Annotated in this window: 65 protein-coding genes and 2 pseudogenes (1 of these 67 running past the window's edge); 28 read left to right on the forward strand and 39 right to left on the reverse strand. The window is 68.6% G+C overall.

The features are described 5' to 3' along the window. A partial coding sequence (locus UAA55_RS06855; RefSeq protein ID WP_322951940.1) for a non-ribosomal peptide synthetase occupies nt 1-10,851 on the reverse strand: 10,851 nt, incomplete at its 3' end. A 532-nt stretch (nt 10,852-11,383) separates the two neighbouring features. Next, nucleotides 11,384-14,263: pseudogene (locus tag UAA55_RS06860) on the reverse strand (amino acid adenylation domain-containing protein); the annotation flags it as partial. Here UAA55_RS06860 and UAA55_RS06865 point away from each other — a divergent pair. Then, complete coding sequence (locus UAA55_RS06865; RefSeq protein WP_322952430.1) at nt 14,169-14,447, forward strand: hypothetical protein; 279 nt, start codon at nt 14,169-14,171, stop codon at nt 14,445-14,447. The pseudogene UAA55_RS06860 and the gene UAA55_RS06865 sit on opposite strands and share 95 nt — an antisense overlap. 330 nt (nt 14,448-14,777) lie before the next feature. On the opposite strand, the gene UAA55_RS06870 is transcribed toward UAA55_RS06865, so the two are convergent. Together UAA55_RS06870 and UAA55_RS06875 are read right to left on the reverse strand one after the other, a co-directional pair. Continuing rightward, nucleotides 14,778-16,013, reverse strand: coding sequence for an MFS transporter (locus tag UAA55_RS06870; RefSeq protein ID WP_322951941.1), 1,236 nt, complete (start codon nt 16,011-16,013; stop codon nt 14,778-14,780). A gap of 278 nt (nt 16,014-16,291) precedes the next feature. Continuing rightward, nucleotides 16,292-17,347, reverse strand: coding sequence for a LacI family DNA-binding transcriptional regulator (locus UAA55_RS06875; RefSeq protein WP_322951942.1), 1,056 nt, complete (start codon nt 17,345-17,347; stop codon nt 16,292-16,294). 176 nt (nt 17,348-17,523) lie between these two features. Here UAA55_RS06875 and UAA55_RS06880 point away from each other — a divergent pair, with 176 nt between their 5' ends. The 3 genes from UAA55_RS06880 to UAA55_RS06890 all read left to right on the forward strand — a co-directional run bounded on the left by UAA55_RS06880 (nt 17,524) and on the right by UAA55_RS06890 (nt 21,551). Next, a complete protein-coding gene (locus UAA55_RS06880; RefSeq protein ID WP_211106977.1) occupies nt 17,524-18,486 on the forward strand; it encodes a dihydrodipicolinate synthase family protein in 963 nt (320 codons plus the stop codon). Between the two features lie 122 nt (nt 18,487-18,608). Further along, on the forward strand, nt 18,609-20,006 hold the full coding sequence (locus UAA55_RS06885; RefSeq protein WP_322951943.1) for an MFS transporter: 1,398 nt from the start codon (nt 18,609-18,611) through the stop codon (nt 20,004-20,006). Between the two features lie 321 nt (nt 20,007-20,327). Continuing rightward, the gene (locus UAA55_RS06890; protein WP_322951944.1) at nt 20,328-21,551 is read left to right on the forward strand and encodes a carbohydrate porin; all 1,224 of its coding nucleotides are present in this window, start codon (nt 20,328-20,330) and stop codon (nt 21,549-21,551) included. Between the two features lie 54 nt (nt 21,552-21,605). Here UAA55_RS06890 and UAA55_RS06895 read toward each other — a convergent pair whose 3' ends face one another. The 4 genes from UAA55_RS06895 to UAA55_RS06910 all read right to left on the reverse strand — a co-directional run bounded on the left by UAA55_RS06895 (nt 21,606) and on the right by UAA55_RS06910 (nt 28,380). Beyond that, complete coding sequence (locus tag UAA55_RS06895) at nt 21,606-22,724, reverse strand: NAD(P)-dependent alcohol dehydrogenase (RefSeq protein ID WP_322951945.1); 1,119 nt, start codon at nt 22,722-22,724, stop codon at nt 21,606-21,608. A 22-nt stretch (nt 22,725-22,746) separates the two neighbouring features. Further along, nucleotides 22,747-24,252 carry a benzaldehyde dehydrogenase gene (locus tag UAA55_RS06900; protein ID WP_322951946.1) on the reverse strand — a complete coding sequence of 502 codons (1,506 nt, stop codon included), beginning with the start codon at nt 24,250-24,252 and terminating at the stop codon, nt 22,747-22,749. Nucleotides 24,253-24,268: 16 nt separating this feature from the next. Continuing rightward, nucleotides 24,269-26,716 (reverse strand): TonB-dependent receptor, encoded by a 2,448-nt coding sequence (locus tag UAA55_RS06905; RefSeq protein ID WP_322951947.1) that lies wholly within the window; start codon nt 26,714-26,716, stop codon nt 24,269-24,271. Between the two features lie 137 nt (nt 26,717-26,853). Continuing rightward, complete coding sequence (locus UAA55_RS06910) at nt 26,854-28,380, reverse strand: carboxylesterase/lipase family protein (RefSeq protein ID WP_322951948.1); 1,527 nt, start codon at nt 28,378-28,380, stop codon at nt 26,854-26,856. Between the two features lie 266 nt (nt 28,381-28,646). Between UAA55_RS06910 and UAA55_RS06915 the strand changes: the two genes are divergently transcribed. The 3 genes from UAA55_RS06915 to UAA55_RS06925 are packed head-to-tail and all read left to right on the forward strand — an operon-like array spanning nt 28,647 to nt 32,038. Next, entirely contained in the window at nt 28,647-29,633 is a 987-nt protein-coding gene (locus UAA55_RS06915) for an AraC-like ligand-binding domain-containing protein (RefSeq protein ID WP_322951949.1), read from the forward strand. A 58-nt stretch (nt 29,634-29,691) separates the two neighbouring features. Next, entirely contained in the window at nt 29,692-30,504 is an 813-nt protein-coding gene (locus tag UAA55_RS06920) for a p-hydroxycinnamoyl CoA hydratase/lyase (RefSeq protein ID WP_322951950.1), read from the forward strand. Between the two features lie 4 nt (nt 30,505-30,508). Continuing rightward, nucleotides 30,509-32,038 carry an AMP-binding protein gene (locus UAA55_RS06925; protein WP_322951951.1) on the forward strand — a complete coding sequence of 510 codons (1,530 nt, stop codon included), beginning with the start codon at nt 30,509-30,511 and terminating at the stop codon, nt 32,036-32,038. Between the two features lie 54 nt (nt 32,039-32,092). On the opposite strand, the gene UAA55_RS06930 is transcribed toward UAA55_RS06925, so the two are convergent. Beyond that, complete coding sequence (locus UAA55_RS06930; protein WP_322951952.1) at nt 32,093-34,786, reverse strand: TonB-dependent receptor plug domain-containing protein; 2,694 nt, start codon at nt 34,784-34,786, stop codon at nt 32,093-32,095. 312 nt (nt 34,787-35,098) lie between these two features. Here UAA55_RS06930 and UAA55_RS06935 point away from each other — a divergent pair, with 312 nt between their 5' ends. Next, nucleotides 35,099-36,073 (forward strand): LysR family transcriptional regulator, encoded by a 975-nt coding sequence (locus UAA55_RS06935; protein WP_322951953.1) that lies wholly within the window; start codon nt 35,099-35,101, stop codon nt 36,071-36,073. Here the strand turns inward: UAA55_RS06935 and UAA55_RS06940 are convergent. From UAA55_RS06940 to UAA55_RS06950, 3 genes are read right to left on the reverse strand one after another with little or no spacing between them, the layout of a single operon-like run. Beyond that, nucleotides 36,011-36,310, reverse strand: a complete 300-nt coding sequence (locus tag UAA55_RS06940; protein ID WP_322951954.1) for an AtuA-related protein — start codon at nt 36,308-36,310, stop codon at nt 36,011-36,013. The two genes, UAA55_RS06935 and UAA55_RS06940, sit on opposite strands and share 63 nt — an antisense overlap. Then, a complete protein-coding gene (locus UAA55_RS06945) occupies nt 36,307-37,656 on the reverse strand; it encodes an acyclic terpene utilization AtuA family protein (protein ID WP_322951955.1) in 1,350 nt (449 codons plus the stop codon). The genes UAA55_RS06940 and UAA55_RS06945 overlap by 4 nt, the downstream gene beginning before the upstream one ends. A 26-nt stretch (nt 37,657-37,682) precedes the next feature. Then, complete coding sequence (locus UAA55_RS06950) at nt 37,683-38,990, reverse strand: CitMHS family transporter (RefSeq protein ID WP_322951956.1); 1,308 nt, start codon at nt 38,988-38,990, stop codon at nt 37,683-37,685. A gap of 280 nt (nt 38,991-39,270) precedes the next feature. On the opposite strand from UAA55_RS06950, the gene UAA55_RS06955 reads away from it, so the two are divergent. After that, nucleotides 39,271-40,812, forward strand: coding sequence for a tannase/feruloyl esterase family alpha/beta hydrolase (locus tag UAA55_RS06955; RefSeq protein ID WP_322951957.1), 1,542 nt, complete (start codon nt 39,271-39,273; stop codon nt 40,810-40,812). Nucleotides 40,813-40,816: 4 nt separating this feature from the next. Here UAA55_RS06955 and UAA55_RS06960 read toward each other — a convergent pair whose 3' ends face one another. After that, nucleotides 40,817-41,701 (reverse strand): LysR family transcriptional regulator, encoded by an 885-nt coding sequence (locus UAA55_RS06960; protein ID WP_322951958.1) that lies wholly within the window; start codon nt 41,699-41,701, stop codon nt 40,817-40,819. Between the two features lie 114 nt (nt 41,702-41,815). On the opposite strand from UAA55_RS06960, the gene UAA55_RS06965 reads away from it, so the two are divergent. Next, nucleotides 41,816-43,315 carry a CoA-acylating methylmalonate-semialdehyde dehydrogenase gene (locus UAA55_RS06965; RefSeq protein WP_322951959.1) on the forward strand — a complete coding sequence of 500 codons (1,500 nt, stop codon included), beginning with the start codon at nt 41,816-41,818 and terminating at the stop codon, nt 43,313-43,315. A gap of 3 nt (nt 43,316-43,318) precedes the next feature. Here the strand turns inward: UAA55_RS06965 and UAA55_RS06970 are convergent, their stop codons facing one another. From UAA55_RS06970 to UAA55_RS07015, 10 genes are all read right to left on the reverse strand, one after another. Next, nucleotides 43,319-43,666: an L-rhamnose mutarotase gene (locus UAA55_RS06970; RefSeq protein ID WP_322951960.1), complete on the reverse strand. Its 348-nt coding sequence runs from the start codon at nt 43,664-43,666 to the stop codon at nt 43,319-43,321. Between the two features lie 17 nt (nt 43,667-43,683). Beyond that, on the reverse strand, nt 43,684-46,005 hold the full coding sequence (locus tag UAA55_RS06975; protein ID WP_322951961.1) for a GH92 family glycosyl hydrolase: 2,322 nt from the start codon (nt 46,003-46,005) through the stop codon (nt 43,684-43,686). A 27-nt stretch (nt 46,006-46,032) separates the two neighbouring features. Continuing rightward, nucleotides 46,033-47,469, reverse strand: a complete 1,437-nt coding sequence (locus UAA55_RS06980) for a glycoside hydrolase family 125 protein (protein ID WP_322951962.1) — start codon at nt 47,467-47,469, stop codon at nt 46,033-46,035. A gap of 24 nt (nt 47,470-47,493) precedes the next feature. Next, the gene (locus UAA55_RS06985; protein WP_322951963.1) at nt 47,494-50,100 is read right to left on the reverse strand and encodes a glycoside hydrolase family 3 protein; all 2,607 of its coding nucleotides are present in this window, start codon (nt 50,098-50,100) and stop codon (nt 47,494-47,496) included. Further along, a complete protein-coding gene (locus tag UAA55_RS06990) occupies nt 50,097-52,745 on the reverse strand; it encodes a beta-mannosidase (protein WP_322951964.1) in 2,649 nt (882 codons plus the stop codon). The genes UAA55_RS06985 and UAA55_RS06990 overlap by 4 nt, the downstream gene beginning before the upstream one ends. A 32-nt stretch (nt 52,746-52,777) precedes the next feature. Continuing rightward, the gene (locus UAA55_RS06995) at nt 52,778-55,090 is read right to left on the reverse strand and encodes a family 20 glycosylhydrolase (protein WP_322951965.1); all 2,313 of its coding nucleotides are present in this window, start codon (nt 55,088-55,090) and stop codon (nt 52,778-52,780) included. Between the two features lie 29 nt (nt 55,091-55,119). Continuing rightward, nucleotides 55,120-56,199, reverse strand: a complete 1,080-nt coding sequence (locus tag UAA55_RS07000; protein WP_322951966.1) for a glycosyl hydrolase family 18 protein — start codon at nt 56,197-56,199, stop codon at nt 55,120-55,122. A 31-nt stretch (nt 56,200-56,230) separates the two neighbouring features. Further along, a complete protein-coding gene (locus UAA55_RS07005) occupies nt 56,231-57,895 on the reverse strand; it encodes an alpha-L-fucosidase (protein ID WP_322951967.1) in 1,665 nt (554 codons plus the stop codon). Further along, nucleotides 57,892-60,024, reverse strand: coding sequence for a glycoside hydrolase family 2 protein (locus UAA55_RS07010; protein WP_322951968.1), 2,133 nt, complete (start codon nt 60,022-60,024; stop codon nt 57,892-57,894). Before UAA55_RS07010 ends, UAA55_RS07005 begins: the two co-directional genes overlap by 4 nt. A 206-nt stretch (nt 60,025-60,230) precedes the next feature. Continuing rightward, nucleotides 60,231-62,825, reverse strand: coding sequence for a TonB-dependent receptor (locus UAA55_RS07015; protein WP_322951969.1), 2,595 nt, complete (start codon nt 62,823-62,825; stop codon nt 60,231-60,233). Nucleotides 62,826-63,146: 321 nt separating this feature from the next. Here UAA55_RS07015 and UAA55_RS07020 point away from each other — a divergent pair, with 321 nt between their 5' ends. From UAA55_RS07020 to UAA55_RS07050, 7 genes are all read left to right on the forward strand, one after another. Then, on the forward strand, nt 63,147-64,448 hold the full coding sequence (locus UAA55_RS07020) for a sugar MFS transporter (protein ID WP_322951970.1): 1,302 nt from the start codon (nt 63,147-63,149) through the stop codon (nt 64,446-64,448). A 28-nt stretch (nt 64,449-64,476) separates the two neighbouring features. Further along, nucleotides 64,477-65,376 (forward strand): glucosamine kinase nucleotide-binding domain-containing protein, encoded by a 900-nt coding sequence (locus UAA55_RS07025; protein WP_322951971.1) that lies wholly within the window; start codon nt 64,477-64,479, stop codon nt 65,374-65,376. Then, on the forward strand, nt 65,373-66,398 hold the full coding sequence (locus UAA55_RS07030) for an SIS domain-containing protein (RefSeq protein ID WP_322951972.1): 1,026 nt from the start codon (nt 65,373-65,375) through the stop codon (nt 66,396-66,398). Before UAA55_RS07025 ends, UAA55_RS07030 begins: the two co-directional genes overlap by 4 nt. A gap of 1 nt (nt 66,399) precedes the next feature. Further along, on the forward strand, nt 66,400-67,572 hold the full coding sequence (nagA, locus tag UAA55_RS07035; protein ID WP_322951973.1) for an N-acetylglucosamine-6-phosphate deacetylase: 1,173 nt from the start codon (nt 66,400-66,402) through the stop codon (nt 67,570-67,572). 166 nt (nt 67,573-67,738) lie between these two features. Beyond that, a complete protein-coding gene (locus tag UAA55_RS07040; protein WP_322951974.1) occupies nt 67,739-68,965 on the forward strand; it encodes an ROK family transcriptional regulator in 1,227 nt (408 codons plus the stop codon). A 141-nt stretch (nt 68,966-69,106) separates the two neighbouring features. Beyond that, the gene (locus tag UAA55_RS07045; RefSeq protein WP_322951975.1) at nt 69,107-70,009 is read left to right on the forward strand and encodes an ROK family protein; all 903 of its coding nucleotides are present in this window, start codon (nt 69,107-69,109) and stop codon (nt 70,007-70,009) included. Next, nucleotides 70,009-72,357 (forward strand): hypothetical protein, encoded by a 2,349-nt coding sequence (locus UAA55_RS07050; RefSeq protein ID WP_322951976.1) that lies wholly within the window; start codon nt 70,009-70,011, stop codon nt 72,355-72,357. The genes UAA55_RS07045 and UAA55_RS07050 overlap by 1 nt, the downstream gene beginning before the upstream one ends. Nucleotides 72,358-72,362: 5 nt before the next feature. Here UAA55_RS07050 and UAA55_RS07055 read toward each other — a convergent pair whose 3' ends face one another. The 4 genes from UAA55_RS07055 to UAA55_RS07070 all read right to left on the reverse strand — a co-directional run bounded on the left by UAA55_RS07055 (nt 72,363) and on the right by UAA55_RS07070 (nt 81,445). Next, on the reverse strand, nt 72,363-74,492 hold the full coding sequence (locus UAA55_RS07055) for an alpha-L-fucosidase (protein WP_322951977.1): 2,130 nt from the start codon (nt 74,490-74,492) through the stop codon (nt 72,363-72,365). An 82-nt stretch (nt 74,493-74,574) separates the two neighbouring features. Next, a complete protein-coding gene (locus tag UAA55_RS07060; RefSeq protein ID WP_322951978.1) occupies nt 74,575-76,914 on the reverse strand; it encodes a GH92 family glycosyl hydrolase in 2,340 nt (779 codons plus the stop codon). 27 nt (nt 76,915-76,941) lie between these two features. After that, entirely contained in the window at nt 76,942-78,375 is a 1,434-nt protein-coding gene (locus tag UAA55_RS07065; protein WP_322951979.1) for a glycoside hydrolase family 125 protein, read from the reverse strand. A 115-nt stretch (nt 78,376-78,490) separates the two neighbouring features. Continuing rightward, a complete protein-coding gene (locus tag UAA55_RS07070; protein ID WP_322951980.1) occupies nt 78,491-81,445 on the reverse strand; it encodes a TonB-dependent receptor in 2,955 nt (984 codons plus the stop codon). Nucleotides 81,446-82,003: 558 nt separating this feature from the next. Between UAA55_RS07070 and UAA55_RS07075 the strand changes: the two genes are divergently transcribed. Then, complete coding sequence (locus UAA55_RS07075) at nt 82,004-83,383, forward strand: alpha-L-fucosidase (RefSeq protein WP_322951981.1); 1,380 nt, start codon at nt 82,004-82,006, stop codon at nt 83,381-83,383. A gap of 155 nt (nt 83,384-83,538) precedes the next feature. Here the strand turns inward: UAA55_RS07075 and UAA55_RS07080 are convergent, their stop codons facing one another. The 6 genes from UAA55_RS07080 to UAA55_RS07105 form a co-directional block, all read right to left on the reverse strand. Next, nucleotides 83,539-83,790: a type II toxin-antitoxin system Phd/YefM family antitoxin gene (locus UAA55_RS07080; RefSeq protein WP_145611851.1), complete on the reverse strand. Its 252-nt coding sequence runs from the start codon at nt 83,788-83,790 to the stop codon at nt 83,539-83,541. 60 nt (nt 83,791-83,850) lie between these two features. Then, the gene (gene iolB, locus UAA55_RS07085) at nt 83,851-84,660 is read right to left on the reverse strand and encodes a 5-deoxy-glucuronate isomerase (protein WP_322951982.1); all 810 of its coding nucleotides are present in this window, start codon (nt 84,658-84,660) and stop codon (nt 83,851-83,853) included. Further along, a complete protein-coding gene (gene iolE / locus UAA55_RS07090; RefSeq protein ID WP_322951983.1) occupies nt 84,657-85,571 on the reverse strand; it encodes a myo-inosose-2 dehydratase in 915 nt (304 codons plus the stop codon). The genes iolB and iolE overlap by 4 nt, the downstream gene beginning before the upstream one ends. A 14-nt stretch (nt 85,572-85,585) precedes the next feature. Further along, nucleotides 85,586-87,436 (reverse strand): 3D-(3,5/4)-trihydroxycyclohexane-1,2-dione acylhydrolase (decyclizing), encoded by a 1,851-nt coding sequence (iolD, locus tag UAA55_RS07095; protein WP_322951984.1) that lies wholly within the window; start codon nt 87,434-87,436, stop codon nt 85,586-85,588. After that, nucleotides 87,433-89,388, reverse strand: coding sequence for a bifunctional 5-dehydro-2-deoxygluconokinase/5-dehydro-2-deoxyphosphogluconate aldolase (locus tag UAA55_RS07100; protein WP_322951985.1), 1,956 nt, complete (start codon nt 89,386-89,388; stop codon nt 87,433-87,435). Before UAA55_RS07100 ends, iolD begins: the two co-directional genes overlap by 4 nt. A gap of 97 nt (nt 89,389-89,485) precedes the next feature. Beyond that, entirely contained in the window at nt 89,486-90,373 is an 888-nt protein-coding gene (locus tag UAA55_RS07105) for a MurR/RpiR family transcriptional regulator (protein WP_322951986.1), read from the reverse strand. A 189-nt stretch (nt 90,374-90,562) separates the two neighbouring features. On the opposite strand from UAA55_RS07105, the gene iolG reads away from it, so the two are divergent. The 5 genes from iolG to UAA55_RS07130 are packed head-to-tail and all read left to right on the forward strand — an operon-like array spanning nt 90,563 to nt 96,503. After that, the gene (gene iolG / locus UAA55_RS07110; RefSeq protein ID WP_322951987.1) at nt 90,563-91,558 is read left to right on the forward strand and encodes an inositol 2-dehydrogenase; all 996 of its coding nucleotides are present in this window, start codon (nt 90,563-90,565) and stop codon (nt 91,556-91,558) included. After that, complete coding sequence (locus UAA55_RS07115) at nt 91,555-92,937, forward strand: APC family permease (RefSeq protein WP_322951988.1); 1,383 nt, start codon at nt 91,555-91,557, stop codon at nt 92,935-92,937. Before iolG ends, UAA55_RS07115 begins: the two co-directional genes overlap by 4 nt. Beyond that, nucleotides 92,934-93,872, forward strand: coding sequence for a carbohydrate kinase family protein (locus UAA55_RS07120; RefSeq protein ID WP_322951989.1), 939 nt, complete (start codon nt 92,934-92,936; stop codon nt 93,870-93,872). The genes UAA55_RS07115 and UAA55_RS07120 overlap by 4 nt, the downstream gene beginning before the upstream one ends. Beyond that, entirely contained in the window at nt 93,850-95,226 is a 1,377-nt protein-coding gene (locus tag UAA55_RS07125) for a family 4 glycosyl hydrolase (protein ID WP_322951990.1), read from the forward strand. The genes UAA55_RS07120 and UAA55_RS07125 overlap by 23 nt, the downstream gene beginning before the upstream one ends. A gap of 41 nt (nt 95,227-95,267) precedes the next feature. Further along, nucleotides 95,268-96,503 (forward strand): ROK family transcriptional regulator, encoded by a 1,236-nt coding sequence (locus UAA55_RS07130; RefSeq protein WP_322951991.1) that lies wholly within the window; start codon nt 95,268-95,270, stop codon nt 96,501-96,503. Here UAA55_RS07130 and UAA55_RS07135 read toward each other — a convergent pair. The 6 genes from UAA55_RS07135 to UAA55_RS07160 form a co-directional block, all read right to left on the reverse strand. After that, nucleotides 96,494-97,444, reverse strand: a complete 951-nt coding sequence (locus tag UAA55_RS07135) for a DUF4982 domain-containing protein (RefSeq protein ID WP_322952420.1) — start codon at nt 97,442-97,444, stop codon at nt 96,494-96,496. The two genes, UAA55_RS07130 and UAA55_RS07135, sit on opposite strands and share 10 nt — an antisense overlap. Further along, nucleotides 97,365-99,374: a glycoside hydrolase family 2 TIM barrel-domain containing protein gene (locus UAA55_RS07140; protein ID WP_322951992.1), complete on the reverse strand. Its 2,010-nt coding sequence runs from the start codon at nt 99,372-99,374 to the stop codon at nt 97,365-97,367. Before UAA55_RS07140 ends, UAA55_RS07135 begins: the two co-directional genes overlap by 80 nt. Before the next feature lie 370 nt (nt 99,375-99,744). Next, on the reverse strand, nt 99,745-100,017 hold the full coding sequence (gene infA / locus UAA55_RS07145) for a translation initiation factor IF-1 (RefSeq protein ID WP_463667842.1): 273 nt from the start codon (nt 100,015-100,017) through the stop codon (nt 99,745-99,747). A 74-nt stretch (nt 100,018-100,091) separates the two neighbouring features. Then, nucleotides 100,092-100,301 carry a cold-shock protein gene (locus tag UAA55_RS07150; protein WP_322951993.1) on the reverse strand — a complete coding sequence of 70 codons (210 nt, stop codon included), beginning with the start codon at nt 100,299-100,301 and terminating at the stop codon, nt 100,092-100,094. 214 nt (nt 100,302-100,515) lie between these two features. Then, nucleotides 100,516-101,313: a fructosamine kinase family protein gene (locus UAA55_RS07155; RefSeq protein WP_322951994.1), complete on the reverse strand. Its 798-nt coding sequence runs from the start codon at nt 101,311-101,313 to the stop codon at nt 100,516-100,518. A gap of 16 nt (nt 101,314-101,329) precedes the next feature. Further along, nucleotides 101,330-102,082 carry a prepilin peptidase gene (locus tag UAA55_RS07160; protein WP_322951995.1) on the reverse strand — a complete coding sequence of 251 codons (753 nt, stop codon included), beginning with the start codon at nt 102,080-102,082 and terminating at the stop codon, nt 101,330-101,332. 772 nt (nt 102,083-102,854) lie between these two features. Between UAA55_RS07160 and UAA55_RS07165 the strand changes: the two are divergent. The 5 genes and pseudogenes from UAA55_RS07165 to UAA55_RS07190 all read left to right on the forward strand — a co-directional run. Further along, a pseudogene (locus UAA55_RS07165) lies at nt 102,855-111,212 on the forward strand (beta-1,3-glucanase family protein). Nucleotides 111,213-111,309: 97 nt separating this feature from the next. After that, nucleotides 111,310-111,738 carry a type II secretion system major pseudopilin GspG gene (gene gspG / locus UAA55_RS07175; RefSeq protein WP_145611881.1) on the forward strand — a complete coding sequence of 143 codons (429 nt, stop codon included), beginning with the start codon at nt 111,310-111,312 and terminating at the stop codon, nt 111,736-111,738. A 24-nt stretch (nt 111,739-111,762) separates the two neighbouring features. Continuing rightward, nucleotides 111,763-112,962: a type II secretion system F family protein gene (locus tag UAA55_RS07180; protein ID WP_322951996.1), complete on the forward strand. Its 1,200-nt coding sequence runs from the start codon at nt 111,763-111,765 to the stop codon at nt 112,960-112,962. Next, nucleotides 112,959-114,647 carry a GspE/PulE family protein gene (locus UAA55_RS07185; RefSeq protein ID WP_322951997.1) on the forward strand — a complete coding sequence of 563 codons (1,689 nt, stop codon included), beginning with the start codon at nt 112,959-112,961 and terminating at the stop codon, nt 114,645-114,647. Before UAA55_RS07180 ends, UAA55_RS07185 begins: the two co-directional genes overlap by 4 nt. After that, nucleotides 114,640-115,343, forward strand: the 5' portion of a protein-coding gene (locus UAA55_RS07190; RefSeq protein ID WP_322951998.1) for a hypothetical protein. It continues 136 nt past the right edge of the window; 704 of the gene's 840 nt are visible here — the first part of the coding sequence; it begins with the start codon at nt 114,640-114,642; the stop codon falls past the right edge of the window. The genes UAA55_RS07185 and UAA55_RS07190 overlap by 8 nt, the downstream gene beginning before the upstream one ends.

A 115,343-nucleotide genomic window follows, 5' to 3' on the forward strand; every position in this document is an offset into this window, starting at 1 on the left:
ATCGTCGATGCGGGCGCGCAGGCTGGCCTGGTCGACCTTGCCGGCCAGGGTGGTGGGAATGGCCTCCACCGGAATGACGGCCGCCGGCAGCATGTAGCTGGGCAGGCGCTGGGCCAGGGCCTCGCGCCAGGCGGCGCCGTCCGCCAGGTTGGCGCCGATGGCGAAGGCGTAGAGCGCCTGGTTGCCGGCGGCATCCTTGTGCACCAGCACGACGGCTTGGCGCACGCCGGACTGGGCCTCGATGGCGGCGGCGATCTCGCCCAGCTCCACCCGCTGGCCACGCAGCTTCACCTGACCATCGGTGCGGCCCAGCACCAGCAATTCGCCCCCGGCCGTCCAGCGGCCCAGGTCTCCAGTGCGATAGCGGCGGCCGTCGGCGGCGATGGGGAAGGCGCGCTTGGTCAGGTCCGCCCGGTTGAGGTAGCCCTGGGCCAGGCTGGCGCCGGCCACCCAGATTTCGCCGATGGCGCCGGGGGGCACTTGGCGGCCTTGGGCGTCCAGGATCATGACGCGGATGTTGGGCAGGGGCCGGCCGGCCGTCAGGCGCGGCGCGTCCGGGTCCATGCGGCCGATGGTGGTGGCGGCCGTGTTCTCCGTGGGGCCGTAGCCGTTATAGCAGGCCAGGCGGCCGGCGTAGTGGCGGGCGTCGGCGGCGATGGGCGCCTCACCCACCGTCATCAGGATGCGCAGGGGCGGCAGCGTCGCCCGCTCGAACAGGCGCAGGTAGGATGGCGCCATGGTGGCGACGGTGATGCCGCGGCCGGCGATCAAGGCCGGCATCGCCGCGATGTCGTCCATCTCGGCCCGGGTCAGGGGGGACAGGGCGGCACCGGTGCCCCAGGCCATGACCACGTCGGAAATCCACAGGTCGAAGGTGGGGGAGGCCAGGGTCAGCACCCGGTCGTGAGGCGTCAGGGCGAACCGCTCGCCCAGGCCCGCCGTCAGGTTCATCAGGCCGGCGTGGGAGATGACCACGCCCTTGGGCGTGCCGGTGGAACCGGAGGTGTAGAGGATGTAGGCGGGATCGGCGCCGACATCCCGGGGCAGGTCCTCGTCCGCCGGGGAGACGTCCCGCACTTCTTCCGGCCGCAGCAGGGGCAGGCCCAGGGCGGCCAAGGCGTCGGGCGGGGTGTGGCCATCCAGCGTCAGGATCATCTGCGCGCCGGCATCCTGGGCGATGAAGGCCAGCCTGTCGCCCGGCAGGTCGCTGGTCAGCGGCACATAGCAGCCGCCGGCCCGCCATACCGCCAACGCGGCGGCGGGCAGGGCGGGGGAGCGGTCGGTCAGGATGCCCACGACCTGGCCCCGGCGCAGACCCCGCGCTGCCAAGGCGGCGGCCAGGGCGCTGACCTCGGCCTCCACTTCGGCGTAGGTGCGCATGCCGGCGGCGGTGATCAGGGCGGGCGCGTCGGGCTGGGAGCGGGCCAAGTCCTGAAACAGGCGGTCGAAGCGCGGGGCGGGTGGGACCAGTTCAGGCCCCTGTTCCCAGCCCGCCAGGCGCGCTTCCTCTTCCGGGAGCAGGAGGGGCAGGGGCTGGCCGGCGGCACCCCGCGCCACATGGCGGGCCAGGGCCGCCAGCGACAGCGCCCAGGTCTCCGCCGTTTCCTGATCATACAGCTCCGCGTCCACCACCCACTGCAGCACCAGGCGGCCGTCGGCCAGGGCCTCGTGTGTCAGGGCCATGTCGTGCGCGGCACCGATGGCGTTCAGCCGATAGGTGGGCCGCTCCGGAATGGTGATCGTGGCCGTCGCCAGCGCCCAGTTCGTGTCGCCCCCGCTTTCTCCCGCCATGGGCGTCTCGCTGACCAGCAGGTTGTACAGCGGATAGCGGCCCGGCTGGACCAGGGTGGGATGGTCGCGGCGGAAGTCGGCCAGGATGCGGGCCGTGGGGTAGCGGGAGTGGCCGAGGCCATCGGCCAGGGACTGCTGCACCCCCGCCAGGACGTCGGCCAAGCTGTCGGCGTCGGCCAGATGGCAGGCCAGGGGCAACATGTTCAGGTAATAGCCCACCACCCGGGCCTCATCCGCCGTCTCGCGGGTGGAGGCGGCGGTGCCCAGGGTGAAGTTCGGCCGGCCGGTGCGGCGCCGCACCTCGATGGCCATCAGGGCCAGCATCAGGGCGTGCAGGCTGGCGCCCTGGCTCCGGGCGATGCGGCGCAGGCCGGCGGTGGTTTCGGCGTCCAGGCACAGGCGCAGGCTGTGGCTGCCCTTGGTGGCCTGGCTGGTGCGGCCCAGCGGACGCGGCGCGTCCAGCGGCCATTCATCGAAGGGCCCGTTGCCCTCCGGCGCCGGGCTGGCCACCAGATGGTCCAGGGTATCGCGCCAATAGGCGGCGTCGGCGTCGGCGGCGGGGCTGGCCAGGTAGGCCTCCTCCCGCGCCGTGGAGCGGGCAAGGCTGCCCGCCGGTGGTTCCAGCACGTCCCCGCGCAGCAGGGCCGTCAGGTCCTCGATGAGCACGGCCAGGGACAGGCCGTCGCCCACCGCGTGGTGCAGCCCCAGCCAGAACACGGCGTTCTCCGCCGTCCGCACCAGGCCGGCCCGCCATAGCGGCGGCTGGCCGAGGGGGATGGCCTGGCCGGCCTGGGCGCGGGCCTGGGCCAGCGCCGCATCGGCATCGCCGGCCGTCTCGAACAGGAAATGCTGGTCCACCAAGGCCGGGACGGCGTCGCCGTCCAGCACCGGGCGGCGCACACTGTCGGCCCCTTCCTCGAAGTGGCAGCGCAGGGCGTCGTGGCGCCGGACCAGGGCGGTCCAGGCGCGGCGCCAGGCCCTGTCATCCGGCACGGCGCCCGTGACGGTCAGGGCCAGGGCCATGGTGAAGGCGCGGGTATCCAGGCCGGCGGCTTCCGCCACCCAGAACTCGCGCTGGCCTTGCGTGGCATGGTCGCTGCCGGCGCTGACGGCGCCCGCGTCACCCTGGCCCAGCTGGGCCACGCGGCGGGCGAAGCCGCGCAGGGTGGGATCGCTGAACAGCTCGCGCGCCGGGACAGGATGGCCGAAGGCCTTCTCCAGCTGATGCGACACGGTGATGGCCAGCAGGCTGTGTCCACCCAGGCGGAAAAAGTCATCCTCCCGGCCCACGGCGCCGCAGCCCAGCACGTCCCGCCATGCCGCCGCGATGCGCTCCTCAACCGGCCCTTGGGGTGGGGTGGTGGCACGCTGCTCTCCTGCCTGGCGCAAACGATGGTCGTCGATGCGGGCGCGCAGGCTGGCCTGGTCGACCTTGCCGGCCAGGGTGGTGGGAATGGCCTCCACCGGAATGACGGCCGCCGGCAGCATGTAGCTGGGCAGGCGCTGGGCCAGGGCCTCGCGCCAGGCGGCGCCGTCCGCCAGGTTGGCGCCGGTGGCGAAGGCGTAGAGCGCCTGGTTGCCGGCGGCATCCTTGTGCACCAGCACGACGGCTTGGCGCACGCCGGACTGGGCCTCGATGGCGGCGGCGATCTCGCCCAGCTCCACCCGCTGGCCACGCAGCTTCACCTGACCATCGGTGCGGCCCAGCACCAGCAATTCGCCCCCGGCCGTCCAGCGGCCCAGGTCTCCAGTGCGATAGCGGCGGCCGTCGGCGGCGATGGGGAAGGCGCGCTTGGTCAGGTCTGCCCGGTTGAGGTAGCCCTGGGCCAGGCTGGCGCCGGCCACCCAGATTTCGCCGATGGCGCCGGGGGGCACCTGGCGGCCTTGGGCGTCCAGGATCATGACCCGGATGTTGGGCAGGGGCCGGCCGGCCGTCAGGCGGGGCGCATCCGGATCAACTAGCCCCACCGTGGTGGCCGCGGTGTTCTCCGTGGGGCCGTAGCCGTTATAGCAGGCCAGGCGGCCGGCGTAGTGGCGGGCGTCGGCGGCGATGGGCGCCTCACCCACCGTCATCAGGATGCGCAGGGGCGGCAGAGGCGCCCGCTCGAACAGGCGCAGGTAGGATGGCGCCATGGCGGCGACGGTGATGCCGCGGCCGGCGATCAAGGCCGGCATCGCCGCGATGTCGTCCATCTCGGCCCGGGTCAGGGGGGACAGGGCGGCACCGGTGCCCCAGGCCATGACCACGTCGGAAATCCACAGGTCGAAGGTGGGGGAGGCCAGGGTCAGCACCCGGTCGTGAGGCGTCAGGGCGAACCGCTCGCCCAGGCCCGCCGTCAGGTTCATCAGGCCGGCGTGGGAGATGACCACGCCCTTGGGCGTGCCGGTGGAACCGGAGGTGTAGAGGATGTAGGCGGGATCGGCGCCGACTTCCCGGGGCAGGTTCTCGTCCGCCGGGGAGACGTCCCGCACTTCTTCCGGCCGCAGCAGGGGCAGGCCCAGGGCGGCCAAGGCGTCGGGCGGGGTGTGGCCATCCAGCGCCAGGATCATCTGCGCGCCGGCATCCTGGGCGATGAAGGCCAGCCTGTCGCCCGGCAGGTCGCTGGTCAGCGGCACATAGCAGCCGCCGGCCCGCCATACCGCCAACGCGGCGGCGGGCAGGGCGGGGGAGCGGTCGGTCAGGATACCCACGACCTGGCCCCGGCGCAGACCCCGCGCTGTCAAGGCGGCGGCCAGGGCGCTGACCTCGGCCTCCATCTCGGCATAGGTGCGCATGCCGGCGGCGGTGATCAGGGCGGGCGCGTCGGGCTGGGAGCGGGCCAAGTCCTGAAACAGGCGGTCGAAGCGCGGGGCGGGTGGGACCAGTTCAGGCCCCTGTTCCCAGCCCGCCAGGCGCGCTTCCTCTTCCGGGAGCAGGAGGGGCAGGGGCTGGCCGGCGGCACCCCGCGCCACATGGCGGGCCAGGGCCGCCAGCGACAGCACCCAGGTCTCCGCCGTTTCCCGGTCGTAGAGGCTGGCGTTGACGAACAGTTGCAGGGCGTGGCCACCGTCGGGCCGTGCCTCATGGGCGAGCACCATGTCCTGGGCCGGGGCATTGGCGGTCAGGCGATAGTCGAGCGCCCCGGCGGTGGGTGTCCGCTGCGGCACGAAGCGCCAGGCGGCGGCTTGGGCGGCATCACCGTCCATATCCCCGGGATTTTCCGTCACCGCGATGTCGAACAGGGGGAAGCGCCCCGGCTGGACCAGATCGGGGTATTGGCCACGGAAGTCGGCCAGGATGCGGGCCGTGGGGTAGCGGGAATGGCCGAGGCCATCGGCCAGCGACTGCTGCACCCCGGCCAGGACCTCGGCCAGCGTGTCGCCTTCCGCCAGATGGCAGGCCAGGGGCAGCATGTTCAGGTAATAGCCCACCACCCGGGCCTCATCCGCCGTCTCGCGGGTGGAGGCGGCGGTGCCCAGGGTGAAGTTCGGCCGGCCGGTGCGGCGCCGCACCTCGATGGCCATCAGGGCCAGCATCAGGGCGTGCAGGCTGGCGCCCTGGCTCCGGGCGATGCGGCGCAGGCCGGCCGTGGTTTCGGCGTCCAGGCACAGGCGCAGGCTGTGGCTGCCCTTGGTGGCCTGGCTGGTGCGGCCCAGCGGACGCGGCGCGTCCAGCGGCCATTCATCGAAGGGCCCGTTGCCCTCTGGCGCCGGGCTGGCCACCAGATGGTCCAGGGTATCGCGCCAATAGGCGGCGTCGGCGTCGGCGGCGGGGCTGGCCAGGTAGGCCTCCTCCCGCGCCGTGGAGCGGGCAAGGCCGCCCGCCGGTGGTTCCAGCACGTCCCCGCGCAACAACGCGGTCAGGTCCTCGATGAGCACGGCCAGGGACAGGCCGTCGCCCACCGCGTGGTGCAGCCCCAGCCAGAACACGGCGCCCTCCGCCGTCCGCACCAGGCCGGCCCGCCACAGCGGCGGCTGGCCGAGGGGGATGGCCTGGGCGCGGGCCTGGGCCAGCGCCGCATCGGCATCGCCGGCCGTCTCGAACAGGAAATGCTGGTCCACCAAGGCCGGGACGGCGTCGCCGTCCAGCACCGGGCGGCGCACACTGTCGGCCCCTTCCTCGAAGTGGCAGCGCAGGGCGTCGTGGCGCCGGACCAGGGCGGTCCAGGCGCGGCGCCAGGCCCTGTCATCCGGCACGGCGCCCGTGACGGTCAGGGCCAGGGCCATGGTGAAGGCGCGGGTATCCAGGCCGGCGGCTTCCGCCACCCAGAACTCGCGCTGGCCTTGCGTGGCATGGTCGCTGCCGGCGCTGACGGCGCCCGCGTCACCCTGGCCCAGCTGGGCCACGCGTCGGGCGAAGCCGCGCAGGGTGGGGTCGCTGAACAGCTCGCGCGCCGGGACAGGATGGCCGAAGGCCTTCTCCAGCTGGTGCGACACGGTGATGGCCAACAGGCTGTGTCCACCCAGGCGGAAAAAGTCATCCTCCCGGCCCACGGCGCCGCAGCCCAGCACATCCCGCCACGCCGCCGCGACGCGTTCCTCAACGGCCCCCTGGGGTGGGCCGCCCACCGGACCGGCGTTCGCCTGCGCGCCGGACAGGGCCAACAGGGCGCGCAAGGCCACGCGGTCGACCTTGCCGGACGTGGTGACCGGAATGGTGTCGACCACCAGCAGGGCGGCGGGGATCATATAGGCGGGCAGATGACCGGCCAGGCTCTCGCGCCAGCCTGTGGCTAGCCAATCCTGGGACGCACCTTCGTTCGGGCGGACAAAGGCCCAGAGGCTCTTGCGGCCGGGCTCTCCACCGGAGGCGGCCTCCAGCGCCACCACGGCCTGGGCCACGGCGGGGTGGGCCTCCAGCGCCGCCTCGATCTCCCCCAACTCGATACGGATGCCGTTCAGTTTGACCTGGTGGTCACGCCGGCCCAGCACTTCCAGCACCGGCAGGCCGCCATCGTGGCCGCCGCGCCAGCGGCCCAGGTCACCCGTGCGATAGCGGCGCCCGACGCCCTCGCCGATGAAGGCGGCGGCGGTCAGGTCGGGACGGTTGAGATAGCCTTCCGCCAAATTCAGGCCGCCCAGCCAGATCTCGCCCACCGCCCCGGGGGCCGCCAGGGCGCCGGCGGCGTCGCGGATCTCCACCAGGGTGTTGGGCAGGGGGCGGCCGGTGGCCAGCACGCCGTCCAGCCCAGCCACGGGCAGGGCGCCCATGGTGCTGGTGATGGCGTTTTCCGTGGGGCCGTAGGCGTTGACGTACCGCAGGCGACCGTCATAACGCGCCACGTCACCGGCCAGCGGCGCCTCGCCGCCCGTCACCAGGATGCGCACGCTGTCAGGCAGGGCGCCATCCAGCAGACGCAGGTAGGTGGGCGTCAGGTCGGCCACCGTGACACCGCGGTCGCGGATCAGATCCAGCAGGGCCGCCGGCCGCTCGATGGTCTCGGTCGAGGCCAGGCACAGGGTGGCGCCGAACACCAGGGGCAGGCCGATGTCGGACAGCGACACGTCGAACGCCGGGGAGGCGAACATCAGCGTGCGGTCGTTGGACGTCAGGCCGTAACCCTCGCCCACGCCCAACAACGTGTTCAGCAGGGCGGCATGCCCCACCCGCACGCCCTTGGGCAGGCCGGTGGAGCCGGAGGTGTAGAGGATGTAGGCGGTGTCGCCCGTTCGCCCCCGCGGCAGCGGAATGCCGTCCTGGCCCGCCCGCTCCAAGGTGGCCAGCCCGTCCCCTGTCAGATCCAGAACGAGGGCGGCGCCGGCGTCGCGCGCCATGAAATCGCGGCGGTCGGCCGGCAGGTCGGCCGCCAGGGGCAGATAGACCGCCCCGGCCTGCCACAGGGCCAGCAGCGTGGCCGGCAGGTCGGCGGCACCACGCGGCGCGACGACGGCCACCACCTGGCCCGGCCGGATCCCCTGGGCCACCAAGCCCCGGGCCAGCCGGCCCGCGCGGCCCAGCAGGGCGGCATAGGGGACGGTGGTGCCGTCCGTCAGGATCAGGGCGGGATGCTCCGGCCGGGCGGCCGCCTGCGCCGCGATCAGGTCGACCGGGCGGGCGTCGGGCCGGAAGGTGACCGGCCCCGCCTGCCAGCGGGCCAATAGCGCCTGTTCCGACGGCAGCGCCGAGGACACGCGGCCGGCCAGGGCGGGCTGGTCCGCCAGCCAAGCAGCCAGGCTCAGGAGACCCTCCAGCCATTGGTGAGCTGTGTCAGCGTCATAGATGGCGGCGTTCATCTGCCACTTCAGCACCAAGCCGCCATCGGGCAAGGCCTCATGCGACAGGGCCATGTCCTGGCCGGCGCCGTGGGGCGCCAGTTCATAATGCAACCCAGCGCCCTCGGCGCTGCTGAGCCGCGCCAGCCGGGTGCCGTCCGTATCGGCGCCGCGCCCGCCGGGCAGTTCCGGCGTCTCGGTGACGACAATGTCGAACAGGGGGAAGCGGGCGGGGTCGCGCAGGGCGGGCCGCTCGCGCCATAAATCGTGGCATAGGCGGGCGAAGGGATAGCGGGCGTGGTGCAGGGCGCTCCCCAGCTCGCTCCTTACGGCAGCGAAACGGTCGGCGATGTCCTGGCTGGGCGTCAGATGGAAGGCCACGGGCACCAGGGTCACGGCATAGCCCACCGCCTCCGCCACCGTCGCGTCCTCGCGCAGGGACACGGTGCTGCCGATCAGGAAGTCGCCACGGCCGGTGCGGCGGAACACCTCGCCGCCCAACAGGGTCAGCATCAGGGCATGCAGGCTGCCATGGCCCTGGCGGGCCAGGCGGCGCAGGGCATTGGCTTGGGCGGCGGGCAACACCCCCTCCAGCCTATGGCTGCGGGCGGCGGCGTCCAGGCGGCGCGGGTGGTCCAGGGCCCAATCGTCGAACAGGGCGTCGGGCAAGGCGCGCAAGGTGGCGCCCCAGGCCGCCGCGTCGCGGGCGGCGTCGGGACCGGCCAGGTAAGCGGCCTCCTGCCGGGCCAGGCCCACGGCATCCACGGCGGCGCCCGCCGGCTCCCTGCCGCCCAGCAAGGTGCCCAAATCGCGCAGCAGCACCTCCAGCGAGGCGCCATCACCCACGGCGTGGTGCAGGGCCAGCCAGAACAGGGCCTCGCCATCCTCAACCGTCACCACGCCGACGCGGTACAATGGCGCCTGGCGCAGCGACAGGGGCGCGCACTGCCGGTCGCGGATATGGGCCAAGGCGGCGGCGCGGTCGGCGACGGCGGTGAACTCCAGCCCGGCGGCCGGTTCCGCCGAGGCCGCCACATGGCGCCGCACGGTACCGTCCTCATCGGCGGCGAAGGTGGTGCGCAAGGCCGCGTGCCGCGACACCAGCCCCTGCCAGGCGGCGTCCCAGCACGCCGGATCCGGCACGGGACCCAGCACGCGGCGGATCAGGGGCATGGTGAAATGTCCGGTGTCCAGGCCGGCGGCTTCGGCCAACCAGAACTCCCGCTCGCCCAACGTGGCCAGGGTGGGATCCACCTCGGCGGGGGCGGGGACATCTGCGACCATCTCCGTTCCCGCCAGATGGGCGGCGAACCGCGCCAGGGTGGGGGCGATGAACAGGTCGCGGGCCGGTACCGGGCGGCCCAGGGCCTGGGCCAGCTGGTGCGCCATGGTCACGGCCAGCAGGCTGTTGCCGCCCAGCGCGAAGAAATTGTCCTCCCGCGCCACGCGGGGCTCATGGTCCGGCAGGCCGCCGCCCAGCAAGGTCGCCCAGACCTCGGCCACCGATCGCTCCAGCGTGGTCGAGGGGGGCGTGCGGACGCCCTCATCCAGGGGCGGCGCCAGGGCCAGCAGGGCGCGGGCGTCGACCTTGCCGCTGGCGGTGGTGGGGATGGCGCCCACGGGGGTGTAGCTGGCCGGGATCATGTGCGCCGGCAGGCGGGGCGAAAGCCAAGCCTGCCAGGCGTCGCGGGCGGGCGGCGCCTCGTTTTCCCGCGGCACCAGGAAGGCGCGCAGCGCCACATGCCCCGCGTCCGTCGAAACCAGCACAGCCGCTTGGCGCACAGCGGGGTGGGCCAGCAGGGCGGCCTCGATCTCGCCCAGCTCCACCCGCTGGCCATGCAACTTCACCTGCTGGTCCATGCGGCCCAGCAGTTCCAGGCGGCCGTCGGGGGTCCAGCGGCCCAGGTCGCCGCTGCGGTAGGCGCGGCCCCGATCCGTCATGACGAAGCGGTCGGCCGTCAGCTCAGGATTGTTGAGATAGCCCTGGGCCACACCGGCGCCGGCCAACCACAGTTCACCCACCTCACCCGGCGGCACGGGCGTGCCGTCGTCCCGGCGCAGGCTGACGCGGGTATTGGCCAGGGGGCGGCCGATGGACAGCGGGCGCCGCGGATCGGCATCGCCCTCGACCAGGCCGATCGTGACGATGATGGTGGTTTCGGTCGGCCCGTAAGCGTTCCAGAAGGCGATGGGGGGGCCATGCCGGGCGGCATCGCCGTGGCGCGGCGCTTCGCCGCCGGTGTTCAGGATACGCAGGCCCTGGAACGGCGTCTCGGCGCTGACCCGCAGGTATGAGGGGGCATGAAAGGCGCAGGTGACGCCCAGCTGGGCGTAGTGGCGCTTCAGCGCCCAGGGATCGTCACGCAGCGCCCGGCCGATGGGCACCAGGCCGCCGCCGTTCAGCAGCGCCATGCCCAATTCCCATGGGCTGGCGTCGAAGCCCGGCGTCGCCACCAGGCTGGTACGGTTCGCCGGCGTCAGGCCCACCGTCCCGGCGTGTGACAGGATGGTATTGACGTAGCCGCGATGGGTGATGGCGACCCCCTTGGGCCGGCCGGTGGTGCCGGAGGTGTAGATCACATAGGCCAGGTCGTCCGGCCCGGCGCCGCCATGATCCACACCCGATGCCGGGGGCACGGCACCCGCGTCCAGCACCGGGCCGAGGATGGCCAGCAGGGTCGGTGGCGGCACCGGGTCGCCGCCACAGGGGACGGTGACAAGCACCCTGGCGCCCGCGTCGGACGCCATGTAGGCCAGGCGCTCCGCCGGCAGGTCGGTGGCCAAGGGCAAATAGACGGCTCCCGCCTTCCAGATGCCCAGGATGACGGCCGGCAGGGACGGCGCGCAGTCGGTGAAGACGGCGACCACGCCGGTCCGGTCCCAGGTCCAGGCCCAGCAGCCTGTTGGCGATGCCGTTGGCGGCGGCGTCCAGGTCGGCGTAGCCCTGGACGCCGTCCAGGGTGATCACGGCGGCGGCCTCCGGTTGGCGCCGGGCCCAGTCCTCGAACAGAATCTGGGCGCCCACGGCGGGGCGCTCCACAGTGGGACCGGCCTCCCACGCCGCCAGTGTCGCCGCCTCATGCGCCAGCAGGGCGGGGGGCGCCTGGCGCAGCCGGGCGGGTTCGGCCGCCAGCCATTCCGCCCACGCCACCAGGCTGTCCAGCCAGGCCTGCGCCGTCGTGGCGGCGTAGACGTCGGGGTTCCAGTGCAGGACCAAGCGCAAATCATCGCCCGCCTGGTCCTCGCCGCCCTGACTCTCCGCCGGCTCCACCCACTCGTAGCTGAAGGCCAAGTCGACGCCGGCCAAGGGCGGCAGCCCCAGGCTGGGCAGGAGGTATCGGCGCACACCATCCGAAGCACCCTCCGTGGCCGGGGGCGGGTTGGCCGTCAGGGTGATGTCGAACAGGCCCGGCCGTTCCGCCACGCGACGGCCGGGCCAGCGCTGCTGGAACTCCCGGGCGATCCAGCTACCAGGATAGCGGGCGTGGGCCAGGGCCGCGCGCAGGGTGTCCCGGCTATCCGCCAGCCGGCTGGCCAGCGTGCCGTCCGCCCCGGCGCCCAACACCAGGGGCAGGACGTTGACATAATGGCCGATGGCGGCCTCGGCGCCCGGGGGACGGACGGAAAAGCCGCTGCCGATGATGACGCGGGGCCTGCCGCTGCGGCGCTGCGCCTCCCACCCCAACAGGGCCAGCAGCAGGCCATGCAGGCCGGTTTCCGCCTGGCGCGCCAGGCGGGCCAGGGTGCGGGCCGTGGCGGCGCCGATGGCGGCATGGCGGGGTGCGGCCGGCGGCGATTGCGGCGCCAGGGGGCGGGCGTAGTCGGTGGCGAAATCGGCCAGGATGTCATCCTCGCCCGCCGCCGCCGCGTCCAACTGGTCCCGCCAGTAGCGCTGGTCGGCCTCCCGGGAGGAAGAGGCCAGGTAGCGCGCCTCGGCCGCCGCCGCGACACGGACGCCATGCGTGGCGGGCGCGGACGCCTCCCCCCGCAGCCGGCGGGCCAAATCATCCTGCACCTGGCCCATGGCCAGGCCGTCGACCACGGCGTGGTGCGCCGCCAGCCAGAACAGCAGGCGGCCGCCACCGGCGGGCAGCCGGATCAAGCCGGCGCGAATTAGCGGCGGCCGGGTCAGGTCGAAGGGCTCGGCGACGGCGGCGGCCAGCCGGTCGTGGACGTCGACGTCGTCGGCGCAGTCCCACAGGGCCAGGTCCGGGGCGGCCAAACCCGCGACCGTGCGCCAGTGGACGGTGCCGTCGGCCTGTTCCACGAAGGCGGTGCGCAGGGCGGGGTGGTCGGTGACCAGGCCGCGCCAGGCGGCCCGCCAGTCCTCGACCGTGGCCCGGCCCCGCGCCTGTTCCAGCACGCGCACGACATGGTGCCCGGCCCCGGCCAGACCCAGGCGGTGGGCCAGCCAGAAATCGGTCTGGCCCACGGTGGCCGGCCCCTCGTCACCCGCGCCCGCATCATCGGCGTCGGCCCCGCCGACCGCCAGATGGGCCGCCAGGGCACGCACCGTCAGGGTGGAGAGCACGTCCTGCACCGTGGCCGCATGGCCCCGGGCCTGCAGGCGGACGGCCACCTCGATGGCGCGCAGGCTGGTGCCGCCCAGGCTGAAGAAATTGTCGTCGCGCAGGATCAGGCCGGGGCCCAACACCGCCTGCCAGGCTGCGGCCACAGCCTGTTCCAGCTCACCCTGGGGCAAGGTCTGCGGCGTGGCGACGCGGTGGTCGCGATGATCACGGGCCAGCGTCAGCAGGGCCTGACGGTCGATCTTGCCGGCGCTGCTGGTGGGCAGGCGGGGCAGGGCGATGACCCGCGCGGGCACCATGTAAGCTGGCAGCAGGGTCGCCAGGTAGGCCGCCCAGTCGGCGTCGGGCGTAATGGTGCCGGCGACGAAGCCCACCAGCCCCCCATCCGCCAGGACCACGCTGGCGTGGGTGACGCCCGGGTGACGGGCCAGCGCGCGCTCGATCTCCGCCAGGGCCACCGCCTGGCCGGAGACTTTGACCATGTCGTCACGGCGGCCCAGCGCCTCCAGCAGGCCATCGTCGCGCCAGCGGCCCATGTCGCCGGTGCGGTAGGCGCGGCCGAAGGTGGTGCCGACGAAGGTGCGCGTCGTCAACTCCGGCTGGTTCAGGTAGCCGGGCGACAGCCCGTCGCCCAGGACGTGGATTTCGCCCACCTCGCCCGGCGGCACGGGCGCGCCCTCCCCATCCAGGATCAGCACCCGCATGCCGGGGAAGGGGCGGCCGCTGGGCAGACGGTCGGCGTGCGCCCACCCTTCCGGCGTCACGCGCAGCAGGCAGATGGTGCCGCAGACCTCGGTGGCGCCGTGCATGTTCCAATAGGCGACGCGGGCGCCATAGTGCAGGGCGTCGGCGATGTTGGGCCGCTCCCCCGCCGTCATCAGGCAGCGCAGGCCGGCGGGAACGTGCCCGTCCAGCAGGCGCAGGTAGGATGGGGTGAAGGACGCGACGCTGACCGCGTGGCGCTCCATCAGCGCCAGCAAGGCGGCCGGATCGTCCAGCAGGGCGCGGGTGGCCGGCACCTGGGCGGCACCCAGATACAGCGGCAGGCACAGCTCGCGAAAGCCCAGGATGAAGCCCGGGGCGCTGGACAGCAGAAAACGGTCGCCGCCGTGGAAGCCCTGCGCCTGCGCGTGGCCCCGCGCCATGTGGGCGATGCCCCCGTGGCGGATCAGCACACCCTTGGGCCGCCCGGTGGAGCCGGAGGTGAATAGGATGGCGGCGATGTCGTTGGCGATCCGCCGCGACACGGGTGGGGGGGCCGCGCCCGGGGACACGGTGTCCGGATCGATCAACCCGCCCGACATCCCGGCCAGCCGGTCCATGACTTCCACCGGCGGCATCAGCCCGTCCAGGGCCACGACGAAGCGGATGGCCGCATCCTCCACCATGGCCAGCAGACGGGCGGGCGGATGGTCGGCCGCCAGCGGGACATAAACGGCGCCCGCCCGCTGGATGGCGAGGAAGACGAGCGGAAGTTGTGCGGAGCGATGCACGAGCACGCCCACCGCCTCACCAGGAGCCACGCCGCGGGCGGCCAGCGCGGCGGCCAGGGCGCTCGCCTTATGGTTGATGTCCGCGGCGCACAGGATGCCGTCGTCCGTGATGATCGCCGGATGATGGGGGCGGGCCTGGGCGTGGTCGGCGAAAGCCTGATCGATGGCGATGAAATCCTGCAAGCCGGATGAGGGCTCCACCATCGGCGACTGGCCGATATTTCTGATGGCTTTGGCGCCTAGAACGGACCCGGGCATGGGAACACCATCGATGGATTTCAGACGAATGGACGGATTCGGTAAAAAATACCATTCGCGACAGTTGCCAAAGGCACCTGTCACGCTGACAAACCCAGTACAATCTACACCCGATGCAATCGATGTTCTGATTGCTGATTCAATCTATGTTATTGATTTGCTGGAATATGTTGAACGTTCATGAACGTATTAAGGCAATTCTATAAATAAAGCTTGATGAACTCGCTTTGAGGACACCAATTCACCATCCTGCGAGACACATTCGTTCACTTGGCGGCAATGTTCATAAAAGTTGCATTAACGTGCACTCCATGCCCGCCCTAATGGGTGGCATGGGTATAGTGCGGTACGCGGCGCATCACAAGGATTATTTCCCTGGCACGTTGTGCCCAATAGCATCGGTGCGCCTTATGCCCTTCGCGCAGCGGCGCGCCAGACGGCACAGGCGCCGGCAACCGGGACGTGTGCCGGGCGTGAGCGGATTGGCTGGGGAAGGGGTGACGGGCCCCACCGTTCAGACGCTGCCGCCGGGCGCGGTTTCCCGCATCCGGAGGAGGATGGGCAGCACCAACAGGGCGACCAGGGCGATCATAACGCCGGGAACCAGGGGCCATGCCGTGCGGGTCACCAGGGTATGGGCGACGAAGGGCGTCAGTCCCCCGAACAGGGCGGTCGCCCCCGTAGCACCCAAAGCCAGCCCCGTCAGCCGCCCTTCACCCGGAAACTGTTCGGCCGTCGCCACCGCGCCCACCGCGCTGACCCCGCCCGCCACAGCCGCCAGCAGGATGGCCCCGGCCAGGGCCCGGACGGGGGACCCGCTGGCCATCAGCCAGAACAGGGGGGCCGGCAGCAGGGCGCTGCACAGGGTCAGGCCGATCAGCACCGGCCTGCGCCCCGCCCGATCCGACAGCGCGCCGACAATCGGCGTGATGGCGATGACCGCGACGGCGGCGATGGTGGACAGCCACAGGGACATACCCTCGCTCAACGATCCCACCGATGTCAGGAAGGCCGGAATGTAAGTGATGCCGACATAATAGGTGATCGACCCCAGCGCGGAGATGGCGAAGGACCGGAAGATGCCAGCGCGGTGGTGCGTCAGGGCATACCGTAGGGGCCGGGCCGGCGCCGCCCCGGCCGCCGCCTGCCGCTCGAAGTCCGGTGACTCCTCCATGGCTGATCGGGCGAACCAGACACCGCCCGCCAGCGCGGCCCCCACAAAGAACGGGATGCGCCAGCCCCAGGAAGCCAGATCCGCCACGCCCAACAGATGCACGGTCAGCGCGGACACGCCGACAGCCAGCAAACCGCCGACCTCGCTGGCCGCCGACGCGCAGGAGGTGATCAGCCCCCGCCGACGCGGGCCGGCCCCCTCCATCAGGTAGGCGACGACGCCGGTATATTCGCCACCCACTGAAAAACTCATGACACAGCGCAGCAGCAACAGCAGCCATCCCGCGGCGGCGCCTATGGCCGGGTAGGTCGGCAGCAGGGCGGTGACCAGCATGGCCAGGCTCATCATGGCCATGGACAGCAGCATCATGCGGCGGCGCCCGAAGCGATCGCCAATGTGCCCGAACACGATGGCGCCCAGGGGCCGCAGCAGATAGGCGATGGCGAACCCCGCCAGCGCGGTGATCAGCGATGCCCCGTTTCCCCCGAAAAAGAGGCGGGCGATCACCGGCGCGAAATAGAGATAGAGTGTGAAATCGTACCACTCCACCACCGTGGAGACCGCCGCGATCGCCATTGAGCCTGGGGAAACGGCCGAGGAAACGGTTGGATGTGCCGGGGGCGCGGGCTTCAGGTCATCCACCGGGGTTCTCCATGTCGCCGATCCGGGAGGTACCGGTTCCGGGCCAAGGTAACGGCCCTGGTGTCGGCGCTCCAGGATGGAAACCATAGTGCGGGGAAAGTCGCACTTCGTTTTTGAGTCCACCCCGCCTACACAACGGAAACCGATAATTGTAATTATGGAAAATAATCTATGCGCATGCCTCCGAAGGAGGCGGTTCATAGGCATCCCGCTCAGCCCCGTTTCGGCGGAAGCGGGGCCGTGGACCGGCGGGGGATGAGCGTGGGTGCGGAAACCCTGATCCTGTCGCTCACGGCGACCGGATCCTCCGTCAGCAAATCAAGCGCGACCGATGCGATCTGGTCAAAGGGGACCCGCAATGTGCTCAACGGCGTCGGCAAGTGGCTGACAATGGGAATGTCATTGTAACCCACAAGGGAGACATCGCCCGGCACCGTATATCCCAGCCTGGTGAGCGCCGACAGCGCGCCGATGGCCGTGTTGTCATTGACCGCGAAAATGGCCGTCGGCTTTGGATCCAGGCGCATCAAGGCCAAGGCCGCCCCCGCGCCGGATTCGATCCCGAAAGTTGACTCGACGATGTAGGCGGGATCCTGCGACACCCCCGCCTCGGCAAGCGCCTGCTTATATCCCTCGACGCGACCGCGCGCGCTGGATGCATAAGAAGGTCCGGCGATAAGGCCGATGTGGCGGTGCCCCAGATCCAGGAGATGCCGGGTCGCGAGGTACCCGCCCAACGTGTCATCGCCCACCGAGGACAGGCTGCGGCCATCCGTGCGCAAGGCCAGGACATGGGGCACGCCGCGCTGTGTCAGGTCATTGGGAAAGTCATCATCCTGCCGGGCGGTGGACAAGACCAGGCCGTCAACCCCCCGCCGCAACAAGGTTTCCGCCGCCATCCTATCGGCTTTGGGCCTATCGTCCGTCGTCGCGACGATGGCGAACCGTCCGGAACGGACGCAAGCCTTGGTGAGCGCCTCATAGAGCATCGCCATCGCCGTGTCGGTCAGGCGCGGCACGATCACGCCAATGGTCATCGTCTTTCCGCGCCGCAAGCTGGCGGCCGAGACATCCCGGATATAGCCGAGACCGGCGGCCACTTGCCGGACCCGCCGGGCCGTCTCGCTATCCGATTGCGGCAACCGTTCATCCAGGATGCGCGACACGGTGGATTTGGACACCCCCGCCGCCGCCGCCACGTCGTGCAAGGTCACACGCCCCGGGATCATCCGCGCCGGGCGGCCAGCCATGTCTTCCTTTTCCGCCAAGAGACTCTCCCCACCATCGACCTGACGCCGCCGCGCCGGCCCCGCCCTCCCTTCTGTATGCCCCAAGATCGGGCTTGACTCCAGTGTGCTTTGGATCGATCGTGGGAACGTTCCCGCGAACGATCCCTCACCAGGTGATGGGACGTCGCCTGAAACCGATAACTGTGAGGAAACCCATGAACGCGCCCATCTCCCGGCAGGAGAAGTCCGCCTTTCGCACCCCCGTCATGGATTTGCGTGGGCTGAGCCCGGCCCCGGTGACGGCCTTCACCAAGGACGGCAAGGTGGATTACGAAGCCAACGCCGCGCTGGCGAAATGGCTGGTTTCCATCAATGGGGTGAAGAGCCTGGTTTGCCTGGGCCACGCCGGCGAAGGGACCTTCCTGACCCAGGATGAGCAGGTGAAACTCATTGAAACGCTGGTGGAGGCGGTGGGCGGTCAAGTCCCCATCATCGCCGGCATCACCGGCGAAGGCACCGAAGTGGCGGCCAAGGAAGCGCGCCGCGCCGCCGACGCCGGCGCCATCGGGGCGCTGGTCTACCCGTCCCATGGCTGGCTGCGTTTCGGCTTCCAGGACGGGGCGCCGCAGGATCGCTACAAGGCCATCCATGAAGAGTCCGGCCTGCAGTGCATCCTGTTCCAGTACCCCGACGTCACCAAGGCCAGCTACAACCTGAAGACCCAGTTGGAGATCGCCGCCCAGCCGGGCGTCGTGGCCACCAAGAACGGCGTGCGCAACATGCGCCGCTGGGACACGGAAATCCCCGTCCTGCGCAACGAATTCCCCGACCTGCAGATCCTCACCTGCCACGATGAGTACCTGCTGCACACCATGTTCGACGTGGATGGCGCGCTGGTCGGATACGGCAACGTGGCGCCTGAGCTGTTGGTGGAGTTCATCGCCGCGGGGAAGGCCAAGGACTATCCCAAGGCCCGGAAGATTCATGACCAGCTGCTGCCGGTCACCAAGGCCATCTATCATCGCGGGTCGCATATGGAGGGCACGGTGGCCCTGAAGATCGCACTGGTCGCCCGCGGCATCCTGAAGAACGCGACGATCCGCTCCCCCCTTCGGGACCTGTCCCCTGAAGCGGAGGCTGAGATCAAGGCCGCGCTGAAGGCGGCGTCCATCATCTGAGTCCGGCTGCGAGGCACCCCAGGCCCGCTGGGGTGCCTTGACCACCCATATAAAGACAATAAGACATGCCATACGCCCGGTACGCTGGGGCGGGAAGGCGTGCGTCCAGAGGGAGGGGTCAAATGGATATGATCTTGATGGACGACGCGAAGCGACGGAGCGCCACGTCCATGACCGAAGGTGCCCGCCTCATCGCCCGGCTGGAACGCCTGCCGGTAACCAAGCCCGTCATGTGGGCGCGGGGATGCGTCGGCATGGCGACGTTTTTCGATGGGTACACGACCATCGCCATCGCCTATGCCATGCCCATCCTGTCGAAGGAATGGGCGCTGACGCCGGCGGCCACGGCCGCCATCATTTCCTCCGGATATTTCGGCCAGCTGATCGGCGCGGTTATCTTCGGCTGGTTGGCTGAGCGCCTGGGACGCCTGCCCGTCCTGGCCATCGCCATCGCCATCTTTGCGGCCATGAGCTGCGCCTGCATCTTCGCCTGGGACGCGCACTCCCTCATGCTGTTCCGTTTCCTCCAAGGGATAGGAACAGGCGGCGAAGTTCCCGTGGCCAGCGCCTATGTCAACGAGTTGTCGGGCGCCAAGAAACGGGGGCGTTTCTTCCTGTTGTACGAGCTTCTGTTCCTGGTGGGCCTCACATCCGCCGGCGCCATCGGCCTGGTGCTGGTTCCCGAGGCTGGGTGGAAGGCCATGTTCATCGTGGGCATGGTGCCGGTCGCCCTGGTCATACCCTTGCGCTTCTTCCTGTCGGAAAGCCCGCGCTGGCTGATCGGCAAGGGGCGGCTGGCGCAAGCGGAGACTATCGTGGCCCGCCTTGAGGCGAGCGCGATCCGCAGCGGCAAGACACTCCCTGAACCTTCCATTCCCACGACGGTGATCGCTCCAAAGGCCCAGGGTTCGGTGAAGGAGCTGTTCGGTCCCCTCTATGGTCCCCGGACACTGCTGCTGTGGGTCATGTGGTTCGGCGCCTATATGATCAACAACGGCTTGGTCACCTGGTTGCCGACCCTTTACAAGACGGTCTTCAACATGCCGGTCGGACAGGCCATCGGTTATGGCTTCATCACCACCGGTGCGGCCTTGGTGGCCTCCTTCATCTGCGCCCTGGCCATCGATCGGGTCGGCCGCCGCCGCTGGTATATCGGTGCCCTGGCCTTCGCCGTCGTTCCACTGGCGGCGCTCTATCTGGAGGGGGCGAGCAGCGCGCTGACCGTCCTGTTGCTCGCCACCCCCGCCTTCGCCGCTGTCCAGACCGTCACCTATTCCCTCTACCTTTACTCCGGCGAACTGTACCCGACGCGCCTGCGCTCCTTGGGGGCCGGCCTGGGCAGCGCCTGGCTGCGTGCCGGATCCATGGCGGGACCCTGGGTGATCGGCATGGTGGTCGCGCAAGGCCCTGTGGCGCCCGTCTTCCTGGTTTTCGCTGTCGTATCGGCCTTCACAGGCTTGGCCGTCTGGCTGCGCGCACCGGAGACGACCGGCAAGTCCTTGGAGACCCTATCGCCCTAGATCCGGGGCAAAGGCGTCCGAACACACTCCGAAATTCCAACGGAACTTCGCGCGAGACGAAGTCCGAAAGGGGAGGCTTTATCCATGAGAACGCTGGCGGCGCTGGTGGGATGCATCGTCTTGGGCACGACCCCCGGTCTGGCTGAAACCATACCTGAAACAGCACAAGGAAAGCCGGCCACCACCGCTGAGGGGCAGGCGGCGCCAACCACTGAAACCGATCGCGCCCGGGTTATCCCCCAACTCCACATCCTTCCACCCCCCGGAAGCGGGTTCACGCCCCCTCCCCCCGATGGCCCCTTCAGGGACATTGGCCAGGCTTTGGCCGACCGGGGCATTTACCTGCGTGCCCTGGTCGTGGACGAGTTCGCGGCCAACACCACGGGCGGCCAGGGACAGGGCAAGGCCAATTCACTGGCCACCCCCTTCGGCACCGACCTCGACCTCGATAAGATGCTCGGCTGGTCGGGCGCGACATTCCATATGTCGATTAACGACTCCATCGGCACATCCCTGGCCGCCGAGCACACCTTGAACGCCGTCAGCTTTCAGACGCGCTTCAAGAGCTACCACAACATGCGCCTTTCCGCCCTGTCGCTGGACCAGGACTTGTTTGACGGCAAGATCAACATCACCGGCGGGCGCGTCTCGGCGCTGACCTTCTTCAACGCTTCAACCATCTACTGCAACTTCCAGAATAACTCGGTCTGCTTCAACCCCGCCGTCCTGCCGATCCAGAACAAGACCTTGTCCTTCTTCCCCTATGGCACCTGGGGCGGGCGGGTGAAGGCCAACCTGTCCAAGACCTTCTACGTCCAGGCGGGGGCGTTCGAAGCCAATACCTCCCTCGTCCCCACCAACGGGTTTGACTGGTCGACCAAGGGCGGGACCGGGGTGCAAACCGCGGGGGAGATGGGCTTCCAGTCCGCATCGCCCTTGGAAGACCATGCCTATCACGTGCGCCTGGGCGGATTCCGCAACACCTCCCCCGTCTCCGACCCGTTCCTCAACAGCCGTGGCGTGTCACGCATCGCCTACAAGGGCGCGGCGCTGGTCCATGACGAAGGCCAAACCGGCTGGTACGCCATGGGGGACATGGTCGTGGCCCGCTTCAGCGGGGACCGGCAGCGCAACCTGACGCTGTTCGGCGGCATGATCGGGTCGACCGCGGACTATACCCAATTCAAGAGGCAGACGTTGCTGGGGTTCGTGCTGACGGGGCCATTCGAAAGCCGGCCGGACGACACCTTCGGCATCGTCGGCAGCTATATCCAACTGGGCCCGCGTGAGGTGGATTTCCTGCGCGCCTCGCGTGCCGCGGCCGGCGGCACGGATCCCATGCGCAACGCCGAAGGCATCTTTGAAATCAACTACGGCTACAAGGTCGCCCGCGGCATCAAGGTCAGCCCCAACATCCAGTACGTCCTGGATCCGGATAACATCCTGCGGCCCGGCGCCGTTCATCAGTCCAAGGACATCCTGGCGTTCGGCGTGCGCCTTTCGGTCGAGCTGGGCGCTGTATTGGGTTTCCCCGTCTGGCGATAGGGCACAGGCATCCAGCCCGGCGCGTATCCCTTCACCGAGGCTGACGCGGCTTGCTCACCACCCCGGCATGCGCAGCACGGGCTTCACCGTCCGCCCGGCTTCGGCGTCGTGGATGGCCTGGTTGATCTCCGCCAGGGGATAGAAGGTGATCAGCCGGTCGAAGGGGAACTGCCCGGCGAGGTACAGATCGATCAGGGCCGGGATGAAATGATGGGGATCGGCGTCCCCCTCGACGATGCCGCGCACGCTGCGGCCGCCGCTCATCAGATGGCCGCCATCCACCGGCAGGGTCTGGCCGAACGGCATGGCGCCCACCAGGCCGCAGACGCCGCGCGGCGCCAGGCAGCGCATGGCGTCGCCGACAACGGCCGGGCGGGCGGTGGTGTCCAGGGCGTAGTCGACACCCACACCGCCTGTCAGTTCCATGATCCCGTCCACCGTGGAGGCGCGGGTGGGATTGAAGGCGTGGGTGGCGCCCAGTTCCCGCGCCAAGTCCAGCCGGGTGTCCACCACGTCGACGGCGATGATGGGCGCCGCCCCCATCACCCGCGCCGCCATGACCGCGCTGAGCCCCACGGCCCCGGTGCCGAAGACGGCCAGGGACCGGCGGGGACCTACCCGCAGGGCGTTCATGACCGCCCCCGCCCCGGTCAGCACACCGCAGCCCAGCGGCCCCAGGATTTCCAGCGGCACCGTCGCCGGCACCGCGACCACGTTGCGTTCAGGACACAAGGCATGGGTGGCGAAAGAGGACTGGCCGAAGACGTTGCCGCCCAGCACCCCCCCTTCCCGCCCCGGCCAGCGCAGGCCGCTGCTGCCGTCGGCGCGCCGGCCGCTGAAGTTGCGGCCGAAGAAGTCGTGGCAGTAGGCCGGAAGATGGTCGTCGCAGGAGGGGCAGGCGCCGCAGGAATTGAAGCTCATGACCACGCGGTCGCCCGGGGCGACGCGGGTGACGCCCGCCCCCACCCGCACGACGATGCCCGCCCCCTCATGCCCCAGCACCGCCGGCGGCGGTACCGGCAGCTCTTGGTCGCGCATGGCCATGTCGGTGTGGCAGACGCCGGTGGCCACCACCCGCACCAGCACCTCATCCGGACGGGGGTCCTCGATCTCCACGGTTTCCAGGGTCAGGGGGGCTTTAATGCCGTGGGCCACGGCGGCGGTGATCTGCATGGGTCGCTGCGTCCTTGGCGGGTCAGAACGGATAGGCGGGGGCCTGGGGTTGGGTGGTAGTCCAGCGCCAGGTGGTGAACTCATCCCAATTGGCGGGGCCGCTGATGCGGCTGCCGTTGCCGGAGGCCCCCATGCCGCCGAACGGCGCCTGGGGCTCGGCCACGACCGTTTGATCATTGATGTGAAGATGGCCGGTGCGCAGGCGGGCGCCCAGGCGGCTGGCCCGGTCGACATTGGCGCCGATGACTCCGGCCGCCAAGCCGTAAGCGCCCCGGTTGGCCAGGTCCACCGCCTGGTCGTCGTCGGTGAAGGCGGTGACCACCGCCACGGGCCCGAAGATTTCTTCCTCGAACGCCGGCATGCCGGGGGTGACGCCAGCCAGCACGGTTGGTGCGTAGCACCGGCCGTCGTGCGTGCCGCCGGCCAGCAACTTGGCGCCGGCCGCCACGCTGGCCTCGACGATGGCATGCACCCGCGCCACCTGGCCGGCATCGATCAGCGGGCCGATGGCGACACCGTCCAGCGGGTCGCCCACCGGCAGGGCCCGCGCCTTGGCCACCAGGCGCTCCACCAGGGCGTCGTGCAGGCTGTGGTGCACCAGGATGCGGCCGGTGCTCATGCAGATCTGGCCCTGGTGCAGCCAGGCGCCCCAGGCGGCATTGCGGGCGGCCAGGTCGATGTCGGCATCCTCCAGGATGACCAGGGCGTTCTTGCCGCCCAGTTCCAGCTGCACCTTCTTCAGGTGGCGCCCTGCCAGCTCCCCCACCGCGCGGCCGGCGCCGGTGGAGCCGGTGAAGGTGATCATGGCGATGTCGGGGTCGGCGCACATGGCCTGTCCCACCTCCGCCCCGCCGGGCAGGATGTGCAGCAGTCCCGGCGGCAGGCCGGCGGCGGCAAAGGCCTGGGCGATGAGGAAGCCGCCGGAGACGGGTGTGCGGGGATCGGGCTTCAGCACCACGGCGTTGCCGGCGGCCAGGGCGGGCGCCACCGCCCGGATGGACAGGACCAGCGGGAAGTTGAAGGGGGAGATCACCCCCACCACGCCCAGGGGTACGCGCTCCGCCACGCTGGTGCGCGGTGGGGCCGACGCCAGGATGTGGCCGCGGGGCTCCAGCGCCATGGCGGCGGCGTGGCGCAGGAAGCCCTGCGCGTGCTCATGCTCCACCTGCGCCTTGCCGCCGGCGGACCCGCCCTCGCGCATCAACCAGCGCACCACGGCGTCGCCCATGGCGCCCATCACCCGCGCCGCGTCCTCCACCACCTGGGCGCGGGCCGCGGCGGGCAAGGCGGCCCAGGCCGGCTGGGCCGCCCGCGCGGCCTGGGCGGCGGCGCGCACGTCGGATGTGTCCGCCCGCCCCACTAGGGTGAGGAGCCGGCCGGTCGCCGGCTCCGTCACCTCGATCACCCCGCCCCGGGCCGGGACCCAGGCGCCGGTGAAAATCCGCCCCTCGCCTGGGGCATCCCCCGACGTATTCCATGGGCCGTCGAGGCGGGCGTCAGACGCATCGGACACCAACTGCTTGGTCATTTCTTCTTTCCCGCGATCAGTATTTGTATTTCAGGGTGGCGAACCACTGGGCCGGCGGGCTGTAGGTGCCGAAGATGACGCCGGCGGCGTCGTTCTCGTTGCCGGTGGTCAGGTAGCGGTCGTTGGTGATGTTGCTGCCGCCCACGGTGGCCTGCCAGCGTTCGTCCGCCGTGGTGTAGGTGACAGAGGCGTTGACCACGTTGGTCGATTGCCGCTCCAGCAGCGCCGTGTTGGCGGTGTCGTTGTACATGGGATTGGTGTGGGTATAGTCGACGGTGACCCGCAGGCTGGCGCCGTTGGCCAGGCTGGCGGTGTAGGCCGGGCTGACGCTGAACTTCAGGTCCGGCGTCTTGGGCAGGCGGCTGTCCAAGGTCACGCCCACCACACGGGGATCGACGCTGGTGTAGCGGGCGTGCAGGTAGCCCAGCGTGCCGTCCAGGGTGAAGCCGCCGCCCAGCAGGGCCTGCGCCTCCACCTCGCCGCCCCAGATCTCGGCGTCGCCGGCGTTGTGCAGGGTGGGCGACACCCCTTCCTGGAAGTTCAGCTGGATGCCGGTGTAGTCGGTGTGGAAACCCGCCACGTTCAGGCGCAGGCGCCGGTCCAGCAGTTCCGACTTCACGCCCAATTCCACCGTTTCCGCCTTTTCCGGGCCGAAGCCGGGGGCGGTGCCGAGCGGGTTGGACAGGCGCGTGGTCCAACTGCCCGACTTGAAGCCCTTGGACCAGGAGGTATAGGCCATGACATCGTCGGTCAGGTGGTATTCCGCTCCCAGCCGAGGCGTGAAGATGTAGAAGTCCTTGGTGTTGACGCCGGCGGGGTAGTAGCGCAACGGCTCCCGCGACACGGGGAAGCCCAGGGCCGCGCGGCAGGCCTCCGACACCGGATAGCAGCCGGAAATCTTGTAGTTCAGGCCGTTCAGGTCGGATTGGAAGCCCTCGAACGTCTTGTGTTCCCAGGTGTAGCGGCCGCCCAGCGTCAGGCCGATGCGGTCGGTCAGCTGATAGTTCAGGTGGGTGTAGGCGGCGACCGAGGTGGTATCCAGCTTGTTGGGCCCATCCAGTTGCAGCAGCCCTTCGTCGAACGTGACGTAGTCGTGCAGGTTGCCGCCCTCGTTGAAGAAATAGAGGCCGTTGACGAAGTGCAGGCGCCCATCCAGGGCCTTGCCCGTCAGCTGGAATTCCTGCGACGTCTGGTGCTGGTCCATGCTGAACGACAGCTCGGCGATGGTGAGGGGCGAACCATCGGCGTCCAGGCCCGTGCGCCACAGCAGGCGGCGGTAGGCGGTGATGGACTTCAGGTCCAGATCCTCACCCAGTTCCCAGTCCAGGGTGTTGGCGACGCCATAGGATTGCAGGTGGGAGAAGCTGAGGCCGTTGCCGTAGGTCTTGTCGATGTCGCCCGTCAGGAACTGGTTGCCGAAGGTCAGGCGTGGACCCGTGGTCAGGGCGGTACCCACCACCGCCCGGGGAATGGTGCACAGGTTGGTGAAATTGGGGTTGCCGCCCACGCCGCTGATCGCGTTCAGGGTCGCCACCGGCAGGGTGACGCAGGCGTTGTAGAGGGCCGACAGGCCGCCGCCCGTCACCGTGCCCAGCAGGCTGTTGGCCGTGGCCGACTGGTCCTCCTGCGTGTAGTCGGCGACCAGCGTGTCGGTGACGGAGCCGGAGCCCTTCCAATAAAGCTTGGCCCGCACCGTCTGGCTGTTCTGCCCGCCTTGGGTGTCCGAGCTGCCGGTGCCGGAACGGGAGAAGGCGGCCGCGTCGGTCACCGTGCCCGCCGCCCCGGGATAGGGCACCACCTGCTGATAGCCGTCCCGTTTCTTGGAGGAAACGGTGATGGTGCTGAACAGGGTGTCGGTCAGGGGGATGTCGGCGGAGGCGCCGACATCGATGCGGTTGAAGCTGCCGCCGGTGATGGCCGCCGTGGCGTGATACTGCTCCGACGGTTGGCGGGTGACGATGCTGATGGCGCCGCCGATGGTGTTGCGGCCGAACAGCGTGCCCTGCGGGCCCTTCAGCACCTCGATATGGTCAACGTCCATCAGGTCGCTGTTGGCGCCCACGGTGCGCGCCAGATAGACGCCGTCGACATAGACGCCCACACCAGGGTCCAGGTTGAAGGCGAAGTCATCCTGGCCGATGCCACGGATGGAGGCGGAAAGGACGGAAGTGGAGCCGGAGAAGGGCGAGCCCGCGTCCAAGGTGACGTTGGGAGCCAGGCCGCCGATGCGCTGGACGTCGTCGATGCCCTTGCCCTCCAGGGCGGCGGCGGAAAAGCTGGAGACGGCGATGGGCACGTCCTGCACGTTTTCCGCCCGCTTCTGGGCCGTGATGATCACGTCTTGCAGTTGGTCGACCGCCGGCGGCGTCTCCGCCGCCAAGGCCGCCGGCGCCACCACCATGGCCGACACCCCAGCCAACAGGCCCCAGCGCCACAAGGCGGGCAAACGTTTCCCTATCGTCATCCTCGTACCTCCCGTTCCAGTCCGGGCCTTGCGTGCCGCCCGGTTATCGATGGCGACAGGAAAACACGGGGTGCGGGCCAGGATCTTGGAAGGGAGCGAAGGGGATTTGACGCGGGGCGAAGGGAAAGGACGGCGGCTTATTCCGGACCGCGATACTTCCCCCAGGCCAGTCGCCGCGCCGCCTGCGGATCCCCTTCTTGCCGATCCACCGTGTCGATGACGCGCGTCAGGCGGGCCCGCGCGTCGTATCGCGGCCAGCCGGGGGACACCCCGTCCGCGAAGTCCAGGAAGGCGGCCTGGAAGCGCCGGCTGACCCGCTTGGACGTGCGGCGGCGGAACAGGTCCAGGCGGCCCAAATCCCCCTCCCCCGTCGTGCCGAACAGCAATGGCAGGTCCAGCGCGTGGGTGGCGCCGCCAAACATCAGGCGGGCCAGCGGCGTCGCATAGTCGATGCGGTACATCCATGTGTCCGCGACGGCCGCATGCCCTTCGGCGATCAGGACGGACGGCGCCCAGAAGATGAAGTCGCCCCCCATGTCGACCGCCGACCGGCGGGAAGGGTAACCGCGATAGGCCGGCGCCACGCGGTTCCGCACCACCGGATCCGTGGCCTTGAACATGGCCTCCAGCCGGTTGACGCGGCTGGGCAGCACGGGCAGCCCCCGGTCCAGGATCGCCCCCTCATGCGCCATGGTGCCGATGACCATCGGTATGGGATGGGTTTTCCCCTGGCGGAAGGCGTCCACCGGATGCCAGGGCAGGAAGTCGCCATCGATGACCGGTGACGTCGCCAGGATACCAGGGTTCGCGTCCGGCCCCTCGTCAAAGAACAGGCGGAAGGACTCTTCCACCAGCCGATCCGCGGGCAGATCACTCAGGGCCTGCCCCACGGCCGCCTTGTCCGTGGCATCGACCCCGAGGGAGACCAGCAGATCCCGCGCGAGACCGGCGTGGCGCTGCCGACCGTAGGCGCATTGTGCGGCGGCGCTCATCACGAAGGCGCGGTGGAACAGGCCGGCGGCGGCCGGCGCGCACATGAGGCAAAGGACGGACATGGCGCCCGCGGAATGCCCGGCCAGGGTCACGTTGCCAGGGTCACCACCGAAGGCGGCGATGTTGCGCTTCACCCAGGCCAGGGCGGCCACTTGGTCGCGCAGGCCCACATTGCTGTCCAAGGGACGGCCGGGCGTGGCCCAGGCGCTGAAGTCGCTGAAGCCGAAGACGCCGACCCGGTAGTTCAGGCTGACGAAGATGACGTCGCCGTCCATGACGATGCGGTCGCCACGATAGAGCGGGCCGCGCGAGCCACCCAGGGCGAAGGCCCCGCCATAGAGCCAAACCACCACGGGACGGGGCGCCCTGGCCGGCGCCGGGGGTACGGTGATGTTGAGGGTCAGGCAATCCTCGGACATAGGCGTCGTGGCGCCGGCGCCGCCCATATGCTCGAACCCCCGCCGTTGCATGGGAATGGCGCCGAACTCATGCCCCGCCCGGACTCCCCGCCAAGGAACGACGGGGCGCGGCGCCCGGAACCGCAGTTCCCCCAGCGGTGGCGCCGCGTACGGAATGCCGCGCCAGGTCCGCACGCCATTCTCGACGATGCCGAGGACGTCACCCCCTTCCGTCCGCACACGAAGGGTGTCCGCCTGATCCACCGCCAACATCCGATTCCCCCTGGCCGTCGCGCCGCATGCGGGGCCCGGACGGGCCGCCGGGGCACAGCTAACCATGCGTGCGGGCGGAGTTCTTGGCGGGGAGCGAAAGGAACTTGGCGTATGGCGAAATGAAACCGCCGCCGACCGAGAGGCGGCACTTTCGCCATCACAATTGTTGTTTCCTATAACAATCATGTTTATGCTGATGGCAAGCGGCGTCCCGACGGGCAATGAGCCCATCCGATGGACGTCCGGAACAGGGAGGAAAAAGAGCCATGGGCCTCATGGAGCGCTTTTCCGTGGACACCATCGCACCGGAACAGCGGCGGGACTGCTGGAACGACATCGTCGCGCAGGCCTTCCCGAATGTGGCCGTCGACCCCCGGGACGAAGGCTTCACCGCCCATCTCGTCCGTCAGCCCTTGGGCCGGCTGGACTTCGCCTATGTCAATTCCAGCCCGGCCAAGGTGTGCCGCCTGCCACAGGGCCGGCCGCAGCGGGCGGAGGAGCCCTATTTCAAGATCCACGCCCAGCACCGGGGCAGCAGCGTGAACCGCCAGGGCGGACGCGAGGCTGTGCTGAACGACGGCGACTGGACCCTGTGCGACAGCCGCAGCCCTTATTCCATCGCCTTCGCCGACCCCAACCAGATGCTGGTGGTGAAGCTGCCCCAATCGCTGCTGGCCCAGCGGGTGCCGGATCCGGAACGCTTCGTCGGCGTGCGCATGGGGGGCGACCGGCCGGAATCCCGCATGCTACTGTCGCTGCTGCGTTCCCTGGCACCACAAGCCGACCTGCCGTCGGAACCGGGCTGGACCGGCGCCGTGGCCGACATCCTGCTGGATGTGCTGGCCCTGGCCTGCCAATCCGACGTCCCCCGCAAGCCGACGCCGGATGACACAGGCGCCCTGGCGCATGGTGCGCTGGCCCACTGGACCCGGCAGGTGCGGGGGCATGTCGACGCCAATTTGCGCGATCCCTGCCTGAACAGCACCCGCATCGCCACGGCGCTGGGCATCTCTTCCCGCTATGTGCAGATGGCCTTCGCCACCCTGGGCACCACCGCGACCGCCTACATCCTGGCGCGGCGCCTGGAACTGGCGGCCGCCACGCTGCAAAGGGCGCGGGACATCGCCGGCGGCACCATCAGCGACATCGCCTACGATGTCGGCTTCAACGACCTTTCCCATTTCAGCCGCAGCTTCCGCGCCCATTTCGGCGTCAGCCCCCGCGCCTACCGCGCGGGTCGGTCCGCCGCCTGAGCCCGGCAACAAATCAACCCAAGAGGGGTCGTGCGACCCCGTGACAGGAAACAGGACCATGACTGCCGATACCGTTGCTTACCATGTCGCCGATGGCATCGCCTGGGTGCGCTTCAACCGGCCTGAGAAGCGCAACTGCATGAACCCCACCCTGAACCGCCGCATGATGGAGGTGCTGGATGAGTTGGAGTTCCGCGACGACGTCGGCGTGCTGGTCCTGTCGGGTGAGGGCAGCGCCTGGTCGGCCGGCATGGACCTGAAGGAATATTTCCGCGAGACGGAGGCCAAGGGCCTGGGCGCGGTGCGCCAGTCGCAGCGGGAAAGCTATGGCTGGTGGCGCGCGCTGCGCTGGTACCAGAAGCCGACCATCGCCATGGTCAACGGCTGGTGCTTCGGCGGCGGCTACGGCCCGCTGTACGCCTGCGACCTGGCCATCGCCGCGGAGGAGGCCAAGTTCGCCCTGTCGGAGATCAACTGGGGCATCCTGCCCGGCGGCGGGGCGACCAAGGTGGTGGTCGACCTGATCCCCCTGCGCGACGCCATGTATCACGCCCTGACCGGCGAATTGATCGACGGCAGGAAGGCCGCCGAGTGGCGCCTGGTGAACGAGGCGGTGCCGCTGGACCGGTTGCAGGACCGGGTGACGCAGATCGCCAGGATGCTGCTGGAAAAGAACCCGGCGGCGCTGAAGGCCACCAAGGACGCGGTGCGCCGGGTCAAGGAAATGACCTACGATAATGCCGAGGACTATCTGGTCCGCGCGCAGGAGGCGGCCAATTTCCACGACAACACCGGCCGTAAGGAAGGCATCCGCCAGTTCATCGACGAGAAGAGCTACAAGCCCGGCCTGGGCGCCTACCGGCGGGGATGAGGCCATGACCGCGCCCCCTTCCTTCCTGCCCGCACCGGACCCGGTCGCCTTCCAGGCGGCGGCGCAGCCGGACACGCTGGCCCTGGTCGACCTGACCAGCGGCCGGCGGTACACCTATGCCGCGCTGGACCAGGCGGTGAACCGCTGCGCCGCCTGGCTGGCGGCGACGCTGGGCGCCCCCGCCGGCCAGCGTGTCGCCGTCCTGGGCCGCAACGACGGGGCGATGATCATCCTGCACCTGGCCGCGGCGCGGCTGGGCGCCATTTTCGCGCCGCTGAACTGGCGCCTCACCGTGCCGGAACTGGCCTTCCAGGTGCAGGACGCCGAGCCCGCCCTGCTTTTGACCGATGCCGAGTTCCTGGAGACCGCCCGCCAGTCGGCGGGTGGGACGGCGACCCATGTCATGACCCTGGCGGCGGCGGCGGCGGATTGGGACCAGGTGGCGCCTGTCCGCCCCGCGGGCCCTTCCCACGCCGACACGCCCAGCACCCTGCTCTACACCTCCGGCACGTCCGGCCGGCCCAAGGGCGCCCTGCTGACGGAAAGCAACCTGTTCTTCACCACCATCAATTTCGGCTTGATGAACAAGGTGGACGCGCGCTCCGTCGTGCTGTGCGACATGCCGCTGTTCCATGTGGTGGGGCTGGTGTCGCTGGCACGGACGCCGCTGACCCACGGCGGCACGCTGCTGGTGTCGCGGGGGTTCGAGCCTGCGGCCACCCTGGCCCGCCTGGCCGACCCGGCGCTGGGTGTGACCCATTACATGTGCGTGCCGCAGATGGCCCAGACGCTGCGCCAGCACCCCGATTACGACGCGGAGCGATTGCGGCGGCTGGTGGCGCTGTGCACGGGCGGTGCCCCAATGCCGGCCGCGCTGATCCAGCGTTTCTGCGACGACGGCATCACCATCGCGGACGGCTACGGCATGAGCGAGACCGGCACCGTGCTGGGGATGCCCATCGGCGACCGGACCCGCATCGCCGCCAAGGCCGGATCGGCCGGCATACCCGGCCCCACGGTGCGCCTGCGCCTGGTCGATGACGAGGGGCGGGACGTGGCCGACGGCGAGGTGGGGGAGCTCTGGATCAGCGGCCCCAACCTGTCGGCTGGATACTGGCGGCGGCCGGAATTGCCGACGCTGGCCCAGCTGGGCGGTTGGCTGCGCACCGGCGACGCGGCCCGGCGGGACACCGACGGCTACTACTACCTGGTGGACCGCAAGAAGGACATGTTCATCTCCGGTGGGGAGAACGTCTATCCGGCGGAGGTGGAGGCCGCGGTCATGGAACTGGACTGCGTGGCCGAGGTGGCGGTCATCGGTGTGCCGGATGAACGCTGGGGCGAGACCGGCTGGGCCTATGTTGTGGTCCGCGCCGGCCAGACCGTGACGCCGGAGCAGGTGCTGGCGCACCTGGACGGCCGCATCGCCCGCTACAAGCGGCCCCAGCGGGTGGTGATCGTCGGCAGCCTGCCGCGGACGGGATCCGGCAAGGTGCAGAAGAATGTATTGCGCCAGCAGGCGGCGGAGGACTGATCCGAATGGGACAGGCTGGCGGCCCTGTCACGAACCGCCAGCCCGCGCGTCACATCAGAACTTCATATCCAGCCGGATGTACACCTGCCGGCCCAGGGCATCCTCCAGACTGGGCAGGTAGCCCGTGAACTTGGCCCAGGGCGGGTCGCGGTCCAGCAGGTTGACGGCACCGACGCTGACCCGGACGGCATCCGTCGCCTGGAAGGCATACTGCGCGTCCCAAACCACCCACGCCCCCACGGTGGCCGAACTGGCCGCCCCCAGGTTCACGCCGTAATCGTCCACCACGCCGGAGGTGTAGCGCATGGTCAGGGTGGCGGTGTGGGGCCCGTGCTCCCAGGTCAGGTAGGTGTTGTCGCGCCAGCGCGGCGTGACGGGGGCGAAGCTATTGGCGTTGCGGTGGCCCACCACTTCATAGATGGGGTCGCCGGGATTGTTCTGGATCTCATAGCTGTGGATGTAGGCCAGCGTGCTGCGCAGGGTCAGTTCATGGTCGTCCAGGTCCCAGGTGTAGGCGGCGGAGACGTCGATGCCATCGGTCGTGACCGCGCCGGCGTTGAAATAGCCGACATTGACACCGACCAGCGTGCCGCTGGCGTCGCGGATGACGGCCGGCCCCGTCGGGTCGGCGTTGATCACGGCCTGGGCGTTCTGCAGCGCGATCTTCTTCTTGAAGTCATAATTCCAGTAATCGACCGACACCTCGGCATGGCGGATGGGGTTCCAGGTGATGCCCAGGTCGTAGTTGGTTGAGGTTTCCGGCTGCAGCTTGTTGTTGGGCACCGTGTTGACGTTGCGGAAGGTGCCCTTGTCCCCGGCCGCTAGTGGGTCATACAGGTTGGACGTGCCGCTGGTGGCCGCACTGCCCACCGATTGGGCCAGGGCCGGCGCGCGGAAGGCGGTGCTGGCCGCGGCCCGCAGGGTCAGTTCCGGCGTCGCGTGCCAGTTGACGCCGATCTTGGGGTCGACGCTGTCGAAGGGGCCGTAATCCTCATACCGGATGGCGCCGTCGACATAGAGGTCCTTCAGGACGGGCAGGCCCAGCTCGGCGAAGCCGCTGCCGATCTGCCGGGTGCCCGACCCCGACACGCCCGGCGGCAGGTAGGCGGTGCGGCCGCTGGTGCGGAAGGCGTCATAGAGGATGGAGCGATATTCGTTGCGGAACTGGCCGCCCACGGCCAGGGCGCTGGTGCCGCCCGGCAGGTCGAACAGCTTCCCCGTAACCACCCCCTCCGCGATCATATATTCCGACACGGTGCGCGAGGTGGTGTAGGTGAAGAACTGGTCGATGACCGCCTGGTTGTTGACCTTCTGGTCTTTGCCGAAGGGGCTGAAGTAGGAGCAGCCGTTGGTGCCGGGGGCGAAGCTGGCAGTGCCGTTGAAGGACACCGGGCAGCCGGCGCCGCCATAGCCGTTGACGGCGTATTGCAGCGACACCAGGTCGGTTTCCTTGACGTCGTAGACCTGCTGCTCCCGCGAATAGACACCGTCCAGCGAGTATTCCCAATCGCCCCACAGCTTGCCCTTGGCGCCCAGCACCAGGTGGGTGCCGGTCAGGTCCGTCTTGTCGTCGTCATGGGGACCGTTCACGCCCATGACACGGCCCAGGAAGGTGACGGGCACGCCGAAGGGATTGCCGGGGTTGCTGGCGGGCACGATGATGTTGCCGCGGGTGATGGGCGTGCTGGCCACACCGTAGCGGTCGGAATCCTGGAAGTAATAGCGGCCTTCGAAGAAGATCTGCTGGGTGTCCGTCAGGTCATAGGTGCCGCGCATATGCGACAGCACCTGCTTGTAGGCTGGCTGGATGGGGTTCATGGCCTGGTAGCTGAATTGGCAGGCGCCCAGGGGGAAACTATTGCCCACGAACACGCCGCCGGTGCCGGGGACATCACAGCTGGGGTCCGCCACCTGCACGTTTTTTGTGGCCGCCGCCGTCGGGTTGGCCCCGGCGGCGACGCGGGCCGCCACGGTGTTGTTGTACAGCTGGGTGTAATCGATGGCGCCGTTGACGCCGTTGTTGATGACGACGTCGCCGCCGCTGGCGGTGTGCGGGGCCGAGGACAGGATGAAGTTGCCCGGCTGCGACGTGCCCGAGGGGCTGTAGAAGTTCGTCACCCGGCGCTGGGAATTCTGCAGGTTCTTCTGGTGTTCGTAGCTGAACGATCCCACGACATGGAAGCGGTCGCCGCCGCCCCCATACATGCCCTCCGCCAAATACTTGGGCGCGCCGTCGATGAAGGTGTACTGCCCGCCCGCGGCCACGCCGTTGAACTTGTCGTCGGTGATGAAGTTCATGACACCGGCGATGGCGTCGGAGCCGTACAGGGCCGACGCGCCGTCCAGCACCGTCTCCACCCGCTGGATCTCGATCAGCGGCACCAGGGTGTTCAGATTGACGTAGGGGTTGAGGTTGCTGTCCGTGTCCGTGGCCGCCGTGCGGTGGCCGTTCAGCAGCACCAGGGTGGACGACGGCCCCAGGCCGCGCAGGTTGGCGGAGCGGGAGCCGTGGTTTTCCGGCCCGCCCTTGGACAGATCCTGTGCCCCGCCCATGCTGCCGATGTTGGCGGGGGTCAGATTGGTCAGCTGGCTGAGGTTGCTGACGCCTGAACGGCTGATGGCGTCGCGGTCCAGGGTCTGGGTTGGGTCGGGAATATCGGCCTGGCTTTTCACCTTGAGGTAGGTGCCGGTGACGACGATCTCCGCGATGCCATCGTCGGTCGAATCCACGTCCTTCTGCTGAGCCATGGCAGGATAGGCCCCGGCGCACAAAGAAATGAGCGCCACGACCGAAGCGGTCGCCCGCAGATTGGCTGCAAATCCAGACGCGGATACACTTCCAATTTTCATTATTTTCCCTCCCCGATTGGCGTTTTATGCCGACCCACGACGGCATCGCCTTCTCTATTCATGAGGAGTATTGTAGGGGGCATTAGATTTGTAAAATTTGTTTTTTACATGCATTAATAAACTGCGCTTATCAATGCAACCATCGCAAAACTGCCGCCTTCAGCACGGCAACGATTGTGATGAATGAGGTTGCCGTGATAAGGAATTTATATGGATGTCAATCTTCGGCAGATCCGCGCCTTCCTGGCGGTGGTCGGGCTCGGCGGCTTTACCCGGGCCGCCGGCGCGCTGAACATTTCCCAGCCCGCCCTGACCATCCGCATCCGCCAGCTGGAAGACCAGATCGGCCTGCGCCTGTTCGACCGCAACACCCGGTCGGTGCAGCTGACCCGCGTGGGTCAGGAACTGCTGCCCGTGTTCCAGCGCCTGATGAAGGATTTCGACGGCGCCATGGCCGACATCCGGGAGTTCTCGGAAGAGCCGCGCGGCACCATCCGGGTGGCCGTCCTGCCCAGCTTCGCCGCCGGGCCCCTGCCCGCCCTGATCGCGGACTTCCGCGCCCGCAACCCCCGCGTCTCCTTCGTGCTGAAGGATGCCGTGGGCAAGCGAGTGCTGGCCATGGTGCGCAATGAGGAGGTGGACTTCGGCATCGGCGTCGGCGGCGTGGATGAGCCGGATCTGGACACCATCGACGTCTGCGAGGACCGGCTGGTGCTGGTCTATCCCCGGGGCCATGCGGCGGGTGAGCTGCCCTTGGCCTCCGTGCCCGTCATTTCCCAATTCCCGCTGGTGCTGATGGACAAGGACACCAGCGTGCGCCGCCTGGTGGATGAGGCCTTCGCCGGCGCCGGCTCCATCGCCACCCCGGCGTGCGAGGCGACCTACATGTCCACGGCGGTCAGCATGGTGCGCGCCGGCTTGGGCCTGGCCATCCTGCCGGCCTCCGCCATCGAGATCCGGGGCTTCGCCGACATCGCCACGCGGCCCATCGACGATGCCGGCTTCGTCCGCCGCATCGTCATCATCAAGCGCCGGGGAAGCTCGCTGCTGCCGGCGGTGGAGGAATTCACCAAGGTGCTGCTGGCGGCGGCCACTTCCTGCGCCGCGACGCCGGGGCCTTGCCTAGATGTCGAGGTCCAGGATGGCGGAGCTGAGGCACTTGCCGTGGGCGTCCAAGGCCAGTGACCGGGTGACACCGCCGCCCAGCGTGCGCGTCAGGACGAAGTTCAGCGCCCCCAGCCCCGGCAGGGCATAGCGCACCACCTCCCCCTGGATCAGGGCGCCCAGGTGGCGGCGTACCCGTTCCACCGTCACCGCCGCTTCCAGACGGGCGTAATCCTCCGTCCGGTAGGCGATGACGGAGATGTTGGAGGTATTGCCCTTGTCCCCCGTGCGGGAATGGGCCAGCTCGCGCAGTTTCATGGCTGAACCTCCGTCATGTGGACTTGCGGGCTGACCAGCTCGCGCGGGATCAGGGTCGACTGCACGGCGATGACCTCCTTGGCCATCTTGGTGGCGCCGCCGCCGCCGGCCGGGCCGTTGGTGTACAGCCCCTCCACCTCGTTGCCGATGCGCTCGGCATCCTTCAGGGTGTGGGTCCGGCCGGCGACGCGCAGGCGGACCTCATAGGGTTCGGGGGCCGCCGCCGACAACTCCGGCCCATGAATGGCGTCCACGCCGATGAGGTCCAGCCGCAATTCTCGCAGGGGCAGGCCGATGATGCGCAGGCGTTCCGCCACGATGTCGCGGCCCAGGCGCGCCCGCGCCAGGGCGCCGGGACCGGCGTAGGAGATCTGGCCCTCACCGATATAACCATCGCTGTAGCCCAGCGAGACCTTGAGGCTGCCGGGTCGCGCGGCCCCGCCGCCGCCATCCACCCGTACCTGGTCGGGACCCGCCTCGGTAATGGACACGCCGCTGAAATCGGCCGCCACGTCCGGCGTCAGATAGCGCGCGGGATCGTGCACCTCATACAGCAGCTGCTCCCGGCAAGTGGCGCCGGTGATCAGGCCGCCGCTGCCCGCCACCTTGGTGATGGTGGCGGCGCCATCGGCGGCGACCTCGGCGAGGGGGAAGCCCAGGCGCGCCAGGTTGGGCACGTCCTTGTAGCCGGGATCGGCGAAATAGCCGCCGCTGACCTGGCCGGCGCATTCCATGAGGTGGCCGACCAGCGTGCCCTTGCCCATGAGCGTCCAATCATCCGCCGCCCAGCCGAATTCATGCACCAGCGGCGCCAGGAACAGCGAGGGGTCGGCCACCCGGCCGGTGACGACCACGTCGGCCCCGCCCTTCAGCGCCCGCACGATGGGCTCCGCCCCCAGGTAGGCGTTGGCGGCCACCAGGCTGTCCGCCAGGCTGGACACCGGGGCGCCCGTTTCCTCGATCGTCAGGTCCTGGCGGGCGCGGATGATCTCCGTCACGTCATCGCCGGTGACGATGGCGATGCGCAACGGCCCCAGCCCCAGGGACCGGGCGACAGCCGCCACGGCGGCGCCGGCGGCATGGGGGTTGGCGGCCCCCATATTGGTGATGATGGTGATGCCATTGCGCCGGCAGGCGGGCAGGACGGCCGCCATGCGGTCGGCCAGCAGGGGGTCGAAGCCGGCGGAGGGATCCCGCCGCTTGGCCAATTGGGCCAGGGCGATGGTCCGTTCGGCCAGGCATTCGAAGACCAGATAGCGGATGTCCCCCGCCTCGGCCAGTTCCACCGCCGGCTCGATACGGTCGCCGGAATAGCCGGCGCCGGTGCCTAGTCTGACGCGTTTCAACGCGGATGCCTCCTGGTCGCGGGTCCCTACAGGGGCAGCACGCCGATGACGACGGCGACCACCGTCATCAGCAACGTGGCGCCAAACAGGTAGGGGATGCTGAATTTCTGATGCTCCCCCAGCCCGATGCCGGTCAGCCCGATCACCAGGAAAGTGGCGGGCGTCAGGGGGCTGACGGGGAAGCCGGTGGTCATCTGGCCCAGCACGGCGGCCTGCGCCACATGCACGGGCTGGCCGCCCAGGCTGCCGTGAACCGAGGCGATGACCGGCAGGATGCCGAAGTAGAAGGAGTCGGGGTCGAACAGCAGGCTGAGCGGCATGGACAGCACGCCCAGGATGACGGGGATGTGCCCCGCCATGCCGGACGGCATCACGGATACCGCCGCGCCGGCCATGGCCTTCAGCATGCCGCTGCCCTGCATGATGCCGGTGAAGGCGCCGGCGGCCAGCAGGATGCCGGCCATCATCAGCGCCGCCTTGGCGTGGGCGTCCACCCGCCGGCGCTGTTCCGCCACGTCGGGATAGTTCAGCATCAGGGCCGCCACCGTGCCCAGCATGAACATGACCACCGGGTCCACCCAACCGCCCACCATGACGGTCATGACGGCGGTGGTCAGGGCCAGGTTCAGCCAGAACAGCCCGGGGCGGCGCAACGCCCGCTCCTCCGCCGTCAGCGGCCGTTCGGCGGTCGGGACGGGGTCTGCGCCCGCCAGCGTTCCAGCCTGGGCCAGGCGCCGTTCCTCCCGCCGGCCCAGCCACCAGGCCGTGGCGAAGACGAAGGCCAGGCCCGCCGCCTGCACCGGCAGCAGCGGCCGGAAGATGTCGGACACGGGCAGGTGCAGGGCGGCGGCGGCGCGGATCATGGGGCCCGTCCAGGGCAGGAAATTGACCCCCGCCGCCAGCGAGGTGACGCAGGCCAGGACGCGCCGGTCCATGCCCAGCCGGTCGAACAGCGGCAGCATGGCGGGAATGGTCACCAGGAAGGTCACGGCCCCCGACCCGTCCAGGTGGATCAGCAGGGCCAAGAAGGCCGCCCCCACGGTGACGCGCCAGGGCCGATGTCCCACCAGGCGCAGGATGCGGCTGATGATGGGGTCCAGCATGCCGGCGTCGGTGACCACGCCGAAATAGAGGATGGCGAAGACGAACATGCCGGCTACTGGGGCGATGGCCTTGATGCCGTCCAGGATGAAACGGCTGGTCTCCAGCCCGAAGCCGCCCAACAGCGCCCCGGCGACGGGCACGGCGATCAGGGCCACCAGGGGCGACAGCCGGTTGCTGAGGATGGCCAGGAACAGGACGGTGACCGTGCCGAAACCCAGTACCGCGATCATACCTCTCCCCCTTCTCCCGCGTCCGGTTCAGCCCGGACGTCGTGGCTTCGGCGCCTGATGGTTCGATCCCTAGGGTTAAGGAGGAGGACCCGATAAGGGAAATAGATTTGTTCTATATTTGCGATAGTAAAGTTTAATGAATTCCGCGCCGGCCCGCCGGGGTCGGGCGGCAGCGATAATCAAAATCTATCAATCGCATAAAGTTAATCTAATTCCTTCCGTCCTTCCGCCGTGGCATTCCCGGGGACAGAACACGGGGAACAGGCTGGGGAGGATGAGCATGCGCGTGATGACCTGGATGGGGGCGGCAGCCGGCGCCTTGCTCACATGGGCGATCACAGCGCCGGCCGCCCATGCGGCCGACTGCGCCAGCCTGGCCGGGCGCAGCTTGCCCGAGGCGCGCATCCTGTCGGCCGAGCCCGTGGCGGCCGGTCCCTACAAGGCGCCGGACGGCACCGTCACCTTCCCCGACCTGCCCGCCTTCTGCCGCGTGGTGGCCATGGCCGAGACGGATGTGAAGGTGGAGGTCTGGCTGCCTGAGACCGGGTGGAACGGCCGTTTCCAGGGCGTGGGCAACGGCGGCTTCGCCGGCAACTTCAGCTATTACGCCATGGGCCCGGCCCTGCGCGCCGGCTATGCCGTGGCCGGTACCGACACGGGCCACGGCCCGGCGGAAGGCAAGCCCGGTACCCGCCTGGACTGGATGCACGACCCCACCCAGTTGGCCAACTGGGGCCACAACGCCATCCACCGCATGACCGTGGCGGCCAAGGCCATCGTCGCCACCCGCTATGGCACGCCGGCGGCCAAGGCCTATTTCGAAGGCTGCTCCACCGGCGGCGCCCAGGCCATGACGGAGGCGGAGTATTTTCCCGGCGACTATGACGGCATCCATGCCGGCGCGCCGGGCATGAACTACACCCGCCTGATGATGAGCTTCCTGTGGAGTTCGCGGGCCACCCTGCTGGACCCGGCCAGCACTCTGCCGGCGGAGAAGCTGACCCTGCTGCACCAGGCGGCGCTGAACGCCTGTGACGCCGCCGATGGCGTCAAGGACGGCCTCATCGAGAATCCCCCGGCCTGCCGTTTCGACCCGGCCGTGCTGCAATGCGCGTCTGGCGCCACGGACACCACGGCCTGCCTGACGGCGCCGCAGGTGGCCGCCGCGCGCGCGCTCTATGCCGGCCCGCGCAACCCGCGCACGGGTGAGGCGATATATCCCGGACTGGTGCCGGGCAGCGAATGGGGCTGGGACCTGCAGCAGGGCAAGTTGCTGGAGGCCTACGTCATCCCCCTGTTCCAGAACATGGTCTACGACAACCTGTCCTGGCGCTGGCAGGACTTCGACTTCGACCGGGACGTGACGCTGACGGACGAAAAGGTCGGTGCCACCATCACCGCCGTGTCGCCGGACCTGTCAGCCTTCAAGGCGCGGGGCGGCAAGCTGATCATGAGCCAGGGCTGGGCCGACCAGCTGAACGCCCAGACCTATCCCATCCAGTATTACCAAGCCGTGGCGGGCACGTCGGATCCGGCCCAGGCGCGGGCGCGGCTGGGCGGCTACTTCCGTCTGTTCATGGTGCCAGGCATGGGCCACTGCTACGGGGGGCCCGGCCCCAACCGTTTCGATGCCGTAACCGCCCTGCGCGCTTGGGTGGAACAGGGCAAGGCGCCGGACCGGCTGGTCGCGGCCAAGCACGAGAAGGATCTGGACCCCACCTCCGCCGTGCTGCGCACCCGGCCCCTGTGCCCCTACCCCGCCGTCGCCCACTGGACCGGCAAGGGCTCCAGCGACGAGGCGGCGAACTTCACCTGCCGGTGACGGCTCAGGCCAGCATCATGCCGCGTGCAGCGGCGATGCGGTCGGCGATGTGCTCGCGCACGGCGGCAATGCGCCGGGTGTGGTGGCTGTCCGGGTGGCTCAGCAGCCAGTAGGTGCGGGTGAAGCGTATGTCCGGCAGCACCCGCACCAGTTCCGGAAAGCCCGCGGCCGCGTAATCGTGCAGCACGCCGATGCCGTGGCCGAACCGCACCGCCTCGATCTGGGCGACGACGCTGCCGCATTCGTAATGGCGCTCGGTGTGGCGGCCGACTTCTCCGGCGTAGTCGAGCGCCCGGCTGTAGGCGAAGTCCTCGACATGGGTGACGAACAGCCGGCCGGCCAGATCCGCCGTCGTACCCAGAGGGCCATGGCGGTCCAGATGCCTCTGGCTGGCATAAAGGCTTAAGGAATAGTCCGTCAGCTTGCGCACCATCAGCCGGCCGTGGTCCGGCTGTTCCAGGGTGATGACCAGGTCCGCCTCGCGCCGGGAGAGGGAAAAGGTGCGCGGCAGGGGCACAAGCTGGATGGTCAGGCCGGGATGCCGTTCCGCCAAGGCGCCCAGTTCCCGCGCCAGGAAATAGGTGCCGATGCCGTCCGGCGCGCCCACCCGCACCGTGCCGGTCAGCCGGTCGGCGCTGCCGGACAGGATGGAGCCCGCCTGCAGCAGCTCGGACTCCATGCGCTCGGCCGCGGCCATCAGCGTCTCACCCGCCGGTGTCAGGGTGCAGCCCTGCGGCCGCCGCTCCACCAGCAGCACGCCCAGGGATGTTTCCAGCGCCGTCAGGTGCCGGGCCACCGTGGCGTGGTTCAGGCCCAGGCGCTGGCCAGCCCCCAGGATTTGCCCAGCACGGGCCACGGCCAGGAAGACGCGGACCTGATCCCATTCCATCGGCACATCCAGACTATAAAATCCGCACAACGAAGCCGCGACATTGCAGGTTGATGCGCAGTTCTGCAAGCCGGATAAGCGAGGGGATAAAACCCGGCGGAGGAACGAGCGCCAATGACCAAGTCCATCCCCCATCACATCGCAGGCCGCCCCCAGGCTGGCCGGTTCGGCCGCACCGCGCCCGTCTACAACCCGGCGACGGGTGAGGAGACGGCCCGCGTCGACCTCGCCTCCGTCGATGAGGTGGCGGCGGCCGTGGCGGCGGCATCGGCCGCCTTTCCCGCCTGGGCCGCCACCCCGCCCCTGCGCCGCGCCCGCATCCTGAACCGTTTCCTGCGCATCCTGGAGGACCGGGCGGACGAACTGGCCGCCATCATCGTGTCCGAACACGGCAAAGTGCATTCCGACGCGCTGGGCGAGATCCAGCGCGGCATGGAGGTGGTGGAGTTCGCCACGGCCGCCCCCACCCTGCTGAAGGGCGAGGTGACGGAGAATGTGGGCACGCGGGTGGACAGCCTTTCCCTGCGCCAGCCCCTGGGCGTGGTGGCCGGCATCACCCCGTTCAACTTCCCTGCCATGGTGCCGATGTGGATGTTCCCCGTGGCTCTGGCCGCCGGCAATACCTTCATCCTGAAACCATCGGAACGGGATCCCTCGGCCGCCCTGGTCATCGCCCGCTGGCTGGAGGAAGCGGGCCTGCCCGCCGGCGTCTTCAACGTGGTGAACGGGGACAAGATCGCGGTCGACGCGCTGCTTACCGTCCCGCAGGTGCAGGCCGTCAGCTTCGTGGGATCCACCCCCATCGCCCAGTACATCTATGAGACGGCGGCGCGCCACGGCAAGCGCTGCCAGGCCCTGGGCGGAGCCAAGAACCACATGGTCATCCTGCCCGACGCCGACCTGGACCAGGCGGTGGACGCCCTGATGGGCGCCGCCTACGGTTCGGCGGGGGAGCGCTGCATGGCCATCTCCGTGGCCGTGCCCGTGGGCCAGGCCACGGCCGACGCCCTGGTGGGCCGCCTGGCCGACCGGCTGCGCACCTTGAAGGTGGGGCCGGGCACCGACCCGCAGTCGGAAATGGGCCCCCTGGTCACCCGCCAGCACCTGGACAAGGTGCGTGGCTACATCGAGGCCGGTGTGCGCGAAGGCGCCAAACTGGTGGTGGATGGCCGCGACATCCGCCTGCAGGGCTATGAGGACGGCTATTTCCTGGGCGGCACGTTGTTCGACCACGTGACCCCGGACATGAGCATCTACCGGGAGGAGATCTTCGGTCCCGTCCTGTCGGTGCTACGGGCGGACAGCTACGACCAGGCGGCCCAGCTGATCAACGACCATCCCTATGGCAATGGCACCGCCATCTTCACCCGCGACGGCGACGCCGCCCGTGAGTTCGCTCACCAGATCCAGGTGGGCATGGTGGGCGTCAACGTGCCCATCCCGGTACCCATGGCCTTCCATTCCTTCGGCGGCTGGAAGCAGTCGCTGTTCGGCGACCACCACATGCATGGGCCCGAGGGCATCCGCTTCTACACGCGGCTGAAGACCATCACCACCCGCTGGCCCACGGGCATCCGCGCCGGCGCCGAGTTCGTCATGCCGACGATGAAGTAAGCCTTACTGCTCGGCCAGGTTGAAGATCCGCTCCGCCGGCACCCACTTTTCTCCGAGCTTGGCCCAGGGCAAGGGGCGCTGAAAGGTATCCATCAGCGCCTCCCACGCCTGGACATCCGCGTCGGCGGCGTCCGTTTCAGCCTTGGCCGCCGGATCGTAATCATCCGTCACCTCCACGATCATCGCCAGCCGGTCGCCGCAAAGATGGATTTCCATCTCCAGGATGCCGGCTTGGCGGATGGCGCGCACCACGGCCGGCGGCACCTTACCCGGTGCATGCCACTGGCGATAACGCTCGATCAAGGCGGGATCGGACTTCAGGTCCAACATCAGGACATGACGGTTCATCATTGTCTTTCTTGTGATATTCACACCTTGACGGGCGCGAAGGACGGCGGCCGGTCGGCCGCGTCAGCACCGAAGCGGGGGTTGGGCTTGGGCCCCATCTGGAAAGTCAGCCGCCCGCCCGCCGCCAGGCTGGCATGGCTGATCCAGCTCTTGGTGTGGGCCGCGCCATTCCAGAAGACGGACTGGATGTAGGGACTGTCGGGCCCGTTGCCCGGCGCCTCCACCACCAGGCGGCGGCCTTGGCCCACCGCCACCTCCGCCCGCCGGAACAGGGGGGAGCCGAAGACGTAGATGGGGGTGACGGGATCGACGGCATACAGGCCCAGCGCGCTCATCAGGTACCAGGCGCTCATCTGGCCGCAATCCTCATTGCCGGCCAGCCCGTCCGGCTGGTCCTGGTGCATGGTGCGCAACAGCATGCGCACCCGCGCCTGGGTCTTATGAGGGGTGCCGGCGTAGGCGTAAAGATAGGCCACGTGGTGGCTGGGCTCATTGCCGTGGGCGTACTGGCCGACCAGCCCCGCGATGTCCGGCGGCGCGTCCGCCGGCATCTCCGAACTGGTGGTGAACAGCTCATCCAGCTTGCGCTCGAACGCGCCGGCCCCACCGAACATCTCCATATAGCCGTAGAGGTCATGCTGGTTCAGGAAGGTGGCCTGCCAGGCGTTGCTCTCGGTGAAATCCCGCCACTTCTTCATGTGGCCCATGGCGCGGGGATCGAAGGGCTCGATCCACTTGCCGGCGCTGTCGCGGGCGCGCACGAAGGTCAGCGTCGGATCGAACACATGGCGGTAGTTGCGGGAGCGTTCGGCCAGGGCGCGGGCGTCGTCGCGGGCGCCGGCCCCCGCCGCCAGATGGGCCATGGCCCAATCGTCGTAGGCGTATTCCAGCGTGCGGCTGACCGCCTCATCCACCGTGTCGCTGGGAATGTAGCCCAGGCGCCGGTACTCGCCCATGCCCAGGGTGGTGTCCTCGAAGGCCCGCTTGCGGAACACCGGCCAGGCGGCCTTGTAGTCGATGCCCTTGAAGCCCTTGGCCTGCGCCTCCGCCAGCACCACGGCGGAATGCCAGCCGATCATGCAGCCCGTCTCCCGCCCCTGCAGCGGCCAGACGGGCGGGCCGGCCGGGCTTTCCACCGCCATGCGCACCAGCCCGTCCACGAGGTCGGGCACGCGCTCCGGCTGCACCAGGGTGAACAGGGGGTGCAGGGCGCGATAGGTGTCCCACAGCGAATAGGTGGAATAGGTGTGGCGGCCTGTGGGCATCTGGTGGACGGCGTCGTCCATGCCGCGATAGCGCCCGTCAACGTCGCTGAACAGCGTGGGCGCCAGCAGGGCATGGTAAAGGGCGGTGTAGAAGATGCGACGATCAGTGTCGCTGTCCGCGTCGATGCGGATGCGCGACAGTTCCGATTGCCAGGCGTCGCGGGCGGCACCGCGCACGCGGTCGAAGTCCCAGCCGGGGATATCGGCTTGCAGATTGCGCAACGCGCCCGCCTCGTCCACGGCGGACAGGCCGACCTTGACCAATAGGGGCGCCTGGGCGGCATCGGGATAATGCAGCGCGCACTTCAGGTTGGTGCCGGCGGCCTGGTCGCCCGCCACCGGCTGGTCGTCCGAATAAAGCTCTGCCTTGGCGAATGGCCGCGACAGCTTCAGGGCGAAATAGATGCGGCGCCCGTCGGCCCACTGGTGCACCCGCCGGCCGCCCACCAGGGTGTCGTTGCCCACCAGCCGCAGGGTCGCGTCGGTCACCCGGGTGGGCACGCCGTGCTTGTCCTGCATGCCGTGGTGGAAGTCGATCAGCAGATGGGCGCCCTCCCTGTCGGAAGGAAAGGTATAGCGGTGCAGGCCGGCGCGCGCCGTCGCCGTCAGTTCCGCCGTGATGCCGCTGTCCTTTAGCCGCACGCGGTAATAGCCGGGCGACGCCTGCTCATCGGCATGGTCGAAGCGGGCGCGATAGCCGCCCTCCGGATTCTCCAGGCTGCCGGGCCGCAGCACCACGGGGCCCACCCGGGGCACCACCAGCACGTCCAGCATGTCGCCCACGCCGGTGCCGCTGAGATGGGTATGGGAAAAGCCCATCAGGGTACGGTCGTCCTGGTGATAGCCGGAGCAGGAATCCCAGCGGCCGTTGTCCGTGTCCGGACTCAGCTGCACCATGCCGAAGGGCACGGTGGCGCCGGGATAGGTATGGCCATGCCCGCCGGTGCCGATGAAAGGATCGACCCAGCGGGTCAGATCCCCGTCCCCCTCGGCCCAGGCCGCCGTCAGTGGCAGGCCGCTGCCGCCCATCAGGGCCAGGCCGGCGGTGCCCCCCAGCAATCCACGGCGTGTCAGCATGTTCGTCTCCTTCCCCATCGGCGCCCCTTAAGGCAGGGGCGCCCGCAGCAGCGCCGGCTTGCGGGCCAGCAGGTCGATCATCAGTTCGCCGAACAGGGTGTTGGCCCAGGCGAACCAGGATCGGGTGAAATGGGTGGGATCATCCTGGTCGAACGCTTCATGCATGAAGCCGGTGCCGGCGTGCGTGGTCTTCAGCCAGCCCAGGCACTGGCGGATCTCCGCGTCGTCGTCGCTGGTCAGGGCGCGGACGATGATGGCCATGGGCCAGATCATGCGCAGGCCCTCATGCGGGCCGCCGACGCCTTCGGCGGCGGTGCCCTGGAAGAAATAGGGGTTGTCGCCGCTCCATACCCGCGCCCGGGTGCGGCGGTACAGGGGATCATCGGCAGCGCAGCAGCCCAGGTAGGGCAGGCCCAACAGACTGGGCACATTGGCGTCGTCCATGAACAGGCGGTTGCCGAAGCCGTCGACCTCATAGGCCCAGATGTCCTGGCCGGCTGCGTCGGACAGACGGCCATGGGCATGCACCGCGGCCTCCACCTCCACCGCCAGGGCCAGCGCGTCCTGGGCCAGCGCTTCCTCCCCACCCACGGCGCGCCAGAGGGGCACCAGCAGGCGGAGGGCTGTGACCGCGAACAGGTTGCCGGGGATGTTAAAGGCATACAGGCAGGCGTCGTCCGAGGGGCGGAACATGGCGTGGATCATGCCCACCTTGCGCGTGGGGAAGCCGTAGCCGTCCAACGCCAAGGTTTCCGTCGGCGTCTCCGCCTTGCGCTGAAAGCGATAGGGGCCGGGGCCGTCCTTGCGTTGCTGCTGGCGGAAGGTGGCCACCACCAGGCGCATCGCCGCCCGCCATTCCTCATCGAAGGGCGCCACATCCCCCGTGGCCCGCCAATAGCCATGGGCCAGGCGGATGGGATAGCACAGGCTGTCGATCTCCCACTTCCGCTCCGCGACGCCGGGCTTCATCTCCGTCAGGTCGCCCACGGCCCATTTGTTGGGGGTGGTGCCCTTGGGGTCCGGCAGGAAGGCGTTGGCGTAGGGGTCGATCAGGATGCAGCGCGCCTGGCGATGGATCAGGCCCTGGAACACCTGGCGCAACACCGCGTCACCCTTGGCCAGGGGCAGGTAGGGCCACACCTGGGCGGAGCTGTCGCGCAGCCACAGGCATTCGATGTCGCCGGTGATGACGAAGCTGTCGGCCTTGCCATCCAGCCGCCCCAGTTCCACCGTCGTGTCCAGGGTGTTGGGGAAGCAGTTCTCGAACAGCCAGGCCAGCTCCGGGTCGGCGATGGCCGCCTTCACCCGCGCCAGTTCCCGCTCCACCGCCGGGCTGGACACCTTGCGCTGAGCCGGCGGCGGGCGTCGGCTGACAGGGGGCGCCGCGTGGGCCCGCGCGGCCGGCAGGGCACCGGCCAGAACACCACTGGCCAGACCCAGGAGCGTGTCACGACGGCTGATCATCGCGCCTTCCTCATTTCGGCCCCGTCACTTCGGCAGGGCCTGGCGACCCTGGATGTCGACCGTCTTCTCGATGCCCGGGGTGAAGTCCGGCTGGCCGCCACCCACGAAAACCTGATAGCGCCCCGCCTCCACCGTGCGGTTACCGGCGGCGTCCACGCCACCGATGTCCCGGGGCTGCACCTGGAAGGTCACGCGCTTGCTCTCCCCCGGTTCCAGGTGCACGCGCTGGAACCCAGCCAGCAGGCGGCGCGGCGCCAGGGGGCCGGACGGCGGCGTGACATACAGCTGCGCCACCTCCTCACCCGGATGGTCGCCTACGTTCCTGACCGTGACGCTGGCCGTCAGCGGCTGGCCGGCCGGCAGATCGGTCGCGGACAGCGTCAGATCGTCATAGGCGTAGCGGGTGTAGCTGAGGCCGAAGCCGAAGGGGTACAGCGGCGTGCCCTCGAAATAGCGGTAGGTGCGCCCGGCCATGGCATAGTCAACGAACGGCGGCAGGTCGCGGACGGAGCGGTAGAAGGTCACCGGCAGGCGGCCCGAGGGGTTGTTGCTGCCCGTCAGCGTCTCGGCGAGCGCCCGGCCGCCGCGCTCCCCCGGGTACCAGGCGGCCAGCACGGCGTCGGCATGATCCTGCGCCCAGGTCAGGGCCACGGCGCTGCCGGACATCAGCACCACGACCAAAGGCTTGCCGGTCGTGGCCAGGGCCTCCAGCAATTGGCGTTGCGGCAGGGGCAGACCGATATCGGTGCGGTCGCCGCCATCGAAGCCCGGTACGGCGATGCCCAGTTCCTCCCCCTCCACGTCCGGCGACAGGCCGACGAAGGCGATGATGGCGTCTGCGCCTTTGGTGGCGGCCAAAGCCTCCGCCCGCTGGACCTCCGCCGGGGCCAGCCACATCAGGCGCACACCCTGGTCCTGGCCGCTGTGCACCAGCTCCAGGCGCAGGCGGTGGGGGCTGGTGCCCTCGACATGCAAGGACACCATGAGGTCACTGTCCTTGCCGGTGCCGGGGTCGTTCAGCACCAGCCGGCCGTCCAGGTACAGGCGCACGGGGTCATGCCCTTGACAGTCGAAGCAGCGGTCCATCCGCACCGCCAGGGTGTAGTCGCCTGGCCCCGGCGGCACCAGCAGGCCGGTCCAGCGCACGGCGTAGCGGCGCGCGTCCATGCCGGGAACCGGCGGCACCTTGTCCCAGTCGAAATCGACGGTGCGGTCGGTGCGGGTCAGGCGCGGTTCGCCGCTGAAATCCAGGCTGTCGAAATAGTCGCCGGTCAGGCCGGCCTCCGCCCCGCTGCCCGCCCCCGTCTTCAGCGCCGTCTCCGGCACCAGCACGGGCACGCCCTCCGCCAGGGTCGACCCTTGGGCGTAGCGGACGGTGCCCACGCCCGGGGCCATGCGCAGCGCCGCCAGGGGCGTGTAGGCTTGGACGGCGGTGCCGTGATAATTGGCCTCCAGCACGCCCAGCGCGTCGGCGTTAGGGCCAACCACTGCCAAGTTGGAGCCGGGGGCCAGCGGCAGCGCGTTGTTGCGGTTCTTCAGCAGCACGATGGATTTGCGCGCCGCCTCCAGTGCCAGGGCGCGGGCGTTCACGTCGTCGATGCGCTCCGCCCCGATGTCGGCGTAAGGGTCGGCGGCGGTGAAGGCGCCCAGCCGGGCGCGGGCGGCCATGACGCGCCGCGCCGCCTGGTCCACCGCACCCTCCGTCACCAGATGCTGGCTGACGGCGGCATTCAGGTCTGCATAGGCGTAGCGGCCGCCGCCGCCGCAGTTCAGATCAGTGCCAGCCAGCAGCGCTGCGGCGGCCGAGCCGGCATTGTCGGCGCGGTAGTGGTGGAAGCGTGTCATGTCGTCCACCGCGTCGCAGTCGGACACGACATAGCCCTTGAACCCCCAATCCCGCCGCAGCCGGCCGTTCAGCAGTTCCGGATCGGCGCAGACGGGGGTGCCGTGCAGGGCGTTGTAGGCGCACATGACGGACCCCACCTGCCCTTCCGTGACGGCCGCGCGGAAGGCCGGCAGGTAGGTCGCCTCCAGATCATGGGGCGAGACGTCGACATCGAAGGCGTGGCGCCCGGCCTCCGGCCCGCTGTGCACGACGAAATGCTTGGCGGTGGCGATGGCCTTGGGATGGGCTGGATCCGGCCCCTGGATGCCCTGGATGAAGGCCACGGCCAGCCGGCCGGTCAGGTAGGGATCCTCGCCATAGGTTTCCTGCCCCCGGCCCCAGCGCGGGTCGCGGAAGATGTTGATATTGGGCGACCAGATGGTCAGGCCCTGGTAGCGGTCATGATCGGCTTTGGGGCCGGCGGCGTTGAACTTCGCCCGCGCCTCGGTAGACACGGTATCGCCCACCCGGCGCAGCAGGTCGGTGTCCCAGGTCGCGGCCAGGCCGATGGCCTGGGGGAAAACGGTGGCGTAGCCGGCACGGGCGACGCCGTGCAACCCTTCGTTCCACCATTCGTAGGCCGGCAGATCCAGGCGCGGGATGGCGGGGGCTGCGCTTTGAATCTGGCCGATCTTTTCGGCCAGGGTCATGCGGTTGACCAGCACCTCGCTATCCGTCTGCGACCAAGCCCCGGTGGGCAGGACCAGGGACAGCAGCGCCGCCCCCAGCGCGAGAACCCGCCTCACGACCGCGCCCCCTTGGTGGCGCCGGCCAGGGAGCGCACGGACAGGGCCTGGCGCAGGGCGGCGATGTCGGCGGCACTGCGCACGGCCAGCGTCACCGTCTGGCCCGGCAGCAGGTCGAAGGCGTTGTCCGACAGGCTGGCGTCCCTGTCACCGAATTCCACCCAGACGCCACGCGCCAAGCGCTGCGCCTTGATCGTCAGGGTATAGCCGTCGGCGGCGGGCTGCAGGTCGGCGGTCAGCCCCGGATCCGTCAGGGCCAGGTCGATGGCGTCGGCGAAATAGACGATCTCGCGCGACACCGGCTGGCCGCCCTGCAGCAGTTCCACCACCGCGACGGTGCGGGCCGGATCGGCCCCCTTCAACAGGGCGGCATCCTCGAAGGTACCGACATCCGTGCTGGACAGCGGCGCCAGGGTGACCGGCGTGGTCCGCTCCTGCCGCACGGTGCCGTCCAGATCCATGACCCGCAGGCGCCATTGCACCGCCAGCGGCGCGGTCAGGTCCGACACCAAGTGGATGTCGGTCTTGCCGTTATGGCGTTGGGCCGCGGCCAGCAGCGGGGCGTAGAAGCGTCGGGCGTGGAACTGCAGCGCCTTCCACCGGCCGAAATAGTCGATGCTGGACCAGGAGGCACCCGGCCACACGTCATTCAGCTGCCAGTACAGCGAGCCCATGCTATGCGGCCGCGAGGCGCGCAGATGCTCCGCCGCCATCTGTATGCCTTCCGCCTGCATCACCTGGCTAAGGTAGACAAAGGCGGCGAAGTCTTTGGGCTCGCCATAATATTTGCGGATGTAAAACAGCAGGCGGTCATTGCCGTTGCCATTGGCGAACTTCTGGTGCGCCCGCATGACCGGCGAATTCGGGCTGGCCAGATCCTCTGCATTGGCGAAGGCGCGCACCGTGCGCATCACGGGGAAGGATTGCAGGCCGTACTCGGACTGGAAGCGCGGCGTGGTGTCCAGGTAATCCTCCAGCGGGGCGGAGCCGGACCACACCTTCCAGTAGTGCTTGTCGCCGTCGTCCATCTGGTCGGCGGGGCCGTCGAAATCGGTGCTGGGGGTGCTGGCCCAATAGGGCACGCCGCCGGCATACTTGGCGACCACGCCGCGCAGCACGTCACCAAACAGCACGGTCATGCCGGTGACGATGCGCTCCCGCTCCGCCGGGGCGATGCTGTCCTTGAACGTCTGGCGGTCGGGCCAGGATTCCCAGCCGGTCTGCACCTCGTTGTTGCCGCACCAGAGGACGATGCTGGGGTGGTCGCGCAGGCGCTTCACCTGGTCCACCGCCTCGGCCCGGCTGCTCTCGCGGAAGGCCACGTCATAGGGGGTGATGGCGCCGCCGAACATGAAATCCTGCCACACCATGATGCCCATCTCGTCCGCCAAGTCGTAGAAGGCGTTGTCCTGGTAGTGGCCGCCGCCCCACATGCGCAGCATGTTCATGTTGGCGTCGCGGGCCGATTGCAGCAGGGCGCGAGCGGTTTCCGCCGGCACCCGGCTGGGGAAGCTGTCCATGGGGATCAGATTGGCGCCCTTGGCGAAGACGGGGATGCCGTTCACCACGAACTCGAAGCTCTTGCCCCACTGGTCCGGCGCGCGGCGCAGTTCCACCTGGCGCAGGCCGGTGCGCCGCGCGGAGGTCGCCACCACCTCCGCGCCATCGCTGATGGTCGCCTTGAAGGTGTAGAGGTCGGGCGCGCCATAGCCCACCGGATACCACAGGCGGGGATGGTCGATACGCACCGGCAGGCTGACTTGGTTGGTGCCGGCGTCCAGCGCCACGTCCTGGGTAACGGCGGGCAGCGCCGTGCCATCCGGCGCGGTGGGGATGACGGTCACGCGCACCGTGCCCGGCCGGTCGGCGGCGATCTCGAACTCCGCCCGCACCGCCGCCGTCTCGGTTCCCACCTTCTGCTGATCGACGTGGAAATCGGCCAGGCGGGGGCCATCCCAAGCCTCAAGCCGCACCGGCCGCCAGATGCCCAGGGTGACGTAGCGGGGACCCCAATCCCAGCCATACTGGTAGTTGGCCTTGCGCACGTAGTTGGAGGTCTGCTTGCCCGCCGGCTCATCGCCGAAGGCGCTGTCGAACTCGCCCGGCAAGGCGTAGGGCTGCTTCAGCAACCAGGGTTGCAGCTTGGCAATGGGGGAGTGCAGCGCCACCGACAGGGTGTTGGCGCCGGAGCGCAGCGCCTGCTTCACCGGCACGCGCCAGCGGCGGAACATGTTGTCGGCCGATAGCAACGGTTTGCCGTTCACGCTGACATCGGCGAAGGTGTCCAGCCCCTCGAACACCAGGTCGACATGGTCATGGCGCAGCGTCGCCTCATCCACGGCCAGGGTGGTGCGGTAGTCCCAGTCGGCCAGGCCAATCCATTGCAGGCCCGCCTCGGCGTCACGGTAGAACGGATCGCCGATGCGGCCCAGGGCCAGAAGGTCGGTCTGCACCGCGCCCGGCACGGTGGCCACCCGCCATTGCGTCTCTCCTCCATGCGTCTTGGCGGCCGGATCCTGCGGCGCCAGACGGAAGGTCCAGCCTTGGTCCAGGTCCCGCGTCACCGGCGCCGCTTCGGCCAGGCCGGGCGCCATCAGCGCCAAGACGAACGCCAGGGACAGGGAATGGTTCAGGGCGCGCGGCATGGGAAATTTCCTCTGGTGCGGCATCAGCTTAGTCATGGTTCGGCCTGCAGGCTGACACTTCCGATGGCATATAGCGGACCATGGATAGACGCGGTGTACGTCAGGCATAGGTCATGCTCCCCCGTCGCCACCGGCAGCGGGGTGGTCAGGGGGAACTGTGCCGGCGCCTTGGCCGGCGACGGCAGGGGCACGGTGGCGGCCACCGGCCCGTCGCACCCGTCCATCCTCACCACCAGCTCGCCGTTCGGCGTGGCCGCGGGATGGCTGCGCACCTTGACGGCGTCATGGGCCAAACCGTAGTTGCGCGGCAGGCGGGCCGCCTGCACCGTCAGCGCGGTGACGCCGTTCAGCCGGGCCTTGGGATAGACCCAGCAGGCATCGAACAGGTTGACGTTGAACACAGGGGCGCGGGTGGTCGCGTCCGGCGTCAGGGGAATGCGCAGGCCCATTTCGCCTTCGGGACAGGCCGCCAGCTCCCCACTCTGCCGCGTGCGCAACGCATCGGCGGTCAGATCATATCGGCGGGGGGCCGCCAGCATCTGGCCGGCGTCGCTGAACACGGCCGCGTTCAGGATGGCAGGCAGGGTGAGGTGCAGCGGCGCCTCGTAGCGGGCGGACGCGGGCGTCGGCGCGCTGCCGTCGGTGGTGTAGCGGATGGTGCCGAAGCTGGCCTGGTTGGACAGGGCCACGGTGGCGGCACCGGCGGCCAGCGCGGCGTTGGGCCCGCCCTCCACCGTGAAATCGACGGCGAAGGCGCTGTCGGCTGCGTCCACGCCCAGGTGACGGTAGCGGGCCAGCTGCGCCGGCAAACGCCCCAGGAAATCCCGCCAATCGCGCCGATCCTTAGGCGACCACAGCCCTTCCGCCAGGGCGTCGATGCGGGGGTAGATGGCATGGGTCACATGCCACGGCGTCATCATGTATTCCGTCCAGAGGTTGCCCTGACCGCCCAGCACATGGCGCGCCTGCTCCGCATCCAGTTCCGCCGGCAGGGCGTCGTAGGCATAGATGTCCGCCAGGGTGACGATGGCCAGGCGGCCGGACGGCTCATCATTCCGCCGGCTTTGCAGGCTGTCCAGGTACAGGGTGGGCGCCGGCGACAGGATCACGTCGTGGTTCATGCGAGCGGCATCCACGGCCCCCTTGGTGCCGCGCCAGGACATGATGGTGGCCGTGGGCGGGATGCCGCCTTCCAGAATCTCGTCCCAGCCGATCATGCGACGGCCATGGGCCGCCAAATACTGGCCCACGCGCTCGATGAACCAAGTCTGCAGCGCGTTCTCATCCTTGAGGCCCAGGGCGCGCATGCGTGCCTGCACCCGGGGGGACGACTTCCACTCATCCTTCAGCGCCTCATCGCCGCCGACGTGGATGTAGGTGGAGGGGAACAGCGCCATCACCTCATCCAGCACGGTCTGGATGAAGGTGAAGCTGGCCTCATCCACGTTGAACAGATAGGGGTTCACGCCCCAATCCACCGCCACCGGGGGCCGTGCGCCGGTGACGCCGATCTTGGGATAGGCCGCCATGACCGCCTGGCCATGGCCGGGCATGTCGATCTCCGGCACGATGGTCACATGCCGCGCGGCGGCATAGGCCACCAGGTCACGGACCTGGTCCTGGGTGTAGAAACCGCCGTAGCGCGGGCTCGGCGCGTCTGGCCCGCCGACAGTGGGTGGGGTGCGCCAGGCGCCCACCTTGGTCAGGTCGGGATAGTGCTTGATCTCCAGCCGCCAGCCCTGGTCATCCGTCAGGTGCAGGTGCAGACGGTTCAGCTTGTGCGCCGCCATCTGGTCGACCAGGGCCTTGACGCTGTCCAGGGGCTGGAAGTGGCGGGCCACGTCCAGCATCAGGCCGCGCCAGGAAAAGCGCGGCCAGTCCCGTATCTCCTGCGCTGGCACCGTAACCGGGCCCCGGCCGTCCCCCTCGGGCGTCAACAACTGGGCCAGGCTCATGACGCCATAGAACAGCCCGGCCTCATCCCGCGCCGTGACGCGAATGCCTTGCGGCGTCACGGCCAGGGCGTAGCCTTCGACCTGGGCCACCGGGGCGGCGGCATCCAGGGCCAGGGTGATGGCGCCGCCGCCGCCGCCGTCCCGTACGTCCAGGGTCAGGCCCCGCACCCGGCTCACCATACCGGCCAGCAGGGTGGCCGCCTGGCGCGCCTGGGCGTCACCGGCGGGCACCGCGATGACGGCGCCGGCGCTTAGGGTGAAGGCCCCCTGTCCCGTCTGATACTCCACCGGCAAGGGAATGAGGGCGGGCGGGGCCGCCGAAATCGAGCCGGTGGCGGCGCTTCCCGCCGCCACCATCGCCACGGTCAAAGCCCCCAATACGGTCCTCATCCCCACTCCCCTCACCGTCGTCCCCGTGCTCAGCGCTGCGCCTTGGGCAGCTCGTCCCAGACCTTGGGGTCTTCCGAGCCCAGGACCCAGGAGCAGAAGCCCTCTAGCCCATACTCCTTCACCAGGGCGTACCGGTCATGGAAGCTGCGGGCCTCGGGCATGAACACCCACTCCCGCATCTGGTCGCGGTAGAAGAAGTAAAAGGCCTCATGCTCCACCGGATCCCACTGGATCTGCGCGCCATACTGCTTGGCCTGCGGGATGGACTCGTCGGCGTCGAAATAGGCGCCGGCGATGTTGGACGCCTCAGTCCCGTCCGGCTTCACCGGGTTGTCGGTGTACCAGCGGTAGCCATAGAGCGGGATGCCCAGCGACAGCTTTTCCTTGGGAATGAACTGCAGGGCGTACTTCAGGTGCTCCATCACCCAGGGCATGCCGGCGACCGGGCCGGGAACGGTCCAGCGCGTGTGCTCGTCATAAGTCATGAGGCAGAACAGGTCGACGGCATCGCCGATGGCCTTGTAGTCGAAGGCGCCACGCCAGAACTCCCACATCCACTTGGAAAAGGGCCCGTGACCGGCATGGCCCGGCGCGTTGGGCACCACGGCGATGGACAGCTTCAGGCCGGCGCCATGCAGGGCGGTCGCCGTCTGCTTGATCAGCAGGGTGAAGGCGTCGCGGTCGGTCCAGGCGATATTCTCGAAGTCGAACTGATAGCCGATCAGGCCATGTTCCTTGGCCTGCTGCAACAGTGCGGCGATCATGGCCTTCTTGGCCGGTTCGCTGGTGATCAGCTCATGGAACTTCTGCTTGTCCACCGGCGAGATGATGGGCATCACCGGCACCTTGTTCTCGTGCGCCAGCTTCAGCACATAGGGGTTGGGCTGCCCATACACCAGGCCGTTCTGGTCGACGCCGTACCAGGTGGGAACCAGCAGGTCGATCTTGTCGATGTGCTGCTCGAACGAGTTAATCGATTTCTGGGTTTCCATCATATAGAACAAGGCGGTAGGCGCCTTTGCCCCAGCGGCGGCCCAGGCGGTGGGCGCGGATCCGGCCGCCACCAGCATCGACAGGCCGGCGGCCAGCGTTCCCAACAGTCGTTTCATGACATCTCCTTCAAGGCGGCTTTGACGCCGCTCACTGCATCTCGATGCGGTAGACGTAGGCGGCGACGGCGCCCACTGGCCGCTGCGGCAGGGTCAGGTGCAGGCCATCGGCGTCCTGGCGGAAGGTCACGACCGTGCCGCCCCCTGGACCCAACAGGGTCACGGCCTTCACCTTGTCCTCCGCCTTCAGGCTGTGGATCACGGCCTCCCCCTCCGCCGGCCAGCCCAGCTCGATGGCGTAGAGAGCCGCGCCCTTGGTGGTGAAGCGGAAGTCCTGGGCCGTGTAGGGCTTGGTCTTGGTTTCCTGGAAGGACCCACTGGCCACCTCCGTCGGGCCTTCGCCGAACTGACGCCAGGGGCGGGTGCCGTAGATGGCCTCGCCGTTGACCTTCAGCCAGTCGCCCATGGCCAGCAGCGTGTCCTGCGCGCCTTGGGGGATGCTGCCGTCCGCGCGGGGGCCGATGTTCAGCAGCAGGTTGCCGTTCTTGGACACGACATCGGCCAGCAGATGGATCAGCGCCTGGGGCGACTTGTAGGTGTCGTTCTCGACATAGCCCCAGCTGCCGTCGCTGATGGAGGTGCAGGTCTGCCAGACGCGCGGCTGGATGCCGGGCAGCTGGCCGCGCTCGATGTCCAGCACGCCGGCCCCCTCGGGGAAGGCGCCGAGCTTGTAATTGACGACGGCGGACCCGCCCAGCTTGGCCTGGGCATTGTAGTAATAGGCCAGGAACTTGGGCAGCGTGCCGCGGAAGGCGGGGTGGCTGATCCACCAATCGAAATAGATCAGGTCGGGGTGGTAGAGGTCCACCAGCTCCGCCGAGCGGGCCAGCCAGTCGCTGAGCCAGGCCTGCGACACCGGCGTGAAGTCGCCGAACACGTCGGCGTCATCCGTCCCCTTCTCCTTCACCCGCACCTGGGCGGGACCGTAAAAGTCGGCATAGCGCGGGTCGTTGACATCGGAGGCGATCTTGCGTCCCTCATCAAAGAACCAGTCATGCTCCGCGCGGTGGGACGACAGCCCCAGGTGCAGGCCCTGGGCCCGCACCGCGCGCGCCAGGTCGCCGATCAGGTCGCGCTTGGGGCCCATGCGCACGGCCGACCAGTCCGACAGCTTGGTGTCATACAGGGCGAAACCGTCGTGGTGCTCCGCCACCGGCACCACGTATTGGGCACCGGCCGCGCGGAACAGGGCGGCCCAGGCGCGGGGATCGTACTTCTCCGCCTTGAACAGGGGGATGAAGTCCTTGTAGCCGAACTTGTCCTGGGGGCCGAAGGTCTTGATATGGTGGTCGTATTCCTTCGTGCCCTTGGTGTACATGAGGCGCGAGTACCACTCGCTGCCGAAGGCGGGGACGGAATACAGGCCCCAGTGGATGAAGACACCGAACTTGGCGTCCGCGTACCATTGCGGCACCTGATAGGTCTTCAGCGACGCCCAGTCCGGCCGGAAGGGCCCCTGCCCGTCCCCTTCGGCCACCTGCTTCAATTCGGCGGCGACATCGGACACATGCTTGGCGGCGTGCTTTTCCCACTGCAGGTCGATCTGCGCCGGCGACAGGACATCGGCGGTGGGCGCGGTCGCGGGCGCCGACGGCTGCTTGGCCGCGACGGCGGCGGCCGGGACGGACAGCGCCGTCGCCAGCAGGCCGGCGCGGATCAGGCGCCCCGCGATCAAGCGTGAAGAGCGGCGGGTCATGGCTTGGCCTCCGGTTTGGGCAGTTGCGTCGGATCGGGCGGATAGTGGGCGCTGCCCAGCCGCAAGGGGGCGTAGTCGAGGGTGGTGCCGCCCGCCTTCACCCCGCCGGGGGTGTAGACGTCCAGGGTCAGCACGGCGCCGCCGGCCTTGGGCTGCCAGCGGGCGTTTATGGCGGCCCCCTGGTCCAGCCCGTCCAGGGGCTGTTCCCCCCGGGCCAGCACAGCCCCGGTGTCGTCCGCCACGATCCAGCGCGCGCGGTAACCCACCAGTGGGTAAGAGGGCAAGGCGTCGGGTGCCGCGCGTCGGACCAAGGCATGGAAACCGTCCAGGCCGTCCTTGCCCACCTGCCAGCCGGCGCTGGCGGTCAGGGGGCGGTTGCGCTGTTCCCAGGCCAGGTACGAAGGCTTGCGCTGCCGGTATTCATCGACCAGGCCGTGGTCGACATAGCCTTCCACTTGGCCGTTCCACAGGTTGCGGCTGGATTTGTAGTCCTGGTAGCTCCAGAAGATGACGCCGGCCACGAAGTCGCGTTTCTGGAACGCCGCCATCTGGTCCTGGAAATTGGCGATGCGGGCCTGGTCCGCCGCCTGGGCGTCGCGGGAGAACGGGCCCGGCCAGCCGAATTCGGAGATGATGACCATCTTGTCCGGGTAGGTGCGGTCCAGGTGGTCCAACCAGGGTTCGACCTCGCCGGCGGCACCGCTCCATGTGCCGAAATAGGCGTTGGCCATGATGAAGTCGACGTCGTGCATCACCGCCGCGTCCCGCCACGGCTTGATGGCGATGTCGGCGTCGGCGAAGGTGACGAGGCGGCCGGGATCGATGGCGTTGATCAGCGCCTTCATCCGCGCCACATAGGCCTGGCCGCCGGGGGTGGAGGCGTCGCTCTCGTTGCAGACGCTCCAGGCGAAGATGCTGGGGTGGTTCTCCAACTCCTCGACCACCTCGCGCATCATCCGCTGGGCCAGGGCCAGGACGCGCGGGTCGCGCAGCTGCGCCTGGCTGAACTGCCACAGCGGGATCTCGGGCACCAGCAGGATGCCGTCCTTGTCCGCCTCGTCCAGCACCGCCTGGCTTTGCGGATAGTGTACCGGCCGGGTCAGGGTGGTGTGCAGGGCCGCCAGGTCGTTCCAGTCTTGGCGGACGGTGCCGGCGCTTTCCGCCAGGCCTTCGGCCGGGGAATCCGCGTGCCGGGTGACGCCGCTGAGGCGGACGCGCTGCCCGTTCACCAGCAGGTGGCGATCACGGATCTCCACCGTCCGCAGGCCGATGCTGTCCTCACGCCGGTCCAGCAGGCGGCCCTGCCCGTCGCGCAGCTCGGTCGCCACGCGATAAAGCTGGGCCGCGCCCACATTCCACAGCCGGGGATGGGGAATGGCAAGCTCCAGCGCCGGGGTGCCCTTGGCGCCCGGCTCCAGGCGCTGGGTGGCCGCGGCCTTGGCCGCCACCGTGCCGTCGGGGCCAAAGGCCACCGTCGTCAGGTGGAAATCCTGGGGCTGGCCGCCGACATTCTCCACGAAAACCTGGGCGCGGACCTGGGCCAGATCCGGCGCGAGGATGCTGGTGATACGCTGGCGGCGGATGAGACCCGTGTCGCCGACGCTGAGCCACACGTCGCGGACGATGCCGCCATAGCGCCACCAATCGTACCAGACGTTGCCGGAGGCGGCCTGGCGCATGGCGTAGCCGGGGATGGTGGCGAAGCCCGGCCGGTTGTCGAGTTCCACGACGACGCGGTTCTCACCCGCGCGCACCAGGCTGCTGACGTCGAACCAATAGGCGGTGTGCCCACCCTCATGCCCGCCCACGGGCGTGCCGTTCACCCAGACGCGGCTTTTGTAAAAGGTGGCGCCGAAATGCAGCTCCACATGCGCGCCGGCCGCCAGGGGCGGCAGCACCAGCGTCTTGAAGTACCAGCCCTGGCCATCGAAATCGTGATCGGCGCCAATGTTCCAGGTGTGCGGGACGGTGACGGGGCGCGTGCCGGCGGGCGTCTGCGCCGCCCAGCCCTGGGCCTCGCCCACCGCCTGCGGGTCCGTGCGGAATTGCCAGTCGGTGTCCAGGTCCATCCGGGTGGCGGCCATGGCCGGCAACACCCACAGGGCCATGACCCCCGCGACAAGCGGCAACCACGCCCCGATCCTTGATCCCACCACCCTCATCACAGCACCTTGGGCTCCCTGCCGTTGGCCCCCACCTTCCCGCGCGGGGGTGGAGACGGACCCATGCCTATGGCGGCCCTGTCCGCCCGCCCTATTCTGCCAAATATATTCTTTAATTTAAAAAAGAATGGGCCGCCGCCAAAGCGCGAGGCGACGGCCCAGGGGAGGGAGACTTACATCTTGTAGGACATGTTGATGGAGTAAACGCTGCCGTTCCGGTAGTAGCCGATCGGTGCCGCCTTCGTGCCGCTATAGGAATAGTACAGCTCATCCAGCAGGTTCGTGGCGTTCACCGTCGCCTGCAAGTTCTCCGTGATGCTGTAAGTGGCGGAGAAGTCCAACTGCATGTACGAGTTGGTCATATTGTTCGAATTCAAACGACCGATGCTGGTGAAGTAAGACGAACGCCAGCCAAGGCTCACGCGCGCTTGCAGCGGCCCCTGCTCATAATAGGGGATGAAGTTCACCGTATGCCGTGACAGGTACGGCATGTTCAGGCCAGTGGCCGTGTCGGCGATCGCATAGGTGTAGTTGGTCTGGACACCAAACCCGTAGGCGATGTTCGTCTGGTAAAGGGCGGAGAAGCCCTTAACATTCGCATCAGAGAAGTTCTGAGGCGTTGTGATCGAGTAATCATGAACCAGTCCATCGCGCTGGCTGACAAGCGGCACGTTATCCTTCGTGACGCTCACAATGTACGATGAAATTTGGCGGAAGAAGAATTCGCCAGAAACCAGCGAGTCTTTATTGAAGTACCACTCAGCGGAAACGTCGTAGTTGTTCGATTCGTACGGCTTCAGGTTGGGGTTACCACCACTGCCGTTAAAGCTGGTGTCATCCTTCGAGAAGGCGCCGGCGTAATCGGCATAACGCGGACGGGCAATGACCTTGGCGGCGCCGAAACGAACCACCACGTCGTCCGTGGCGTCATAAGCGACGTTGAAGGACGGCAGGAAGCGGCCATAACGGTTATTCGTGGTCACCGACTGATAGCTGTTGCCGTTATCACTGGTGTTCCAGAACTTTATATCGTCGTCACCGTGTACGTAGCGCACACCCAAATTGCCGCGGTAATTGGTGCCGGCAAAGTTGGCCTGGACGTATGCGTTCCCGTTCTTCTCGGTCACCTTATATTCGGAACCGTAGTCCCGATAGTAGGTGGTGTTCAGCCCATCCAGATAGTTAACCACCGCTTCTTTGCTGATGGTGGAGAAGTGGATGAGGTCACCGCTCGCATTCAGGTCGTCGAACACGCTGCTCGGCACCGGCGAGGCGCCCAGGCTGGTCAGGGAAACCGCGCCATTGGACATGGTCCGGCTGCCGTAGGCGCGAACCGTGTTCATGTGGTCGGTGTATTTCACGCCAGCCTGGACGCTGGTGATCGGACCCAAGTTGATATCGTGGGTCACGTCCATCTGGCCGTAGGCCTCGGAGTTGGCATTCAGCTGAGCCGCGATACCGCCCGCTTGCCCACCCGCGGCCCGGGTGGACAGCGCATTGCCGGACGCGGAGCCATTGGTGTAGGTGACGTTCGTGTTGGTGCCGTCATAAGCGAAGCTATACGGCGCCGACGAATAGAACGAGAGCAGGTATTCGGGGTCCTTGCCACCGAAGGCGCGGGTGTAGCCGACGTCGGTGTAAACCTTCCAATCCTTGGTCGGCGTCCAAGTGCCCGCCAAATTCAGACGAGCGGTCTGCACCGTGGTCTGGCGGTAATTCGTGTCCAATTCGGTGTAGGCGCCATTACCCAACGTCGCGTTGGTGATCAGCCCATCCTTCACCGTGGCAGTCTGGAACGCGCTCTTGCTGCCAGCCGGGTAAATAAAGCGAGACTGGCTGAAGTTGTTATAGTCGCCATGAATGTAGATGCCCGACAGATTAAAATCGAGGGTGTCGGTTGGCTGATACTGAATGGCAGCCTGCACGCCCTCGCGTTCCCGGGTCTGCTGGAAGTAGGCGGCGTTGATGCCAGCCGGATACTTGGCGGAATTAATATCGCCGCCAGTGACGGCCACATTCGGATTGGCGGCGGTGATATCCTTGCCGCTGCCATAACCGAAGAATTCGATACCCGCACGCGACAAGTCTTCCTTGTCGTAAGTGCCGGCGACCATCACGCCGAAGTTGCTGGCGGCGTTCTTCCAGCTGTAGAGCAGCGACCCACGCGGATTTCCCTGCTCCGACCGCGTGTTGTACGAATAGCCGACCGAGCCGCGCAGGGTGTTGGCGTCCAGGTCCAGCGGCTTGCGCGTGTGGATGATGACGGTGCCACCCAGGCTGCCTTCGTCGATGCGGGCTTCCGTCGACTTGTACACCTCGGCCTGGTCGATGATTTCCGGCGACAGCAGGCTGTAGTTGAACGTGCGGCTGTTCGGGTCGTTGGGGTTGCCGCCCCAGTCGGCCGAGGCGATGCTCTGGCCGTCGACCAGGATGCGGTTCAGCGCCGGGTCCGTGCCCAGGATGCTGATCTTCTCGCCTTCGCCGAACTGGTGGTCGACGCTGATGCCCGGCAGATGCGACAGGGATTCCGCGACGTTGGTGTCGGGAAACTTGCCCACGCCTTCGGCCGAAATGACGTCCACGATAGCATTCGCCTGGCGCTTCACCTCGATGGAGCGCTCCAGACTCTTGCGGATACTTGTGACCACGATCTCTTGCAGCTCGTCGTCAGCATTGGCATCTGCCGCGTACGCCTGGACGGATATGAGCGATGTCGCCCCCATGCTCATCAGCATGGTGGTAACCAAGGCATACTTCTTAATTCCCATGATATGGTTTCCCCTGCTGCGCTTTTTTTTCTGAGTTCTGCCGATGTCTTTGATTTCGATCCGAACCGTATCGGCATTACTGGAGTCGGTGTTAGCGGTAACCAAATTGCCGCAGAGCCCCCCGCTCGTCAATTTTTTTTTAATTTGCTTTCATAATTCCCTTTTTGCCCTGATGATGGGAAAAACGGGCGATGGCGGAAGTGAGGAATTCCAGCAGGATGCGGGCCAGCCGGGCCCATCCCGTCCGGGGGGCTGGCGTGACGCCCCCGAAGCTGACCTGCCTACCCGTTCCACCCACGATCACGGACAAGGATGGCGCCCATGGCCCCTGTGAAACCGTCCCCCTCCCCGCATCAGAACCGCGCATCCATGGTCGTCATCGGGGTTCTGTTCTTCATTTTCGGCTTTGTCACCTGGCTGAACGGGCCGCTGATCACGTTCGTGAAACTGGCGTTCACGCTGGATGACGTGAACGCCTTCCTGATCCCCATGGTCTTCTATCTGTCGTACCTGTTCCTCTCCCTGCCCTCCTCCTGGGTCCTCAGACGGACGGGGATGAAGAAGGGGATGGCGGCTGGGCTGTTCGTCATGGCCGTTGGCGCCGTCCTTTTCGGCGAATGCGCCACGATTCGGGTCTATCCCGGCGCGCTGGCCGGCCTGTTCGTCATCGGTGCCGGGCTGTCGCTGCTGCAGACGGCGGCGAATCCCTACATCAGCATCCTGGGCCCCATCGACAGCGCCGCCCAGCGCATCGCCGTCATGGGCATCTGCAACAAGGTGGCGGGTATGCTGGCACCGGTTGCCATCGGCGCGCTGGTGCTGAGCGGCATCGACACCCTGGACCAGCAGGTGAAAGCCGCCCCCACGCCAGAGGCGCGGGAGGCGCTGCTGTCCGCCTTCGCCGCCAAGATCCACCTGCCCTACCTGGCCATGGCGGCGCTGCTGGCCCTGCTGGCGGTCTGGATCGTCCGCTCCCCCCTGCCGGAAATCTCCGCCGACTCCAACACGGGTGACGAGTTGGCGGACGGCGACACCCTGCCCCTGAGCCGTATTCCCCACCTCTGGCTGGGCGTGCTGTGCCTGTTCCTTTACGTGGGGGTGGAGGTCATGGCCGGCGACGCCATCGGCACCTACGGCCATGGCTTCGACCTGCCGCTGGATGAGACCAAGTTCTTCACCTCATTCACCCTGGCGGCCATGCTGGCGGGATATCTGGGTGGCCTGGTCCTGATTCCCCGCGTGCTGTCACAGGAACGCTATCTGGCCCTGTCCGCCGCTTTGGGTGTGGTGCTGACCGTCGCCGCCTACGCCACCCACGGCTACGCCTCCGTCGCCTGCGTGGCGGCGCTGGGCTTCGCCAACGCCATGATGTGGCCGGCGATCTTCCCCCTGGGCATCCGCGGTCTGGGCCGGCACACCGAGATCGGGTCGGCCCTGATGATCATGGGCATCGCCGGCGGCGCCGTCCTGCCCCAGCTGTTCGTGCAGTTGAAGCAGCACTTCCCTTTCCAGGCCGTGTTCCTCGCCCTGATGGCGCCGGCCTACCTCTACATCCTGTTCTTCGCGCTCCACGGCCATCGCGTCGGCCGCAAGGCCCCCAGCCCGGCCCCCTCCCTCGCCTGATCCTTATCGCTTCTTCCGAAAAAAGCTCATGACATCCGATCGCTACTATCTGGGCGTCGACGGCGGCGGCACCAAATGCCGTGCCCGCCTGCGCGCCCCTGACGGCACGCTGCTGGGTGAGGGCCTGGGCGGTCCCGCCAACATCCGCCTCGGTCTCGACCGGGCCTGGGCCAGCATCCTGGACGCCGTCCAGGCGGCCTTGGCCCAAGCCGGCCTGGACGCCGGCGCGTTTCCCCGGTTGCATGTCGGCCTGGGCCTGGCTGGCATCGTGACACCGGCGGACAGCGCCCGCACCCGGGCCGCCGCCCCCCGCTTCGCCAGCCTTTCCGCCGAGACGGACGCCCACGCCGCCTGCCTGGGGGCTTTTTCCGGCCGGGACGGCGCCATCCTTATCGCCGGAACCGGCAGTGCCGGCTATGCCCTGATCAACGGCCAGGGCCACGCCGTGGGCGGCTGGGGCTTCGAGGTCTCCGATGAGGGCAGCGGCGCCAGCATCGGCCGCGAGGCCATCCGGGTCGCCTTGCGCGCCCATGACAGCCTGGCCCCCGAGACGGGACTGACCCGGCAAATCCGGCAGCGGCTGGGCGGCTCGCCCGCCGCCATCGTCGCCTGGGTGAACGATGCCGGCCCCGCCGATTACGGCCGCCTGGCCCCGGATGTCCTGGCGCATGCCGCGAAGGGTGATGCTGTCGCCTGCACCATCATCGCCAAGGCCGCCAAGGAGCTGGAGACCTATATCCGCCACCTGCACGCCCTGGGCGCCCCGCACCTGTGCCTCATGGGCGGCTTGGCCGCCCCGCTGACTCCCTGGCTCAGCCCCTGGGCCCGGTCCTTGCTGGCCGCCCCCGAGGGCGATGCCCTGGAAGGGGCCCTGCTGATGGCCCGCCAAAACATCCCTTCCCCCATCGCCAAGAGCGCCCTGCCATGACCTTGACTTCCTTGATGGCCCGCGAGGCCGCCGAAACCCCGGATGCCCTGCGCCGGCAGATCGACCGATGCGCCCCCCGGTTCCAGGAGCTGGGCGAACGCCTGCGCCGCTTGGCCCCGCGCTTCGTCGTGACGGGCGCCCGCGGCAGCAGCGACCATGCCGCGACCTACGGCAAATACCTGATCGAAACCCGGCTGGGCCTGCCCGTGGCCTCCATCGGGCCGTCCGTGGTGTCGCTGTACCAGACGCCCCTGCATCTGAAGGATGGGCTCTACGTCGCGGTGTCGCAATCGGGACGCAGCCCGGACCTGCTGCGCCTGACGGAGACGGCCAAGGCCGGCGGCGCCCTGACCGTGGCCTTCGTGAATGATGAGACGTCACCCCTGTTCCAAATGGTGGACGTGGCCATTCCCCTGTGCGCCGGTCCGGAAAAGAGCGTTGCCGCCACGAAATCCTACCTCACCTCCCTGTTCGCCTTCCTGCAGATGGTGGCGTACTGGAAGGCGGACCCGGCCCTGCTGGCCACCGTGGCGGACGCGCCCGGCTGGCTGGAGAGGGCGGCGGCGCTGGATTGGTATCCCGGCTTGTCACGCCTCGCGGCTGTGCGCGGCCTCTATATCATAGGCCGGGGATTGGGCGCGGCGGCCGCCCAGGAGATGGCGCTGAAGTGCAAGGAAACCAGCCGCCTGCACGCCGATGCTTTCAGCGCGGCCGAAGTCATCCACGGCCCCCTGGCCCTGGTGGGCCCCGACTTCCCCGTCCTGGCGCTGACGCAGGATGACGCCACCCTGGCCCCGACCAACGACGCCATCCGCCGCATGGTCGGCCTGGGCGCCACCGTGCTGTCGACGGCGGACGTCCCGGGCGTGGTGCCATTGCCCACCGTGGCCGGCGTGCCGGCGGAACTGGCGCCCCTGGCGGCGGTGCAGAGCTTCTATGGCGGCATCCACCGCATCGCCACCGATCGGGGCCTGAACCCCGACGTTCCCCCCAACCTGGCCAAGGTGACGGAGACGGTCTGACATGCGCCATCTTCTGACAGGGGCCCGCCTGTTCACCGGCGACGTCCTGCTGGATGACCACGCCCTGCTCCTGCAAGGGCCCGACATCCTGGACATCGTGCCGGCGGTCGCCAGCGTGGCCGGCGCGGCGCGCGTGCTCCTGCCGGAAGGCAGCCTGCTGGCCCCCGGGTTCATCGACACCCAGGTCAACGGCGGCGGCGGCGTGCTGTTCAACGATACCCCCACCGTCGCCGGCGCTTTGGCCATCGCCGCCGCCCATCGGCGGTTCGGCACCACCGCGCTGTTGCCCACGGTCATCACCGACGACCTGAACACCATGATGGCCGCGGCGGAGGCGGCCGCCGACGCCGCGGCCGTGCCGGGCGGCGGCATCATCGGCGTCCATCTGGAGGGCCCTTTCCTGAACCCCGCCCGCCGTGGCGTGCACAAGGAGGCCCACATCCGTCGCCCCAACGGCGTGGATCTGGACCGGCTGTGCGCCCTGCCCCGGCATTTCGGGGATCTGGGCCGTGTGATGCTGACCGTGGCGCCGGAGCAGATGGACGACGCCGACATCGCCCGCCTGGTGCGCGCCGGTGTGATCCTGGCCGGAGGCCATTCCGCCGCCAGCCACGAACGCACGCAAGCGGCCTTGCGTGCCGGCCTGCGTGGCTTCACCCATCTGTTCAACGCCATGCCGCCCATCAGCAACCGGGCGCCGGGCATCGCCCTGGCGGCCATGACCGCCAAGGACGCCTGGTGCGGGCTGATCGTCGACGGCGTGCATGTGCATCCGGACTTGCTGGCCCTGGCCCTGGCCGCCAAGCCCAGGGGCAAGATGATGCTGGTCACCGACGCCATGCCGCCCACCGGCACCGACGCCGCCACCTTCACCCTGTATGGCGAGCGTATCCATCGCCGCGACGGGCGGCTGGTGACCGACGACGGGGTCCTGGCGGGCGCCGACATCGACATGGCGCAGGCCGTGCGCAACACCATGCGCCTGCTAGGCCTGGAACTGGAGGAGGCTTTGCGCATGGCCTCGCTCTACCCCGCGCGATTCCTGGGAATGGACGGGCGGCTCGGGCAGCTGGCCGCCGGCTTCCAGGCCGACTTGGTGCTGTTGGACGCGCGGCAACAGGTCCTGGGCACCTGGGTCGCCGGCCAGCGGGATGGCGTGGGCGCCCCAACCTGAGAGTCAGGCCCGCCGCGATCCGCGTTATATTTCATACGATATCCCACTGTACAATTGTGCAGGCGATTTTCCTTGCGCGCCCATAAATACGCCATTGTGTCTCTGACAGCGGTGTCTCATCATACGGTGGAATAAAGAAATTAATTTTCACAAGGGACCCGGCCCCATGCAGCCGCCCTTCGGCCACACGCAGTCCGAGTTTCATCGCACCTTGGGGGCCAGCCTTTCCGGTACGAATTTGGAACGCGCCGGCGATCACAACCAGCGGGTCATGCTGCAGGCCATCCGTGTGAGCGGGCCCCTGACCCGGGCTGATCTGGGGCGGATCACCGGGCTCACCCCACCAGCCATCGCCAACATCACCCGGCGGCTGCTGAACGAAAGTCTCATCCTTGAGGTGGGCCGCCTGCAGGGCACGCGGGGCCAGCCGGCCATGCGCCTGGCCATCAACCCGGATGGTTGTTTCGCCATCGGCGTCAATGTCGACCGTGACCATGTGACCCTGGTGGTCCTGGATCTGCTGGGCCAGGTACGGCACCGCGCCGTGCTGGAGGTTGAGTTCCCCCTGCCCGAGGCCGTCGCCGCCTTCTTCAAGGCGCAGGTGGAGGACCTGGTGCGAAGCCAGGCCTTTCCCCGCAACCGCATCATCGGCGTCGGCGTATCCCTGCCCGACGATTTGGGCCGGGTGAACCTGCCCAACCGGCCGAAAAGCTTCGAGGCCTGGAGCACGGCCGACATTCCCGGCCTGTTCACCACCATTCTGCCCCTGCCCGTTTTCATGGAAAACGACGCGGCGGCGGCGGCATTGGGGGAACTGCAGTTCGGCCACGGCCTGCACGACCCCAGCTTCTTCTACGTGCTGATCAACCAAGGCCTGGGTGGCGGAATTGTCATCGACGGCCAGTATTTCAGGGGCGCCCAAGGCCGAAGCGGCGAGCTGGGGTTCCTGCCCATCGTCTCCCCCCGCACGTCGGCCAGAACCCTGGAGGAAGCGGTGTCGCTATCGGCCCTGTGCGCCTATCTCGCCGCGCGCGGGCGCACCGTCACGCGACCGGAGCAACTGCTGGAGATGGACGCCGTCGGGCAGCAGTTGCTGAACGACTGGCTGGACCTGGCGGCCGAACTGCTGACCATGCCCATCGTGGCGGTCAGTTGCCTGGTGAATCCCGAGGCGGTGTTCTTCGGCGGGCGCCTGCCGGCCCCGCTGATCGACCGGCTGGCGCAGTTGATCAACGACCGGCTGTGGACCCATTCGGGCGCCATCCCCGTCATCGTGCCCGTCCGCCGCGCCGCCACGGCCGTTGACGCGCCGGCGGTCGGGGCGGCGTTGCTGCCCTTCAACGACCGCCTGTTACCCACGCGGACCACGCTGATGAAAACGGCGACCGACTGACCGCATTAATTATTTCATTTTGCCTTTTTAATGAGTATGGTCCTTTCAGGGACATACTCGAAAGGCCTGGAATAAGGGCAAGGGCCTGCTTACGCGCTCCCCATCCATCCGTTACCAGCCGGCCTGCGAGAGGGCTTACGCATGATTCAAATCGGGGTCGATTTTGGCGGCACGAAGATCGAGGCCGCTGCCCTGGATCTCAACGGCCGTTTCCTGTCACGGCTGCGCGAACCCAATCCCGGCAGCTATGACGCCGCCATCGCCACCATCTGCCGCCTGATCCATAGAGTGGAGGCGGAAGCGGGGACGCAGGGCACCGTGGGGATCGGCGTTCCAGGCTCGATTTCCCCGCAGACCGGCCTCATGCGCAATGCCAATTCGGTTTGGCTGAACGGCCGCATCTTTCACAGCGATGTCGCCGCCGCTCTGGGCCGTGAAGTCAGGGTCGCCAATGACGCCAACTGCCTGGCCCTGTCCGAGGCTGTGGACGGCGCCGCCGCCGGCGCGCGCATCGCCTTCGCCGTGATCCTCGGCACCGGGTGCGGCAGCGGCCTGGTGATCGACGGTCGCCTGATCGAGGGCGCCAACGGTCTGGCCGGGGAATTGGGCCACGTCTCCCTGCCCTGGCCCAAAGCCGACGAGGTGCCGGCGCCCGATTGCTGGTGCGGCAACAAGGGGTGCCTGGAAACCTGGGTGTCGGGCACGGGCTTGAGCCGGGAGTTCAAGGCGGTCACCGGCCGCAAGATGGATGCCGAGACCATCATCCAAAGCATGCGCCGCCACGAGCCGGATGCCGTCGCGGCCTTTGATCGCTTCATCGACCGGCTTGGCCGCGGCTTGGCCTTGGTCAGCAATATCGTCGATCCGGACGTCTTCGTCTTCGGCGGCGGCCTGTCCAACGTCACCGAAATCTATGACCGGCTGGCCGGCGCCATCCGGCCCTATCTCTTCACCGATGTCTGGGAAGCGAAACTGGTCCCGGCCCGATGGGGTGATTCCTCCGGCGTGCGCGGCGCCGCCCGACTGTGGGAACGCACGCTGTAATGCTGCCCCCTCGGCACTGGGCCGCGGTGGTCATGACCGCCATGGCCGCCGCCGTGTCACCCATCGCAGAGGCCGCATCTCCCCTGGACTTGTCGGCGGCCGTGGTCGTGGCCCCCGGGGTCGAGGGGCCGGAGGCCGCCGCCGTCGACATGCTGGTGGATGAGGTACGCAAGCGCACCGGCATTGCCTGGCGCCAGGTGTCGGTGGCGCCTGACGTGCCGGCCCGCATCGTCATCACGCATGCGGTCGGCAAACCGGAAGGCTATCGCCTCACGACCCGACTGCAGGGGCAGCAGACCGTGCTGACGATCGCCGGCAACGACAGCCGGGGCGTGCTGTTCGGCATCGGGCACCTGCTGCGCACCCTGTCGATGACCCCGGGCCACGTCGCCCTGGACCAACCGCTGAACCTGTCTACCAGCCCGGGCCAGCCGGTGCGTGGCCACCAGATCGGCTATCGCTACAAGAACAACACCTACGACGCCTGGACACTGCCGCAATTCGAGCAGCAGATCCGCGACCTGGCGGTGTTCGGCGCCAACGCCGTCCAGTTGATCGCCCCGGCGTCGGACGATGCGCCCAGCAGCCCCCTGTTCCCGGCCCCGGCCCTGGAGACCACCCTGGGCGTCGCCCGCTTGGTGGACAAATACGGGCTGGATTGCGACCTTTTCTATCCAGAGCTGCGCCAGGACTATGCCGATCCGGCCACCGTGGCGGCGGAGCTGGCGGCGTTCGAGGATCTGGTGCGGCGCTTCCCCCACCTGCACGCCGTCTATGTCCCGGGCGGCGATCCGGGCCACACGCCGCCGGACCTGCTGTTCCCCCTGCTGGAAAGACAGGCGCGCATCCTGCGCCGCCACCACCCCGGCGCCCAGCTGTGGGTGTCGGCCCAGGGCTTCGACCGGGCACAGTATGAGGCTTTTTACCGTCTGCTGGCCCGACGCCCGGCCTGGCTGACCGGCGTGTTCTTCGGACCGCAGTCGCGCGACCCGCTGTCCGTGCAGCGCGCCCGCATTCCCCGGCGCTATCCCATCCAGTTTTATCCCGACATCGGCCACACCCTGCACGCCCAATTCCCCGTGCCGCACTGGGATCCGGCCTTCGCCCTGCTGGAGGGACGGGAGCCCATCAACCCCCGCCCCCGGGACGAAACACTCATCTTCCGCCACTTCGCCGGCCTGACGGCCGGGTTCGTGACCTATTCGGAAGGGGTGAACGACGACGTCAACAAGGTGCTGTGGACGCGCCTGGGCTGGAGCAGCGCCACACGGCCGGACGAGGCGCTGCGTGACTACGCCCGCTATTTCCTGGGCGCCCGCGAGGGGGACCGGCTGGCCGCCCTGATCCCGGCGCTGGAGCGCAACTGGATGGGGCCCATCTCGGTCAACAGCGGCATCGCCGCCACGCTGTGGGCCTTCCAGGGGCTGAAGGACCAGCCTGACCTGAGGGACAATTGGCGCTTCAAATCCCTGCTCTATCGCGCCACCTACGATGCCTACGCCCAGGCGCGGGCCAAGGCGGAAGCGCGGCGCGAGGCGCAGGCCCTGGATATCCTGGCCCAAACTCCCACCCGCGACAGCCGGGACGCCATGGCCGCCGCGACCGCCGCCCTATCCCAGCCGGACGATGCCGAAACGGGGCGCCTGCGCGAACAGCTGTTCGACTTGGCGGGCCGCCTCTACGCGCATGTGGGGCTGCAGCTGAGCGTCGCCCGCTACGGAGCCTCAGGCATAGAGCGGGGCGCCAACCTGGATCGGGTGGATACGGGCCTGAACGACCGCGTCTGGCTGACGCGGCGGTTCGCGGAAATCGCCGAACTGCCGGATGAGACGGCGCGCCAGGCGCGCCTGGCCGAAATCATCACCTGGCGGCAGCCGGTACCCGGCAGCCTGTACGATGACCTGGGGGACCCGGGGCATGAGCCGCACCTGGTGCGGGGCAAGGCCTATAGCCAGGATCCGGAACTGTACGACAGCGCCATCGACGGCATCGCCGACCGGACGCCGGATGACGGCTGGCGCCTGTCCTGGGTCACCTACGCCGAGACACTGTATGAGCGGCCCATCCATCTGCGCTACCGGCACCTGGATCCGGCGCGCCGCTACACCCTGCGCGTCACCTACGCGGGCGAGGATTATGCCTTGCCCATGCGCCTGACGGCCAACGGCACCATCGAGATCCATGCGGCCCTGCCCCGGCCGGCCAATCCGGCGACCCTGGAGTTCGACATTCCCCCTGCCGCCATCCGCGACGGCCGGCTGGATCTGGAATGGACGCGACCGCCAGGTTTGGGCGGCAGCGGACGGGGGCACCAGGTGGCCGAGGCCTGGCTGATCCCCCGGCCCTGAGTTCGTCAGCGGGTCACGACACCCAACTCGGCGAAGGCCACCTGGCCCTCGCCCCCCGCGGCCCGGGTGATTTCCAACCGCAGGAAGCGACCGGTGCGCACCTCCGGGAACATCACGCGCTGCTCACCCGTGTTGGCAGCGATGTTGGCGAACTCCCCCGCCATCGCCGGCCCCCAGGTTTTGCCATCGGCGCTGACCTGGAGGCGATAGTCGCCCGGCGCGCCAACCCCCGGGGGGCGCTGGCCCGCCGGCAGCAGGGTGATGCCCTTCAGCGGGCGCATGGCCCCCAAATCCACCACGACCTCATGGGGCAAGTCGCGCCCGCCGGTGACCCACAGGCTGCCGGGGTCCTCATCGATGATCGCCTCGGCCCCCGGCGCCGTGGCCGACACCACCCGCCAATCCGCCTTGGACACGTCGAACCGGCGCATGGCGACGCCGCTGCTGGCACCGGTGCGCGGCAGGTGGCAAATGGCCTGGACGATACCGCCGTTCGGCAAGGGGAAAGCATCCTGGTAGAGGGGGGAGCGCAGGGTGGGAACCTCGCCATCGATGGTGTAGTGCAGGATGGCGCCCGGAATATCGCTGGACAGCGCGACCAGGCCACGGCGGTCGCGGCGGATGCCCGGCTCCTCCACCAGGTCGGGCAGACGGAACAGCGCCACCTCGCGGATGGCCGGGCAAGCGTCCGCATCCAGGATGCGCAAGCGCAACCGGGTAGTGCTGACCGGGGCGGGCAGGCGCACCAGGCGCTGGCTGCCGATGGCGGTGTGGCGGGCGAGTTCCGCCCAACTGCCCTGCCCGCCGTCCCAGACCTCCAGCGTGAAGGCGCCGATCCGCTGGCCCAGCGGCAGATATTCGCGCAGGCGCACAACGTTGAAGGTGCGCGCCTGGGGCCATTCCAATGTCATGTCGGCTGCGCGGGCGGCATCCGGCGGCGCCCAATAGCTGTCCGCCCGCCCGTCCAGGACGTTGCCGGGGTCGAAGCCGGGTCCGCGTACGGCATTCGCCTGGACTACCGCCCCCTGGGCCAGGTCCCTGCCGAAGGCGGCGCGCAGCAGATCGCCCCAGCCTTTCAGCACGCTGGCGTCATGGTCCGGGATGCGGCCACGCCGGTCAGGGGGCAGGTTCAGGATCAGGTTGGCGCCCCGGCCCACGGACTCGAAATAGATCCGTGTCAGACGTCCCACCGATTTCACGTCGGCATCCTCGCGCGCGTGCCAGAACCAGCCGGGCCGCAGGGAAACGTCCACCTCCGCCGGGCGCCAGTGCGTTCCCCCGCGCACACCATGCTCCCCAATCTCCTGGGTGTAGGGGGTATCGCCCACCGTCGCGCGGCAAGGGTCGCCGGCATACCCTTCCTCATTGCCCACCCAGCGCGCATCGGCACCCCAGGGCCCATGGGCGTCACTGCCCCAATTACCCCAGATGACGGCGTCCGGCTGGTATTGCCGCACCAGGGCCCAGGTGTTGGTCCAGTCGTAATAGCTCTCGGCGTCGATGGAGCGCTTTTCCCGTGCCCCGCCGTAATAGCCGTCGCCCCCGTTGGCACCATCGAACCACATCTCGAACAGGGGGCCGTAGCCCGTCAGCAGCTCACGCAGCTGGTTGCGGTAATAGGTGATGTAGGCGGGTCGGCCATACTCCGCGTGGTTGCGATCCCAGGGGGAAAGGTAGAGGCCGAACCGTAGGCCGGCCCGCCGGCAGGCGGCCGCCATCTCCCCCACGATGTCACCCTGCCCGTTCTTGTAGGGGCTGTTGCGGATGCAGTGCTCGGTATACCGCGTGGGCCAGAGACAGAAGCCGTCGTGGTGCTTGGCGGTCAGGATCAGGCCCGTCAGACCCGCCGCCTTGGCGGCCCCGGCGATCTGGTCGGCGCTGAAGTCCGTGGGGTTGAACAGGGCCGGCAATTCATCGCCATAGCCCCATTCCCGATCGGTGAAGGTGTTGATGCTGAAATGGACGAAGGCGTAGGCCGCCATTTCATGCCAGGCCAGCTGCCGTGCCGTCGGTACCGCCCCCCAGGGCTGCGGCGCCGGCACCTGCCCTGCCGAGGCGCCCACCAGGGACAGCGCGCTGGAGGCGGCACCGGTCGCCAGGACGGCACGGCGCGACGGCAGGAACGGGCGGGACATCGGCTGGGCTCCCCGGCATGGCTTATCATTAATGAAACTGAATTAAATTAATGATGCCATGCCTGCGGAAGCGTTTAAAGACCTAAACCCGTGTGGCGGTGAAGGATGGCGGCCGGTCCTCCACCGCCGCACCGAAGCGGGGGTTGGGCTTCGGGCCCAGGGTGAAGACCAGGCGACCGCCCTGTATCAGGTCGGCATGCCGGATCCAGGTCCGGGTGTACGGCTTGCCCTGCCAGGTGACCGACTGGATGTAGGGGCTGTCCGGGGCGTTGCCCGCCGCCTCGATGGTCAGGGTCCGGCCCTCCCCCACCGACACATCCACCCGGTCGAACAAGGGGGAGCCGAAAACATAGATGGGGGTGACGGGATCGACGGCGTACAGGCCCAGCGCGCTCATCAGGTACCAGGCGCTCATCTGGCCGCAATCCTCGTTGCCGGCCAGACCGTCCGGGTCCGCCCGGTACATGGTCTTCAGCAGGCTGCGCACCCGCGCCTGGGTCTTATGATGGGCGCCGGTGTAGGCGTAGAGATAGGCGATGTGGTGGCTGGGCTCATTGCCATGGGCGTACTGGCCCACCAGGCCGGCGATGTCCGGCGGCGCGTCGTCCGGCAGGTCGGAACTGGTGGTGAACAGTTCATCCAGCTTGCGCTCGAACGCCGCCGGGCCGCCGAACAATTCCATGTAGCCATAGATGTCGTGCTGATTCAGGAAGGTGGCCTGCCAGGCATTGCTTTCGGTGAAGTCGCGCCATTTGCGGCTATGGCCCATGCCGCGCGGGTCGAAGGGCTGGGCCCAACTGCCATCGGTGAAACGCGGCCGCATGAAGGTCATGTCGCGGTCGAACAGGTTGCGGTAGTTCAGCGAGCGCTTACGGAGCGCGCTGGCGTCCTCCGCCGCCCCGACGGCATCGCCCAGGCGCGCGATGGCCCAGTCATCATAGGCGTATTCCAGCGTCTTGCTGACCGCCTCCTCCACACTGTCGCTGGGGATGTAGCCCAGGCGCCGGTATTCGGGCAGGCCGCTGGTCTGGCCCTGGAAGGCCTGCTTGCGGAAAATGGGCCAGGCGGCCTTGTAATCGACGCCGGGAATGTCCTTGGCCGCCGCCTCGGCCACAACCACGGCGGAATGCCAGCCGATCATGCAGCCCGTCTCGGTACCCTGCAGGGGCCACACGGGTGGGCCGGCGGGGCTTTCCTCCGCCATGCGCACCAGCCCGCCGACGATGTCGCCCACCCGGCTAGGCGGCTGAGCCAGGGTGAACAGCGGGTGCAGGGCGCGATAGGTGTCCCACAGCGAATATGTGGAGTAGTTGTTGGCCCCCGCCGGCAACTGGCGCACCGTGCTGTCCATGGCGCGGTAGCGGCCGTCCACGTCGCTGAAAAGCGTGGGCGCCAGCAGGGCATGGTAAAGGGCGGTGTAGAAGATCTTGAGGTCGGCGGCGTCGCCGCGCTTGGTGACCGCCAGGCGGCCCAGCTCCGCCTCCCACGCCGCCACGGCGGCGGCGCGCACGCCGTCGAAATCCCAGCCGGGAATTTCCGCGTCCAGGTTGCGCAAGGCGCCGTCGATGTCCACGGCCGACAGCCCCACCTTGACCAGCAGCGGCGCGGCGCTGGCGTCGGGCAGGTCCAGCACGCATTTCAGCGCGGCGCCCTCCACCTCCACCGCGCCCTCGGGCATCGCGTGGTCGTTGCTGTACAGCCGCGCGCCAGCGAAGGGCCGCGACAGCTTCAGGGCGAAATAGATGACCCGCCCCTGCCCCCATTGATGGACGTGGCGCCCGCCCACCAGTGTGTCCTTGCCCACCACGCGCAGCGAGGCGCCGGTGACGCGGGTGACGGAGCCGGCGGGATCCTGGAAGCCGTGGGCGAAATCGATCAGCAGGTGGGCGCCCGCCGTCTGGGGGAAGCGGTAGCGGTGCAGCCCCGCCCGCGCCGTGGCCGTCAGCTCCGCCTCGATGCCGCTGTCCTTCAGGCGCACGCGGTAATAGCCGGGTGTGGCCTGCTCATCCGCATGGTCGAAGCGGGCGCGGTAGCCCTCTTCCGGGTTCTCCGGTGTGCCGGGGTCCAGGCGGACAGGCCCCACCCGGGGCACCACCAGCACGTCCAGCATGTCGCCCACGCCGGTGCCGCTGAGATGGGTGTGGGAAAAGCCCAGGATGGTGGGATCCTGGATGTGATAGCCGGAGCACGCGTCCCAGCCGGCGGTGTTGGTGTCCGGGCTCAGCTGCACCATGCCGAAGGGCACCGTGGCGCCGGGGTAGGTGTGGCCATGGCCGCCGGTGCCGATGAAGGGATCGACATACCGGCAGAAGCCCGCCCCGGCTTTTTGGCCGGTGCCGGCGAACACGGCACCCGAACCGCCCGCCAGCGGCACCAGGGCCGCGGCGGCCACACCGGTCAACAGGTCACGCCGTGTCATCATGGGAAGGCCCTCCATCATCATCGCCGTTCAGGTCAAAGGCTGGCGCAGCAGCGCCGGCTTGCGCGCCATCAGATCCAGGATCAGTTCGCCGAACAGGCTGTTGGCCCAGGCGAACCAGGGTCGGGTGAAACGGCCGGGGTCGTCCTGGCCGAAAGCCTCGTGCATGAATCCGGTGCCGGCGTGCGTGGTCTTCAGCCACACCAGGCACCGGCGTATCTCCGCGTCGTCGTCGCTGGTCAGCGCCCGCACGATCAGGGACATGGGCCAGATCATGCCCAGGCCCACATGCGGCCCGCCCACGCCCTCCGCCGCTTCGCCCCGGAAAAAATAGGGGTTGCGGCCGCTCAACACCCATTGCCGGGTACGGCGGTACAGGGGATCGCCCGCATCACAGCAGCCGAGATAGGGCAGGCTGAGCAGGCTGGGCACGTTGGCGTCGTCCAGGAACAGGGCGTTGCCGAAACCGTCAACCTCATAGGCCCAGACGTCCTGGCCCCCGCCGTCCCCCACGCGGCCGTGGCGAACCAGCGCCGCCGCCACGGTGTCGGCCAGGCCACGGCAGTCCGTGGCCAGATCCGCGTCGCCATGGATGGCCTGCGCCATGTCGGCCAGCTGACGCAGGCTGGCGACGGCGAACAGGTTGGCCGGAATGAGGAAGGGCAGGACGCAGGCGTCATCGGACGGCCGGAACATGGAATGGATCAGGCCGACCTTGGCCGTGGGCGCGCCGTAACCGTCCAGGGGCAGCGTGTCGCTGGGCGTCTCACTGGCGCGCTGGAAGCGATAGGGGCCTGGGCCATCCAGTCGCTGCTGCTCACGGAGCGTGCGCACCACCAGCCGCATGGCCTGGCGCCAGGCGGTGTCGAAGGGGGCGGTGTCGCCCGTCGCCCGCCAATAGCCGTGGGACAGGCGGATGACGTGACACAGGCTGTCCACTTCCCACTTCCGCTCCGCCACGCCGGGCTTCATCTCCGTCATGTCCTGGACGGCCCAGCCTAACGGCGTGGCGGCACCGGCGTCGCGGCTGAAGGCGTTGGCGTAGGGATCGATCAGGATGCAACGCGCCTGCCGGCGGATCAGGCCCTGATACAGCAGCCGCAGGGCCGCGTCCCGCCGCGCCAGCGGCAGGTAGGGCCACACCTGCGCGGCACTGTCGCGCAGCCACAGGCAGGGAATGTCGCCGGTGATGACGAAGGCGTCGGGCCCGCCGTCCAGAATGCCCAAGGACACCGTGGTATCCAGGGTGTTGGGATAGCAGTTCTGGAACAACCAGTAGAGTTCGGGATCGGCGATGGCGGCGCGGGCATCACTGATCACCGCCTCCACCGCCGGGCTGGCATAGCCACGGGCGGCGGGTGCCGGCCGTCTTGAAGCCTGGGAGGGGGCGGCCCGAAGCGGCCCCGCCAGGCCCAGGCCGGCACCGGCCACGGCCATTTTCAGCACATCTCGGCGTCTAGGCATCCACGTCCCATGTCTGGGGCCCGTAAAGGGGCGGGCCGGTTCCACCAGCCTCACCCCGGCAGAATAGGGAAAGGTCCTGGTGACCGCCACCAGGACCTTTCATCACAGAGCAGGATCAGTAGCTGTACTTCATGCTGACCAGGATGGTCCGGCCCGTCTCCACCACGTCGGAGATGGCCAGGCTCTCCTTGCCGATGTGCGACCAGTAGGAGACGTCGTCGAACAGGTTGGCCACCGACAGGTCGGCCCGCACGCCGGAGCCGAAGTCATAGCCGGCGTGCAGATCCACCCGCTGGGACGAACGGACCCACAGGTCATCCCAGCTGCTGCCCAGGCCCAGGTAGTCGTACTGGGCCACATAGGCGCCGGTGTAGTGGTAGATCAGGTCCAGGGTGAAGCCGTCCTTTTCATAGAAGGCCTCGATATTGGCCATCCATTCCGGGGCGTTCTGGATGCGCTCGTTCGGATCCAGCCCGGCGGCCTTGGTATCGACCGAGGTCCACTGCCGCGTGAGGTTGGCGCCGATGCCGAAACCGTCGAACGGCGCCGGCATGTCCTGGAACTTCTGCCGGGCGGACAATTCGACCCCGTAGACCTGACCGTCCCCACCGTTGGTGGGATGATGGAAGATCACGGAGTTGCTGTTGGTGACGGCGGGGTTCGAATAGGTGCTGCCGTTGTCGTAAATGTAGTTGGACAGCTGCTTGGCGTAGCCCGCCACCACCAGGGTGCCACCATGGCCGCTGTCCCACTGGCCGGAGACGTCGTAGTTGACGGCGGTGATGGCCTTGAGGTTGGGGTTGCCCTCGGTGATGGTGGTGACGCCGTTGGAAATGCTGGTCTGCGACCCGCCACCCAGCTGCACGAAGGGCGGACGAGTGTAGCTGGTCCAGATGGCCGCGCGGTAGACCGAATTGTCGTCGGGCCGGTAGTTGGCGAAGATGCTGGGCAGCGGCTCGTTGTAATGGGTGCCGTTATAGCCCCAGTGGCCCGCCAGCTCATTGCCGTCGGCATCGTGCGGCGTCACCCAGAAGGTGTTGTGGATGGCCGTGTGTTCGAAGCGGAAGCCGGGGATGACCTCCAGGTCGTTGAACTTCAGGTTGGCCATGACGTAGGCCGCCGTCACCGCCTCGGTGCCCTTCTGCGTGTTGCAGTTCCAGTTGTTGACGTAGAGGCTGCTGCAGCTGTCCAGGTTGCTGGGGCTGGAATAGGTGTTGTACAGGCGGAACAGGGCGGCCTGGTCGATGACCGGCACCGGCCAGTTGTAGACGCCGGGATAGACCGCGGAATAGTTGCCGTTGATGATGCCCAGTGAGCCAAAGGTACGGCCGTCGGTGAAGTTGCCGTTGTACCAGTCGCGGTTGGTCACTTGGCGCTCGCTGTCCTGATACTTCACGCCGAACTTGATGTATTCCAGCGGGCCGGCATCCACATCGTAGCGGGTGTCCAGCTTGGCGCCGCCCCGCACCTGGCCGCTGTACTGCTCCGTCAGTTCGCCCCGATCGCGGGCCGGCAGGCTGGCGACGTTGCCCAGCTGCGAGATGATCTGCGAGCCGACCAGGGGATAGGGCAGGTCGTTCACATATGTCGCCAAGACGTTGTTGCCGTAAGCGAAGCCGTTGCCGTCGTTCTGGGTGGAACGGGTGGAGATTTCGATGTGGTTGGGGCGGTCGTTGTCACCCCAGCTCAGGAACACGCTGGGGCTGAGGGTCCAGTTGCCCCACTTCTTCTCCCCGCCCAGCTGGGCGGTCGCCAGATCGGAATATTCCGGGTTGGTCTCGTACCACAGGCGCGTGGACAGGTACTGGATGTTGGGGTGGTACAGGCCCGTGCTGCCGATCTGGTCGTAGGTCACGTTCATGCCGACCAGCTGGCTCAGCGTGCTGTTCTGTTCCGTCTGCGCCACGGCGTAGCCCAGGCGGAAATAGGCGCTGGTGGTGTCGTCCGGCCGCCAGTCCAGCGAGACGTTGCCGCCATAGCGCTCGGTATAGCCGGAGGAGACGCCGGCATTGAAACCGGTGGTCTCCAAATTCTTGGACGGGTCCAGGTTGCTGGGGTTGCTGCCGTCGGCGTTGGCCACGGCGAAGGCCCAGGCGTTGTCGCAACAGGTGGACTCCATCACCGCGCCCATTTCGCTGTTGGCGTAGTGGCGGATGTCGTAATAGGCGCTGACATAGACGCCGAACTGGTTGTCGCGGCCGAACTTGCCCGCCGCCTCACCCGCCAGGCCGTAGCCCAGGCTGTTCTTGTTGTAGTCCTCCGCCCGCGTCTCCAACCGGCCGCTGGCCGTGAAGCTGAACATCAGCGGCTGGTTGTAGTCGAAGGCCGTGGGCGTGCGGAAATCGACGGTGCCGCCGATGGCGTCGCCGTCCATGTCGGCCTTGGACGTCTTGTTGACGACAATCGTGTTCAGGCCGGACGGCGGCAGCAGGCTCAACTGCACCTCGCGGCTGTAGGGCATGCCCTGGGCGACGTTGACGCCGTTGATCAGGTTGACGTTGTATTCACCGTTCAGGCCGCGGATGGAGGTGAACATGCCCTCGCCGCGCGAGGCGCCGTCGATGCCGCCCACGAAGGACTGGCCCGTGTTCATGACGTTCACGCCGGGCAGCAGGCCCAGCGCCTCGGCCACGTTGTGCACCGCCGTGTGTTCCAGGTCCGCCGCCGACATGACGTCGACCGTGTTGCTGGCGTTCATCTGCAGGCTGGAGGCCTGGTAGCGGTTGGCGGCGACGATGATCTCTTCCAGCGCAGCGGTGTAGGCCTCGAAGCTGACGGTCACGGCGCCGTCCTTGGGCACGGTCACGCGGGTCGAACTGGTGTGAAGGCCGGCGCGGGAGGCCGTCACCGTGTAGGTGCCCTCAGGCACGTTGGCCAGGGTGAAGGTGCCATCCTCACCCGAAGCGGTGGAATATGACGTGCCGGGAATGGTGATGGCCGTGGCGGCCAGCGGCTTGCCCGTGCCCGGGTCCACGATCGTGCCGGTGATGCTACCTGCCATGGCCGGCAGCGAGAACGCCATCACCGTCGATCCCGCCAGAAGGCCAGCCCTGAATTTGCCCAGGCCCATGTCTTGCTCCCCGATTTAGTGGAGCGGCGGCCGGTTTCCCCAAGGCTTTCGGTCTCTGGGGAAGGGGTGGTTCAGCGCGCCGTTCTACCTACACAGGAACGCCTGGCCGGCACCCAAGTCAATTCATTTTTTCTATTTTCATTATTTTTGATCTAAAAATTTCATTCCAAGCTTAGATCCGTGTGGAACCCAAATTCAGAGATATGAGGGAAACCGTCGGCGAAGATATTGGAATCGTTCGGATCACTGCGGCAAGCTATACGGACGCATCGGCTGATGAGACGATCAAACCGCAAGGTGCCGTTTCACAGGGCGCACCAGAGGGCGCCTTTCCCACCCCTCTTCGGGGTCATCGCCACTTGCCGGTGCAAAGGCCCGGCCGGGGCGAAACCCTTGGGGTGCGCCGGCCGGTTCCGCAGGGCGGCCGACATTCCACCCTCGGCCCAACTCGCGATTCTCCGCTTGCGGCGAAGGTGTGGAAAATAATTTCCAAATGTCGTTAAATGGGAATATAATTATTAAAACGCCGTCATCATACGACTAGGGAAGCCCCCAGCCATGGCCGTCATCCGCCGCCGTCTCGCCGCCGCCTTGGCGGGCACAGCACTTGCCACCATGCTGACGCTCGGCGCTGGCGCAAAGGCGGACGCCCCGCCCGCCGCAGCCCAAGGGTACACGCCGACGGCGGAGAATCTGGCCGCCCGGCAGTGGTTCCAGGACGCCCGCTTCGGCGTCTTTTTGCACTGGGGCCTGTACAGCGAACTGGGTGGCGCCGGCAAGATGGGCATCGCGGAATGGATCATGGATGAGAACCAGATCCCCGCCGTTCACTATGAACGCCTGGCCAGGTTCTTCAACCCCACGGCCTTCGACGCCGACGCCTGGGCGCGGACCTTCAAGGCGGCCGGGGCCCGCTATGTCGTCATCACGTCGAAGCACCATGAGGGCTTCGCCATGTTCGCCAGCAAGGCCAGCCCCTACAACGTCGTCGACGCCACACCCTTCCGCCGCGACCCGCTGGCCGAGTTGGCCGCCGCCTGCCACAAGGCCGGGCTGAAGTTGTTCTTCTATTATTCCCAGCTGGACTGGCACCATCCAGACTACTTCCCGCAGGGCACGACGGGGCACGCGTCGGAACGGCCAGCCGGCGGCGACTGGGACCGCTACATCGATTTCGAACAGGCGCAGTTGCGGGAGCTGCTGACCCACTACGGCCCCATCGGCGGCATCTGGTTCGACGGCTGGTGGGACCAGAAGGACACGGCCTACCGCGACCGCTGGCGCCTGGAGGAGACCTATCGCCTGATCCACAGCCTGCAGCCGGCCGCCCTGATCGGCAACAACCACCACCAGGCGCCCTTCCCCGGTGAGGATTTCCAGATGTTCGAGCGCGATTTGCCGGGCGAGAACAGCATGGGCTTCAACAAGGCCGGCATCAGCGATCTGCCCCTGGAAATGGCTGAGACCATGAACGGCTCCTGGGGCTTCAACCTGATCGACGACCAGTACAAGTCGACGGCGACACTGGTGCGCAGCCTGGTCAGCGCCGCCGGACGCGACGCCAACTTCCTGTTGAACACCGGCCCCATGCCCAATGGCGAGCTGCAGCCGGAGAACGTGCAGACGCTGAAGGACATGGGGCAATGGCTGAAGCGCTATGGTGAAAGCGTCTACCAGACCCGGGGTGGCCCCGTGGCCCCACGCCCCTGGGGCGTGACCACCCAGGCGCCGGGCCGCGTCTACGTCCATGTGCTGGACTGGAAGGACGGGCCCTTGTTCCTGCCGCTGACCCAGGCGGTGCGCAAGGCGACCCTGCTGCGCGACGGCGGCACTGTGCCGGTCCAGGCCCGGCCCGAAGGGATCGAGCTGACCCTGCCGGCACCGGCGGGCGAGGCCATGGACGGTTGGGACCGGGTGATCCGCTTAGACCTTCAATGACGGAACGGAAGCGGGCGGCGACGATGGCGCAGGGCCGATCTTTCCGGCCCTCTTCCGCACCCCGGCGGTGTTCCCGCTCCCATAGATACGCGTAGGGCATAGATACGCGTAGGGAGTGACAAGGCCCGGCCGCGGCGTCGGTAGGCTCATGAAGGTCAGTCTTCAAGAAGCTTGTCGAGATGATCGAATTCGGCGGGCACGGCGCTATCGGCGATGGCCTTGAGGGTGTCCGCATCCAGATCCTCGACCTTACGGGCAACCCGCCCCTTCATCACCATCTCAAAGAACGCTGCCGACACCAGCACCGTATGGGTCCGGCCATTCTTGGTGATCGCCACCGGAGCCTGTTGCGCGGCGTCCTGGTACCGCCCGACATGCTGCTGGAATTCGCTCGATGTTACTTTCATGGCCTCGCTCCTTTTATCTAAAATAGATAAAATGGATAAATTTGGCGAGGGCAATGGACGTCAGCGGCGCATGATCCAGTCGTGTGCGGGGTCGTTGCGGAATATCCAGCGCCGCTCCGGCCCCGCCATCACGTTGAGGTAATAGAGGTCGTAGCCATGGGGTGCCCCCACCGGGTGGTATCCCCGGGGAACCATGACGACATCGCCGTCCTGCACGCAGATGGTCTCATCCAGGCTGCGATCATCGGTGTAAACGCGCTGGAAGGCGAAGCCCTGGGGTGGATTCAGGCGGTGGTAATAGGTTTCCTCCAGCGCCGTCTCCCGCCCCGCCTCGGCCGTGTCGTGCTTGTGCGGCGGATAGCTGGACCAGTGGCCGCCGGGGGTGATGACCTCCACCACCAACAGGCTGTCGGCCGGCTTGCCTTCCGGCAGGATATTGCGGACATGGCGGGTGTTCGTGCCCTGGCCCCGCACCTCGCGTGGCATCTCATCGGCCGCGATGACGCGAGCCTGGGCGCCGGCCCGGCCCGGCGCAGTGCAGACGGCCAACTCGACGGCGTCCGTCGCCACCACGCGATAGGCCTGGCCCGCCGGCATGTAGACCGCACCCGGCGCCTTGTCCTCGAACACGCTGGCGCGGCCGCCGAGTGGGCCCAGATCCTGGCCCCCCGCCGTCACCCGCGCCGTGCCGGACAGCACCACCAGGCAGGCCTCGCGCCCCGGTTCCACCCCGTCCAGGGCCTGGCCCGGCGCCAGCCGGTGCAGGCGGAAACCGACATGGGTCCAGCCGGCGCTTTCCGGCGTCACCTCCAGCACGCGGCCATCGGCACCGGGCGCCTGGGAGCGCACCAGCAAGGGCGACGCGCTCATGACGCCACCGTCAGGCCGGCGCCCGCCGCCGCCTGCCGCAGGTGGCGCAGCCCCATCTCGCCGTACCGGCGCGGATCGGCCTTGGCGGGGTCCTGTTCCGCCTCGATGATGACCCAACCGCCATAGCCGATGTCGGCCAGGGCGCGCATGACGGCGGCATAGTCCAGGCGGCCGTCGCCGGGCACGGTGAACATGCCGTCCAGCACGCCGTCCAGGAAGCTGCCGCCGCGGTCCAGCAGGGCCTGGAACACCGGCTGGCGCACGTCCTTGCAATGGACATGGGCCACGCGGCCGGGATGGGCGCGGATAACGTCCACCGCGTCGATGCCGCCCAGGGCAGCGTGGCCGGTGTCCACCGTCAGGCCCACCGACGAACCGGTGTGGGCCAGGAACCGGGCCAGGTCGTCCGGCCGCTCCACCACCGTGCCCAGGTGATGGTGATAGGCGAAGCGCAGCCCCTGCCCCGCGATGTAGTCGGCGACCTCGGTCAGCCGCTGGCCGAAGACGGCCCATTGGGCGGCGTCCAGCCGGGGCGTCCGGGCCAACGGCCGGGCGCGGTCGCCATGAATGGCGTTGCTGGTCTCGGCATGGACGAAGACGGTGCTGCCCATGGCCTTCAGCAGGGCCAGGTGCCCTTGCAAGGCGGCGATCTCGGCCGCCGCGTCATGGGCCAGCAGGTTGCCGCTGTACCAACCGCCCACCAGGTCCAGGCCATGAGCGGCCAACAGGGGCTTCAGCGCCTGCGGATCGCGGGGAAACTTGCCGCCCAGCTCTATGCCGCTGAACCCGATGGCGCGGGCGTCGGCCAGCACCGTTTCCACCGGCGTCGCCCCGCCCAGCTCGGGCATATCGTCGTTGATCCAGGCGATAGGACTGACGCCGAAGCGGATGGATCCAGAGCTAACGGACATGGGGGCTGATCTCCCTAACGTTGATCTTTTGTCTTCTCGTCATACGCCGCGCGGGCCTGGCGGACGGATGCCCGGTCGGAGACCTCGGGCACGGCCACGTCCCACCAAGCGCCGCCGGCTGCGGTGGACGCGGCCGGGTCGGTGTCGATAACGATGACGTGCACGCCCGTGCCCGATCGCGCATCGGCCAGGGCGGCCTCCAGCGCGGCGATGTCCGCGACCTTGCGCGCCGTGGCGCCCAGGCTGGCGGCATGGGCGGCGAGGTCGATGGCCGGCAAGGTCGCGTGGCGCGTATCCGCCAGCAGGTTGTTGAAGGGCGCCCCGCCGGTGGCGCGCTGCAGGCGGTTGATGCAGCCGTAGCCGCGGTTGTCCAGCACGGTGATGGTCAGCTTCAGGCCTAGCATGGCGGCCGTGGCGATCTCGGAATTCATCATGAGATAGCTGCCGTCGCCCACCACGACGTGGACGTCGCGCGCCGGTTCCGCCATCTTCGCGCCCAGGCCGCCGGCGATCTCATACCCCATGCAGGAATAGCCGTATTCCACATGGTAACCGCCCGGCCGCCGCACGCGCCACAGCTTGTGCAATTCCCCCGGCAGGCCGCCGGCGGCGCAGACCACCACCGCGTCCTCCGCCGCCTGGCGCCACAGGGCGCCCAGCACCTGGGCATCCGTGGGCAGGGCATTGCCCTCCGGGGCCGCCATTGCCGCCTGCCACGCCCGATCCCAGTCCGCCGCCGGGCCCGCCAGGGCCCGCGTCCAGTCCGCCGGCACCCGCCAGCCGGCCAGCAGCGGCGCCAGGGCGGCCAGCACGGCGCCGGCGTCACCCACCACACCCACAGCCCCCTGCTTGGCCGCGTCATGGACCGCGACGTTGACCTGGACCAGCGTCCGCGCCGCCCCCTGGAACAGGGCGCGGGATCCGGTGGTGAAATCCTGCAGGCGCGTGCCTATGCCAATGATCAGGTCCGCCTCGGCCGCCGCCGCGTTGGCCACGCCGGTCCCCGTGACGCCCACGGCGCCCAGGTTGGACGGATGATCCCAGGGCAAGGCCCCCTTGCCCGCCTGCGTTTCCGCCACGGGGATGCCGGTGGCCGCGCCCAGGTCGGCCAGCAGGGCTTCCGCCCCGGCGTACAGCACGCCGCCGCCGGCGATGATCAGGGGACGCCGCGCCCCCCGGATGCGAACCACCAAGTCGGCCAGGTCATAGGGGTCGGCCGGCGGGCGGCGGACACGCCACAGGCGGGGGGCGAAGAAGTCCTCGGGATATTCACACGCCTCCGCCTGCACATCCTGGCAGAAGGCCAGGGTGACGGGGCCGCAGGCCGCTGGATCGGTCAGGACCGCCATGGCCTTGGGCAGCGCATCCAGGATCTGCTCGGCCCGTGTCAGCCGATCGAAATAGCGCGAGACCGGCCGGAAGCAGTCGTTGGCCGACACGGTGCCGTCGCTGAAATCCTCGACCTGCTGCAGCACCGGGTCCGGCCGGCGGCTGGCGTAGACGTCGCCCGGCAGGAACAGAACGGGCAGGCGGTTGACATGGGCCAGCGCCGCCGCCGTCACCATGTTGGTGGCGCCCGGCCCGATGGAGGTGGTGCAGACCATGGCCCGCCGGCGGCGCGCCTGCTTGGCGAAGGCGATGGCGGCATGGGCCATGGCCTGTTCGTTGTGGGCGCGGTAGGTGGGCAGGGCATCCTGACTGGCCTGCAAGGCCTCGCCCAACCCCGCCACGTTGCCGTGGCCGAAGATCGCCCAGCAGCCGGCGAAATAGGGCACCGGCCGCCCGTCCGTTCCCTCGACCAATTGCGCCGCCAGATAGCGCACCGTCGCCTGGGCCGCCGTCAGGCGCAGGCCCCCGACGGTCACTTTCCTTGTCCCCCGGCCACGGCCGCGCGGGCCCGCCGCCAGGCGTCCACCAAGGTTTTCAGCTTCCCCGCCATCATGGCCACCACCTGTTCATCATCCAGCCGGTTGGCAAGCCAGCCGCGCGCGGCATCATAGAAGATGGTCCGCCCGACGGCGAAGCCCTTGACGATGCCGGAGGGGGCCGCCGCCTGGAAGGAGGCCAGCAGCTCCTCCTCCGGCGCCGACAGGCCCAGCAAGACCACCCCCCGGCAATAGGGGTCGTTTTCCAGCACCGCCCCCTCGATGTTGCGCCAGGCCTCCGGGTCGGTCACCGGCTCCAGCTTCCACCAGTCAGGCTTGATGCCCAGGACGTACAGGCGGCGGATGGCGCGGGCCACCGTCATGGCGTCGACCGGCGACCCGGCGGGCACGATCAGCTCGACAAGCAATTCATGCCGCGTCTTGCGACAGGCGTCGAACAGGCGCAGCAACTGCCGCTCCTGCCGGTCGCGCATGTCGGCGGCATCGTCCGGATGATAGAAGACCAGGCACTTGACCACATGGTGCAGGGGCCATTCCGCCAGTTCCGTCGCCACGTCGGCGGAGCTTTCGAACACCAGCGGGCGGGACTTGGGCTCCTCGATGGGGCGGCCGATCCAGTAAGGATCGTCGGCGGAGCTGGCCAGGGCCTCGAAGCCGTAGCGGCCGTCCAGCAGCAGGCCGAAACGGTCGTCGCCGCCGGCCACCGTCTCAACCGCCCGCAGGGCCAGGGTCTTGAACACCGGGATGCGGGCCGGGTCCGCGCCCAGCTCCCCCACCAGATCCTCGAACTGGCTGCGGTGGTCAACGGCCAGCACCGTCAGCTCGTCATAGCGATGCCGCCGGGTGGTGGCCCAATGGATGTGTTCCAGTTCCGCGCTGTCGCGCAGGCGGTGGGGCAGGCTGGGCTGGGCCAGGAACCATTCCAGTTCCGGCCAGGTGGGCATGGCCGGTGCGCAGCCGTGGCGGGACACGACGATGGCGCCGCAGGCGTTGCCCCAGGCGCAGCAGCGCTCCAGCGGCTCATCCCGCAGCCAACCGCGCAGGAAGCCCGCCATGAAGGCGTCGCCGGCGCCCAGGACGTTGAACACCTCCACCGGGAAACCGGGCACCACGATGCCGTCCGCCAGGCTGGCCGGGATGGCGCCAGGGAAGGCGGTGCAGCCTCCCGCCCCCTGCTTGCAGACGATGACGGCACCGGTCAGGGCGCGGATGGCGCCCAGCGCCGCCAGCGTGTCGGTCACGCCGCCCAGGATATGGATTTCCTCCTCCGTGCCGACGATCAGGTCGCACAGGGGCAGCGCCTCGCGCAGGCGGCTGGTGACGCCCTCATGGGCGACGAAGCGGTCTTCGCCCCGGTCGCGGCCGGCCAAGCCCCACAGCACCGGGCGGTAGTCGATGTCGAACACCACACGGCCGCCGTTCTCCTTCACCAGCCGCGCCGCCGCCACGCTGGCGGCGAAGGCCTGGGGCTGGGACAGGTGGGTGCCGTTGATCAGCACCGCCCCGGCATGGCGCAGCCAGTCACGGTCGAGGTCCACCACGTCCAGCGCCATGTCGGCGCAGTTCTCGCGATAGAAGATCAGCGGGAAGTTTTCACGGTCGCGGATGCCCAGGACCACCAGGGCGGTCAGCCGGTCGGGATCGGAGACGACGCCGGTGACGTCCACCCCTTCCCGCTCCAGCTCCTCCCGGATGAAGCGGCCCATGTGGTCCGCCCCCACCCGGGTGACCAGGCCCGTGCGCAGACCCAGGCGGGCGCCGCCGGCCGCGGTGTTGGTGGGACTGCCGCCCAGGTATTTGGCGAAGGACGCCATATCCTCCAGCCGGCCGCCGACCTGCTGGCCATAGAGGTCGACGCTGGATCGGCCGATGGCGATCAGATCCAGCGACTTGGGAAGGGTTTGGATGAGGGATTGCGCAGAAGACGCCATGCCGGTTCCAGCCTTGGGGGTGCCGGGTCAGCACCCGATAGAATGGAACATATATTCCATGTCGTTTGTTTTTGTAAATAACGTATCGCGAAATGACTCAGGCTTTCCGCCGACGGGGCCGTGACAGCTCCTTGGCGCCCGCCCGTTCCCGCTCGAACGCCAGGCTGATGACCAGGGTTTGCGCCAGACACAGCGACGCCGCCAGCGAGCGGAAACCACGCACCTCGAACTCGCGCACCTGCAGGACGTGGACGGCCATCTTGGCCATGGGGCTGACCAGGCTGTCGGTGATGGTCAGGACCTTGGCGCCGGCGGCGACCGCCGCCTCCACCGCGTGCACGGTCTCCTCGGCATAGGGGTGGTAGCTGACGGCGATCAGCAGATCCGTGCCCCCGACAGCCCCCATCTGCTGGCTGGTCAGGCCGCCGACGCCATCGACGAAGATGGTGCGCTTGCCCACCTGTTGGAATGAATATGCCAAATACGAGGCCACCGGAAACGCGCGCCGAAAGCCCATGACATACAGGGTCTGGGCCTGGTCGATCAGCTTCACCGCGCGCGCCAGGTCGGCCTTGGTCATGGTCTGGCCCAGGTTCGCCAGCGCCAGCGTGTCGCGTTCCACGAACTCGGCCAGCAGGTCGCCGCCGTCGCCGGACCCCGCCTGGTGGTCCAGGGCGGCGTTGAACTGGCGCACGCGCTCGCCATAGCCCAGCGCGGTGTGGTTGGCCAGCAGGCCATCGCGCAGCAGGCGCTGCATGGGCATGGCGCCGGAATAGCCCAGCGCCTTGGCGAAGCGGACGATGGCCGAGGGTTGGACGCCCGACCGCTCCGCCACCACGGCCAGGGTTTCCAACGCCAGATCGTCCGGATGGTCCAGGACGAAGCGCGCGATCTGCTGCAGCCGCTTGCTGAAGGTGTCGTAGCGTTCCAATATGGCGGCCCGCAGCTCTTCGGCCGTGCGCGGCACGGTGGCACTCCCCGTCATCGCCCCTCCAAAATCCTATCTGGCCCCAAGAATAGACGCTCGCCAGGTGAAGGCAACGCCACCCGGCGTTATGGATATTCCACCATACCCCATGGTATGATATTTTCATTCCATAATGTGATGATGACCGCCCCGCTGAAGCCGAAATGCCGGGCCAGCCGGGCGGCCGGGCCTTGACAGGGAGCCTGCATGTTCGACATCGCCATTCTGGGCGCCGGCCGCATCGGCCGCATCCACGCCCGTAACGTCGCGGCCCACCCGGCCCTGCGCTTGAAATACGTCACCGATCCCAACGCCGCCGCGGCCGACGCCGTGGCCGCCGAGACCGGCGCGGGGGTCACCGGCCTGGACACCGTCCTGGCGGACGATGGCGTGCGGGGCGTGATCATCGCCAGCTCCACCGACCTGCACTTGGACCAAGCCGCCCGCGCCATCACCGCCGGCAAGGCCGTGCTGTGTGAGAAGCCCTTGGACATGGATCTGGGCCGCGCCCAGGCCGCGGCCCCGACCTTGGGCGGCGACGTTCCCCTCATGCTGGGCTTCAACCGCCGTTTCGACCCGCACTTCGCCACCCTGAAGGCCCGACTCGAGGCCGGCGCCGTGGGGCCGCTGGAAACCCTGCAGATCACCAGCCATGACCCGGCCCCGCCGCCCGTCAGCTACATCAAGGTGTCCGGCGGGCTGTTCAAGGACATGGCCATCCACGATTTCGACATGGCCCGTTGGCTGCTGGGCGAACCGGTGGTGGAGGTGTATGCCGCCGCCAGCTGCCTGGTGGATCCGGCCATCGGCGAGGCCGGGGACGTCGACACCGCCAAGACCATCCTGCGCACCGCCACGGGCAAGCTGTGCGTCATCAGCAACAGCCGCCGCTCCGGCTATGGCTATGACCAGCGCATCGAGGCCTTCGGGTCCAAGGGCCTGCTGCGCGCCGACAACATCCTGGAAAGCAGCGTCTCCACCTGGGGTGGGGCCGGCGGCAACCCGGGTGCTGCCAGCGACGCCTTCCAGAACTTCTTCCTGGACCGCTATGCCGAGGCCTATCGGCGAGAGGTGACCCATTTCGCCGAGATCCTGGCCGGCACAGCCAAGCCCAGCGTGGGTTATGCCGACGGCGTGGCGGCCCTGGCCCTGGCGGAGGCCGCCGCCCAATCCGTCGCCACCGGCCAGGCCGTGCGCCTATGACGACGGCCCTGGAGCCTGCCTCCCAACCGGCCCTGAGGCCCGTCCGCGGCATCGGGCTGGGCGGCGGTCTGGCCGCCAACATCCTGAACATGGTGGGCATCGGCCCCTTCATCACCATTCCCCTGGCCATCTCCGCCATGGGCGGGCCGCAGGCCATGCTGGGCTGGCTGGTGGGCGCCGTGCTGTGCGCCTACGACGGCCTGGTGTGGGCGGAGTTGGGGTCCGCCTTCCCCCGCTCCGGCGGGCCCTACCATTACCTGCTGCACGCCTTCGGGCCCGCCCGCCTGGGCCGTCTGTTCAGCTTCCTCTATCTGTGGCAGTCGCTGCTGATCGGTCCGCTGTCCATCGCCTCGGGCACGGTAGGGCTGGCGCAGTACGCCAGCTTCCTGGCCCCCGAGATGAAGCCCTGGCACATGATGGCGATCGCGGCGGCCGTCTGCCTGGTGAACACCGTCCTGCTGTACCGCGACATCCGTTCCATCCAGCGCCTGTCCATCGCCATCACGGTGGTGGTGGTGGCCGCCTGCCTATGGATCGTGTTCAGCGGCGCCCTGCATTTCGACGCCAAGCTGGCCTTCGACTTCCCCGAGGGCGCGTTCAAGCCCACGGGCGCCTTCTGGATGGGCATGGGCTCCGCCACCCTGATCGCCGTCTATGATTACGGCGGCTACAACAACGTCTGCATGATCGGGGAGGAGATCAAGAACCCCGGCCGCACCATCCCCCGCGCCGTGCTGCTGTCCATCGCCATCGTCGCCCTGCTGTACCTAGGCCTGAACCTGTCCATCCTGGGCACCCTGCCCTGGCAGACGGCGCAGAAGTCCAGCGCCGTGGTGGCCGATTTCATGCAGGTGATCTACGGCCGCTGGGGCGGCGTGGTCGTTTCCGTCCTGATCCTGATCGCCAGCTGGGGGTCGGCGCTGGTGGTGCTGCTGGGCTTTTCCCGGGTGCCCTACACGGCGGCGGTGGATGGGCGCTTCTTCAAGCCCTTCGCCCGGCTGCATCCCACGGGCCGCTTCCCCACCGTATCGCTGCTGTTCATGGGCGTGGCCTCGGCTATCGCCTGCTTCTTCTCGCTGGCCGACCTGATCGCCGTGCTGATCGTCATCCAGACCTTGTTCCAGTTCACCGCCCAATGCGTGGCGGTGGTCATGCTGCGCCGGCAAGGGGCAGCGGCCCCGGGGCAGTTCCGCATGCCGCTATATCCCCTGCCCGTCATCATCACCATCGCCGGCTGGCTGTATATCGTCGCCACCAGCCAGCCCCGGCACATCGCCATCGGTATCGGCATGCTGGCGCTGGGTGTCGCGATCTATCTGGCGCAATCGCGGCGCGAGGGGGCCTGGCCCTTCCGGGTGCCGGCCTGGCGGGCGCCATGAGCGTGACCAAGACCCACGACGTGGCCGTGGTCGGCGAGCTGTACATCGACCATGTGCTGAGCGGCTTCACCACCTGGCCCCAGCCGGGGGAGGAGGTGGTGACCGACGCCTACACCCGCGAGGTGGGCGGTGGGGCCGCCAACACCGCCTGTGGCTTGGCCCGCCTGGGCCGCGCGGTCCAGCTGGTGGGCATCGTGGGCGAGGCCGACGCCGCCTGGTTCCGCCAGCGCCTGGCCCCTTATGCCCTGGACACCGGCGGCCTGCGCATCGGCGACGGCGCCACTGGGATCAGCATCAGCGTCTCCACCCGCGAGGACCGGTCCTTCTTCACCCATATCGGCGTCAACCGCGCCCTGCCGGCCCTGCTGTCCGACCCGGCGACGGTCGCCGGCCTGGCCCGCGCCCGCCACGTGCATTTCGCCCTGCCGCTGGATCGTGCCGTGGCCGACGCCCTATTGCCCGCCCTGCGGGACGCCGGCTGCACCACCTCGCTGGACGTGGGGTTCCAACCCGGGTGGCTGCCCGACCCGGAGAACCATGCCACCTGCCGCGCCGTCGACCACCTGCTGCCCAATGAGAAGGAGGCGGCGCTGTTCTGCGGCAGCGACGGGACGGAGGACTATCTGTCCCTGGCCCGCCGCCTGGCCCTGCCCAATCCCGTCCTGAAGCTGGGGCGGCGCGGCGCCCTGGGCCTGGACGGCGACGCGACCCTTGGCGCGGCCCCACCGCCAGTGGATGCCGTCGACACCACCGGCGCCGGCGACGCCTTCGACGCGGGCTACATCGACGCGCTGCTGGACGGTGCGCCGGTGCTGGAACGCCTGCGCCGCGCCTGCATATGCGGTGCCCTGTCCACCCGGGTGGCGGGCGCCTTGGGGGGTATCCCCGACCGAACGGAACTATGGAGCACTTATGAGCAATCCTACCAACCGTAAGATCGCCATGATCGGCGGCGGCGGCGTGCGCACCCCGCTGGTCATCTTCGGCATCAACGAGGCGGCGGAGGCCCTGGGCGCCCGCGAGATGGTGCTGTACGACCCGGACCAGGAACGTCTGAAGGTCATCGCCGCCCTGGGCCGCGCCGTCGTCGCCAAGGAGGGCGGCAGCCTGGTCATCCGGGAAACCTCCTCCATCGAGGACGCGGTGGAGGGCGCCGACTTCGTCCTGAACAGCGTGCGCGTCGGCGGCATCGCCTCACGCGCGGCGGATGAGCTGGCGGCCATCAAGCACGGCTATCCCGGGCAGGAGACCACCGGCCCGGCCGGCGCCGCCATGGCGCTGCGCACCGTGCCCGTGGCCCTGGACCACGCGCGGGTGGTGGAACGGCTGGCGCCCAGCGCCTGGATCGTCAACTTCACCAATCCCGCCGGGCTGATCACCCAGGCCATCAGCACCCACACCAAGGCGCGGGTGGTGGGCATTTGCGATACCCCCACCGAGCTGCTGCACCGCATCGCCCTGGCGCTGGGCGCCCGCCATGACGAGGTGGTGTGCGACTATGTCGGCCTGAACCACCTGGGCTGGGTGCGCCGCATCCGCCTGCGCGGCGAGGACGTGACCGACCGTGTGCTGGACGACGACAGCATCCTGTCGCAGCTGTACACCGCCCCGCTGTTCGACTTCGCCATGATCCGCACCCTGCGGCTGATCCCCACGGAGTACCTGTTCTTCTACTACAGCCGCCGCCGCGCGCTGGAGAACCAGAAGCGCCAGGGCAGCAGCCGGGGCACGGAGGTGGAGCAGCTGAACCACGCGCTGTTCACCACCCTCAAGGACCGCCTGGGCGCCGACGATGGCGAGGGGGCGGTCGCCGCCTACGCCGCCTATCTCAACCGCCGCTCCGGTTCCTACATGAAGCTGGAGGCGTCGGCCGGTTCCGCCTTCGACAAGGACGCGCCCTTCGACGAGGATCCCTTCCGCGTGGCCAGCGGCTATCACCGCATCGCCCTGGACGTCATGACGGCGCTATGCGGCGACAAGCCCGCCCGCATCATCGTCAACACCCGCAACGACGGCGCCGTGCCCAACCTGCCGGACGACGACATCGTCGAGACGCCCTGCCAGATCAGCCGCGACAGCATCATTCCGGAACCGCTGGAGCCCCTGCCCGACGAAGTCCACGGCCTGGTGCAATCGGTGAAGTCCTATGAGCGGGCGGCCATCCGCTCCGCCATGAACACCGACCGGCTGACGGCGCGCATGGCCTTCCTGATCCACCCCGCCATTGGGGAGTGGGAGCCGACGGACCCGCTGCTGCACGACCTGTTGGACCGCTGTATCCACTGCTGATCCCGACCGCTGATACAGGCCTCGCGAGAGAGGAACAGCCCATGAGCCCATCGCCAGCCCCCCCATCCCCCACCCGCCTGGCGTTCGTGGGGGAGGGCCTGTCCGGGACGACCGGCGCCCAGGCGCGGGACCACAACCAGCGCATCATCCTGCAGTCCGTCCGCGCCGCCGGATCGCTGTCCCGGCCGGAGGTGGCGGCCATAACCGGCCTGACCAGCCCCACGGTGGCTTACATCTGCCGGCGCCTGGTGCGGGATGATCTGCTGATGGAACGGGATCCGCCAGTCGCCGTCCGGGGCCGGCCCGGGCGGCTGCTGTCGGTCAACCCGGCCGGGGCGCTGGCCTTGGGGGCGGATATGGAGGGTGACCGGCTAACCCTGACGCTGATGGACCTGGGTGGCCGCGTACGGGACCGCCTCACCCGGCTCATTCCGCGCGAGGCCCCCACCGCCTGGGCCAACGCCATCGCCAGCGGCATCGAGGATCTGGTCGGGCCACCGGATGCCGGGGAAGCTGTTCCGATCGGGCTGGGCTTGGCCTACGCGTCGGACCCCGGCCAGGTCCTGGCCGCAGAGGTGACGCGGCGGCTGGCCGCGCGGCTGCCCTATCCCATATATGCCGAAACCATGACGGTCGCCACCGCCGCGGGCGATCTGCAGTTCGGGCCCGGCCTCCACGAGCCCAGCTTTTTCCAGGTGCTGATCGGACAGGAACTGAGCGGCGGCCTGGTCCTGGAGGGACGGCCCTTCCCGGGAACCGGGGGGCACGGCAACGACATCAACCTGCTGATTCCCCATGGCGGGCCGTCAGCCGCCCAGGGTATGGGCCCCGAAGGCATGGGCAGCATCGTCTCCCTGCCCGGCCTGCACCGGCACATGGCGTCCCATGGCCTGGCCACCGACAGCCAGGACGGCCTGTCAGCCCTGGCAGGCGAGGGCGAGGTCCTGGCCGCGGACTGGGTCGAGACCTGCGCCCGCCTGCTGGAAGGGCCCATCGTCACCATCACCTGCCTGGTCAACCCGCCCGCCATCCACCTCAGCGGGCGGCTGCCGGCTTGGCTGCTCAACCTGCTGGCCCATGCCCTGAACCAGCGCCTGGATGGGATGAGCCACCTGCCGGGCCGAGTGCGCATCGTGGTGGCGCCCGACGCCATGACCCTTGGGGCCGCCACCCTGCCCTTCCTGCAGCGGCTGCTGCCCAAGCATGACGTGCTGCGGAAGCGGGCCGCCCAACGGACCCAAGAAATTCCGGGGACCCAGGCCAGCGGTCAGGCCTGACGCACCACGACGTTGCGGCTGAAGCCGAACTCGGCACCGGCCGGCGTGCAGAACAGCAGATCCAGGCGCCGTTGGCCGCCGCCCGGGACCAGGGTCACCTCCATCCGCCCCGGCGCCGCGTCGGTCTTGCGGCCCAGCAGGCGCCCCCCCTCATAGACGTCGCAGGCGCCGACCAGGCTCAGGAAGGCCACGCGTCCACCCTGTCGTGCCACCTTGGCCTGCGGGGTGAAGCGGACGGAGCACAAGGTGTAGCCGTCCGCCGTCTGCGGGTCGTGCGCCCAGCGCGTGCCGAAATCATCCCACGCCGTCATGTCCGCATCCCGGTAGGTCAGCGCCTCCGCCGCGGTGGCGGCCGGCGGAGCGGCGTACCAGGTGTCCAGGATCAGATCGGACGTGGCCGTGGCCTGAACCGCCGGGGCCGCGACCGCGTCCACGGTCACGCGGGCGCTCGCGGGCTTCAAGCCGGGTGCCGCGGCCGTCAGCTTGAGGGATCCGGCGCCATCCATCTGCGTCCGCACGATGACCTGGGCCAGGCCGTTGAACAGGGCGCGACGGTCGCCCTTCTCGGACGCCGTGCTGTTGGGGTCGCCATTGCCCAGGCCAATGATGTCGCCGCCCTGGATCGCGAAGGTGACCAGGTCCTGGGCCAGCGGCACCGGCCGGCCCTGGGCATCCACAGCCTCCACCGTGACGGGCGTGGCGTCCAGCCCGTCGCCGCGCAGCCGGTCGCGGTCGGGGGTCAGCTTCAGGGCGACGGCGGGGCCCGTCGTCTCCACCTGGGTGCGGGCCGTCACCTTGCCCCCGGCATAGCCCACCGCCTCCAGCCGCCCGGGCGCGTAGGCCACCATCCAGTGGTTCATCTCATAGGGGTCGACCAGCTGGCGCCCTTGGGAGCGGCCGTTCAGGAACAGCTCCACCTCCTCCATGTTGGCGCAGGCCATGACCTTGACGGGCTGGCCCTCCCGCCCCGCCCAGTTCCAGTGCGGCACCAGGGCCAGCACGGGGCGGCTCCGTCACCCATTGGGCCTGGTGGATATGGAAGGCGGCCTTGGCGAAACCGCACAGATCCATGATGCCGTAGAAGGAGGAATTGGAGGGCCAGCCCCAGGGCGACGGTTCCCCATGGTAATCGAAGCCCGTCCAGACGAAGCCACCGGCGATGAAATCCCGCGTCGCGATCGCCTTCCAGGCGGCGCGGTGGGTGTTCCAGTCCTTCACCGGGTCGTCATAACCGGCGATGGTGCGGCTCTCCTTGTCCGTCTCATAGGCGCCCCGAGTGCTGAAGGCGCTGGTGTCTTCCGAGGAGATCAGCGGGACGTCGGGATGGGCGGCGTGGAAGGCGTCGTACTTGTCCTGCTGATAGTTGAAACCAACCACATCCACCGCCTGGGACACGTTGACCGGGGTGAACAGGCCGCCGTTCATGGCCGCCGTCACCGGGCGGGTGGCGTCCAGCGCCTTCACCGCGTGGGCCATGCGCCGCACCATCTCATACCCCGCGGCCGAGCCCTGCATCGGTTCCTCGTTGAACACCGACCACAGGATGACGGAGGGATGGTTGCGGTCGCGCCGCACCATCCATTCCAGCTGGGCCAACGTGTCGGGCGACGGATTGAATTGCCGGTTCTCATCCATCACCAGCAGGCCGTGACGGTCGCACAGGTCCAGGACCACAGCGGATGGCGCGTTGTGGGTGCAGCGGATGGCGTTGCAACCCAGTTCCTTCAGCCGGCGGATGCGGTAGTCCCACAGCGCGTCGGGTATGGCGGTGCCAACACCGGCATGGTCCTGGTGCACGCACACGCCCTTGATCTTGAGCGGCCGGCCGTTGAGGAAGAAGCCCCTGTCCTTGTCGAAGCGGGTGGTGCGGAAGCCGCAGGTGGTGGTGACGGCGTCGATGCAGCGATCGCCCGCCATCAGCCGGGTCTGGACACGGTAGAGGGTGGGTGTCTCCACGCACCACAGGCGGGGGCTGGCCACGCCCAGGTCCAGGCGGGCCACACCCTGGTCCAGGGGCGGGACGGATACCGGCGTCTGGCCGCTGGCCACCACGCGGCCCTCCGCATCCTCCAGCGTGCAAGCCACGGTCATGGCGGCGGTGGTCTTGCCGGCATTGTAGGTGGTGACCTCCACCGGCAGCACCCAGCCGTCGCCCCGCGGTACCGGGTGGGCATAGACCCCGTCGGTGACGATATGGACCGGATCGCGCTTCACGATGCGGACGGGGCGGTAGAGGCCGCCCCCCTCATACCACCAGCCTTCCATGGCATGGGCGTCCACGCGGATGGCCAGGGTGTTCAGGTCGTCGCCGAAGGTGGCGAAGGGCGTCAGGTCGATGGTGATGCCGTTGTAGCCGCTCCAGTTCCGGTCCACGACCGTGCCGTTGAACCACAGGGTGGCGTGGGTGGCGATGCCGTCGATCTGCAGCTCGATATGGCGGCCCTGGTCGGCCGGATCGAAGCGCAGGGCGGTGCGGTACCAGGCGATGCCCCGCCGGCGGTAGCCCTGGGCGCGGTTGGCGTCGGCCTCTATGGGCTGGAAACTGACGAAATCATGGGGCAAACGCACGTCGGCCCAGTCGGAATCGTCGAAGCTGGGGGCGGCCGCCCCCCAGGCCTTGCCCGCCTTGGCATTGTCGTAAGAGTCGTCCTGGCTCAGGATTTCCGGGAAGGGGATGTCGCCTTCGAAGAAGCGCCATCCCTGGTCCAGCGCCAGCACCTCGCGGGATGAGGTAACGGATCGCGCCGCCACCGGGGATGCCGCGAGGGCGCCCACTGCATTGGCGGGGCCATACCCGGCCGCCACCACGGCCACGGCACCCCCGGCCTTCAACATCTGCCGCCGGCTGATGCCACCGTCCCTGACCGCCACCGCATCCTCCCCCGCTGATTTCCCCGCAGATGCTAATGGGCGGTCTCGGATGTCGCAACGACTATTTCATATTTATATTATTTAGAAATTTCATTCCACACGATCCGGCTCCTCGGGCAGGCGTGGGCGCGGCGCCGGGGGCCGCCACGCCGCCCTTCCGGCACCACTTCCTCTGATCACGGAAACTCGTTTCCGATGGCCAAGTATAAGCCGCGGACGCCATGAGCATTCCCGTCATGGCGATGGCGTAGATGCGCCCCCAGCAGGTGGACGACGGCATCGGCGGCGTACCCACGGCGGCTGTAGTCGGGACGGTGGAGATGGTCGGGGTGGGTACCGATGGCGTCCCCCTGATGGAATCGGGACCCCGTCAGCGGCGGCGGGGTGGGGGGCGGCGGGTGGGAGCGGCGGACCCTGGCCGCTCGTCCTTGTGCCGGTAGGTGATGCGCCCCTTGGTCAGGTCATAGGGCGTCATTTCCACCGTGACCCGGTCACCCGCCAGCGAGCGGATCCGGCTCTTGCGCATCTTGCCGGCGGTATAGGCGATGATCTCATGCCCGTTTTCCAGCTTCACACGGAAGCGGCCATCGGGCAGCGCCTCTTCGACGTAGCCGTCGAATTCGAGAAATTCTTCCTTGGCCATTGCATCCTCCCAAACAGGAAAAGGCGGCGGCTTGCCTATGCAAGCCGCCGCCGCTCGTCCGGACAAGGAGGAGGTCAGAGGGCGCGCAGGTTTTCCGCCGCGGTCTTGCCCTTGCGCGGATCGCGGACGGCGTCGAAGCTGACCTTCTGGCCTTCATTCAGGCCGCTGAGGCCAGCGCGCTCAACGGCGGAGATGTGGACGAAAACGTCGGAAGAGCCATCCTCGGGCTGGATGAAACCAAAGCCCTTGGTGCTGTTGAACCACTTGACGGTACCGGTGGACATGGGATGCCTTCTGGGATTTTTCCCGTTCGAAGCTGCCCGCCGCGAGAGTGCGGACGGGCATCAAAGTCACGACAGGGAAAAGAACCGGCATCAGCCGGTAGATGGCCCAGTAGCAAAGTCGACCTCTCCAGCATCCGCCTCGCCGCGCCAAACCACAAGCGTTTAGGCCTTTCGTTTAGGACATGGCTGCAACCCGGGCCAACGGCATGATCTTCTAGGCGCCCAACCGTCGCAGGTCGGCATCGACGGCGGCGGCATAGGCCTGGCCGAACAGGCGCAGATGGACCAGCAGCGGCCACAGCCGGTAAACCGGCAGCCGCCCGCGCCACCCCGCGTCCAGGCCCAAGGCGTCGAAGAAGGCGGCCGGTGGATGGTCGAACAGGGTCAGCATGGCCACGTCGACCTCGCGATGACCAAAGTGACAGGCCGGATCGATCAGGCCGGAGACCCGCGCGCCGGACACCAGGACGTTGCCGCCCCACAGGTCGCCATGCAGCAGCGCCGCCGGCGGGCGCTCCGGAATATGGTCGCGCAGCCGATCGGCCAAACGCTCGATGCGGGCGCGGAGGGCGGCACCGACATGGGCGGTGTGGCAGCGCAGCCTGTGCTCCGCCCAGAATCCGGCCCAGTCATCGGTCCGGGCGTTGGACATGCCCACCGCACCCAGGTTGTGGTCGTGCGGCCAGCCATAGGGCTCGGCGGCCGGCGCGTGCAGCCGGTTGAGGCATGTCGCCAGATCGTCCCACGCCGGCGTACCATCGGCGGGCAGCTTTTCCATCACCAGCCAGCCGCCACCCGTCGCCAGCACGGCCGGTACCGGAACGCCCTTGGCGGCGATGGCGCGCAACATGTCCGCCTCCCGCCAGAGGCTTTCCCCCTGCTTGGCGACCGCCCGCGTGCCGTCCGACAGCACCAGCTCGTAAACGGTGGAAAGGTCGCCCCCCGCCATGCGGCGTGAAGACAGCACAGGCCGCCCCAGCAAGGCGGACAAACCGTCCGTCAAGGTGTCCATATCATCCTCCCGTCGGCTACAGGCCCGTGAGAGTGAACAGCCAGGCAGCCCAGATGCCCAGCGCCAGGCAGGGGCCAAAGGGCATGGGCGTGGCCGCGTCCACCCGCCGGCCGGCCAGGCGCAGCGCCGCCATCGCCAGCAGGCCGGCCAGGGCGGCGATGAGCAGCATGTGAGGCAAGGCGGTGGGGCCCGCCCACGCCCCACCGGCGGCCAACAGCTTGGCATCCCCCCGGCCAATGCCGTCACGGCCCCGGAACCGACGGTACAGGATTTCCAGCAGCACCAGGCCGGCATAGGCGATAGCCGCGGCCCCCAGCCGGTCGACCGGCAAACTCCCGTCCTGCACCCAGGTCACCAGGATGCCGCCGGCGATCAGCGGCAAGGTCAGAACGTCGGGCAGGATCATGTGGCGCAGATCGATCCAGGCCAGGGCCAGCAGGGTCCATCCCAGGCCGGCGCCGGCATAGAGCGTCAGCGGATCCAGGGGCATCAGGAACGCCAGACATAGGGGCGGCAGGATGGCGGCCAGCTCGATCGCCGGATGGAAGGCGCCGATGGGGGCCGCGCAGTGCCGGCACCGCCCCCTGGACCACAGATAGGACAGAATCGGCACCAGATCGACCGGCCCCAGCACGTGCCCGCACCGGTCGCAGCCCGACCGCCCCCAGAGGATGGAGCGCCCCGCCGGCAGCCGGGTCACGACCACACCCAGGAAACTGCCGACGAAGGGGGCGGCGATCAGCAATGTCCAAAGGGTGATGATATCCACTGTTCCGTCCCTCGATGCGCGCCGGCACCCCCAGCATGACCGCCCCCATACCCCTCCGATTCGCGAGGGAATTCAACCGCCAATCGGGCTCGATGGCCGGCAACGGGACGTTAACGCGGCTGAAGCGGCGCCACACTTTTGAATCCTTCAAAATTTTAAGTACAGGTTTTTTGTCACCGGTTACCTGTCCGGAAAGGCGAGGCACCCATCCTTTCGATGGCTTGTGCTTCGTCGAAGCATAACTCTGCGTTCCAGGTAACAATGTATACTGTTTCATCGAATTCAAAGTTGTAAGCGAGAACTTTCCCCCTTTGGACAGTTATGGCAGAATTTTCTAACCAATCCGGACATATGAATTCGGAATATATGGCAGTAACGTCGGAACGACATCGATAACATTTTAGAAATTAACTATTTCTTGGACTCGACGGCGCGGGTTTATACAGCTCCACGAAGAAACGCGCCCGCTCAGGCGGCGCCACTGCAAGAGAAGACGGGGCATGTCTCTCGCACGTTGGGGGCTTAAAATGACAGCTCGTGCCTTGCTCGCGCCCTTCGGGGCGCTGAGGGTTCTGTTTGTTGCGTTAATTATTAGCGGTATTTTAGGAATGTCCGCCGCACGGGCGGACAACGGCACGGCATTGCCACCGTCCAACCGCATCTCCATCAACCTGGGCGAAACGCCATGGCGCTTCCTGAAGGACAGCGACCCGGCCAACGCCATGGATCCCGCCTATAACGACACCCCCAGCAATCCCAATCCGAACGAGGTATGGACCTCGGTCGGCGTGCCCCATTCCCCCAGCGACAACGACACCTTCCTCAATCTGAAGTCCGGTGGCGGCCAGGGTCAGCTGACGGGCAACATCACCTGGTACCGCAAGCATTTCTCGCTGGATAACGCCTACAAGACCCGCAAGATCTTCGTGGAGTTCGAGGGCGCGCACATGGGTGCCCGCGTCTTCATCAACGGCCATTTCATCCCGGGCAACAGCCTGGTGAACCCCAACGCCACCCACGTCGTTGGCTTCGTGCCGTTCATCGTCGACATCACCGACTATGTGAAGTTCGACGGTGCCGACAACGTCCTGGCGGTCAAGGTGGCCCGGGGCGACACCTTCTTCACCAACCCCAACTTCTCCGGCGCCTTCCGCTTCGGCCAGGCCGACAGCGGGCTGTTCCGCCCGGTGTGGATGTACATCACCGACCGGGTGCACATTCCCCGCAACACCTACGCCGTGCTGAACACCTGGGGCACCTATGTCTCCACGCTCAGCGCCAGCGACGCCTCGGCCACCGTGCGCGTGCAGACCAACGTCGCCAATGAGTACGCCAACGCCCAGACGGTGACGCTGAACACCCAGATCGTGGACACGGCCGGCAATGTGGTGGCGTCCGCCCAGGACACCAAGACGCTGGCCTCGGCGCCGCTGCCGGCCACCCCGGCGCAGAACGCGCCCGAGACGGCGCCGCCGCCCGCCACCTTCGACCAGACGCTGACGGTGGACCACCCCACCCTCTGGTACCCCAACAACAGCCAGTGGGGCCGCCCCTACATGTACACGGTGGTGCACACCGTCAGCGTGGACGGCGTCGTGGTTGACGCCACCACCACGCCGCTGGGCATCCGCACCATCGCCTGGGACCAGAACTTCCCCATCATCAACGGCCACGCCCACTACCTGTGGGGCGCCTCGGGCCGCTACGACTACCCCGCCCTGGGATCCGCCGTGCCGGAGGAACAGCAATGGCGCGACGTGGCCCTGCTGGCCAACGCCGGCGGCAGCCTGTACCGCCCGGGCCATTCCGCCCAGGGACCGGAGTTCCTGGCCGCCGCCGACGCCTTTGGCGTGATGATGGTCCAGCCCAGCGGCGACGGTGAAAACGGCTTTGCCCACCTGTGCCCGGGCGACACCTATGTCGGCAACTGCACCGCCTCCACCCTCGACATCGAGATGAAGAAGGAGGTGCACCGTGACATGATCGTGCACGACCGCAACAACCCGTCCGTGCTGGCGTGGGAGGCGGACAACGGCGTCACGGACACCGGCTTCGCCCGCGCCCTGAAGTCCCTGTCGGAAACCTGGGACCCGGTCCTGACCCGCGCCCAGTCCGACCGCACGCCCGATGCCGCCAACGGCGACATCCTCGGCTGCACGGGCGACGGCTGCGACATCGGTGTGAAGCGCGACAACCCCAACGTTCCGGCCTGGGGCTCGGAATACTGGGACAACGGCGTCGGCCGCGACCTCTATGACTTCGAACTGCCCTTCGCCGCGCTGTACATGAAGCAGTGGGTGCAGAGCGTGGCCATGAAGTCCTTCGGCATGGCCCACTGGTACCTGGCCGACACGCCCGGCGAGATCGTGACCCAGGTGGACGGCCCCGGCTCGCCCACCGGTTCCGCCAGCGGCCACACCCCGGAAAGCATCCGCGGCAACGGCGCCTCGATGATGGACGCCAACCGCATTCCCCGCCTGCTCTACTACATCTACCAGGCCGCCTGGACCCCGTACGACACCCGGCCGGTCGTGAAGCTGGCCTATCACTGGAACCGCATGGGCCAAGTGCGGGTCAACGCCTTCTCCAACTGCCCGTCCGTGCGCCTGCTGCTGAACGGCCAGCGCCAGGGCGGCGACATGACGCCCAACCCGCTGACCAGCGACGTCAGCCCGGACATGACCCAGAACACCACCCTCCTGCCCACGCAGGTGCATTGGGATGTGATGTGGGCCGCGGGCACCCTGACCGCCCAGTGCCTGGACGCCAACGCCCGCGTGGTGCTGGACGCCGCCGGCAACCCCATCCAGGACACCCAGGTCACCGCCGGCACGCCGGACCACATCCGCCTGACCGTCACCCCGGAACTGGTTCGCCCCAGCGGCCAGCCCTTCGCCGTGCAGGCCAACGGCACCGACGCCGCCTTCATCACGGCGGAGGTGGTGGACGCCAATAATGTGCGCGTCCCCAACGTATCCCCCACCCTGACCTTCGCGGTCAGCGGCCCCGGCACCTACCGCGGCGGCGCCGACCATTACGTCAACGACAGCCAACCCGACGGCTATCACGCCCCGGGCGACCCCAACCTGACGGCCGAGGGCGGTGTCACCCGCATCGCCGTGCGCGCCCAGTTCACCCCTGGCACCGTGACGGTCACCGCCACGGCCCCCGGCCTGGGCGCCGGCACCGCCAGCTTCCAGACCGTGCCCACCACCGGGCCCAGCCTGGGCGCCAACGGCAACCTGTCCGTCCCGCCCACGCCGGCCGGCCAGCTGTCCATCGTCACCCCGCCGCAGGACCAGACCGTCACCGTCGGCCAGACGGCGACCTTCACCGTGCTGAGCGCGGGGGCGGCGCCCCTGAGCTACCAGTGGCAGCGGGGCGGCGTCGCCATCCCCGGCGCCACCAGCTACAGCTACACCACCCCCGCCACCAGCCTGGGCGACAACGGTGCCGCCTACAGCGTCATCGTCTCCAACGCTTCGGGCGCCAGCGTCACCTCCACGGCGGCCTTGCTGATCGTGGTGCCGCCCACCGTGCCCACCGTGCTGACCCAGCCCAAGGGGGCGACGGTCATCGCCGGCCAGAACGCCAGCTTCAGCGTCCAGGCCAACGGCTCGCCCGTGCTGAAGTACCAGTGGTTCAAGAACAAGACGGCCATCACCGGCGCCACGGGGGCGATCTACAACACGCCCGTGCTGACGCTGGACGACAACGGCGCCAGCTACACGGTGGTGATCACCAACACGGCGGGCAGCGTCACCTCCGACGCCGCCGTCCTGACCGTGGGGGCCGCCACCCCGCCCACCATCCTGACCCCGCCCGCCAGCCAGGCGGTGCCGGTGAACCAGACGGTGGTGCTGTCGGTCCTGGCCTCTGGCACGGCGCCGCTGCATTACCAGTGGACGCATGACGGCGTGGCCGTCGGCCCCGACGCCGCCAACTTCGTCATCCCGTCGGTGCAGACGGGCGACGCCGGCGCCTACACCGTCACCGTCACCAACGTGGCGGGCACCATCACCTCCAAGCCCGCCGCCACCCTGTCGGTCAGCGGCAGCAACGGCACCAACCTGGCCCAGGGCAAGACGCCGCTGGAAAGCAGCGAGCAGAACGGCGGCCTGACCGCCAAGTACGCCTTCGACGGCAACGCCACCACCCGCTGGTCCTCCGCCCCACAGATCGACCCGTCCTGGGTGGGCGTGGACCTCGGCTCACTCCAGACCTTCGACGAGGTTGTCCTGGTGTGGGAGAACGCCTACGCCACGGAATACCAAATCCAGGTTTCCAACGACGAGGGCGACAACAAGACCTGGACCACCGTGTACCCGGCGGACGGCAGCATGGCCGTGGGCCACGGCGGCACGGAAACCCTGGCCTTCCCCAGCACCACCGCCCGCTTCGTGCGCATGCTGGGCAACAAGCGCGCCACGGACTACGGCTACAGCCTGTTCGAGTTCCAGGTCTACGACGTGCCGCAATGCGGCACGGCAACGGAGCGCTATACGCTCCAGCCGGCCAAGTCGGGCACCTACGTCTCGCCCATCGCCGGCATCCCCAACGGGCCTTTCGTGCCCACCGTGGTCGACAACGTCAGCGGCCTGACCTGGCAGCAGTACGTGACGACCTTCACCCAAGCGGGCGCCCAGTTCACCCGGCCGGTGGCCGAACAGTACTGCGCCTCCGTAGGCATGCGCGTCCCCACCCAGGACGAGGCGCTGACCATCGCCGGCAACAACTATTCGGCCTGCGCCTTCCCCAACCCCTGGACCACCTGGACCGAAACCGACGTGGCGGGTGAGGCCGACCGGTCCTACTTCGTCTCCTCGGCCGGCCAGTCCTCCTCGCAGATCACCGACAACTCGCCGGGCTGGGCCCTGTGCGTGGTGGGCAAGCCGCTGGCCGCCCCCACCATCACGGCGCAGCCCGCCAACCAGACGGCGCCGCTGGGCGGCACCGCCACCTTCACCGTCGGCGTCGGCGGCCCCGGCCCCTTCAGCTACCAGTGGCTGGAGAACGGCGCGCCCATCGGCATCACCACCGTTCCCACCTTCACCACGGTCCCCCTACAGGCGACCGATGACGGCGCGTCCTTCAGCGTCATCGTCAGCAACGGCGGCGGCAGTGCCACCAGTGCTGTGGCCACCCTCACCCTGAACGGCACCGCCGGCGACGGTAACGGCAACACCGGTAATGGCGGCAACGGCAACACCGGCGGCAACACCGGTGGTGGTGGCAACAATGGCGGGGGCAATAACGGCGGCGGCAACGCCGATCCGCTGGCGCCGCCCACCAAGTCCCCGGCGTCGGACCTGGCCGCCGGCAAGAAGGCCACGGCCACCAGCGACCAGGGCGACGGCTATCCGGCGTCGGCCGCGGTGGACGGTGATCTCAACTCCCGCTGGTCGTCCGGCTTCAGCGACACGGAATTGATCACGGTCGATCTCGGTGCCGTCCAGACCGTGGACCGCGTGGTCCTGCGCTGGGAAGCCGCCTACGGCGTCGGCTATCTGATCGAGGTGTCGACGGACAACAAGTCCTGGAAGACGGTGCACACCGAAACCCAGGGCAAGGGCGGGGTCGACGACATCCGCTTCGACGCCACCCAGGCGCAGTTCGTGCGGATGAGCGGCACCAAGCGCTCCAGCCAGTACGGCTACAGCCTGTTCGAGTTCGAGGTCTACAACACCGCCACCACGCCGCAGTACGCCCTGACCGCCACGGCTGGGGCCAACGGCACCATCCTGCCCGGCACGGTGTCGGTCCTGGCCGGCGCCACCCAGACCTTCACCTTCCAGCCGGCCAACGGCTTCGCCGCCACCGGCGTGACGGCGGACGGCCAGAGCGTGGGCCAGGTGGCCAGTTACACCTTCACCAACATCCAGGCCACCCACACCGTGGCCGCCACGTTCAGCGTCTCCTCGGCGGCGGTGGACCTGGCCTTGCACCAGCCCGCCACCTCCAGCGAGCTGGAGAACGCGGGCTACCCCGCCGGCAACGCGGTCGACGGCGACCCCAACACCCGCTGGTCGTCCGCCGTCGCGCCCACCGCCTGGCTGCAGGTGGATTTGGGCACGCCCAAGGCCTTCAACCGCGTGGTGCTGAGCTGGGAGAATGCCTACGCCGTGGGCTACCAGGTCCAGGTGTCCAACGTGGGCGGCGCCGATGACCAGAACTGGACCACGGTCCATCCCGAAACCAACGGCAAGGGCGGGATCGAGGACATCACCTTCACCGAAGTGACCGCCCAGTATGTGCGCCTGAAGCTGACCCAGCAGTCCGGCCCCTATGGCTACAGCCTCTGGTCCTTCCAGGTGTACGACATGCCGACCCCCCCGACGCTGACGGCCCAGCCCGCCAACGTCACGGTGACGGCCGGCCAGACCGCGCAGTTCACCGTGGCCGCCACCGGCACCGCCCCCTTCACCTACCAGTGGTACGTGAACGGCACGCTGGCGGCGACCACCGACGCCCCCCTGTTCACCACCAAGAGCCTGACCACCGCCGACAGTGGCACCACCGTCAGCGTCGTCGTCGGCAACGTGGCCGGCACCGTCACCAGCGCCAGCGCCACGGTGACGGTGACTGCCCCACCCCAGACGGGGACAGGGTCGGGCACGGGCGACACCGGTAACGGCAACACGGGCACTGGCGGCACGCCGCCGGTCTCCACCAACGCCAACCTGGCCCTGGGCGTCACCATGACGGCCAGCGGCACGGAGAATGACGGCTACCCCGCCGGCAACGCCGCCGACGGCAGCACCAACTCGCGCTTCTCTTCCAACTTCGACGACCAGGCCTGGCTGCAGGCCGACCTGGGCGCGGTGCGGGCGGTCAACCGGGTGGTCCTGCGCTGGGAGAACGCCTACGGCGTGGGCTACCTGATCCAGACCTCCACCGACGGCAAGACCTGGAACGACGCCTACACCCAGACCAACGGCAAGGGCGGGGACGAAGATCTGTCCTTCGCCACCGTGAACGCCCGCTATGTCCGCCTGCAGGGGGTGAAGCGCTCCTCCGGCTACGGCTACAGCCTGTTTGAGTTCGAGGTGTACAACACCGCCAGCACGCCCCGCTTCACCGTCACGGCGACGGCGGGCGACAACGGCGCCATCACCCCGTCCGGCGCCACCCAGGTGCTGCAGGGGGCCGACCCGCGCTACACCTTCACCGCGGCCGACGGCTTCGTCGTCACCAAGGTGGCGGTGGACGGGCAGGATATCGGTCCCCAGGTCGCCTACACCTTCACCAACGTCCTGGGGCCGCACAGCCTCGCCGTCACCTTCGGCCCGGCCTCGGCCGGCGTGGACCTGGCGGCGGGCAAGGCGACCACGACCAGCGGGACGGAGAATGACGGCTATCCCGCCGGCAACGCGGTGGACGGCAACCCCAACACCCGCTGGTCTTCCGCCTTCGTCGATCCGTCGTGGATCGCCATCGACCTGGGATCCCCCAGACCTTCAACCGCGTGGTCCTGAGCTGGGAGAACGCGCACGGCATCGCCTACCTGATCCAGGTGTCCAACGTGGGCGGCACCGACGACAAGGACTGGACCACCGTCTACACCCAGGCCGCCGGCAAGGGCGGGGTGGAGGATTTGGGCTTCACCCCCGTGACCGCCCGCTACGTCCGCCTGCTGGGCACGCAGCGGTCCAGCCCCTACGGCTACAGCCTGTTCAGCTTCCAGGTGTTCAACAACCAGGCGGACCAGGCGCCCACCATCACCAGCCAGCCGCAAAACCAGACCGTGGGCCTGGGCCAGAGCGCCAGCTTCTCGGTCACGGTCAGCGGCACCGGTCCCTTCAGCTACCAGTGGCAGCGCAACGGGGCCGACATCGCCGGTGCCATCAGCGCCAGCTACAGCACGCCGGCCACCACCAGCGCCGACAACAACGCCCAGTACACCGTCGTCGTGACGGGTCCGCAGGGAGCCAAGGTCACCAGCACCCCGGCCATCCTGACGGTCAACGCCAGCGGCCTGCCCTACACGGTCTTCCCCGGCTTCGTCGGTGTCGACCTGCAGAACAACACCCACGGTACCTACAGCGACGACCAGGTGTACGTGGCCGTTATCGGCCGCGACCCGGCCACGGGGCAGTTCGCCTGGCTGAAGCCGGACGGCACCCTGACGGCCGCCAGCGCCGCCGACAATGACGGCGCCGGCCACCTGACCAAGAACGGCCAGAACTACAGCAACTACTTCTTCACCCTGGCCCAGGCCAAGCAGCTGAAGTTGCCCAAGATGGACAGCGGGCGCGTGTTCATCGCCCTGGGTGAGCCGCTGTACATCAAGATCCTGATGGATGCGAACAACCAGGTCGGTTACGCGGGGCCCAATCCGCTGAACGGCACGGACCCCAACATCAACGTCTATTACGACTGGTACGAGTTCACGTACAACGCGTCCGGCTTGTGGATCAACACCACCCAGGTGGACCAGTTCGGCCTGCCGCTGCTGGTGGACGTCTACGGCGCCAACAACACCTTCCACAAGCAGACCGGCATCAACCAGAGCCGTGCCGCCCTGTATGACGCCTATGTCGCGGAGACGCCGGCGGCCTTCCATTCGGCCCCACTGTCGCCCTACCGCATCATGGCGCCCTACAACGGCACCTTCGACGTGGGCCAGGCCAACGCCACCTACTTCGACGGCTACGTCGACCAGATCTGGGCCTACTACGCCACCAACACCCTGACCATCGACATGTGGGGCGGCGCCCGCCGCTTTGTCGGTCAGGTCCAGGGGGGCCAGGTGCAAGGCGGCCAGATGGTGTTCAGCGAGGTCGACCTGAAGAACGGCGCCTACGTCGGCGGCAGCTACATCGTGAACAAGCCGACGACGCAGGACGTGCTGCGCGGGGCCGGGGCCCTGCACACCGGCAACGACACCGAACTGGCGCTGGAGGCCCAGCTGTGCGCGGCCTTCAACCGCCACATCATGGACAACGCCGGGGCCTGGGCCACGCCGTCCGTCTGGTACAGCGCGGCGCCGGCCAACTTCTACGCCAAGTTCTGGCACGACCACAGCGTCGGCGGCCTGGCCTACGGCTTCGCCTACGACGACGTGTCGGACCAGAGCTCCACCATCACCACCGACACGCCGGAGCACGCGGTGTTCGGCATCGGCTGGTGACGGCGGCGACGTCAAGCAACTGAAAGGACGGCGGCGCCTGAAAGGGCGTCGCCGCTTCTTCGCATTTCAGGGCCAGTAATCTTTTGGGGATAGGGAAATGAGGGGATTTGAGAACAGGGCGCGCGAGCGGGGCTTCACCCTGCTGGAACTGCTGGTCGTGGTGCTGATCATCGGCCTGCTGGCCTCGTACGTGGGCCCCAAATACTTCTCGCAGGTATCTAAGTCCGAGGTGACGACGGCCAAGGCGCAGATCGAGGCCTATGCCAAAGCCGTGGATAATTTCCGCCTGGACGTGGGCCGCTTCCCCACGACGGAGGAAGGGCTGGCCGCCCTGATGACCCGCCCGGCCACCGACGGCGACAAATGGAATGGCCCCTACCTGCGCAAGGACGTGATCCCGGACCCCTGGGGCCACCCCTACCTTTATCGCTCCCCCGGGGAGAAAGGTGAGTTCGCCATCACCTCCTATGGCCGGGACGGCCAACCCGGCGGCAGCGGCCCCGACGCCGACATCAGCAACGAGTAGGCGGCCAGGCGGGGATCATTTCGAATGCGGTATGAGGTCCGGGCGCTGTCGCCCGATCACCTGATGACCCAGCTGGTCCTGGACGCCCAGGATGAGGACGACGCGCGCCGCCAGGCGGCGACGCGCGGCCTGGCCGTGGCCGAGGTGCGGCCGGCCAAGGGCCTGCGGATGCCCGGCACCCTTGGGGGGGCCACCGCCCGTCAGTGGTCGCTGGTGCTGTTCAGCCAGGAGCTGTTGGCCCTGCTGCGCGCCGGGCTGTCCATCGTCGAGGGGTTGGAGGCGCTGTTGGAGAAGGAGGCGAACGAGACCGCGCGCGCCATCCTGCAGCGCCTGCTGGCCGGCCTGCGTGACGGCAAGCGCCTGTCGGTCGTGCTGGCGGAACAGCCGGCGCACTTTCCGCCACTCTATGTCGGCATCGTCCGCGCGGCGGAGGGAACCAGCGACCTGCCCCGCTCGCTCGCCCGCTATCTCGACTATCGCCAGCGGGTGGACGGCGTGCGCGGCAAGGTGGTCAGCGCCGCGATCTATCCCTGCATCCTGGCCCTGGTGGGCGGGGCCGTGTCCTTCTTCCTAGTGGGCTATGTCGTTCCCAGCTTCGCCCAGATTTACCAGGGCACCGGCCGTTCCCTGCCCTTCCTGTCGCGCCTGCTGATGGACTGGGGCCGCTTCGCCGGAGCGCATTCCGCATCGCTAGCGGCGGGCATCATCGCCCTGGCCGCCCTGCTCGCCTTCGGTGTCCGGCAAGTCGTCCGGCGCGGCGGCGTGGGCCGGCTGCTGGCGGTCATCCCTGGCATGGCGGCGCGGGTGCGGATTTATGAGCTGTCGCGCCTCTACCTCACCATGGGCATGCTGCTGGAGGGCGGCATCACCGTGGTCGCGGCCATGGCCTCCATCCAGGGCATGATGTCGGCCGACGTGGCCGCCCGCCTGCGGCTGGCCAGCGACGCCGTGCAGGCCGGCACCCCCCTGTCCGATGCCTTTGAGGCCCAGGGCCTGGCCACGCCCATCTCGCTGCGCATGCTGCGCGTGGGGGAACGCTCGGGCGAGCTGGGCGCCATGCTCACCCGCTCCGCCGAGTTCTACGACGGGGAAATCGGGCGTTGGATCGACCGCTTCACCCGCATCTTCGAACCGCTGCTCATGGCCGCCATCGGCATCATCGTCGGCGCCATCGTCGTGCTGCTCTACATGCCCATCTTCGACCTGGCGGACAGCCTGCAATGAGCCAAGACGCCCTCTTCCCAGCATTGGATGACGAGGCCCTGCTGCGCCAGGCGCGGCGGGCCGCCCTGACCAGCCGGCGCGGCACCCTGGCGGAGTTCGACGCCCTGGCCGGCGGGGAAGCGCGCCAACGCCTGCACCGCCTGGGCCGGGTGCTGGGCCTGCCCGTGCTGGAGACGGCGGCCATGCTGGTCCTGACGCCGGCCCTGGATCTGCTGCCCCTGCCCCGCGCCATGCAGCGCCACTGCGCCCTGCTGCGCGCCGAGGGCGGTGAACTGCTGGCCGCTGTCACCGACCCCTTCGATGCCGACCTGCTGACCTGGCTGGAAACCCAGGCGGGGGCTGAGATGGGCGTGGCCCTGGCCCTGCAGGCCGACATCCACGCCTATCTGTCCAAGCTGGAAGAGTCCGTGCGCGCCATGGACAGCGTGGTCCAGGCCGGCGACGGCGACCGCCGCGACGGCCGCACCGCCGCCATCCTGTCCTTCGCCAGCGTCAGCGAGGCCGCCAGCCCGGCGGTGAAGCTGGTCAACTCCACCCTCTACGACGCGCTGAAGGCCGGCGCGTCGGACATCCACATGGAAAGCACGGCCACCGGCCTGGCCATCAAGTACCGCGTCGACGGCGTGTTGGATCGGGGCACGGCGATCAACGGCACCGAAACGGCGGAACAGGTCATCAGCCGCCTGAAGGTGCTGGCCGAACTGGACATCGCCGAACGCCGCGTGCCCCAGGACGGCAGTTTCCGGGTGGAGGCGGCGGGGCGTGAGATCGACCTGCGTGTCTCCATCATGCCCAGCATCCATGGCGAGGACGCGGTCATCCGCATCCTGGACAAGCGCGCCATGATGGCGGCCTACGGTGCGCTCAGCCTGGAGACGCTGGGCTTCGACGCCGCCTCGCTGGCCATCCTGCGGGAGCTGGCGGAGGAACCGCACGGCATGCTGCTGGTCACCGGCCCCACCGGTTCGGGCAAGACCACCACGCTGTACGCCGCGCTGACGGAAATCCACAACGGCCGCGACAAGATCATCACCATCGAGGATCCGGTGGAATACCAGCTGCCGGGCATCCTTCAGATCCCGGTGAACGAGCGCAAGGGCCTGACCTTCGCCAAGGGCCTGCGCAGCATCCTGCGGCACGACCCCGACAAGATCATGGTGGGCGAGATCCGCGACCGGGAAACGGCGGAGATCGCGGTGCAGTCGGCCCTGACGGGCCATCTGGTGCTGACCACCGTGCACGCCAACAGCGTGTTCGACGTCTTCGGCCGCTTCACCCACATGGGCATCGACCCCTACGCCTTCGTCTCCGCCCTCAACGGCATCTGGGCCCAGCGCCTGATCCGGGTGAACTGCCCCCACTGCGCCGCCGACTACGTGCCGGAGGACGGCGAGTTGCAGCGCCTGGGCCTGACGGGGGAGGTCATCGCCGGCTTCCGCTTCCGCCGCGGCCCGGGCTGCGGTGATTGCCGGGGCACCGGCTATAAGGGCCGCCGTGCCATCGCCGAGATCCTGACCCTGACGGATGAGCTGCGCGAGATGGTGGTGGAGAAAAGCCCCATCCGCCTGATCAAGGACACGGCTTACCGCAATGGCACCCGCAGCCTGCGCGACGTGGCCATGGCCCTGGCGCGGGAGGGCGGCACCACCCTGGCCGAGGTCAAGCGGGTGACCCAGCATGCCTAGGCCCACCCTTCCCTCCCTCACCCGTTTCCTGGGCGGCCGGCTGGAGCTGACGCTGACTCGCGCCAGCCTGTCGCTGGCGCTGCGGCGCAAGGCTTGGGGGTCTCCCGTTTCCCTGGTGGAGCTGCCGTTTGCCGGCACCTTTCATCCGGACGCGCTGGCCCCCACCCTGGCGGCGGGCCGTCTTGCCGGTCTGCCGCTGTCGGTCACGCTGGGCGACGATTTGGTGCGGCTGTTCATGGTGGCGCCGCCGGGCAACGCGCGCGGCCTGGGTGACATCCGTGCCGTGGCGGCACTGCGCTTCCAGCGCCTCTACGGCGAGGATATCGCCGCGTGGCGCCTGACCTTCGACGCAGCGGTGGACCAACCCTTCCTGGCCTGCGCCATGCCGCAGGCGCTGCACGCCGCCCTGCTGGACCTGGCCCGAACGCACCGGTTGGCGCTGACCGCCGTCACCCCGCGCTTCGTCACCGCCTGGAACGCCGAACACCGGCGGCTGGATGGCGCCTGGCTGGGCGTGGCGCAGGAGGGGGCGATCACCCTGGGCTGTGTGGACGTTCCGCCCGGCGGAGGCGCCGCCGGTTTGATGGCGGTGCATCGCCTGGCCCTGCCGCCGGGGGCGGACGCCCGCTGGCTGCGCGATCAGCTCCGCACCGTGGCGCTGCGCCATGGCCTGGCGGACCCGGCGGCGCTGAAGCT

The sequence above is a fragment of the Nitrospirillum guanabarense genome (assembly GCF_034653355.1).
GTDB lineage: Bacteria > Pseudomonadota > Alphaproteobacteria > Azospirillales > Azospirillaceae > Nitrospirillum.

Excerpts from the sequence above, each read along its gene's own strand:
- infA (WP_463667842.1), bottom strand. The coding sequence starts at position 100,017 with ATGGCCAAGGAAGAATTTCTCGAATTCGACGGCTACGTCGAAGAGGCG.
- iolG (WP_322951987.1), top strand. The coding sequence starts at position 90,563 with ATGTTCGACATCGCCATTCTGGGCGCCGGCCGCATCGGCCGCATCCAC.
- UAA55_RS07025 (WP_322951971.1), top strand. The coding sequence starts at position 64,477 with ATGACATCCGATCGCTACTATCTGGGCGTCGACGGCGGCGGCACCAAA.
- UAA55_RS07020 (WP_322951970.1), top strand. The coding sequence starts at position 63,147 with ATGGCCCCTGTGAAACCGTCCCCCTCCCCGCATCAGAACCGCGCATCC.
- UAA55_RS06865 (WP_322952430.1), top strand. The coding sequence starts at position 14,169 with ATGGCGATGAAATCCTGCAAGCCGGATGAGGGCTCCACCATCGGCGAC.
- UAA55_RS07130 (WP_322951991.1), top strand. The coding sequence starts at position 95,268 with ATGAGCCCATCGCCAGCCCCCCCATCCCCCACCCGCCTGGCGTTCGTG.
- UAA55_RS06980 (WP_322951962.1), bottom strand. The coding sequence starts at position 47,469 with ATGATCAGCCGTCGTGACACGCTCCTGGGTCTGGCCAGTGGTGTTCTG.
- iolB (WP_322951982.1), bottom strand. The coding sequence starts at position 84,660 with ATGAGCGCGTCGCCCTTGCTGGTGCGCTCCCAGGCGCCCGGTGCCGAT.
- gspG (WP_145611881.1), top strand. The coding sequence starts at position 111,310 with ATGAGGGGATTTGAGAACAGGGCGCGCGAGCGGGGCTTCACCCTGCTG.
- UAA55_RS07045 (WP_322951975.1), top strand. The coding sequence starts at position 69,107 with ATGATTCAAATCGGGGTCGATTTTGGCGGCACGAAGATCGAGGCCGCT.
- UAA55_RS06990 (WP_322951964.1), bottom strand. The coding sequence starts at position 52,745 with ATGCCGCGCGCCCTGAACCATTCCCTGTCCCTGGCGTTCGTCTTGGCG.
- UAA55_RS07120 (WP_322951989.1), top strand. The coding sequence starts at position 92,934 with ATGAGCGTGACCAAGACCCACGACGTGGCCGTGGTCGGCGAGCTGTAC.
- UAA55_RS07125 (WP_322951990.1), top strand. The coding sequence starts at position 93,850 with ATGAGCAATCCTACCAACCGTAAGATCGCCATGATCGGCGGCGGCGGC.
- UAA55_RS07150 (WP_322951993.1), bottom strand. The coding sequence starts at position 100,301 with ATGTCCACCGGTACCGTCAAGTGGTTCAACAGCACCAAGGGCTTTGGT.
- UAA55_RS06880 (WP_211106977.1), top strand. The coding sequence starts at position 17,524 with ATGAACGCGCCCATCTCCCGGCAGGAGAAGTCCGCCTTTCGCACCCCC.
- iolE (WP_322951983.1), bottom strand. The coding sequence starts at position 85,571 with ATGTCCGTTAGCTCTGGATCCATCCGCTTCGGCGTCAGTCCTATCGCC.
- UAA55_RS07080 (WP_145611851.1), bottom strand. The coding sequence starts at position 83,790 with ATGAAAGTAACATCGAGCGAATTCCAGCAGCATGTCGGGCGGTACCAG.
- UAA55_RS07180 (WP_322951996.1), top strand. The coding sequence starts at position 111,763 with ATGCGGTATGAGGTCCGGGCGCTGTCGCCCGATCACCTGATGACCCAG.
- UAA55_RS07105 (WP_322951986.1), bottom strand. The coding sequence starts at position 90,373 with ATGACGGGGAGTGCCACCGTGCCGCGCACGGCCGAAGAGCTGCGGGCC.
- UAA55_RS06950 (WP_322951956.1), bottom strand. The coding sequence starts at position 38,990 with ATGATCGCGGTACTGGGTTTCGGCACGGTCACCGTCCTGTTCCTGGCC.
- UAA55_RS06935 (WP_322951953.1), top strand. The coding sequence starts at position 35,099 with ATGGATGTCAATCTTCGGCAGATCCGCGCCTTCCTGGCGGTGGTCGGG.
- UAA55_RS07060 (WP_322951978.1), bottom strand. The coding sequence starts at position 76,914 with ATGATGACACGGCGTGACCTGTTGACCGGTGTGGCCGCCGCGGCCCTG.
- UAA55_RS07050 (WP_322951976.1), top strand. The coding sequence starts at position 70,009 with ATGCTGCCCCCTCGGCACTGGGCCGCGGTGGTCATGACCGCCATGGCC.
- UAA55_RS06995 (WP_322951965.1), bottom strand. The coding sequence starts at position 55,090 with ATGAGGACCGTATTGGGGGCTTTGACCGTGGCGATGGTGGCGGCGGGA.
- UAA55_RS07135 (WP_322952420.1), bottom strand. The coding sequence starts at position 97,444 with ATGGCCTGCGCCAACATGGAGGAGGTGGAGCTGTTCCTGAACGGCCGC.
- UAA55_RS07030 (WP_322951972.1), top strand. The coding sequence starts at position 65,373 with ATGACCTTGACTTCCTTGATGGCCCGCGAGGCCGCCGAAACCCCGGAT.
- UAA55_RS07040 (WP_322951974.1), top strand. The coding sequence starts at position 67,739 with ATGCAGCCGCCCTTCGGCCACACGCAGTCCGAGTTTCATCGCACCTTG.
- UAA55_RS07055 (WP_322951977.1), bottom strand. The coding sequence starts at position 74,492 with ATGTCCCGCCCGTTCCTGCCGTCGCGCCGTGCCGTCCTGGCGACCGGT.
- UAA55_RS06900 (WP_322951946.1), bottom strand. The coding sequence starts at position 24,252 with ATGACCAAGCAGTTGGTGTCCGATGCGTCTGACGCCCGCCTCGACGGC.
- UAA55_RS06975 (WP_322951961.1), bottom strand. The coding sequence starts at position 46,005 with ATGCTGACACGCCGTGGATTGCTGGGGGGCACCGCCGGCCTGGCCCTG.
- UAA55_RS06940 (WP_322951954.1), bottom strand. The coding sequence starts at position 36,310 with ATGAAACTGCGCGAGCTGGCCCATTCCCGCACGGGGGACAAGGGCAAT.
- UAA55_RS07005 (WP_322951967.1), bottom strand. The coding sequence starts at position 57,895 with ATGACCCGCCGCTCTTCACGCTTGATCGCGGGGCGCCTGATCCGCGCC.
- UAA55_RS07115 (WP_322951988.1), top strand. The coding sequence starts at position 91,555 with ATGACGACGGCCCTGGAGCCTGCCTCCCAACCGGCCCTGAGGCCCGTC.
- UAA55_RS06915 (WP_322951949.1), top strand. The coding sequence starts at position 28,647 with ATGGGCCTCATGGAGCGCTTTTCCGTGGACACCATCGCACCGGAACAG.
- UAA55_RS07185 (WP_322951997.1), top strand. The coding sequence starts at position 112,959 with ATGAGCCAAGACGCCCTCTTCCCAGCATTGGATGACGAGGCCCTGCTG.
- UAA55_RS07100 (WP_322951985.1), bottom strand. The coding sequence starts at position 89,388 with ATGGCGTCTTCTGCGCAATCCCTCATCCAAACCCTTCCCAAGTCGCTG.
- UAA55_RS07065 (WP_322951979.1), bottom strand. The coding sequence starts at position 78,375 with ATGCCTAGACGCCGAGATGTGCTGAAAATGGCCGTGGCCGGTGCCGGC.
- UAA55_RS07155 (WP_322951994.1), bottom strand. The coding sequence starts at position 101,313 with ATGGACACCTTGACGGACGGTTTGTCCGCCTTGCTGGGGCGGCCTGTG.
- nagA (WP_322951973.1), top strand. The coding sequence starts at position 66,400 with ATGCGCCATCTTCTGACAGGGGCCCGCCTGTTCACCGGCGACGTCCTG.
- UAA55_RS06905 (WP_322951947.1), bottom strand. The coding sequence starts at position 26,716 with ATGACGATAGGGAAACGTTTGCCCGCCTTGTGGCGCTGGGGCCTGTTG.
- UAA55_RS06910 (WP_322951948.1), bottom strand. The coding sequence starts at position 28,380 with ATGTTGGCGGTGGATCAGGCGGACACCCTTCGTGTGCGGACGGAAGGG.
- UAA55_RS06920 (WP_322951950.1), top strand. The coding sequence starts at position 29,692 with ATGACTGCCGATACCGTTGCTTACCATGTCGCCGATGGCATCGCCTGG.
- UAA55_RS06960 (WP_322951958.1), bottom strand. The coding sequence starts at position 41,701 with ATGGAATGGGATCAGGTCCGCGTCTTCCTGGCCGTGGCCCGTGCTGGG.
- UAA55_RS07000 (WP_322951966.1), bottom strand. The coding sequence starts at position 56,199 with ATGAAACGACTGTTGGGAACGCTGGCCGCCGGCCTGTCGATGCTGGTG.
- UAA55_RS06925 (WP_322951951.1), top strand. The coding sequence starts at position 30,509 with ATGACCGCGCCCCCTTCCTTCCTGCCCGCACCGGACCCGGTCGCCTTC.
- UAA55_RS06930 (WP_322951952.1), bottom strand. The coding sequence starts at position 34,786 with ATGGCTCAGCAGAAGGACGTGGATTCGACCGACGATGGCATCGCGGAG.
- UAA55_RS07075 (WP_322951981.1), top strand. The coding sequence starts at position 82,004 with ATGGCCGTCATCCGCCGCCGTCTCGCCGCCGCCTTGGCGGGCACAGCA.
- UAA55_RS07070 (WP_322951980.1), bottom strand. The coding sequence starts at position 81,445 with ATGGGCCTGGGCAAATTCAGGGCTGGCCTTCTGGCGGGATCGACGGTG.
- UAA55_RS07015 (WP_322951969.1), bottom strand. The coding sequence starts at position 62,825 with ATGGGAATTAAGAAGTATGCCTTGGTTACCACCATGCTGATGAGCATG.
- UAA55_RS06970 (WP_322951960.1), bottom strand. The coding sequence starts at position 43,666 with ATGATGAACCGTCATGTCCTGATGTTGGACCTGAAGTCCGATCCCGCC.
- UAA55_RS06870 (WP_322951941.1), bottom strand. The coding sequence starts at position 16,013 with ATGGCGATCGCGGCGGTCTCCACGGTGGTGGAGTGGTACGATTTCACA.
- UAA55_RS06955 (WP_322951957.1), top strand. The coding sequence starts at position 39,271 with ATGCGCGTGATGACCTGGATGGGGGCGGCAGCCGGCGCCTTGCTCACA.
- UAA55_RS06965 (WP_322951959.1), top strand. The coding sequence starts at position 41,816 with ATGACCAAGTCCATCCCCCATCACATCGCAGGCCGCCCCCAGGCTGGC.
- UAA55_RS06885 (WP_322951943.1), top strand. The coding sequence starts at position 18,609 with ATGGATATGATCTTGATGGACGACGCGAAGCGACGGAGCGCCACGTCC.
- UAA55_RS06895 (WP_322951945.1), bottom strand. The coding sequence starts at position 22,724 with ATGCAGATCACCGCCGCCGTGGCCCACGGCATTAAAGCCCCCCTGACC.